Source organism: Novosphingobium sp. (assembly GCF_041905565.1).
GTDB lineage: Bacteria > Pseudomonadota > Alphaproteobacteria > Sphingomonadales > Sphingomonadaceae > Novosphingobium.
Genome location: NZ_JAYRKX010000003.1, coordinates 1 through 112,926, shown reverse-complemented (window position 1 = coordinate 112,926; position 112,926 = coordinate 1). Strand labels below are relative to the sequence as shown.

Below are 112,926 nucleotides of genomic sequence, written 5' to 3'. Positions count from 1 at the left end.
ACAGGTTGTCGCCCTTGCGGTCGCCGCCATAGCGGTCCCAGCTGGGCGCGGCGAACGGCATGTAGACGATCCCGCGCGCGGCATCGAGCGTCAGGAAGCCCCAGACGTTGACACCGGAGCGCTGCGCCTCGCCGCCGCTCCAGGTGCCGTGGTTGGGCTCGCCCGGGCGCGGGACCGAATGGAAGGTCCAGACCAGCTGGCCGGTCCGCGCGTCCCAGGCGCGCACATCGCCCGCCGCGCCCTTGTCCGGGAATTCCTGCACCGCGCTGCCGGTGATCACCAGGTTCTCGAACACGATCGGCGGCGAGGTCATGCCGTAGAACCGCGGTGAGGCGCCGTTCAGCACTTCGGGCGTTTTCAGCTCGACCATGCCCTGCTGGCCGAACCCCGCGGCAAAGGCCCCGGTCTGCGCGTCTAGCGCAACCAGCAGGCCATCGCGCGTGCCCAAGAACAGGCGCGGGCCGTGTTCGCCATCGCCGGGCCAGTATTCCAGCCCGCGGATGCTGGGCTGGCCGGCAGTGGGAATCGGCGTTGCCCACAATTCGCGCCCGCTGGCCGCATCCAGCGCGACCACCCGGCCATAGGGCGTGGTCAGGTACATCCGCCCGTCCACCACCAGCGGGGTGACCTGGCTGGCGGCGAAGCGGGCGCGGCGGCGCGGCGCGGCCAGTCCTTCGGCCTGGGCCTGGCGTTCGGCATTGGCATCGGCGGCAGGCGCGGCCGGATCGCCGGGCGGGCGCATGTGCCAGGTCCAGGCGGGGGCGAGCCGCGCGGCGTTGGCCGGGGTGATCTGGGTCAGCGGGGAATGGCGCTGCCCGCCCTTGTCATGCCCGTAAGTCCGCCATTCGCGCGCGGCATCGCGATCCGTCTGGGCCATCGCGGGGGCCACCAGCATCGCCGTGCCCAGGGCCAGCCAGCCATACTTCATCCCGTGCTCCTTGCTTTATGAACCAGTTCGTACATAAGCCGGTTTGCAAGGCAAGCGGTTTCGATTATGCCCGGGCCAAACTAGCGAGAGGATGCTGATCATGGGGCGCACGATCCTGGTGCTCAACGGGCCGAACCTGAACCTGCTGGGCGAGCGTGAGCCCGAGATCTACGGCCATGACACCCTGGCCGATGTCGAGGCGCTGTGCCGTGCAGCGGCGGAGCCGGCGGGCTATGCCATCGACTTTCGCCAGACCAATGCCGAACATGAAATGGTCGACTGGATCCAGGCCGGGCGCAAGGGGCTGGCCGGGATCGTGATCAATCCGGCGGCGTTCACTTATGCCGCCTATCCGGTGCTTGACGCGATCAAGCTGGCCGATTGCCCGGTGATGGAAGTGCATATTTCCAATATCTGCCGCCGCGAGGCGGAATGGCGCTCGCACTCGATCATGACCCAGGTCTGCACCGGGATCATCTCGGGGCTGGGGATCCACGGCTACGAGCTGGCGGTACGCCACGTCATCTGGCTGCGGAGCCGCGGCCATTGAGCGCGGCGCGGGGCCGCTGGAGCGCGCGCGCGGCGGGGATCGTCGCGCTGTGTTTCGTCACCAACATGGTCGACGGGATGGACGTGAACATCATGTCGTTCATCCGCGCCGCCCTGTCGAAGGACTGGGCCGTGGCCGACGATGCGATGGGCTATGTGCTCAGCGCCGGGACGCTGGGGATGGGCATCGGCGCACTGCTGATCGCGCCCTTCGCGGACCGCTTCGGGCGCAAGCCGGTGATCATGGCGGCGCTGGCGCTGATGTCCGTCGGCATGGTCGCCAGCGGGTTCGTCGGCTCGATCGATGGGCTGATGCTGGCGCGGCTGGTGGTCGGCATGGGTATCGGCACGGTGCTGGCGACGATGGCGGCGCTGTCGGCCGAAGTGGCCCCGCCGGGCTGGCAGGACCTGGCCGTGGGGATCGTCCAGGCGGGCTTTCCGCTGGCCGCGGTCGGCACCGGCTTCGTCGTTGCCTGGGCGCAGCCGCTGGTCGGCTGGCAGGCGCTGCTGCGCTGGGCCGGCTGGGTGACCGTGGCGCTGCTGCCGCTGGCGTGGCTGGTGCTGCCCGCACGCATGGCCAATGCGGCTCATGGCACGATGTCCTCGCGCCAGGCGATCGCGGCGCTGTTCGGCACGCGGCTGCGGGCGCGCACGCTGCTGCTGTGGGTGGCGGTGTTCACCGGGTTGATGGTGCTCTATTCGATGCTCAGCTGGATCACCAAGCTGGCCAGCGGCGCGGGCCTGTCGGACGCGGACAGCATCTATGCCGGGGCGTTCTACAATTTTGGCGCGTTCATCGGCACGTCGAGCATGGGCCTGCTGACGCTGAAGGTCCGGCCCGGCGTGCTGGTGCCGGTGCTGCTGAGCTGTGCAGCGGTGGCCCTGCTGGTGTTCGGCAATGCCCAGCTGTCGGTCGGCGGCGCGCTGGCCATGGCGTTCCTGATCGGGCTGACCCTGCAGGGCGGCTATAACGGGATGTGGCCGCTGGCGGCGGGATCCTATGACGCGGCCAACCGCGCGACCGGGATCGGCTGGGCGATGGGGATCGGCCGGGGCGGGGCGGTGGTCGGCCCGATCATGGCCGGATACCTGCTGGCGGCCAAGGTTTCGCTGCCGATGATCCTGGCGATCTATTGCGTGCCGCTGCTGCTGTGCGCCCTGTGCGCGCTGCTGGTCGGGCGCCAGACCGCACCCGCGCACCACGCGGCCTAGCGCGTGCACCAGGCGGCCAAGCCGCCGTTCAACCCAGGTTGCAAGTGCACGGACCCGGGGCGGATTGCCGCCCCGGCCGGCCGGCCGCGCAAACCCGCTTGACATGTACCAACTGGTACATGTACCAGACGGTTAACTCGGCGCCGTGCGGGCGTCAGTCGTCCCATGGGAGGGGAACCCGATGCGCTCGAAGATCCGTTTTGCCGTCCAGACGTCCTGCGTCGCACTCAGCCTTGGCGTGGCCAGCTCGGCCTGGGCCCAGGCCGCCGCCGAAGATGGCGATGCGTCCGCCGATGCCAAGGAAATCGTCGTCACCGGCTCCAGCCTCAAGGGCGTGGCCCCGGTCGGCTCGAACCTCACCACCGTCAGCCGGGCCGACCTGGAAGACACCGGCGCACAGACCGTGCAGCAGGTGCTGAAGTCGGTGCCCTCGGTGGTCGGCCTGCAATCGGCCGGGCAGGGCGGCTATGGCAGCTTCGACGGCGCGGGCACCAATGCCCCGACGATCCACGGCCTGGGCGCTTCGGCGTCGAATTCCACCCTGATCCTGATCAACGGCCACCGCCTGCCGGTGTCGGGCGTCAACCACGTGCTGGCCGATCCCAACATCATCGCCCCGCTGGCGCTGGAACGGGTCGAAGTGCTGGCCGACGGCGCCTCGTCGGTCTACGGTTCGGATGCGGTCGCGGGCGTGATCAACTTCATCACCCGCCGCAACGTCAACGGCTTCGAAGCCACCGTGCAGAAGGGCTTCGGCGAAAACTACGGCACGCTCAACGCCGGGGCGCTGTGGGGCAAGACCTGGGATACGGGTTCGTTCCTGGTCAGCTACAATTTCTCGGACCGCGACAACCTGGCCGCTGCCGACCGCGACTATGCCCGCGCCAACCAGACCGCGCGCGGCGGCCGCAACTTCACGCCCAACCGCTGCTCGCCGGCCAGCATCACTGCCGGCGGGGTGACCTATTACACCCCCTATGCCAGCACCAGCACCACCGCGAACGGCGATTGCGACCCGTCGCTGTACTGGGACCTGATCCCGTCGGAACGCCGCCACAGCGTGTTCGCCTCGCTCCAGCAGGACGTGGGCGACCGGCTGAAGATCACGGCGGACATGATCTATTCGAACCGCAAGAACGTGCAGAACGTGACCCGCGGCAGCGCATCGGGCACGATCTACAACACCGGCGCCACTCTGCCGACCGGGCGTTCGATCAACCCCTTCGCCGGCGTTCTCGCCGCTTTGCCCGGCGCGCCGACTTCGGCCACGGTCAACTTCAACGCCGACCAGCTGCTGGGCGCGGGCGCGACCGTCACCGGCACGGCTGAAACCTATTATGCCCGCCTCGACGGGGTCTACGAGCTGAGCGATGCCTGGGACGTCAACCTCGGCGGCGTCTATGGGCGTGACCGCGCCCAGCTGATCAACGATGGCCAGCTCAACGCCTCGGTGTTCAACCTTGCGCTCAATGGCTTCACTTCGGCGGCGATCAACGGCGTGACCCAGTCGGTCAGCCAGACGCTGACCGGCGCCAACGCGATCGACGTGTTCGGCGCGGGCACTTCGGCCGCGACCAAGGTGGCGCTGGCCGACAACCACCAGCTCCAGCAGGGCCTGCAGACCCTGCGCAACGCCTACATCAAGCTGTCGGGCGATGTGCTGCCGATCGGCGATGCCTTTGCCAAGGTCGCGGTTGGCGGGGAAATCACCAACTACAAGCTGGTGCAGGACATTGTCCGGCCCAACAACCTGGGTGTGGCCAGCGCCAATTCGGCGTTCCTCAACATCAAGTACAGCCGCACGGTCAAGTCGGCCTATGGCGAACTGTTCCTGCCGCTGCTGCGCGACAGCTTCGTCAAGAGCTTCGACGTGATCCTTTCGGCCCGCCACGACAGCTACAGCGATGTCGGTTCGACCACCAATCCCAAGCTGGCCGCCAACCTCGAAGTGGTTGATGGGGTCAAGTTCCGCGGCAACTGGGGCAAGAGCTTCGTGGCCCCGGCGCTGACCAGCAGCGGTTCGAACGCCCAGGGCCTGACCGGCGAATCCGGTTTCTCGGGCGTGGCGGGCAGCGCCCTGCCGGGCGGCGGTCCGACCATCCTGATTTCTGCCTTCCCGAACGTGGTCAACGTGCCGGGCGCGGTGTGCGGGGCCACTTCGTGCACCATCGGCAACGTCAACGGCGTGCTGATCACCGGCGGCAACGGCAACCTCAAGCCGCAAAAGGGTGAAGCCTACAGCTTCGGCGTGGACCTCGCGCCGCGCTTCCTGCCCGGCTTCAACCTGTCGGTGACCTACTGGAACAACAAGCTGCGCGGCGGCATCACCGCGCCGCAGCCGTCGCTGGCGCTGGGTGCGTCGGATCTGTCCTATCTGCTTTCGCTGTCGGCCACCCCGCTGACCGCGGCGCAGATCGCCACGGCCGGCGCGGGCCTGCCGCAGACCGGGACGATCAATCCGTCGGCCTATTTCATCTACAACTACCAGCAGAACAACGTGCTGAACCTGAACGTGGCCGGGCTGGACGTGGCCGCGGGCTATCGCATCGACACCGGCTTTGGCCGGGTCAACCTGGGTGCCGCCTTCAGCCGCAAGCTGAAGTTCGACCAGTTCTTCGGTGCGGGCGGCCAGGTGTTCAGCGTGCTGGGCACGGCGGGCTTCAACACCACCTTCCCGTCGGTCAAGTTCGAAGGGCGGTTCAACGTCGGGATCGAAGCCGGCGGGCTGGATGCCAACGTGTTCGTCAACCACCTTGGCGGCTACACCAGCTGGTCGGGCACGGTGGCCAACGCGGTGACCCGCACCAACGGCCTGCCGACCGGCGGCGGCGATGTGGTGAAAAGCTTCACCACGGTCGACCTGCACATTGGCTACAAGTTCAAGGATGTCGGTCCGCTGGGCGAACTGGGCCTGTTCGTGGATGCCTCGAACCTGTTCAACACCGCGCCGCCGCAGTACAACGCCTTCGGCACCAACGGCGCTGCCGGCTATGACAACATCAACGCCAGCCCGCTGGGCCGGGTGGTGACTGTCGGCCTGCGGACCAAGTTCTAAGGTTCCTCCCTGAACCGCCCCGGGCGTAATGTCCGGGGCGGATCTTTTTCCCTTCATGATTGACGCAGGATCCACGCCCTTGACCAGCCCGGCAGCATCGATCGGCGTGGGAACGGGGCGGGTCCTGGCCGGCCTGGCCGGACGCGGCATCCTTGAAAGCCGCACCCCCTGGATGCACGAACGCGAAGGCGCGGCGCAGGGCCTGCTGCTGGCCTATGCCCTGTTCGATTTCACCGACCGGCACTGGGCCGATGATGATCTGCCCCGCCTGCTCGATGCCTGCCAGCGGATCGGCTTTGCCGGGATCAACGTCACTTTCCCGTTCAAGCAGGCGATCGTTCCGCTGCTGGACGAGTTGTCTGCCGGGGCGCAGGCGATCGGCGCGGTCAACACCGTGGTGTTTCGCGATGGGCGGCGCATCGGCCACAACACCGACATTACCGGCTTTGCCGAAGGGTTCCGCAGCGGGCTGGCCGGGGTGCAAGCCGGCACGGTGCTGCAACTGGGCTGCGGCGGGGCGGGCAGCGCCACGGCCCATGCCCTGCTGGGGCAACTGGGCGCGCACTGCGTGCTGCTGGCCGATACCGACCGCGTCCGGGCCGAAGCGCTGCGCGCGCAGCTGGCCGCTGCCTATGGCGCGGACCGGGCGATGGTCTGCGATGATCCCGTCGCCGGTGCGGCCCAGGCCGATGGCCTGCTCAACGCCAGCCCGATGGGCATGGCCAAGTTTCCCGGGATGCCGCTGCCGGCCGAGGCGATCGCCGCGCGGCACTGGGTGGCGGACATCGTCTATTTCCCGCTGGTTACCGAATTCCTTGCCGCGGCGCGCAGCCGCGGCTGCCGGGTGCTGGATGGCAGCGGCATGGCGGTGGGGCAGGCGGCCGATGCCTTTGCCCTGTTCACCGGCCGCCAGCCGGACCGCCGCCGCATGGCCGAAAGCTTTGCCGCTTTCGTTGCCGAGCGGAGCCGCGCCGCCGCCTGAATAGTATCCGCCCGCCTGCAAGGAGACTGCCATGCCGCGCTTGATGTTCCCCCTGGTCCTCGCCCTTGCGCCCGCCGCCTTGCTGGCGCAGCCGGTGACCGACGAGGCCCCTCCGGCAGAGATGGCCCAGCAAGTTGCCCAGGCGACTGCGCTGGCCGAAGCGGGCGGGGCGGGGCCGTTCAAGGCCGACATGGTCAGCGATCCTGCGCTCCCCACCCACACCATCTATCGCCCGCGCGATCTGGCTGCGGCCAGCCGCGTCGGCAAGCTGCCGATCATCGCCTGGGGCAATGGCGCCTGCGCCAATTATGGCAATCGCTTCCGCTATTTCCTCACCGAAGTTGCGAGCCGGGGTTATCTGGTGCTGGCGATCGGTCCGCGCGGGCCGCAAGTGGTCGAATGGAAGACCGACATTACCCCCAACGCCGCGCCTGCCCCGGCTGATCGCGCGCCCTATTCCTATTCCGCGCAGTTGGGCGATGCGATCGACTGGGCCGAGGCCGAGAACGCGCGCAAGGGCAGTCCCTATTACGGGCGGCTCGATACCCGCGCGGTCGCGGTGATGGGCCAATCGTGCGGCGGCCTGCAGGCGATCGCGGCGGCAGCCGACAAGCGGGTGCGGACACTGGTGGTGCTGAACAGCGGCACTTTCGGGGTGGGTACCAAGCCGCTGGCGGGGACCGGCGATGCGATCAAGGCCAGTCTCAAGCGGATCCACGTGCCCATCGCCTGGATCAGCGGCGATGACAGCGATATCGCCTATCCCAACGCCAATGCCGATTTCGCGGCCTTTGCGGGCGCCCCGGCGCTGCGCGTGTGGCACGCGGGCACCGGCCACAGCGTGCATTGGCGCGATCCGCGCGGCGGGGTGTTCACCCCGCTGGTGATCGACTGGCTGGACCATTGGCTGAAGCGCAAGCCGCGCGCGGCGGCCAGCTTTGTCGGCAAGGACTGCACCTTGTGCCAGACGCCGGGTTGGACGGTGCAGACCAAGGGCTTCTAGCCGAGGCGGTAGCCCCCGCGTTCGGCCACCAAGCTGACCGGGGGCAGTCCCGCAATTTCGCCGATCCGGGCGATATAGTCCGCCACTTCGGCGCTGCGCGCGCCGGCCGGCACCGGGCGGCCCGGCGGTTCGAACCAGATCGGCAGGAAGCCAGCCTCGATCCGCCCGTCCTCGTGCCACAGCAGCCGCCCGATCATGCCGTTGACCGCTTCGGGATGGAACGGGGCAAGGGGGTAGGCGGGGTCAGGCTCGAACCCGAACAGCTGCTTGCGCCGTTCCACCCAGGCCGCGCGCGCCGGATGGTCCTGTGCCGGGGCCAGCGCGTGGGTGACCACGCAGCCGTTGCCCAGGCCGTGGAACACGGGCCTGCCATCAACCCGTTCGATCCCGCGCGCGATGTGGGCGTGATGCCCGGCGACCACATCGGCCCCGGCGCGGATCGCCGCTGCGGCGAGCGGGCGTTCATAGGCAGCCAGCCGCGCGGGGACGTGGGTGATCCCCTTGTGCAGCGCCACCACCACCAGGTCGGCGTGTCGCCGCGCGGCGCGAATATCGGCTTCCATCGCGGCCTGCGAGGCCGGGTCGATCTCGGTCAGTTCGGCCTGGGGGCGGCTTGGCCCGCCGTCGCTGGCCGCCACGCGGACATAGGCGCAGCCCGGTTCCGCCTCGCCCGCCCAGCACAGTTCCGGCCCGACGCAATTGTAGCTGAGCAGGGCCACCGTGCGCCCCTTGCAGTCGATCAGCGCGGGCGCGCGCGCCGCCGCCAGGGTCAGACCTGCCCCTGCATGGGCAATGCCATTGCGCGCCAGCCCGGCCAGGGTTTCGACCAGTCCCGGCACGCCGCAATCCATCATGTGGTTGCCCGCCATGCTGACCGCGCCGATCCCGGCCCGCGCCAGCGCATCAAGGTGCGCCGGGTTCGCGCCGGGGGCGGGGACATCGCCGGGGCGCTCCTCGGCGCTGGTGGTATAGGGCACTTCGAGGTGGCCGATGGTCAGGTCCGCCGCGCGGGTTAGCGGAGCGATGCCCGCCAGCCAGTGATCCGGCTCTGGCACGTCGAGGATCAGGTCGCCCAGCAGCAGGATCTCGGCGGTGCTCATATCGCCCCGGCCTCGCGCAGCGCGGCAATCGCGGCGGTGTCATAGCCCAGTTCGCCCAGCACCGCCTGGGTATCCGCGCCCAGCACCGGGACCTGTGGCAGGTCCGCGCCGCGCTCCGCCGCAAAGCCGGGGCCAAGCACGCCGAGCGGCGCGTCATGTCCGGGCAGCATGGCCTCTTGCAGCAGCCCGCGCGCCGCGACATGCGGATGGCTCAGCGCCTCGCCAATGTCGCGCAGCATGGCGGCGGGGATCCCTGCGCCGGTCAGCAGCCCTTCCAGCTCGGCAGCGCTGCGGGTCAGCAGATGCGCGGTCAGCCAGGCTTTCAGCGCGGCATAGTGCTCGACCCGCGCGGGGTGGGTGGCAAAGCGCGGATCGTCCAGCAGTTCGGCGTGGCCCAGCGCCTTGAACAGCGCTTCGACCTGGTGCTGGTGGTTCGCCCCCAGCGCGATCCAGCCATCCGCCGTGGCATAGTATTCCGCCGTCGCGACCAGCCGGAAACCCCGGTTTCCGGTGCCCTTGGGGGCAACGCCGGTATAGGACCACATGCTCGCCGCCGTGCCCATGATCTTGAGCGCGGCATCGAGCATGGCCACATCGATCGCCTTGCCGCGCCCGGTCGCATCGCGCTCGCGCAGCGCCGCCAGCACGGCGATCACGCCGAGATAGCCGGTAAAGCAATCGACCACCGGAATGCCGATCTTGAACGGCCCGGCCTCGGTCCCGTTCATCAGCGCCATGCCCGACACCGCCTGCGCGATATGGTCATAAGCGCCCCAATCGCGCCACGGCCCTTCCTGTCCGAAGCCGCTGAGCGAGAGCATGATCAGGCGCGGGTTGGCGCTGGCCAGTTCATCGTAACCCAGCCCCAGCCGCGCGATCACGCCGGGGCGGTAGTTTTCGGCGACCACATCGGCCCTGGCGGCAAGCTCGTGGGCAATCCGCCGTCCAGCCTCGCTCTTGAGGTTGAGCGTGACCGAGCGCTTGCCGAAATTGGCCGCGGCAAACGGCACACTCATCCCCGGCAGCCCGGCGTGTTCGGTATAGTGGCGGAAGTCGTCGCCCTTTTCGGGCGGTTCAACCTTGATCACTTCCGCGCCCAGTTGCTGGAACATCTGGGTCGCGGTCGGCCCGGCAATGGCGTGGGTGAAATCGAGCACCCTGATCCCGGCGAGCGGCTGCATCAGCGCGCCTCCCGCTCAGCCGAAAAGGCGCCCGCTGCGGCCAGTTCCGCCTCGTCAAAGCCGAGTTCGGCGAGGATTGCGGCATTGTCCGCCCCCGGTGCCCCGGCAGCACGGGGCGGGACGGGCTGCATCTCGGCAAAGCCGAAGGGCAGGGAAAGCTGGGTCAGCGGCGCGTCCTGTCCGGCCAGCGGCACTTCGATCACCCGCCCACGCGCGCGGTGGTGGGGGTGGGCCAGCGCCTCGGCCGGGGACCAGACCGGCATGGCCTGCGTATCGGCAGCGGAGAGCAGCGCGAACCATTCGTCGCGGGGGCGGGTCAGCATCACCGCCGCGATTTCGGCCTGCATGGCGGGGTGCGCGGCCAGGTCATGCTGGCGCGCGGCGAGGTCCTCGCGCCCGATCACCACGCAGAACCGCCGCCAATAGGCCGGTTCCATGTCGGTAGTGCAGAGGTATTGCCCGTCCTGGCACAACCAGACCCCGCCCTTGGGATGCCAGGTGCCGAGCGGCGCCAGCTCGTCCAGATTGTCGTGCCGCCCCATCGACACCAGCAGCAAGGGCAGCGAGGCATCGGTCATCGCCGCGTCGATATGATCGCCCCGGCCCGACCGCTCCCGCCCTTGCAAGGCGAGCAGCATGGCGATGGTCGCATGCGCCCCGGTCAAGACGTCGGCCACCTGCAAGCCCGGCAGCGAAGGCACCGGCAGGCCGTTGAGCCGCGACAAGGCGCCCGCCATCGCCAGCGCCAGCGGATCGTGCCCGGCGCGGCCCGCGTCCGGCCCGGTCTGCCCGGCAAAGCTGACCGACAGGTAGATCAGGCGCGGGTTGAGCGCGCGCATCGCCTCCGCGCCATAGCCCATCGCCGCCATCACGCCGGGGCGGTAATCCTCGATCAGCACGTCGGCTTTGGCGATCAGCCGTTCCAGCACCGGGCGCGCCGCCGCGCTGCCGGGATTGATCTTGAGGCTGCGCTTGCCGCGGGTGTAGCTGGGGCGGGCGCGGCGGCGGGCGGCCTGTGCCGGATCATCGCCGCGCCCGAACATCGCTTCGGCCTTGGCCAGTTCGCGCGGGTGTTCGATCCGCACGACATCCGCGCCCATGTCGGCCGCGATCCAGCTGGCATAGGCGCCGGGCAGGAAGCGCGAGAAATCGACGATTTTCAGGCCATCAAGTGCGGGCATGGCGTGCCTCGGCGCGTTCGCTCGCGGGCCCTTCGATGAACGCGGTGATCGCCGCGTCGATTGCCGCGCCGTCCTCGTTCTCGCGGTTGAAGTTGTCGGCGGTCAGTTCCAGCACCGGAATGCCCGCGGCGCGCAAGGCCCGGATCACGAAGGGGTCGGCATCCTGCAAGGCCACCGCACCATCGACCTGGTGGGTCTGCGCCTCGTGCACGTGCCACGGCCCGGCCCAGGTCGGCATGCGCAATTCATCGCCCATGCAGATCACCCGGCTGGCCAGCGCGCGCAGCGGATCGCGCCCGCCCGACAACTCGCGGATATAGCCGTCCGCCGCCAGCGCGAGATACATCGACCAGACGAACACCGCGCCGTGGCTGTCCTCCCACTTCTGGTAGAAGCCCATTTCGCTCCACAGCCCGCGCCCGACCCACATCAGGCGGATCTTCTCGTCCTGCACCGCGCCAAGCCCCGCATCGGCGCGCGCCTTGACCTCTTCGTAGAAGGTCTTGGCCGCATCGCGCGCCCATTCGGTGCCGCGATGCCACTGCGGCACCATGGTCGCGGGCATCTGGTCAACCAGCCCGATCGGGGCGGGAACGGTGCGGGCAATCAGGTCGCGGGTCTTGCGGTAATAGTCCTCCTGCTCGTTGACGAGGTCCATCACCGCGGCAAACCGCGCGGGATCGAAAGTGCGTCCGGTCTTTGCCTCGACCCGCGCGATCACCTCGCGGATTTCCGCGAGCATCAGGTCAACGCGCTCGTCCTCCAGCACGCTGTCCCAATGCGCGGGGAGCTGCGCCCACCAGTCCGAAAACAGGTCGGCGCGCGGATCGATGGTGCGCTCGTAAATGAAGCAGTCCGCCCCGGTTTCGCGCGCCCATTGTTCGAACAGTTTGGCGGTGGGATCGCTGCTGGCGACCGCGTGGACGAAGTCGGGCTTGGGCAGGCCGCCCCACGGCGCATTTTCCGCATCGTCGTCAAACGCGGCGGCGATCCCTTGCGCGCTGTAGGCTTCTACATCGCCGGGATAGTCATGCGCGCGCAGCAGGCCCTGATAGCGCCGCGATTGCTGCTTGGCCGCGACGATCGAGGCCCACCACTGGTTGACCACGAAGGGCACGTCCAGCGCGCGCAGGATTTCCTGCGGGGCATTGGCATTGACCATGGCAAAGGGCGCGCCATCGGCCACCTGTTGCCGCACCGAGGCGAACCATTCGCGCTGGTAGGCGTTGACGTCCCCGGTGGAGGACAGGGCCTTGCGGCTGCGCGCCGGGCTGCGCGGGGGCGTAGCGGCCTTGGGCGCGGCGGGGCGCGGGGGCGGGGGGGCTTCCGCGCGGCCCGCGATCAGCGCGGCCAGCTTGTCCGCCAGCTGCGCATCGGGGAGCGAGCGGCAGCGCAGCAGTTCAAAGCGCAGGCCCTGCGGCAACGCGCGCTTCAAGGCGGCAACATCCCACGGCGCGGCCTCGTCGCCATCGAGGCTGAGGTGCAGGACCAGGTCCGGCTGACTGCGGGCAATGTCGGCGGCGGTCCAGGCGGCCAGCCGCTCGGCACTGTCGATCCGCGCAGGGCAGGTATCGCCGCGCAGCATACGGCGGCCCCAGGCATGGTTCTCGCCGACGATCAGCGCGCCGGCGGCCTCGATGGCGCGGTAGATTTCGCTGCCTTCGTGCGCCGACCCGGCGAGATAGACGCGCGGTCCGGCGGGCAGGGGGGCGCTCTCGACCTCGGCCAGCGCGGCGAGGGCCGCTTGCGGCGGCAGGATCGCGGTCATGGCGATCAGGTCAAGCCGCTGGGTTCCGGTCAGGGCCATGCCTTCCAGAACGTCCGCCTGCCGCGCCAGCAGGGCTTCGGCCTCTGCCAGGGCAACGTCAGTCGGAGCCGTGCCGCCAAGCGCGGCCAACCAGTTATCCAGCTGCGCCAGCCGGGCCGCGTTGTAGCGGGCCGAAGCCGGGCGGCTGAGGTGCAGCAGGTCGAGGAAGTGGACGTGATGGGGGACGGGCTCGCCCAGTCGGCCCAGTTCGCGCAGCGCGGCAAAGATCTGCGGCTGTTCGCTGTCGGCCTGGGTGATCAGCACCGGCACGTCCGGTTGTGCCGGATCGATCAGCGCTTCGAGCAGCGCGCGCCCGCGCGGGCCCATTTCCGCCGCGCCCATCACCGCATCGGCGCGCGGCGTGGCGGACAGGCGCGGGGCGACCAGGCGGACGGGCTGGAACCCCGCCGCGATCAGCCGGGCGCGCGGCGCATCATAGGCCAGCACGCGGATCGGCCGGCGCCCCTCAGCCCGCGCGCGGGCAACTTCTGCCTCGGCATCCAGCATCAGATCGCGCCTGCGGCGGCCAGCTCGGCCAGCCGCTCGTCGCTGTAGCCCAGCAGGTCCTTGAACACGGTGTCGTTGTGCTGGCCGATCTGGACCGGCAGGGCATCATCAAACCCGGTCGTCGCGCCGGAAAACTGGATCGGCACCCCGGCGGTGCGCAGGTCGATGGAGGAGCCGTAGGTCGGGTGTTCGACCGCCATGGTTTCCTTGCGCGCGACCACGCGCGGATCGACCAGCGCGTCCTCGGGGTGGCGCACCGGGGCGACGGGGACGCCCTGCGCCTCCAGCTTGCGGACCACTTCGACCGTGGGCAGCTGGCGCGACCAGGCGTTGATCCGCGCTTCCAGCTCGGTCGCATTGGCGACGCGGGCATCGCGGTTGGCAAAGCGCGGGTCCTCGGCCAGCTCGCTCTGGCCCATTGCCGCGAACAGCCCCTTGGCGAGCGGTTCATGCACCGCGACCACCGCGACATAGCCGTCGGCGCATTCGAACACCCCGAACGGGGACAGGCGCTGGACGGTCAGCCCGGTGCGCGAGGGCATCCCGGCGGCGGCCATCGCCGACCAGTTCTCGATCGCGACGAAGCTGGTCAGCGCGCCGAGCATCGACACGTCGACGTGCTGGCCGGCGCCGGTCTTGTGGCGCTGTTCGATCGCGGCCAGGATGCCGATCACGGTGAACACCGGGGCCAGCATGTCGGCCACCGGAATGCCGATCCGCACCGGCGGGTGGCCCGGTTCGCCGCTGGTGAACATCGCGCCCGACAAGGCCTGGACGATCACGTCCATCGCCTTGCCCCCGTCGCGGTCGGTCGCGCCGAAGCCTGACAGCGAGGCGAAGACCACGCGCGGGTTGACCGCCTTGCAGGCCTGGTAACCCACGCCGAGCCGGTCGGCTGTGCCGGCGGTGAAATTCTCGACCACCACGTCGGCCTGCTTGACCAGGTCGAAATAGACCTCGCGCGCGGCCGGGTTCTTGAGATCGAGCGAGACGCCGTATTTGCCGCGCGCACGGGTCAGGTGCGAGAGCGACAGGTCGTCGTCGTGATTGCGCTCCACCGTGATGCCGTCACGGCCGAGGTAAGGGCTGTTCTCGCGCGCCATGTCGCCGCCGCGCGGTTCCTCGACCTTGATCACCTTTGCGCCCAGGCCCGCCAGCAGCAGCGTGCAATAGGGCCCGGCCAGCGCGCGGGTCAGGTCGATCACCGTCAGGCCTTCGAGCGGCCTGTGCATGAGGTCGCTGCCATTGCTCATTTCAATACTCCGGTTGGTTGGGTCGCGCAGGGCCGGGCCCCGGCCCTGATCAGGCGCTGGGCCTCGGCCAGGACGGGTTCGCCCTGCATGCCATAAGCGGGCAGGCGGCGGGCCTGGGTCAATGCATAGCGGTTGTAAAGCTCGTCGAAGCGCGCCTGCTCGGATGCGGGCAGGGCGATCATCTCGACCTTGTGGTCGCGGGCAAAGTCGATCCCCGCCTGTTCGGCCTTGAGCAGCTGACGGTTGAGCGCCGCTTCCCAGACCGGCTTGCTGGCCAGCAGCAGGGCCTGCAGATCGCTCGGCAGGCGGCGCCAGGCGGCATCGCTCATCGCGCGAGCGGGATAGGCGCCGCGGCTGAAGCGCAGGCTGGTGAAGTGGTGCGCCACTTCGGCAAAGTGCAGGCTCTTGATCGTGTCGGCCGGCGCCACCACGCCGTCGATCACGCCCTTGGCCAGCGCCGAATAGACTTCGCCCATCGGCATGTTGACCGGGTCCGCGCCCAAATCGCGCAGCACGTCGATCGCATCGCTTTGCGCCCGCAGGCGCAGGCCCTTGAGGTCGGCCAGGGTGCGGACCGGCTTGCTGCGGGTCAGCACGCCGGGGAAGTTTCCGCCCTGGACCGCCAGCACGTGCAGCCCCTGCAATTCCTGCCCGAATTCGGGGAACTTCGCGGCCAGGCAGTCATAGACCGCAACCTGGTCGCCGATCGACTGGACCCCGCCGTAAAAGCCCGATTGCGCGCGCAGCATGTGCGCCCCGCCGCGGGCATAGATCGGGGTAATCAGGCCGATGTCGGCCAGGCCGTGGCGGATCTCCACCATGCTCATGTCGCTGCTCAGCAGCGATCCCGACCAGTAGGGGCGAAAGGCGATCCGCCCCTGGCTGGCCTGTTCGACGTGCTTCATCCAGTCGCTGTCGGCCTGGCTGAAGGGGTGGCCCGGCGGATAGGGGCTGGCATAGGTCAGCGTCACTTCGGCCACTGGCGCCGGCGCCTTGGCGCAGGCGGCGAGCAACACGGCGAGGGCGAGGGCGATGTACTTGCGCATGATCCTTACCCCGCCACCAGTCCGGGCAGCCACAAGGTCAGCGCCGGGAACGCGATCAGGCAGCCCAGGTGGATGAAATCGGCCCCCAGGAACGGGATCACCCCGCGAAAGATCGTGCCCAGCGACAGGTCCTTGGCGATCCCCTGGATGACATAGATGTTCAGCCCCAGCGGCGGGTGGACAAAGCCGATTTCCATCGTGCGCACCAGGAAGATCCCGAACCAGATCGGACTGTAGCCCAGCTGCTGGGCGATCGGCAGGAAGATCGGCGTGGTCAGCAGCATCAGCGCCACCCCGTCCAGGAACGAACCGAGCAGCAGCAGCACCAGCGTCATGACGATGATGGCGACCACCGGGCTGGCGTGGAAATCGGTCACCGCGCCGGACAGCGCCTCGGTGATGCCGGTGGTGCTGATGAAAGTGGCAAAGACCAGCGCGCCGATGATCACGACATAGATCATCCCCGCCGTGCGCAAGGTGGCGCGCAGCGCATCGACCACAGTGGCGCGGTTCAGGCCGCCGCGCACCGTCAGCAGCACCAGCGATCCGACCACCCCGACCGAGGCCGCCTCGGTCGGCGTGAACCAGCCGATCATCAGCCCGCCGATCACGAACAGGATCAGCGCGAAGATGTCGATCACCTTGCGCAGCGCGGGCAGGCGCTCGCGCCACGGCACGCGGGCGGTGGCCGGGCCAAGCTCGGGCCGGAAGGCGCAGATCAGCATGATCGTCAGCAGATAGGCCGCCGCCTGGGACAGCCCCGGCACCACGGCGGCGGCAAACAGCTTGCCGATCGATTGTTCGGCAATGATCCCGTAAACGATCAGCGCGCCCGATGGCGGGATCAGCGATCCCAGCGTGCCGCCCGCGGCCAGCGCGCCCGATGCGAAGCCGGGATGATAGCCGGCCTTGCGCATTTCCGGCAGGGCGACCGAACTGATCGTGGCGACCGTCGCCAGGCTCGACCCCGAAATCGCGCCGAACCCCGCGCAGCCCCCGATCGAGGCAAGCGCGAGGCCGCCCCGGCGATGCCCGACGAACTTGGCCGCGACATCGAAGAAATCGCGGCTGGCCCCGGCGGCAAAACAGATGTGCGCCATCAGCAGGAACAGCGGCAGCACCCCCAGCTCGTACTTCGAGAGCACTTCGAACGAGACGACCCCGCCCTTGATCAGCGCGGCTTCGGGGCTGAGCATCACCGCCAGCCCGCCCAGCCCGACCAGCAGCAGGCCAATCCCGATCGGCACGCCCCCCGCCAGCAGCAGCAGCAGCACGGCGATGCCCAGCACGCCGATGGTTTCGGGCGCGATCATGCCGGCCTCCGCAGGGCGATGCGCAGGAAGGTGGCGGCGATCAGCAGCGCAAAGCCGATCCACACCAGTCGCAGCCAGCGGATCGGGATGTACAGCAATTCGGTTTCCTCGAACCCGTGCCACAGGTCGCGCAGCACCAGCGCCGAACCGGCCGCCAGCACCAGGAACACCAGCGCGCTCAGGCCCGCCGCGATCCGCGCCAGGCGCGCGGCCGCCTGGCGGGGCAGCCGTTCGGTGACAATGTGGACCGAGGCGTGCCCGCCGACCAGCGTGGCGATCAGCATGGCCGAGGTGCCCAGCAGCACGACCATCGCCTGGACCAGTTCGATCGAACCCAGCAGGTGCAGCCCGGTATGGCGCCCGGCCACGGCGAGCGCATCGGTGGCGGTCGCGCCCAGCAGGCCGAAGCCGCCCAGCCCATAGGCCAGCGTGGCAAGCGGCCCGCGGGCCTGCGCCGCGCCGTCTTCGGGCAGGTCGGACAGGCTTTCCTCGGGCGGGAGGTGGGCCTCCAGCGGGCTGGCCGGGTGGTTCATCGCAAACGCCTCTCCACATCGTGCAACCGGTCGGACGGTTGACACATCGCGCTTGCAGCCGTCTAATGGGGCTGTCTAGCAGACGGTAGAATATTTCAACTATTTTGTTTGTCAACAAAACGAATGGATCCGGTCCGATGAACGCGAAGAGCCAGCTGCTGGAACGGGATGGCGATGCGGCGCCCGCGCGGATCAACCTGGGCCGGCTGGGGCAGTTCGTCGGCTTTCGCCTGCGCCGTGTCCAGAACCAGCTGTCGCGCAATTTTGCCACGGTTACCGCCAATGAAGGGCTGCGCTCCGGGCTGTTTTCATCGCTCGCCATCGTCGAGGCCAATCCCGGCATCTCGCAAAGCGAGTTGTCCCGCGAAGTGGGGCTGGACAAGTCGGTCACCGTCACCATCGTCGATGAAATGGAAAAGTTCGGCTGGGCCGAACGCCGCCGTTCAACGCAGGATCGGCGCCGTTACGCGCTCTATGTAACGCCCGCCGGGGCGGCCAAGCTCAACCACCTGTTCTCGCTGATGGACGAAACCGAAGCGGCGGTGCTGCACCAGCTTTCGCCCGGGGAAATGCAGCTGCTGTCGGAGCTGCTGGACCGGATGTACGAAGCCATCGTGCGCGAGGACGGTTCCGCCCAGCCGGGGTAACGTCCTGCAAAAGGATAGTTGACTTCTTCCACTAATTGATCGACACCTTGGCTGCCTGGGGGCGAAGTGCGTCCCCTGTCGGCACGTCAACAGGGCGGCCGCCGGGCGGTGGAGAGGGCGAGGCGAATCGCCATTCGGTGCGGGCCAGACGGGCTCGCCGCTTTCCCCTTCCTTCCGGGCACCGGAATGCAGCTTCGCTTGTCGAGCGGGAGGATGAAAATGGCCATTGCAAAGTCGATCACTGTTCGCGCTTCGGGTTTCGCCCTGGCAATTGCGCTGCTGGCGCCCGGCAGCGCCCAGGCGCAGTCCGCCCCGGCCGGCGATGGCGAAGAGGCGATCATCGTTACCGGCAGCCGCGTGCGCGGCGAAGCGCCGGTCGGATCGACCGTGACCACCCTGGGCGCGGCCGACCTGGCCGCATCGGGCCGCGTCACCATCGACCGCGCGATCAAGGAACTGCCGCAGGTGTTCGACCTGGGCGTGTCGGAAAACTCGCGCGGGCAGACCGGCGGCGCGGGCAACATCGTCTATGGCAACTCGGTCAACCTGCGCGGGATCGGTCCCAATGCGACGCTGATCCTGATCGATGGCCACCGCGTCACCAACAACAGCCGTTCGACCGACCCGTCGGTCCTGCCGACGCTGGGCGTCGAGCGGGTCGAGGTGGTCGCGGACGGCGCTTCGGCGATCTATGGTTCGGATGCGGTCGCGGGCGTGGTCAACCTGATCCCGCGCCGCAGCCTGAACGGGATCGAGGCCTTTGCCCGCGGCGGCGTGTCGGGCGACGGGATCTATCACGAATATTCGGCCGGGATCGCGGCGGGCAAGAAGTTCGATCGCGGCCAGGTGATGATCGCCTACGAACACGTTGAAAAGAGCAATCTCAACGGTTCGGACCGGCCGTTCTTCACCAGCAACCAGACCGCGCAGGGCGGCAGCGACTATTCGGTGCTGCGCTGCCAGCCGGGCAATATCCGCGCGACCCAGGCCGGGGTGACCACCACCTATGCCATTCCGGCGGGCGGCGTCACGGCTGCCAGCCAGCTGGTTGGCGGGACCAGCAACAAGTGCGACGACCTGCAGGGTCAGGATCTGATCCCGCGCCAGAAGTACGATTCGGTCAACGGCACTTTCACTTTCGAGCTGACCGACTGGCTGACCGTGCTGGCCGACGGGTTCTATTCGCGCCGCACGTTCGAGCGCAATCCCGCCTTTGCCAACGCTTCGCTGACCGTGCCGTCGACCAATGCCTGGTTCATCCGCCCGGCCGGCTTCACCGGGTCCAGCTATTCGCTCGACTACAATTTCGCGCGCGACGTGGCCCGCAACAGTTCGACCGGGTACGGCGAAAGCTGGCAGATCACTCCGGGCGTCAAGATCAAGCTGCCCCGCGACTGGCAGTTCGAAGCGCTGATCGGCAAGGGCCGGACGAGCGACAATTCCAGCTCGTTCCTGGGCACCAACAACACCGCGCTGAACAACGCGCTCAAGAGCAGCGATCCGCTGACCGCCTTCGATCCCTATGGGCTGGGGCGGACCCAGGCTTCGGTCATCGCGGGGATCTTCAACCAGATCTCGATCAACCCGACGGTCGGGCATTACACCGGCTATGAAGCGCGGATCAACGGGCCGCTGCTCCAACTGCCGGGCGGTACGGTCAAGCTGGCGGCGGGCTATGAAGGGCAGGAATTCACGGTGGACCTGGGTGTCGCGCGCGGCAACCCGGGCACGGCGGTGGCCTGGACCTATCGCAGCCGCCGGGTGGATTCGGCCTATGCCGAACTGCTGATCCCGCTGTTCGGGCCGGACAACGCGACCACCGGCTTCCAGAAGCTCGAACTGGATGCGGCGGTGCGCTATGACAACTATTCGGATGTCGGCAGCACCACCAATCCCAAGATCGGCATCAACTGGACCCCGGTCGATGGGCTGAAGCTGCGCGGCTCCTATGGCACCTCGTTCCGCGCGCCCACCCTGCCGCAGCTCTATGGCAACACCAACCAGCTGTTCGTGCAGAGCTACCAGAATCCGGCGGGCGGCGCGCCGATCGTCGGGGTCGCGCGCTCGGGCGGCAACCTTGGCCTGTCGCCCGAAACCGCGACCACCTGGTCGATCGGGGCCGATCTGGAACCGCTGCCGAACCTGCGGCTGTCGGCGACCTATTTCAACGTCGATTACAAGAACCAGGTGATCGCGCTGCTGTCCGACCTGTCGGTGCTGACCCGGCTGGCGCAGTATAACGGTACCGGCCTGATCGTGCAGGGCACGGCGGCGGCGCAGGCCGTCACCGATGCGCTGGCCGCGGGCGTTGCCCCGCCGACCGGCGTGCTGCCCAACCCGGTCACGCTCTATGTCGACGGGCGCAGCCAGAACCTGGGGCGCTCGATCACCAGGGGGATCGACTTTACCGCCAATTACCGCATCCCCACCGACAAGCTGGGCACTTTCGGGATCAACCTGTCGGGGACTTACCTGACCAGCTTCAAGACCGCGCAGACCCCGTCCGCGCCGATCATCAGCCAGCTCAACCAGATCTTCCAGCCGCTGCGCTTCAAGATGCGTGCGGCGCTGAACTGGGAGAAGGGGCCCTTCGCCGCGGCCCTGCGGGCAACCCACGTGAACGGGTACACCAACACCGCCGCGCCGGTGGCGACCCCGAACCAGCGCGTGTCGAGCTATACTCCGGTTGATCTCAACCTGACGTGGAAGGTGGGCGATGACCAGTCGCTGACCTTCGGGCTGGAAGCGCGCAACCTGTTCAACATCAAGCCGCCCTACGTCAACATCGCGCCCAGCGTGAACGGCAGCGGCGGTTATGATGCGACCACCACCGATCCGATCGGCCGCCTGCTGGCCGCCTCGGTCCGCGTGAAGTACTGATGCGCGCCGCGCTGGCCGCCGCCGCGTTGAGCTTGCTCGCCGCGGGGGCGGCGGCGCAGCCCGCTGCCACTCCCGCGCTGCTGGCCGCCTCCGCGCCCAGCAGCTTCGGGCACTACCAGCCGCCCCGGCAGTTCACCGGGCAGGTGACCCAATCGTTCTACGTGCCGATGCGCGACGGGACCCGGCTGGCCGTGCTGGTCGCGCGCCCGGCGGTGGGCGGCAAGGCGGCTGAGGGCCGCTTTCCGGTGATCTGGCACCATTCGCTGTCCGCCACCCAGCAGCCCGGCGACGGCGTGGGGCCGCGTGCGGGCGGGTTCGTGACCATGCCGGGCCTGACCGACCATGGCTATGTCGTGGTCCAGGTCGCCCGGCGCGGCAACGGGCAGTCCTTCGGCACGATGCGCGGCTATCACGATCGCAACGAGGCGCAGGACGCCTACGAGCTGATCGAATGGCTGGCCAGCCAGCCGTGGTCGAACGGCATGGTGGGGCAGTATGGCTGCTCCAACACCGGCGATGCGGCGATGCACGCGATGACCGTGGGGGCGCCGCACCTCAAGGCGGTGTTCGCGGGCTGCTTTTCGTGGAACAAGTACGATGCGATGCGGCGCGGCGGGATCTTCGCGCAGTGGGGCACCGGCCCGACCCGCACGATCGAGCAGGACATGGCGGCAAAACCCGTCGATGGTGACGAGGGCAAGGTCATGCTGCGGGCCGCCGCCGAGCAGCACCAGCGCGGCGTGCCGCTGTTCGATGTGTGGAAGGCGCTGCCGTATCGCGACAGCTTTTCGCCGCAGCTGCAAAGCACCTTCTGGGCGGAAGGGAGCGCATCAAGCTACCAGCCGCAGATCGTGCGGAGCGGCATTCCCCTCTACGTGGTTGGCGGCTGGCGCGATGAACTGCGCGACCAGGGCCTGATCGCGCGGATGAACATTCCCGGCGCGCGGATCCTGATCGGTGACTGGCTGCACTGCCAGAACGATGGCTTTGCGCTGGTCGAGGAAGCGCACCGCTTCTTCGACCGCTACCTCAAGGGGATCGACACCGGGATCGACCGCGACGAGCCGGTTCACTACTACGTCACCGGGGCGAACCAATGGCGCGCCACCAGCCAGTGGCCGCTGCCGCAGGCCCGGCAGACCGAGTTCACGCTGGGCGCCAGGGGCATCGCCGCCGGCAGCCAGCCTAAGGCCGCGCTGAACCAGAGCTTCGCGGTGGATTACGGCGTGACCTGCAAGGAAGGCGGCGCGGGATCGACCGTGCAGCCGTGTCACCTGCCGGGGCAGGGCCTGTCGCTGCCGGGCAAGGTGCTGTCCGCCCCGGTCGAAGTGACGGGCCATCCGCTTGCCGATGTCTGGATCGCCGCCGATACGCCGGATGCCAACCTGTTCCTCTATCTCGAGGACGTCGCCCCCGACGGCACGGTGCGGGTGGTGACCGAGGGGCGGCTCAAGGCAAGCTTGCGCAAGCTGGGCGAGGCGCCCTGGGCGCTGCCCGGCCTGCCGTGGCACCGCGCCTTTGCCGAGGACGCCCAGCCGCTCCAGCCCGGCGTGCCGGTGCGCTTGCAGTTCGATCTGATGCCGACCTCCTATGTCTTCGCCAAGGGGCACCGCATCCAGATCACCCTGACCGGATCCGACCACCGCGAGCGGGCCCGCGACCAGGCTGCCCAGCCCGCCCGGATCACCCTGATCAGCGATCCGGCGCGCCCGTCGCGCGTCAGCCTGCCGATCGTCCAGCCATGACCTGCCAGCAAGGATGACCCGTCCCATGCGTCTGACCGCCCTTGTCCTGCCGCTGCTGGCGCTGCTGGCCACGCCGGTGTGCGCCGCCGCACCGCGCTGGATCGGCCCGCTGCCCGAAACCGCCAGTTCGCAGGTCTTTTCCCCGGTGGTGCTGGCCGGCACGCGCGAGGACGCGGCAATGCGGGCCGCCGGTTATGTCCAGGAGGAATTCCTGCTGAGCGGCGAGGGCAACATCTATGGCGAAACGGCCGATGGCCTGGCCGAAGTGCGCACCGCCAAGGTCCCGTACACCACCCGGCTGGTGATCCTGCGGCCGCGCGATCCGCGCAAGTTCAACGGCACCGTCCAGATGGGCTTTACCCACCCCAGTCTGGCCAGCGCGCAGTGGGGGCGGATCGATGCGCTGGTCTTGCGCAGCGGCATGGCCTATGCCTTTCTCGCGATCGGCGGCGATGCCGGAACGCGCGAGCGTTCGACCGCGCAGTGGCCGGTGACCACGCCCAAGCTGTTCGGCTGGTACGATCCGCGGCGCTACGGCGCATTCCAGTGGGGCGAGGACGACGGCATCCGCTGGGACGCGATGGGCCAGGCCGCCACCCTGCTGCGCGATCCGGGCCGGGACGGCCCGCTTGCCGGGCTGAACGTGCGGCACGTCTACTTTTCGGGCTGGTCGTTCCTGGGTTCGACCATCCGCAGCTGGATCAATTTCGGCTTCCATGACCGCTATCGCCGCCCCGATGGCTCGCCGGTGGTCGACGGCTACCTGATCGGGATTTCGGCCGGGTCGGTGCCCGCCGGGCACACCCCGCTCAATTCGGCGGATCCGGTCAAGGATCGCAACCGCGAGTTGCTGCGGGTGATCGACCGTCCGGTGATCGAGCTGACCAGCGAGATGGAGGCGATCACCAACATCTATCCCCAGCGCCCGGAAAGCGACGCCGTGGCGGGTGGTCACCGGATCTATGAGCTGGGCGGCGTAAGCCACGGGGATACGGGAATTTCGGCGCAGGTCCGCGCCGCATCGGTGCAACTGGCCGCGCGCCGCCATCCGGCGGTCGAACCACTGGTCGCCTGCACGGTCGAGGATACCGACGTGCCAATGCGCGACGTGGCGCAGGCCGCGCTGGTCAACCTCAACCGCTGGGTCGAAACGGGCCAGGCGCCGCCGCTGGCGAGCCGGATGCAGGTGGCCGCCGATGGCAAGGATTTCATCCGCGACGCATTCGGCAACCCGCTGGGCGGGGTGCGCGCGGCGCAGCTTGACCTGCCGCTGGTGCGCTATGGCGAACCGCCGGCCGAGTTGTGCGGCGGCAAGGTGCCGCGCCGCAACCTGCGCCGCCTGCCGGTCGACCCGGCGCTGATCGCCAAGGCCTATCCCGGCGGCAAGGGCGAATACCTCGCCCGGTTCAAGGCGCGGCTGGGCGAACTGGTGCGCCAGCGCTGGCTGCTCGAGGCCGATGCCATCGCCCAGCTGCGCGCGGCCGAACGCTTTGCCACCCAGGCCTTTCCCCGCGGGCGCGGCGACAAGCCGGCGGCCAGCGCGGGCACGCTGCACGGCGGCGCGAAATGGGCGGCCGAAGTGCCGGCCAACTGGAACGGCACGCTGCTGCTGTGGGGGCGGGGCTATTCGCCCAAGGCCGGTGCGCCCGATGTGGCGCCTGCCGCCTGGCGCGACGCCTTGCTGGCCAAGGGCTATGCGCTGGCGGCATCGAATTACGGCGCGGATGGCTGGGCGCTGGCCGAAGCGGTCCCCGCGCAGGAGGCCGTCCTGGCCGCCTTTGCCAGGATCCATGGCCAGCCGCGCCGGACCCTGGCCTGGGGCCAGTCGATGGGCGGGCTGGTATCGACTGCGCTGGCCGAACGGCGCCGGCCGGTGGTGCAGGGCGCGATCGCGCTGTGCCCGTCGATCGGCGGGGCGGTGGGGATGATGAACATGGCGCTGGACGGGGCCTTTGCCCTGCGCACGCTGGTTGCCCCCGATGCCGGGCTGGAACTGGTCGGGATCAGCGACGACATGGCCAATAGCCGCCGCGCGCAGGCGGCGGTGGCGGCGGCGCTGGCTTCTGCCCAGGGGCGGGCGCGGCTGGCGCTGGCGGGCGTGCTGGGAGGCATCCCCGGCTGGACCGTGCGCGGCAGCGCGCGCCCGGCCGAGGCCGACTTCGAGCGCCAGGTCGACGAGATTGCCGCGGCCTTTGTCATGGGCGTGTTCCTGCCCCGGCAGGACCAGGAACGCCGCGCCGGCGGCGTGTTCAGCTGGAACATCGGGGTGGACTATGCCGCGCAGCTGGATCGTTCGGGCCGCCGCGCGATGGTCGAGGCGCTCTACCGCCAGGCCGGGCTGGACCTGGCTGCCGACCTGGCCCGGCTGAACGCCGCGCCGCGCATTGCCGCGCAGCCGGGCGCAGTGGCCTACATGATGGCTCATTACACCCCCACCGCCCGGCCGGGCGTGCCGGTGCTGAGCGTGCAGACGCTGGGCGACGGGGCGACCTCGCCCTCGCTCCAGCAGGCCTATCTCGATGCCGCCGATCCGCGCATGGTGCAGGGGCTGTGGCTGGATGCCGCCGGGCACTGCGGGCAGAGCAAGGAAACCGCGCTGACCGCGCTGGCACAGCTCGAAGCGCGGCTGGATGGCGGCGAGTGGCCCAACCCGCCGGCCGGAACCATTCGCCACACGCCCGCGCCGATGCTGCGGCCGTGCCGGCGCGGGGGCAGTTGCGACTAGCGCGTGGGGTCAATCGATCCCCTTGCGCTCGATCGACCATTCGCCCGATGCGCACAGCCGGCAATTGGCCCCGGTAAAGGTCCGCCCCGCCACCTTGTCGCCGCGCAATTGCCACTCCAGCCAGTCAACCGCGACGCTGGCCACCGCGCCGCCATTGGGGCGCTGGAACGTGCCGCCGTGGCCGACCGGCAGGTTGAGCTTGACCGCCGGGACATGGTCGATCCTGGCAAAATCGTCGCTGCCGTTGGGATAGGCGACATCGCCCGGACCGCCGAGGAAATAGACGACCGGGGTGTGCAGGCCCTTCAGCAGGCGCTTGTCCACGCTGATCCCCTGGATCGGGTTGCTGCCATCGGCAAAGACCCCGCTGTTGTGGATCAGCACGGCGCGGATGCGCGGATCGGCCGCGACCTGCAGCGCCTGCAGCCCGCCGCACGAATGGCCGGCGACAGCCACCAGTGCGGGATCGATCCGGCCGCGCAGCGCGCTGCCCTTGCGGGTGTTTTCCTGCAGCGCCCAGTCCAGCCCGGCGAGCACGTCGCGGCTGGTGGTGGCGACCGGCGGCAGCTTGCCGCTGGCGTCGGGGCTGCGTTCGGGCCGCGCTCCGACCGCGCCGGGGCCAGAATAGACCTGGCCCGGCGCGATCACCAGGTAGCCGTGCGAGGCGATCTTCAACAGGTGCTGGCGGGCGCTGGCGCCATCCGCGCGGCAGCCGCCGTTGCCCCAGACCAGCACGCCCAGCTTGCGCTGGCCCACCGCCGCCAGGTTGGCCGGGCGATAGACCACATGGTTCGCCAGAGTGGGGTCCACTTCCATCCTGGCCGGATAGGGGCCGTCGCCCGGGCCGTTCGGCAGGGCGTCATAGGCGGCGCGCGCCGCCGCCACGGCTTCGGGCGCGGGGGGCGCGGGCACTTGCGCGGTCAGCGGCGCGGCCAGTGCGGCGATCAAGGCGGCGGTCAGGGCCGGGTTCGGCAGGGGCAGGCGCATGGGGATCTCCTCTCGGGTTCGGCGGGCGATGCTAATCGGCGCGGGACGGGGCGCAAGCCCTTGCAGACAATTTTTCGGCTTGGACGTGGGGCGATGGTCCTTAAATCCGTAAGGGAAAGTGCGTTGCGGGCACGGCAGATCGGCCATTGCAAGCGCTTGCTAAACGCGATACGAACGAATTGTTATGATTCATTACTAAACGCGCCGCAGCGGGCGGGGTAATGGATCGGGGAGAGAAAGGCGTGCCGCATATCCTGCTTGCCACCGGCGATCTGGCCATGGACCGCGCCGACTATGACGAAAGCTTCGTCGCGGCGGGCGATCTGCTGCGCGCGGCGGACCTGACTTTCGGCCAGCTGGAAACCAGCTTTGCCGCGGGCGGCACCCGTCTGCCGCAGGCCCGCCACGCCGTGCTGGCCCGGCCGGAAGGCGCCGCGGCGCTGGGCCGGGCGGGGTTCGACGTGATCTCGATGGCCGGCAACCACTGCATGGACTGGGGCGCCGAAGCTTTCTTCGAAACCCGCGATCACTTGCGCGCGGCGGGGATCGAGGTGGTTGGCGCGGGCGCCAACATTGCCGAGGCGCGCACCCCCGTGATCCGCACGCTGGGCGATGGCACCCGCGTGGCCCTGCTGGCCTATTCCAGCATCCTGCCGCAGGCCTACTGGGCGGATGAACGCCGCCCCGGCTGCGCGCCGATGCGCGCGCACACGGTCTATGAACAGATCGAGCATGACCAGCCGGGCACCCCGGCGCGGATCCACACCTTTCCCCACCGCGAGGACCTGGCCGCGATGGAGGCCGACATTCGCGCCGCCAAGGCCCAGGCCGACGTGGTCGTGGTGTCGCAGCACTGGGGCATCCATTTCGTTCGTGCCGCGATTGCCGATTACCAGCGCGACGTGGCCCGCGCCGCGATTGCCGCCGGGGCCGATGCGATCCTGGGCGGCCACGCGCACATCCTGAAGGGGTGCGAGGTGATTGACGGCAAGCCGGTGTTCCATTCGCTGTGCAACTTCGCCACCGACCTCAAGATGGACGAGGCCCACGCCAAGTCGAAAAGCTGGAACGAGATCCGCGTGCTGGCCGAGGAGTGGGAGCCGGACTTCGAAGGGCTGTACAACTTTCCCACCGCCGCGCGCCTGTCGATGATCGCGCGGCTGGAAATCGGCGGCGGCAAGCTGCTGCGCGCGGGCTTCCTGCCGCTGTACATCGGCCGCGATGCGGTGCCGCGCGTGGTTGATCCGGGCAGCGCCGAATATGCCCAGGTGCTGGAATACATGACCGCCGTGACCGGCGAGGCGGGGCTGAACGCCCGCTACGTCCCGCAGGCCGACATGGTTGAGGTGACGGCATGAGCGGGCGGCTGCGCAACCTGCCGATGGAAGGCTGGGTCGGGCTCTACTTCCTGCTCTACCTGCCCAACGTGATGATCACCCGCTGGGTCAGCACCACGCCCCACGCGGGGCTGGGGCGGCCGCTGACCGGGCTGGAAACGCTGCCGGCGTCGCTGATCTTCAACATGGTGCTGACCTACCTGTTCATCTGGTGGTCGGGCTGGCACCGCGAAGCGAACGCGGTGCGGGTGGCCGGCTGCCGCGTGCCGGTGCCGACGCGGCTGACGCTGCTGTCGGGCTTTGGCACGGCGCTGGTGCTGTTCACGGTGCCCTTGTCGTTTACCATTGCCGATGTCTCGATCCCGTTCATCCAGCTGCTGATGCGCGGCGACATCCTGGTGATCGCGCCGCTGGTCGACGTGTTGTTCGGGCGGCGGGTGCGGTGGTATTCGTGGGTCGCGCTGGCGATGGTGCTGGGCGCGCTGTTCATCACCCTGTTCGACCGCGGCGGGCTCAACCTGCCGCCGCTCGCGATCCTGACCGTGGTGCTTTACACCTTCGGCTATTTCCTGCGCCTGGCGGTGATGAACCGCATCTCGAAAACGGGCGATCCAGCCTCGGTAAAGCGCTATTTTGTCGAGGAAAAGGTGATTGCCCTGCCGCTCTCGGTGGCGGTGCTGGCGGTGATTTCGGCATCGGGCATCGGCGGTCAATCGGGCGAACTGGCCTGGGGCTTCGGCGCGGTCTGGACCGATCCGGTGATCTGGCCGCTGTTTCTGATCGGTGCGACCCTGGCGGTGATCGGGGTGGTGGCCATCGTCATCCTGCTCGACCCCAAGGAGAACGCCTATTGCGTGGCGCTGGAACGCGCCGCCAGCCTGGTCGCCGGGGTCGGCGGATCGGTGCTGCTGGCGCTGCTGTTCGGCGGCAGGATGCCGCGCCCGGCCGAACTGGTCGGCGCCGCCATCCTGGTTGCCGCGATCGTCCTGTTGTCCATCGCCCCGCGCCTGGCGGCCCGGCGCGAGGCGCGCGGCGAGACTGTTTGAACCCATTGCGGGGCACCACGACCCCGAACCTGCACGGAGGATTACCCATGACCAAGACCATTCGCCTGCTGGCGCTGAGCGCGGCAAGTTCGCTGGCGCTGAGCCTGCCGGCATTCGCCCAGGATGCCGCCGCCGGCCCCGAAGCCGCCGATGCCGAAAGCGATGCCGGCACGATCGTGGTCACCGGCAGCCGCATTCGCGGGATTGCCCCGGTGGGGTCGAACGTGATCGGGATCAGCGCCGAAAAGATCGCAGCAGAGCCGGTCATTTCCACCAACGACCTGCTCCGCCGCGTGCCGCAGGTGGTCTCGCTGGGGGCCAACCGCAACGGCGGCAGCGCCCAGAACGGCGCGGCCAACGCCACGCGCGGTGCGGGCATCAACCTGCGCGGGATCAGCACCAATGCAACCTTGCTGCTCTACGATGGCAAGCGCCTGCCGCCGCAGGGCACCCAGGGCCAGTACACCGATCCGTCCGCGATCCCCGCGATCGCGCTGGAACGGGTCGAAGTGGTCGCCGATGGCGCTTCGGCGATCTATGGGTCTGATGCGATTGCCGGGGTGGTCAACTTCATCCTGCGGCGCAATTTCGACGGGATCGAACTGCGCGCCCGCGCCGGGATTGCCGAGGGCGGCTACCAGGAACACCAGATCGCCGGGATCTATGGCCGCAAGTGGGACACCGGCTCGTTCATGATCGCGGGCGAGCTCACCCACAACGATGCGCTGCGCGGCTATGACCTCGATTTCTACCAGGACGACAACCGCGCGCGCGGCGGGCGCGACCTGCGCGTGACCAATTGCGGCGCGGGCACCATTACCGCCAGCGGCAAGACCTATGCCATCCCCGCCAGCGGCGTCACTGCCGCCACGGCCGGCAGCCTGGTGGCGGGCACCAGCAACAAGTGCTTCTACAATTCGCTCGACACCGTCATTCCCGAACAGACCCGGTATAACCTGACCGGTACTTTCAACCAGGAACTGGCCGAAGGGATCAAGCTGTTCGCCGACGGGTTCTATTCCTACCGCAAGGGCAAGCTGGCGCAGCTGACCAACATCAGCGCGACCGTGCGCAACACCAACCCGTTCTTCGTTACCCCGGTGGCGGGGCTGACTTCGGTGTCGGTTGCCTGGTCGCTGGTGCCGACCAACGGCGGGCCGGATTTCAACCCCTATCGCGGCGAAACCTGGAACGTCAGTGCCGGGCTGGAAGCCCAGGTGATGGGCGACTGGAAAGCGACGGTCTATTACGCCCACGGCGAAAGCGAGGACGTGGCCAACCGCACGGTCGGGGTCAACACCGCCGCGCTCAATGCCGCGCTGGCCGATACCAATCCGCTGACCGCGCTCAACGTGTTCGGCGGGGCGAACAACCCGGCGACCATCGCGAAGATCCGCGACAACCTGTTCGTCATCACCGGCCGGACCCGGCTGGACGTGGTCAATGCCCAGCTTGACGGCAGCCTGGTCGATCTGCCCGGCGGTGCGGTCAAGCTGGCGGTGGGCGGCGAGTACCGCCGCGAATACACCTATACCGACCTGCTGACCGGCCAGGCGGCGACGCCGCTGAGCGTGCACGATGCCGGCACCCGCAACGTCAAGGCGCTGTTCGGTGAACTGTTCATTCCGCTGGTCGGCAGCGGCAATGCCATGCCGGGGATCGAGCAGCTCTCGCTCTCGGTCGCGGGGCGCCATGAAAAGTACAGCGATTTCGGCAGCACTTCGAACCCCAAGCTGGGGCTGACCTGGAAGCCGGTCGATGCGCTGGCGCTGCGCGCCAGCTATGGCAAGTCGTTCCGCGCGCCGACCTTTACCGAAGTGTCGACCATCGCGGGCGGGGCCGGGCTGTACTACGATACGCTGCCGGGCGCCGCGGGCAACCAGACCGGGATCGGCATTGCCGGCGGCAATCCGGGGCTGAAGCCCGAAACCGCGCGGACCTGGTCGGTCGGCGGTGAATTGAGCCCGCTGCCGGGGCTGCGCGCCTCGCTGACCTGGTTCGACATCGACTACAAGAACCAGATCCAGGCGCTGCGCGGCACGCCGGGGATCCTGACCAACCCGCTCTACGCCTCGTTCGTCAAGTTCAACCCGAGCGCGGCGGAAGTGTCGGCGCTGGTGGGGTCGGGCCTGCCGCTCAACAACGTGATCAACACCAGCGCGGTCAGCTTCATCGTCGATGGCCGGCGCCAGAACCTGGGCCGCAGCCAGGTGCGCGGGCTGGACTTCGGGCTCTATTACGATTGGCAGCTGGGCGGGGTGAAGTGGGATGCCGGTTTCCAGGGCACCTATTACACGAAGTACCTGTTCCAGGCTGTCCCGGGCGCGGCGGTGGCCGACGTGATCGGCACGATCAACTTCCCGCAGAAGTTCCGTTCGCAGGCGGACCTGGGCGCAAAGCTGGGGATCTTCTCCACCCGCCTGACCTGGAACCACCTGGCCGGCTACCTCAACACCACGGTCACCCCCAGCCAGCAGGTCGCCAAGTACGATACCTTCGACCTGTCGCTGGGCGTCGACGTGCTGAGCCGGGTGCGGCTGAGCTTCGACGTGCGCAACCTGCTGAACGAGGATCCGCCGTTCGTCGATACCACGCGCGGCTACGATGCGCAGTCGGCCAACCCGATCCCGCGGATGTTCTCGCTCAGCGCCGCGGTCAAGTTCTGATGCCGCTGCTGCCGCTCCTCCCTCTTATCGCGGCAGCAGCAACTCCCCAGGGCGGCCAATGTGCCGCCCTGGTGGGGCAGGCCGGGGCCGTGGCGGTCGAACGCGCGAGCGCCATTGTCCCGGCCCCCCAATGGCGACCGGACGGCGCGGGGACCTATTCCGCCACCCCGGTCACTGTCCCGCTGTGCCGGGTCGAGGGGAAGATCGAAGGCAACATCGGCTTCGAGCTGTGGCTGCCGCTGAACTGGAACGGCCGCCTGCTGGGCGCGGGCGTGGGCGGGGACGCGGGCGTCTACAACTACCGCGACATGGCGCTGCGGATCGAGCAGGGCTTTGCCACCGTCACCACCGACAGCGGCCACAAGGCGAGCGAGGCGCGCTGGATGAGCCGTCCGCAGGCCCGCGTCGACTATGAACACCGCGCCAGCCACCTCACCGCCCAGGCCGCCAAGGCGCTGGTCGCGCGGTTCTATGGTCAGGCCCCGAACCGGTCCTATTATCTCGGCTGTTCGGGCGGGGGGCGCCAGGCGCTCAAGGAAATGCAGGCCTATCCGGGCGATTACGACGGCGTGGTTGCCGGCGCGCCCGGGCCGTACATGCCGCTGCAATCGGTGCGGATGCTGTGGTTCGCGCTGGAACAGCAGAAGCAGCCCGCAGGGATGCTGAGCGACGCCCAGTGGTCGCTCTATGAACGCGCCGTGCACCAGGCCTGCGATGGGCAGGACGGGGTGCGCGACGGGATCATCGAGAACTCGGCCACCTGCCGCTTCGATACCCGCCAGCTGCTGTGCAAGCCGGGGCAGGCGGGCGAGTGCCTGACCGCGCCGCAACGCGCGATGCTCGACCGGATCGTCGCGCCGCTGCGCGACGAGCGCGGCCGGGCGATGGACTGGGGGTTGTTCCCCGGCGTGCGCACCCGTCCCGGGCCGCCGTCGCCCTTGCTGCGGGCAATGTGGGCCGATGCGGTTTACAACAATCCCGACTGGGACGCGCTGACCTTTCGCCGCACGGCCGACCTGGCCAAGGTCAACGCGCTGATGCCGCAGCTGCGCGCCGACAGCACGGCGATCCAGCCGTTCATCGCCCAGGGGCACAAGGCGATCATCTACCAGGGCTGGCAGGATCCTTCGACCAATGCCGGGCCGACGCTGCGCTATTATGCCGATCTGGCCGCCGCCAATGGCGGGCTGGACGCGCTGGACGATGCGGTGCGGCTGTTCATGGTGCCGGGCATGTACCATTGCCGGGGCGGGCCGGGGGCGGACAGCTTTGGCGGTTCGGGCCATGTCCCGGCCGGAACCGATCCCGCGCGCGACGTGCTGTGGGCGCTGATCCGCTGGGTCGAACAGGGCGAAGCGCCGCGCCAGTTGATCGCGGCCAAACAGGGGGCGGACGGCCGGGCCCTGACCCGCGTGCTGTGCCCTTTCCCGCAAGTGGCGCGCCATGATGGCCACGGGCCGCAGGACACCGCCAGCGCCTGTGCCTGCGTGACCGACGGCACATTGTCCCGGCTGCTGCGCCGCCCGCTGCCGCAGGCACGTTAGCGCGGCGGCGGGCCGGGTCGCGCCGCCCGGTCAGCGCACCGCGCGGCGGTAGAGGTGCCAGGTGGCGTGGGCCAGCACCGGCAGCGCCACCAGCAGCCCCAGGAAGGCGGGCAGCATCGCCGCGAACAGCACCGCGCCGATCAGCACGGCCCAGGCCAGCATGACCAGGCCGTTCGAGCGCACCGTGGCCAGGCTGACGATGATCGCGGTCAGGAAATCGACATCGCGGTCAACCAGCATCGGCAGGCTGATCACCGTCACGGCATAGAACAGCAGCGCCATCAGTGCGCCGCAGACCGAACCGACCGCCAGCATGGCGATCCCCGCCGGCGTGGCGAACAGCGACAGCGACTGCGCGCCGATCCCGGATTCGGCCATGAAAATCGCGAAGATGCCGTGGGCCAGGATCATCCAGAAGGTGAAGCCGACGAACACGAACCCGCCCATCATCAGCAGCTGTTCGTCACCGCGCCCGCGCAGCGCGCCCAGCACTGGCCCCCAGCGCAGTTCCACCCCGGCCTCGCGGCGGCGGCTGACCTCGTACAGGCCCACCGCGATGAACGGGGCGAGCAAGGGAAAGCCCGCCGCTGCCGGGACCAGCCATTCCACCGCGCCGCGCTGGACCATCAGGTAATAAAGCAAGAGGCCGGCGATCACGTAGATCCCGGCAAAGAACAGCCCGAACAGCGGCCGCGCCGCAAAATCGGCCCAGCCCGCCGCCAATGCCCTGCGCAGATCGGCCATGCCAAGATCGCTGGCCACTTTGGCTGGCGCGACCGGCGTTGCATCGCCCGTGGTCATCACACCTCTCCCATCCTGTCCCGCGCGGATGCTGCCGCAAAGCGGGCAGGTCGGCAAGAGCGGCGGGGCGGCAAGAGCAGCGGGCGGGGAAGGGCCGGGTCAGCCTTCGGCAAAGCCGAACGGAGCGATCCCGCGGCGGTTGTCGTCGCCCGTGATCTCGCGGCCCATCGGCGGGGCGGCGCGCGCGGCGCACAGGGCGCGGTTGCACAGCCGGCAGGTCACCCCGATCGGGCTGGCTTCGGCGCTGCGCGGATCAAGGTTCTGGGCATAGACCAGCTTCGGTGCATGTTCCGCAGCGCAGGCCAGCGCGATCGCCCGGGTCACGCGCGGGCGGGCAAAGCTGCCGCCGCCCGCCGTCACCGTCCGCGCGATCGAGAAGAAGCGCTGGCCATCGGGCAGTTCCAGGAACTGGGTGTGAATCTCGCCCGGCGTGCGGAACACCGTGTGGACGTTCCACAGCGGGCAGCCGCCGCCATGCGCGGCAAAGGGAAAGCCCGCCCCGTCGAGCCGCTTTGACACGTTGCCCGCCGGATCGACCCGGATGAAGAAGAACGGCACCCGCAGCATTCCCGGCTTGTTCAGCGTGGTGAGGCGGTGGGTGACCTGTTCGAAGCTGGTGCCGAACTGGCGGCTCAACGCCTCGATGTCATAGGCGCGTGCTTCGACCGCGCGGGCGAAGCGGTCGTACGGCATCAGGATCGCGGCGGCGCAGTAGGCAGCCAGCTCGCGCTTCACCAGCGCCTGGGCCGTGGGGCTGGCGAGGCCCGCCCCGGCCAGCACCGCGGCGATCTCCTTGCGAAGCGCGGTATAGGCAATGTGCATCGCCACCTGGAACTGGCGGCTGGCGCCGTCCAGCGTATCGTCGATCAGCAGTTGTTCGTTGTGCCGGTCATACCGCCGCAGGGCGTCCATCATCACGTCGGGCGGCAGGTAACGCAGGCGGGTGCCGCGCGTCTTGCCCAGCCAGTCGGCCAGCGATCCGGCGCGGGCGATTTCGGCGGCCAGTTCCTCGGCCCGGGTGTCGAGCGCGTGGAAGTAATTGCGTTCGCGCGCGACAAAGCGCCGCGCCTCGGCCACCGGGTCGGCCCCGCCGGGCACTTCGCGCTGTTCGGCCAGCGCGCGCTGTTCGCGGCTGTAGGCTTCGTGCAGGCGCAGCAGCGCCTCGCTCACCCCCGGGAAGCTGCTGGCAAGGTCCGCCACTTCCAGCGCGGGCAGCTCGATGTCCGCGAATAGCGGATCGCGCAGCACCTTGGCGAGGCGCTGTTCGTAGGCTTCGGCATCGTCCCCGGCAAAGTCGGTCAGGTCGAAGCGGTAGCTCTTGGCGAGGCGCAGCAGCAGGTCCGCGGTCAGCGGGCGCTGGTTGCGTTCGATCAGCGCGATGTAGCTGGGCGAGATGCGCAGGTCCTGCGCCATGGCCTGCTGGGTCAGCCCCAGTTCGCGGCGCAGGCGGCGCAGGCGCGGGCCAAGATAGAGCGGGCGGGAATCGGCCATGCGCGCACTTTGTCATGTCTGCACAACTTTACAAGGAAAAGCTGTAACGTCTTACAAGGCGACTCCGCGTGGCCTTTCCGCAGCGCAGCATCGTCGGCATGTCAGGGCCATGGACACGGCCCGCGCGGCCCAGGCTCAAGAGGAATTGCCCCATGACCTATTCGCAGACCATCGCCGAAGCCGGCAAGCAGATCGCCCCCTATGGGCAGGCCTGGAGCGGGATCGATGCGGCCAGCGTCGCCCGCATGCGCCTGCAGAACCGCTTCCAGACCGGGCTCGACATCGCGCGCTATACCGCGAAGATCATGCGCGAGGACATGGCCGCCTATGACGCCGATCCCGCCAACTACACCCAGTCGCTGGGTTGCTGGCACGGCTTCATCGGGCAGCAGAAGCTCATCTCGATCAAGAAGCACTTCGGCACCACCAAGGGCCGCTACCTGTACCTGTCGGGCTGGATGATCGCCGCGCTGCGCAGCGAATTCGGCCCGCTGCCCGACCAGTCGATGCACGAAAAGACCACCGTGCCCGCGCTGATCGAGGAACTCTACACCTTCCTGCGCCAGGCCGATGCGCGCGAGCTGGGCGGCCTGTTCCGTGAACTCGATGCCGCCAAGGCGGCGGGCGACGCGGTCAACACCCACCGCCTGCTGCACAAGATCGACGAATTCCAGACCCACGTCGTGCCGATCATCGCCGATATCGATGCCGGCTTCGGCAATGCCGAGGCGACCTACCTGCTCGCCAAGAAGATGATCGAGGCGGGGGCCTGCGCGATCCAGATCGAAAACCAGGTCTCGGACGAAAAGCAGTGCGGCCACCAGGACGGCAAGGTCACCGTGCCGCACGAGGACTTCCTCGCGAAGATCCGCGCGGTCCGTTACGCCTTCATGGAACTGGGCGTCGAGGACGGGATCATCGTTGCCCGCACCGACTCGCTGGGCGCCGGCCTGACCAAGCAGATCGCCTATACCCGTGAAGCGGGCGACATTGGCGACCAGTACAACAGCTTCCTCGACTGCGACGAAGTCGATGCCTCGAACATTGGCCACGGCGACGTGCTGATCACCCGCGATGGCAAGCTGCTGAAGCCCAAGCGCCTGCCCAGCAACCTCTACCAGTTCCGCACCGGCACCGGCGAGGATCGCTGCGTGCTGGACTGCATCACCTCGCTCCAGAACGGCGCGGACCTGCTGTGGATCGAAACCGAAAAGCCGCACATCGGCCAGATCGGCGGCATGGTCAGCCGGATCCGCGAAGTGATGCCCAACGCCAAGCTGGTCTACAACAACAGCCCCAGCTTCAACTGGACGCTGAACTTCCGCCAGCAGGTGTTCGACGCCTGGGCTGCCGAGGGCAAGGACGTGTCGGCCTATGACCGCGCCAAGCTGATGAGCGTCGATTACGACAGCTCGGACCTGGCCGCCGAAGCCGACGAACGCATCCGCACCTTCCAGAAGGACGCGGCGCGCGAGGCGGGGATCTTCCACCACCTCATCACCCTGCCGACCTATCACACGGCGGCGCTGAGCACCGACAACCTCGCCAAGGAATACTTCGGCGACGCGGGCATGCTGGGCTACGTCAAGAACGTCCAGCGCCAGGAAATCCGCCAGGGCATCGCCTGCGTGAAGCACCAGAACATGTCGGGCAGCGACATTGGCGATGATCACAAGGAATACTTCGCCGGTGAAGCCGCGCTCAAGGCCGGCGGCGAACACAACACGATGAACCAGTTCGCGGCATAAAGCCGCGGGCAGGAGCCAGTTCGCGGCGTAACGCTCCTTAAGCGCGTCATTGCGAGCGAAGCGAAGCAATCCAGAGCCGTTCAAGCCGCCCTGGATTGCTTCGGGCCTTCGTCCCTCGCAATGACGAATGCAATGGAGCGGTTTGTCCGCACCGACTTTCCTGGGGAGGAAAGCTGGCCCGTCGCACCACCCTGGGTGCGGCGGGCCAATTCGCTTGCGTTCAGCCGCGCGCCAGGCGCAGCACTTGCGGGCTGCGGAAGTTGGAGCTGGGCACCCACGGCAGCACATCGTCCACCCGTGTGAATTCGGGCACGACTTTCAGGAATTCGCTGAAGATCACTTCGGTCGCCACGCGCGCCAGCATTGCGCCCAGGCACGAATGGACCCCGCCGCCAAAGCCCAGGTGGCGCTTGGGCCGCCGGGTGATGTCGTAGAAATCGGGGTTTTCGAACTGGCGCTCGTCGCGGTTGGCGCTGCCATAGGCGAGCATCACGAAATCGCCCGCCTTCATGGTCTGGCCGTGCAGCTCGGTATCGACCTGCAGGCAGCGCTTGAAGCGCTGGGCCGAGGTGTTGAAGCGCAGCGATTCTTCCATCGCATCCGGAATCAGGTTGTGATCCGCCGCGATTTTCCGCCGCGCGTCGTGTTCGTTCGCCAGGTTGTAGGCGAACATCCCGAGGAAGCCCGACAGGCTTTCGATCCCCGCCATGATCAGCGTGGTGACAGTCAGCTGCACTTCCTTGTCGAGCAGCTTCTCGCCGTCGATTTCGGCGGTGATGAAGCCCGACAGCAGGTCGTCGCCGGGGTTCTTCTTGCGCTCGCGCACCAAGTTTTCGGCATAGTCGGCCATCCAGCGGAACGCTTCGAGGTGCTTTTCGGTCTTCTGCCGGGTCTTGGCATCGGTCTGGACCATCAGCACCGCGTTGTCGCGGACCTGCTCGGCGCCTTCGCGGGGCAGGTTGAACAGGTAGAACAGCAGGTCGACCGTCATCTTCGAGCCATAGTCGCCAACGAAGTCGAACACCTCCTTGTCCCGGATTTCGGCCAGGTGCTGGTGGCAGGCCGCCCGCGCCGGTTCGAGGATGTGGTCAAGCGCGCGCTTGGTCATCGCCGACTGGATCAGCGCGCGGAGGCGATCGTGGCGCGGCGGGTCGCTGCTGCCCAGCGTCGATCCGGCGCGGCCCGGAAACTCGTCGATCAGGTTGCCCTTGGCCGACGAATAGACCCGCCAGTTGGTCAGCGCGGCCAGCACGTCATCATAGCGTGACAGCACCCACATGCCCGCTTCTTCGGAATAGAAGCAGGGGTACTCGTCGCGCAGCACCTTGTAGGCTGGGAAGGGATCGGCGTCGAACGCCGGATCGTAGGGATCGAACCGGAAGGCCATGTCGGGGTCCTCTCGTGGCATGCTTATCCTGGCACAATGGCACGGGCGCGCGCGCCCGGCCACGCAGCTTTGCGACAATTGCTTGCACTTTTCGGTCATTCGGCCATGCTGCCCGGCGCAATGGGCGAAGCCACGCAAATCACGCAATTTGGCCTTTACGGCGAAGCCGGGGGCGATCTTGCCCCCGAATTCGTGCATATCGAGCCGATCTCGGCGCGCTCCAGCCTGTATGAATGGACCATTTCGCCGCACGCCCATCCCGGCATCGTCCAGCTGCTGCTGGTGGGCGAGGGGCAGGGCGTGCTGGCCGATGGCGAGGGTGAGGCGGCATTGCCGCCCGGCACGCTGGCCGTGGTCCCCGGCGGCACGGTCCACGCCTTCCGCTTCGTTCCCGGCACGCAGGGCTGGGTGCTGAGCCTGGCTGAAGCCCTGCTCGACGATCCGCGCCTCGCCCCGTTCGCGGCCGGATCGGTGCTGCGCGGCGGGCGGGTGCGCTCGCTCGCTCTCGCCGAAGTGGGGATGGTCGATGCCCTGCTTGCGGGGCTCTGCTCGCGCGGTCCGGCGCCGAATGCGACCACGCTGGCGACGCTTGCCGTGCTGCTCGCCCAGGTCGAGGAAGCGGCGGCCCGTGCCCAGGCGGGCGAGGGGCCGCCCGACCGCCGCCTGGCGTTGGTGCACCGGTTCACCGCGCTGCTTGACCAGCATTACCGTGCGCAGTGGAGCGTGGCGGACTATGCTCGCGCGCTCGGCACCACGCCGCAAACCCTGACCCGCGCCTGCCGCCAGGTCACGGGCAAGCCGCCGGGCGATCTGGCGCTGGAACGCAGCTTGCGCGAGGCAATGCGCGCGCTGACTTTCACCGCCGCGGGCGTGGCGCAGATCGCCAGCGACCTCGGCTTTGCCGATCCGGCCTATTTCAGCCGCTTCTTCAAGGCGCGCACCGGGATGGAGCCCAGCCGCTTCCGGCGTGAACGGGCCTGGCTGAGAGCCTAGCCCTGCCGTTCGCGCCAGTCGCGCTTGACCTTCTTGGCCAGGCTCCACTTGTGGACTTCGGTCGGGCCGTCATAGATGCGGAAGGCGCGCACTTCGCGGAACACCTGTTCGACAATGGTCGCTTCCGACACCCCTGTGCCGCCCATCACCTGGACGCAGCGGTCGGCAATGCGCATCAGCGCTTCGGACACGGCGACCTTGGCCATCGAGCTTTCGGTGGTGCCCAGGCTGCCGGTATCCAGCACCCCGGCGCACCAGTCGATCATCAGTTCGGCCTGCTTCAGGTCGATCAGGTTTTCCGCCAGCATGAAGCCGACGCCTTCGTGTTCGATCAGCGGCTTGCCGAAGGCCATGCGGCGGCAGGCATAGTCGCTGGCGATTTCATGCGCGCGGATGCAGCAGCCCAGCCAGCGCATGCAGTGCGACAGCCGCGCAGGAGACAGGCGGACCTGCGCATATTTGAACCCTTCGCCCGCTTCGCCCAGCATCTGGTCGGCCGGCACGCGCAGGTTGTCGATCGTCACCGTGGCATGGCCGCCGGGCATCGAGCTGTCGATGGTGTTGGGTACGTGGTCGGTGCGGATCGCCGGATCGGGCAGGTCGACCAGGAACATGCAGGCGCCGCCGGAACCGCCCGGCGTTTCGTCCTTGGCCATGACGATGCCGACGCTGGCCCCGGCCGCCCCGGTGATGAAGCACTTGCGCCCATTGATCACCCAGTGGTTGCCATCGCGGCGGCAGGTGGTGAGCATCATGCCGGGGTCGGACCCTGCGCCGTTGTCGGCCGCCGGTTCGGTCATGAAGAAAGCGCTGCGGGCGCGGCCTTCGACCAGGGGTTTGAGGAACCGTTCCTGCTGCTCGGCATTGGCCTTGTGGCCCAGCAGGTACATGTTGCCTTCATCCGGCGCCATGGTGTTGCAGGCCAGCGGGCCGAGCGGGGAAAGGCCCGAAGCGATCAGCACGATTGCCGTCTCGCGCTGGTTGAGGTGGGCGCCGCCCGGCAGGATATGCGGGGTCAGCACGCCCGCCGCGCGGGCCTTTGCGCGCATTTCATAGACCAGCTCGTCGGTCGGCGCGCCGTGGTGGTCGCGGCGCGGGTCCTTTTCATAGGGCACGATCTCGTCACGGACGAAGCGTTCGACCCGTGCGGCCATGTCGCGGGCCTGGGCGGAAATGGTGGACTGTTCGGTCATGGTGGAAATCCTGTTCAGGCAAAGGTCCAGCGGCTGAGTTCTTCGCCGCGCGTGATGGTGCCGGATGCGCCCACGGGCGTGCCTTCGGCGCTGGTGAGGCGTTCGATCGTGGCGGTGTCATTCCCCGGCACCTGCGCCAGCACGCGCTGGCCCGCCGGGGTCAGCGCCGCGACCACACCCGCGCGCGGCTGGCCGTCGCGGCCATAGAACACGGTGAAGGTTTCGAGCCGGGCGGCGCCGGCATAGTCCTTGTCTAGCTCCGGGATGGGGCCGCGCGCCGCATCGGCCTCGGCCTGGAAATCGTAGCTGCGGGGGAAGGTGGCCGCCGGGATCGGCTCGCTCGATACGACAATGGAATGGTTGTGCGTGGCATAGCCGCCATTGGCGAACAGCAGCCCGGTGCCGGGATCGGCGCGCAGCCGATCGACCATGCTGGCGACCGCATGGCTCATGTAATTGCCGATCGGCCCGCCGCCAAAGGTCAGTCCGCCGAACTGGCTGGCCGGCTTGTCCAGCGGCCAGTCGATGATCCGCCGCGCCATTTTGGGAATGCAGGGGAAGCAGGAATAGAGTTCGACGGTGTCCAGCTGATCGGGCCGCACGGCGTTCAAATCCAGCGCTTTCAGGATCGACACTTCCATGCTGGCCGAATGGTCATAGGTGTCGCGCTTCATCCAGCTGTCAGCCTCGTGCGCGGCGGCGCCGTTGCCGACATAGATCCACTTGTCCTCGGGGATGCCACGCCGCCGGGCTTCGCCCGCGCTGGTAACGATGAAGCCCGCGCCCTGGTTGACCGCCGAATTGGCGACCTGCAGCTTGGTATAGGGGAAGGCGATCGGGCGGTTGCTTTCGCTCGGCGTCACCACGTCCGCCGGGCTGACGGGCTTCCTGATCCAGGCGTTCTTGTTGGCGGCGGCCACTTCGGAAAACCGGCTCCAGATCGCGCCGCTTTCAGCCTGCGCTTGGTCAAGCGACTGGCCAAGCTTGGCGCGCAGGCCGTTCTCATACAGCGGATAGACGTCGACCGGCGCGACCAGGCCATAGCTTTGCGCATAGCCCAGCTGGCGGCGGTGGGAAGCTTCGCGCAGCTGGTCGGGCTTGCGCCCGCCTTGCGCGGCGGCGGTGCGGGCGGCGGCGGTGCGCAGCGCCTCGGCCCCGCAGACCAGCGCGATCTTCGCCTCGCCCGCGCCGATGCGGTTGGCGGCCTCGTTCAGCAGCAGGATCGGGCTGTCGCCATTGGGGCCTTCGCTTTGCATCATCTGCGCGGGCGCGATGCCCAGCGCGGCGGCTAGCGGCTCGCACGCATCGGCGATGTCGGGGAAGGCGATCTGCTTGACCACGCCCAGGAAATCAGCGTCGGCGATCAGGCTGGCGCCGGCATCGTCCTCGCTCTTGCGCAGGGCGGCAACCATCAGTTCCACCGGGTCCATGCCCGCCAGCGGATCGGCCGGACGGTCGTTCACCTGTCCCACCCCGACGATTACCGGCAGCCGATCCTGGTCCATCCCGCGTTCCTCTCCACAATAATTGACAACCCGTCAGAAACGGGCAAGGGCCTTGATGCACTTCTAGTCCATTGCCAAATTTAATCGAGCAATTAAACGGGAAATCGAAGGGAGAGATTCGCCCATGTCGATCTTGTACGACGAAGGCCAGCAAGCCATCGCAACCGAATCGCGCCGCGTCCTTGATGCGCGCGCCAGCAAGGACCGCCTGCTCAAGCTGCTTGAGCAGACCGGCCAATATGACGAACCGTTCTGGCAGACCGCGGTCGAGCAGGGCTGGACCGCTCTGGCAATTCCCGAACAGCACGGCGGGCTGGGCCTGGGACTGGTCGAACTGGGGCTGGTGGCCCTGGCGACCGGCGCGGCCACGGCCGGCGCGCCGTTCCTGACCTTTGGTTATGGCGCCTCGCAGGCGCTGATCGGCTCGGGTCATGCCGATTTGCAGGCCGCCTGGCTGCCCAAGCTCGCCAGCGGAGAAGCGCTGGGCACCGTGGCTTTCGCCGAAGGCACCGATCCGCTGCCCGCCGCGCCGACCGCGACCTTCGCTGGCGGCAAGCTGTCGGGCGCCAAGGAAGCGGTTCCGGGCGGTCTCAAGGCTGATTTCGCGATCGTCTGGGCACGCCACGATGGCCAGCCAGCGCTGGTCCTGGTCGAACTGGCCAACGCGGTGCGCACGCCTGTGGACAGCTATGACAATTCGCGTCTCTATGCCGATCTCGCCTTTGCCGGCGCGCCGGCGACGCTGCTGGTCGAAGGCGATGCGGCGCAGACCCTGGCGCTCGACGTGCTGGCGCGGATGGCTGTGGTCACTGCCCACGAACAGGTCGGCGGGGCCGAGGCGCTGCTTCACATCGCGCGCGAATATGCCGTGACCCGCAAGGCGTTCGGCCAGCCGATCGGCGCGTTCCAGTCGATCAAGCACCGCATCGCGGAAATGTATGGCCTGGTCGAAATCGCCCGCGCCAACTGCATCGCCGCCGCCGCGAGCGAGGGGAAGGACAACTTCCTGATCGCCGCTGCCGACGCGCGCATTGCCGCGACCGATGGTTATGACACCGCCTCGCGCGATTGCGTGCAGATCCACGGCGGGATCGGCGTGACGTGGGAAATGGGCCTGCACCTCCACATGCGCCGCGCGCGCAGCCTGGCGGTGGAACTGGGCAACCTCTATTTCTGGGAAGACCTGCTGGTTCAGCAGCTGACGGGAGAAGCGGCATGAGCGATCTTGAAGCCTATCGCCTGAAGGCGCGCGAATGGTTGCAGAGCATGGCGCCGAAGTATGCGCGCGATGCGCGCCGCGGCATGACCGTGGAAGAGGAACTGGCGCTGGGCCGCGAGTTCCAGGCGCTGAAGTATGAAGCCGGTTATGCCGGGATCAACTGGCCCAAGGAAATGGGCGGGCAGGGCCTGACCCACCTCGAAAAGATCGCCTACGATTCCGAGGAAATGAACTTCGGCATGCCGACGGTGTTCTTCGGCATTTCGCTGGGCATGCCGGTGCCGATCCTGATGCGTTACGGCATGGGCGAGAACAAGGAACACGCCGCCTGGGTCAAGGAACGCGTGGTCAAGGCGCTGCGCGGCGAGGAAATCTGGTGCCAGCTGTTCTCCGAACCCTCGGGCGGCTCGGACCTCGCGGGCCTGCGCACCAAGGCCGAGCCGGACGGCAACGGCTGGCGCATGACCGGCCAGAAGATCTGGACCAGCTGGGCGCAATACTGCGATTACGGCGTGATCGTGGTCCGCACCGATCCCACGGTCGAAAAGCACAAGGGCCTGACCTATTTCTGGGTCGACATGAAGGCCAAGGGCGTCGACGTGCGCCCGATCAAGCTGGCCGGCGGCGACAGCCACGTCAACGAAGTGTTCTTCGATGACGTCCGGCTTGAAGACAGCCAGCGGATGAGCCCGGTGGGCGGCGGCTTCGGCGTGGCGCTCGCCACGCTGATGATCGAACGCTACATCGCGACCGACAGCGGCGGCTTCGGCCCGCACCTCGATGTCTTCGTCGACCTGGTCAAGGGGCTGGAAATCAACGGCAAGCCGGCGCTCAAGGATGCCCGCGTTCGCCAGCAGATCGCCCGCAACCACGCGATGCGCGCCGGGCTCGATTCGATCACCAGCCGCGCCTTCCAGATGATGATGGCGGGGATGGAGCCGGGACCGGAAGGCAGCCTGCAGAAGCTCGTCTCGGTGCGCAGCCGTCAGAAGCTGTCGGAACTGGCGATGGACCTGCAGGGCAACCTTGGCCTGCATTTCGATCCGCACGCCTACGTCAAGGAAGACTGGGGCGCGAGCTGGCTCAACGCGCCGACCGGCCGCATCGCCGGCGGTTCGGACGAAGTCCTGCTCAACACCATTGCCGAGCGTATCCTGGGCCTGCCGCAGGATCACCGCCCGGACAAGGGCGTCGCCTTCAACCAGATTCCGGCCTGAGGAGGGCAAGACCATGGCACTCAAGACGCGGATCACCGAACTCCTCGGGATCGAGCATCCGATCGTCCAGGGCGGGATGCAGTGGGTCGGCACGGCGGAAATGGCCAGCGCCGTTTCCAATGCCGGCGGCCTCGGCATCATCACCGGCCTGACCCAGCCCAGCGCCCAGGCGCTGCGCGACGAGATCGAACGCTGCAAGGGCATGACCAGCAAGCCCTTCGGCGTGAACATGACCGTGTTCCCCGCGATCAATCCCCCCGATTACAAGGCCTATACCCAGGCGATCATCGACAGCGGCGTGAAGGTGGTGGAAACCGCCGGCACCCCGGCGGTGCGCGAGCTGTGGGAAATGATGAAGCCGCACGGCATCAAGATCCTGCACAAGTGCACGGCCGTCCGCCACGCCGTTTCGGCGGAAAAGGCGGGCGTTGACGTGATCTCGATCGACGGGTTCGAATGCGCCGGCCACCCCGGTGAAGACGACATCCCGGGCCTGATCCTGATCCCGGCGGCAGCCGACAAGGTCAAGATTCCGCTGCTCGCCTCGGGCGGGTTCGGTGACGGGCGCGGCCTCGCCGCCGCGCTCGCGCTGGGGGCCGAAGGGATCAACATGGGCACGCGGTTCTGCGCGACGGTCGAAGCGCCGATCCACCAGAACTTCAAGCAGGCGATGGTCGATAATGACGAACGCTCGACCGCGCTGATCTTCCGCAGCTTCCGCAACACCGCCCGCGTCGCAAGGAACGGCATCGCCCAGGCGGTCGTCGCGGCCGAAGCCGAAGGCAAGCCGTTCGAAGCCGTGGCCGACCTGGTCAAGGGCGTGCGCGGCCGCGAAGGGTTGCAGACGGGCGATACCGAACATGGTATCTGGACCGCCGGCATGATCCAGGGCCTGATCCACGACATCCCGACCTGCGAAGTGCTGGTCAGCCGGATTGTCGCCGACGCCGAAGCAATCATCCGCAATCGCCTGGCGAGCAAGCTCGCCTGATTTTGCCATTCAAGGAGTAACCACCATGGCAGACGCCTATATCATCGACGCAGTCCGCACCCCGCGCGGCATCGGCAAGCCCGGCAAGGGCGCTCTTTCGCACCTCCACCCGCAGCACCTCGCCGCGACCGTGCTCAAGGCGCTCAAGGAACGCAACAACCTCGACACCAGCACCGTCGATGACGTGATCTGGTCGACCTCGACCCAGAAGGGCAAGCAGGGCGGCGACCTCGGCCGCATGGCCGCGCTGGCCGCCGGTTACGACATCGGCGCCTCGGGCATGACGCTTGACCGCTTCTGCGGCGGCGGCATCACCTCGGTCAACCTCGCCACGGCGGCAGTCATGTCGGGCATGGAAGACTGCGTCATTGCCGGCGGCACCGAAATGATGAGCTACACCGCCCAGGTCGGCGCGGAAGAAGCCAACGCCGGGATCAAGCCGCTGGGCATGGGTTCGGGCAACCTCGCGCTCGACGCGCTGCACCCGCAGAGCCACCAGGGCGTGTGCGGCGACGCGATCGCGGCGATGGAAGGCATCCCGCGCGAAGCGCTCGACGCGCTGGCGCTGGTCAGCCAGGAACGCGCCGACCGCGCGATCCGTGAAGGCCGCTTCGACAAGTCGCTGGTCACCGTCTACAACGAAGACGGCTCGGTCGCGCTGGACCACGAGGAATTCCCGCGTCCGGAAACCACCGCTGAAGGTCTGGCCAGCCTCAAGGCCAGCTTCGATGCCATCGCCGATTTCGATCTGGGCGGCACCACCTTCCGCAAGCAGATCCAGCGTCGCTATCCCGACCTGAACTGGAAGGGCGTGCACCACGCCGGCAACAGCTCGGGCGTGGTCGATGGCGCCGGCGCGGTGCTGATCGCCAGCAAGGAATACGCCGACAAGCACGGCCTCAAGCCGCGCGGCAAGATCGTCGCCTATGTCAACTGCGGCGATGACCCGACGCTGATGCTCAACGCCCCGGTTCCGGCGGCGAAGAAGGTGCTGGCCAAGGCCGGGCTGACCAAGGACGATATCGACGTCTTCGAAATCAACGAAGCCTTCGCCGTGGTCGCCGAAAAGTTCATCCGCGATCTCGATCTGGATCGCACCAAGGTCAACCCCAACGGCGGCGCGATGGCGCTGGGCCACCCGATCGGCGCGACCGGCTCGATGCTGATCGGCACCGCGCTGGACGAACTGGAACGCACCGGCGGGCGCTATGGCCTGATCACGATGTGTGCGGCGGGCGGCATGGCCCCGGCGATCATCATCGAACGCATCTGATCGACGCTCAGGCAAATCAAGGCCCCTTCCCCCTGCCGGGGGAGGGGGTTTTGATTCGTGTCATGGATTGCGCGCGCCGGGCGCGGAACACCCTTGTCGGCGGCCCGCGCGGGGCCTAGTCGGCAGCCAGTCATTCGGGAGTTGGACATATGCACTACGACGTTCTGATCGTTGGCGCGGGGCAGGGCGGCGGCGCGGCCGCGATCCAGCTGCGCCAGCAGGGCTTCACCGGCTCGCTCGGGATGATCGGGCGCGAAGTGGAACCGCCGTATGAGCGCCCGCCGCTGTCCAAGGAATACATGCTGGGCGAAAAGACCTTCGACCGGCTGCTGGTGCGTCCGCGCGACTTCTGGGCCAGCAAGGACATCGACCTGGTGCTGGGCGTGGAAGTGACCGCGCTCGACGGCGCGGCGCAGAGCGTCACCCTGTCGGATGGCCGGACCTGCACTTATGGCGACCTGATCTGGGCGACCGGCGGCGATCCGCGCCGGCTGTCGTGCCCGGGCGCGGACCTGGCCGGCGTCCACGGCGTGCGCACCCGCGAGGATGCCGACGCGATCCTGGCCGAACTGGCCGGGGTGAACCGCGTGGTCGTGATCGGCGGCGGCTATATCGGGCTGGAAGCGGCCGCCGTGCTGCGCAAGCTGGGCAAGGACGTGACCCTGCTGGAAATGCTGCCGCGCGTGCTGGCCCGCGTTGCCGGGCCGCAGCTGTCGGACTTCTACCAGGCCGAACACCGCGCCCACGGCGTCGACCTGCGGCTGGAAACCGGGGTCGAGGCGATTCTGGGCGAGAGCCGCGTGACCGGCGTCAAGCTGTCGGACGGCAGCGAGGTTGCCTGCGAACTGGTGATCGTCGGTATCGGCATCGTCCCGGCGGTCGGCCCGCTGCTCAGCGCCGGGGCGGCCGGCGGCAACGGGGTGGACGTGGACGAATTCTGCCGCACCAGCGTGCCGCACGTCTATGCCATCGGTGACTGCGCCGCCCATGCCAACGGCTTTGCCGAAGGCGCGGTGCTGCGGCTGGAAAGCGTCCAGAACGCCAACGACCAGGCCAAGACCGCCGTGGCCGCGATCTTGGGCGATCCGCAGCCGTACAAGGCGACGCCGTGGTTCTGGTCGAACCAGTATGACCTCAAGCTGCAAACGGTCGGCCTGTCGGGCGGGCACGATCAGACCGTGCTGCGCGGCGATCCGGCCGAACGCTCGTTCTCGGTGCTCTACCTCAAGGGCGGCAAGCTGATCGCGGTCGATGCGGTCAACGCGATGAAGGACTATGTCCAGGCCCGCAAGCTGGTGGAAGAAGGCGCGGTTATCGCAGCCGAAGACCTGGCGGACACCAGCCGTCCGCTGAAGGAACTGCCGCGACTTTGATGCGAAATTGCGGGCTGTCGTGAAGATGTCGTGGTCAGTCGCCCATCCCGGCGGCAAGTCGGCGGCGATGAAACAGGAGACAGCCATGCAGATCGAACCCAGCCGTCTTGTCGAAGCGCGTCTGGCCCGGGCGATGTCACAGGAAGAGGCCGCCATCGCCGCCGACCTCAGCGCCCGGACTATCCAGCGGATCGAAGCCGGGCACCGGGCCTCGCTCGAAAGCACCAAGGCGCTGCTGACCGTTTTCGGGGCGGATATCATCCATGATCCCGAGGCAGAGGCGGACGCGGCTCCGCAATCGCCCTGGCGGCAGGTTGGGGCTCAGTTGGCCAGCGCGACGCGGCGTTCGGCAAGCCTTGGTTTCGACGGATTTCGGCTGCTGCTCGCAGTGCAATTCGTCCTCGTCGCGCTGGCGAAACTGGTACTTCCCGAGCAGACCGGGCTGTTCGTCGATTCTGATGGGTTCGCGATCGGCGTCTTCCGCGACGCGCCACGCGAGGCTGTTGAACAGCTTGGCCTGTGGATCACCCCGCTAATGCTGCTGGCGGCAGGCGCGCTCGCACTGACCATCGGCCCGGTGCGCCGGCGTGTTCAGCCCTTCCTGTAAGCGGGCAAGGCAAGCCCAAGCCGGATCGCCGCGCCGCGCAGGGCAAAGCCTGCCAGCGCGGCGAGCGGCCAGACCAGCGCGTGCGGCAGGTCCAGCACCGCGCCCGCCGCGACCAATGCAGAGCTGAGCGCGGCGGCGGTGACATACAGTTCCGGCCGCATCAGGATCGATGGCCGCCCGGCGAGCACGTCGCGGATGATCCCGCCGACGCAGCCGGTGATAACGCCCATCACCATTGCCGGCACCGGGGCCACGGCATAGGCCAGCGCCTTGGCCGTGCCGAGCACGGCATAAGTGCCTAGCCCCGCCGCATCGGCCCATTCCAGCAACTGGCCTTCCCACCACTTGCGCGGGGTGAACCAGGCGAGCAGCGCCACGCCCAGGCACACCGGGGCGACCCACGGGTCGCGCACCCAGAACACCGGCGCGCCGATCAGCAGGTCGCGCACCGAACCACCGCCAACCCCGGTGACCAGCGCGAAAAAGCTCATCGTGACGAATGTCTGGCGCAGCCGCGCGGCCAGCAGCGCGCCGGTCAGCGCGAAGACCGCGGTGCCGATCAGGTCGAGCACCGGGGGCAGGCTGGGCAGGGCGGCGGCGGTCATGCCGCCGCTCCCGCCGCGCGGCGCAGCGCAGGCAGCAGCGCCTGCAAGTGGCCCATCAGGGCCGCGTCGTTGCTGCAATGGGCCATCACCAGTCCGCTGTCCCGTTCCACCGCCCCTTCGGCGTACCACGCCGTGTTCGAGCCGTTATGCCACAGATTGCCCTGCGGCGAAACGAACCAGCCCAGCGCATAGTCGCTGCCGAAGCGCGGGCGGTGCAGTTCCCGCCATGTGGCGCGGTCCAGCAGCGCCGGCCGGTCGCGGTGCGCGGCGAGGTAGGTCAGCAGGTCGGGCAGGTTCAGGTGCAGCCGCCCGGCCGGGCCCATCGCTGCCGGATTGTCCTGCAGGATCGGCGCGCCGTGATCATGCCCGCGCGGCTGATCGCCCAGCGGCGGTCCGAACCCGGCGCTGGCCAGGCCCAGCGGTTCCAGCACCTGCCGGTGCAGCAGGTCCTCCCAGCGTTTGCCGGTGGCCGCTTCCAGCATGTGCCCGGCCACCACATAGCCGCAGTTGGAATAAGCAAAGCGGCGGCGCGGCGCGGCCAGCGGCGGCATGGCCAGCGCCAGTTCGACATAGCGGCGGCGGCCGGCGCGGGCATCGGCCTCGATCCGGGGCAGGGCGAGCAACTCGGGCAGGGGGATGTCGGCTGGCAGCCCGGCGTGGTGGCTGAGCAGTTCGATCGCGGTCACCCCACGATAGATGTCTGGCACGCCGGGCAGGACCTGCTCCAGCGGTGTATCCCAGCCGATCACGCCCGCTTCCACGGCGCGGGCGAACAGCATGGCGGTAAAGCTCTTGGTGATCGAACCGATGTGCCACTGATCCAGCGGGGTGACCGGAGCGCTGCCCCCGGCGGCGCGCAGGCCATCGGCCAGCACCTTGGCAGCCTGCCCGCGCAGCTGCCAGCCCGCCGCCATGCCCGGCGTGCCCAGCGCGGTGCGCAGGGCGCGCAGCAGGGCGGGGCTCATCGTTCCGTCAGGCAGCGCGGCTTGCGCAAAGGCGCTGCGCGGCAGGGCGGCCAGGCCAAGCCCGGCCAGCACGATCCGCCGCGCGAGCCGCATCACTCCTCGATCAGCTCTTCCAGCCGGGTCTTGAGCTTGAGGATGCGCTGGGCGGCTTCGGTAAAGGTTTCCACGTCCTCGCGGCGGTTGTTGCCGCGCGCTTCCTTGGCGGCTTCGACATAGCCGTCCATGTCGGCTTCCAGCGCATCGACCAGGATGCCGATTTCGTCCTCGGTCAGCTTCACGGAATGGGTGTCGGCCATGTCTTGGTTCCTGTACTGCAATGAACACATGGGCCGCCCGGGTGGTCCCGAGCGGCCCAGATAATAGTCTGTCCTGATCGCTTGTCGATCAGATGTGGATCGGCTTGCCGGTCACTGCCATCGCCGCTTCCTTCACCGCTTCGCTGTGGGTCGGGTGGGCATGGCAGGTATAGGCGATGTCCTCGCTCGTCGCGCCGAATTCCATCGCCTGGGCGGCCTGGGCAATCATCGTGCCCGCCACGCTGGCAATGCACCATACGCCCAGCACGCGGTCGGTCTTGGCGTCCGCAATCACCTTCACGAAGCCGTCCGGCTCGTGATTGGTCTTGGCGCGGCTGTTGGCCATCATCGGGAACTTGCCGACCTTGATTTCGCCGCGTTCCTTGGCGGCTTCCTCGGTCAGGCCCACGCCGGCAAATTCGGGCATGGTATAGACCACGCCGGGGATCACGTCGTGATTGACGATCCCGGTCAGGCCCGCGATGTTTTCCGCAACGGCGATGCCTTCGTCCTCGGCCTTGTGGGCCAGCATCGGCCCCGGGATGCAATCGCCGATCGCCCAGACGCCGCTGACCTTGGTGGCAAAGTCATGATCGGTTTCGATCTGGCCGCGCGCGTTCAGCTCCAGCCCGATGCCCTCGATGTTGAGGCCCGCGACGTTGGGCCGGCGGCCGATGGCGACCAGCACGCAGTCCGCCTCGATCGTTTCAGTCGCACCGCCCTTGGCCGGCTCCAGCGTCAGCGTCGCTTGCTTGCCCTTGACCTCGGCGCCGGTCACCTTGGTGCCGAGCTTCAATTCCATGCCCTGCTTCTTGAACACCTTGGCGGCTTCCTTGCGGATGTCGCCGTCCATGCCGGGCAGCAGCTGATCGAGGAATTCGACCACGGTGACCTTGGCCCCAAGGCGCCGCCAGACCGAGCCGAGTTCCAGCCCGATCACGCCGCCGCCGATCACCACCAGGTGCTGCGGCACGCGGTCCAGCGCCAGCGCGCCGGTCGAATCGACGATCACGCCCTGATCGTTGTCCACTGCGACGCCGGGCAGTGGGGTCACGCTCGATCCGGTGGCGATGACGATGTCCTGGGCGGTATAGTCCTTGCCCGCGACAGTCACGGTATGGGCGTCCTTGAGCGCGCCGTAACCCTTCAGCCAATCGACCTTGTTCTTCTTGAACAGGTATTCGATGCCCCCGGTCAGCCCCTTGACCGCATCGGCCTTGTCGGCCTGCAAGGCGGCGAGGTCGAGTTCGACCTTGCCCAGCTTGACGCCGTAACGGGCGAGGGTGCCGTTGGCGGCTTCCTCGAACTTTTCCGAGCCGTGCAGCAGCGCCTTCGACGGGATGCAGCCGACGTTGAGGCAGGTCCCGCCCAGCGTCTCGCGGCCTTCCACGCAGGCCGTCTTCAGCCCGAGCTGCGCGGCGCGGATCGCGCCGACATAGCCCCCCGGACCGGCGCCGATGAAGATCACGTCATAATCGTATTCAGCCATGTCCAGCGTCCCTTAAAGGTCGATCAGCAGACGAGTGGGTTCCTCGATCGCTTCCTTGATCACCTTGAGTGCGGTCACCGCCTCGCGGCCGTCGATGATGCGGTGGTCATAGGACAGCGCCAAGTACATCATCGGGCGGATCACGATCTGCCCGTCGCGGACCACCGGGCGGTCCTCGATGCGGTGCAGACCCAGCACGGCCGACTGCGGGGGATTGATGATCGGGGTGCTCATCAGCCCGCCGAACACGCCGCCGTTGGAAATGGTGAAAGTGCCGCCGGCCATGTCGGCCATGGTCAGGGTGCCTTCCTTGGCCTTCTTGCCATAGGCGGCAATCGCCTTTTCAATGTCGGCAAAGCCCATCGCCTGGACATCGCGCACCACCGGCACGACCAGGCCATTGGGGGCGCTGACCGCCACCGACAGGTCGACATAGGGGTGATAGACGATTTCGTCGCCTTCGATCCGGGCGTTGACGGCGGGGAATTCCTTCAGCGCCAGGCACGCGGCCTTGGCGAAGAAGCTCATGAAGCCGAGCCGCACGCCGTGCTTCTTTTCGAAGCTGTCGCGGAAGGTGTCGCGCGCCTTCATCACCGCGCTCATGTCCACGTCGTTGAAAGTGGTGAGCAGCGCAGCGGTGTTCTGCGCTTCCTTGAGCCGCTTGGCGACCGTCTGGCGCAGACGGGTCATCTTGACCCGTTCCTCGCCGCGATTGCCCGCAGCGGCGGGGGCGGCAGCCGGAGCGGCGGCGGCCGGGGCCGGGGCGGCGTTCTTGGCGGCGGCGGCGGCCAGCACGTCTTCCTTGGTGATGCGGCCGTCCTTGCCGGTGCCCTTGATGGTCGACGGGTCGATGCCGTGTTCCAGCACCGCGCGGCGCACCGCCGGGCTCAGCACCGCGGCGTCGTCAGCGGCCGGTTCGGCGGCGACGGGGGCGGCGGCAGGCGCCGGAGCCGGAGCGGCGGCGGGCGCCGCAGCCGGGGCCGGGGCGGCAGCGCCCGAGCCGGCTTCGATCGTTGCGATCACCGCGCCGACCGACACGTTGTCGCCGGCCTGGGCGAGGTACTGGCCCATCACGCCCGCGACCGGCGCGGTCACTTCGACCGCGACCTTGTCGGTTTCCAGGCTGGCGATCGGTTCATCCAGCGCCACGGCTTCGCCGGGCTGCTTCAGCCATTCGCCGATGGTGGCTTCGGCAACGCTTTCGCCCAGGGTGGGCACTTTGACTTCGGTGGACATCGTCTTGTTTCCTCAGGCCTTTTTACGGCGACGGAGTTCATTGCGGACCGACAGGCCCAGGGCATGGCTGATCAGCGCGCCCTGTTCGGCCTCGTGCCGCTTGGCCAGGCCCGTGGCGGGCGAGGCGCTGGCGACGCGGCCGGCATAGCGCGGGCGGGTGACCTTGCGTTCGGCGGCGATCAGCGCTTCCTCGATCAGGCTTTCGACGAAGAACCACGAACCGTTGTTGCGGGGTTCTTCCTGGCACCAGACCACTTCTTCCAGATTGGGCATCTTCGAGAAGCGCAGCGCCAGCGGCTCGCCCGGGAAGGGATAGAGCTGCTCGAGGCGGATGATCTGGGTATCCTCGATCCCCGCCGCGTCGCGCGCTTCCATCACATCGTAGGCGACCTTGCCCGAACACAGGATGACGCGCTTGGTCTTCTCGTCGCTCGCGCCGTTGCGGTCCGACAGGATGCGCTTGAAGTGCGCCTGACCGACGAATTCGCTCGCCTCGCTTTTCGCCATCGGATGGCGCAGCAGCGACTTGGGGCTCATGATGATGAGCGGCTTGCGGAACGGACGGTGCATCTGCCGGCGCAGGACGTGGAAGTAATTGGCCGGGCTGGTGATGTTGCAGACCTGGATGTTGTCCTGCGCGCACAGCTGCAGGTAGCGCTCCAGACGGGCCGAGGAGTGTTCCGGCCCCTGGCCTTCGTAACCGTGCGGCAGCAGCATGACGAGGCCGTTGGCGCGCAGCCACTTGGCTTCGGAAGCGGCGATGTACTGGTCGATCACGATCTGCGCGCCGTTGGCGAAATCGCCGAACTGCGCTTCCCAGATCACCAGGCTCTTGGGATCGGCGCTGGCATAGCCGTATTCGAAGCCCAGCACGCCGTATTCCGACAGCGGGCTGTCATGCACTTCGAACTTGCCGTGCGGGACGGTGCTGAGCGGCACGTACTTGTGCTCGTCGGTCTGGTCGACCCACACCGCGTGGCGGTGGCTGAACGTACCGCGGCCCGAATCCTGGCCCGACAGGCGCACCCCGAAGCCTTCCGAGAGCAGCGAACCGAACGCCAGCGCTTCCGCCGTCGCCCAGTCGAATCCCTGGCCGGACTTGAACATCTCGCGCTTGGCATCGAGCACGCGGGTCAGCGTCTTGTGGATCTGGATCGAATCCGGAACCGTGGTCAGCGTCCGGCCCAGGCTGTCGAACAGCTTCTGTTCGATGCCCGTATGGACGTTGCGGCGCGCGGTTTCGGGATCGGCCGGGGCGTGCAGCCCCTGCCAGCGCCCGCCGAACCAGTCGGCATGGTTGCTCTTGTAGCTTTTCGCCGCGTCGAATTCGGTTTCCAGCGTGGCGACGAAGTGGGCTTCGACTTCGCCGGCATAGTTGCCGTCGATCACGCCTTCCTTGACCAGGCGGTCGGCATAAAGCTTGCTGACCGCCGGATGGGCGCGGATCTTCTGGTACATCAGCGGCTGGGTGAAGCCGGGCTCATCGCCTTCGTTGTGGCCGAAGCGGCGATAGCACCACATGTCGACCACGATGTCGCGGCCGAAGGTCTGGCGATAGTCGATCGCCAGCTTGCAGGCGAAGGTCACCGCTTCGGGATCGTCGCCGTTGACGTGGATGATCGGCGCCATGACGCCCTTGGCAACGTCGGACGGATAGGGCGACCCACGGCTGAACTGCGGGCTGGTGGTGAAGCCGATCTGGTTGTTGATCACGAAGTGGATGCAACCGCCGATGTTGTAGCCCTTGACCCCGGAAAAGCCGAAGCATTCCCAGACGATCCCCTGGCCGGCAAAGGCCGCGTCGCCGTGGATCAGGATCGGCATGACCTGCTTGTGCTTGCCCTGGCCGATGTCGTCGCGGAACACCTGGTTGGCGCGGGTCTTGCCCAGCACGATCGGGTCGACCGTTTCAAGGTGCGACGGGTTGGGCACCAGGCTCATGTGCACCTTGATCCCGTCGAATTCACGGTCGGTGCTGGTGCCGAGGTGATACTTCACGTCGCCCGAACCGCCGACGTCTTCGGGGTTGGCGGTGCCGCCCGAGAATTCGTGGAAGATCACGCGGTACGGCTTGGCCATCACGTTGGCCAGCACGTTGAGGCGGCCGCGGTGCGCCATGCCATAGACGATTTCGCGCACGCCGCGCTGGCCGCCGTACTTGATGACCGCTTCCAGCGCCGGGATCATCGATTCCCCGCCATCCAGGCCGAAGCGCTTGGTGCCGACATATTTGCGGCCGAGGAACTTTTCGTACTGTTCGCCGCGGATCACGGCCTGGAGGATCGCCTTCTTGCCGTTGGGGGTGAAGTCGATCGACTTGTCGCCGCCCTCGATCCGGTCCTGGATGAAGCGGCGCTCCTCCACGTCGGCGATGTGCATGTATTCGAAGCCGACCTTGCCGCAGTAATTCCGCCGCAGCACGGCCACCAGTTCGCGCACCGTGGTCCATTGCAGGCCCAGCGCCCCGCCGACATAGACCTTGCGGTCGAGTGCGGCGCCGACGAAGCCGTGGTATTCGGGCGAAAGGTCGGCCGGCAGGTTCTGGTGCGACAGCCCCAGCGGATCGAGGTCCGCCGCCAGGTGCCCGCGCACCCGGTAGGTGCGGATCAGCATCATGGCCCGGATCGAATCCGCCGCCGCTTCTTCCACCGCGCGCGCGTCCATCGCCGCGCCGGTGCCCTTGGCCGCAGCCTTGATCGCCGCCTGCATGGCGGTGGGATCGAGCGCCTGGGTCAGGTCATCGGCGGCGGTGCGCCAGTCGGCCCGCGCCCAGCTCGGTCCGGGCTGGGGTTCGTCGGGAAGAAAATCGTGGCTTTCGCTACCCATCGGTAAAACGCCTTTTGCGTGGGGCGGCCCACCGGACCGCCCGTGCCTTGCTTCGGTACTTCAGGGGCAGGCGTTCCCTGAGGAGGTCCGCTGTGCCCGATACGTGGTTAACGCAGGTTCAAGGAGCGGCTCAGGCCAGTTCCTTGAGCACCTCCGCCAGGGTTTCGCCCAGCAGCGACGGCGAGGAGGAGACGCGGATGCCCGCTTCTTCCATCGCCGCGATCTTGTCTTCGGCGCCGCCCTGGCCGCCCGAAACGATGGCGCCGGCATGGCCCATGCGGCGGCCCGGAGGCGCGGTACGGCCCGCGATGAAGCCGGCCATCGGCTTCTTGCGGCCACGGCGCGCTTCGTCCTTGAGGAACTGGGCGGCTTCTTCTTCGGCGCTGCCGCCGATTTCACCGATCATGATGATCGACTTGGTTTCATCGTCGGCCAGGAACAGTTCCAGCACGTCGATGAAGTTGGTGCCGTTGACCGGGTCGCCGCCGATGCCGACCGCGGTGGTCTGGCCGAGGCCAATCTGGCTGGTCTGGAACACGGCTTCATAGGTCAGCGTGCCCGAGCGGCTGACGACGCCGACGCTGCCCTTCTTGAAGATCGAACCGGGCATGATCCCGATCTTGCATTCGTTCGGGGTCAGCACGCCGGGGCAGTTGGGGCCGATCAGGCGGCTCTTGCTGCCCGACAGCGCGCGCTTGACGCGGACCATGTCGAGCACGGGGATGCCTTCGGTGATGCAGACGATCAGTTCCATCTCGGCGTCGATCGCTTCGAGGATGGCGTCGGCCGCACCCGGAGGCGGCACGTAGATGCAGCTGGCGGTCGCGCCGGTCACGGCCTTGGCTTCGGCCACGGTGTCGAACTGCGGCAGGCCGATGTGTTCGGTCCCGCCCTTGCCGGGGGTCACGCCCGCGACCATCTGGGTGCCGTAATCAAGCGCCGCCTGGGTGTGGAACGAGCCCGTCGCGCCGGTCATCCCCTGGGTGATGACCTTGGTGTTCTTGTTGATCAAAATGGACATTTCAGAATCCTCCGATGGCCTGGGCCATAAGTACCTGGCCTTTCAGGCCAAATTTCTGTGAAACCGGATCGGTCCCGGTAATGTAGCTGACTTCGACCGAGTGGCCGGACTTCCAGCCCGGTTCCCACAGGTATTTCACCTGGTCGTCGGGCAGGGGCAGGGTGCCGGTCCAGGGCTTGCCCATCAGCACCGCCAGCGCTTCGCCCGGCAGCGCGGCCGGGGCGTCGAAGTGGTAGATGCGGCAACCGTTCGACCAGTAACCTTCGCTGTCGCGGTAGCGCGATTGCACCATCCACAGCTCACGCCCGGCCACGGTCTTGTGGAACTGCGCCCCGGTGAAAGTGGCGCTGGGTTCTTCCTTGAGCCCGGCCTTGCGGCCCTGCTCGACCAGCAGCTTCAGGTTGGGGTGGGCATCGGGTTCAACCGCGTGCCATTTGCCGCGCCGGGCGGCCCGGGCCATGGCATCCATGCTGCGCACCTTGATGCAAACGCCCTTGAACGCGGCGAACAGCGCGCGGTCCTCCGTGAGGGGGACCGGCGCCGTCGCCGCGGCGGCGGCAGCCATGATGGAGAGGAAAGCCATGGCCGCGCGCCGGATCAGGCCAGCGAGGGCTCGATGCCCTTGCAGGCCACCAGCAGTTCCTTGACCGCGTCAACCGAGACCTGGAAGTTCTGCTTCGCTTCGGCGTCGAGCGCGATTTCGATCACTTCTTCCGCGCCGTTCGCACCGATCACCACCGGCACGCCGACGTACAGGCCGTCGAGGCCGTACTGGCCGTCAACGTAAACCGCGCAGGGCAGGATGCGCTTCTGGTCGCCCAGATAGGCTTCGGCCATGGCGATCGCGCTGGTGGCCGGGGCGTAATAGGCCGAACCGGTCTTGAGCAGGCCGACGATTTCGCCGCCGCCGCTGCGGGTGCGGGCAACGATTTCGTCCAGGCGTTCCTTGGTCGACTTGCCCATCTTGACCAGGTCGGTGACGGGGATGCCGCTGACGGTCGAATATTCGAGCACCGGGACCATGGTGTCGCCGTGGCCGCCCAGCACGAAGGCGTTCACGTCCTTGACCGAAACGCCGAATTCCCAGGCGAGGAAAGTGGCGAAGCGCGCCGAATCGAGCACGCCGGCCATGCCGACGACCTTGTTGGCGGGCAGACCCGAGAATTCGCGCAGGGCCCAGACCATCGCGTCGAGCGGGTTGGTGATGCAGATCACGAAAGCGTTCGGGGCGTGGTTCTTGATCCCTTCGCCGACCGACTTCATCACGCCCAGGTTGATGCCCAGCAGGTCGTCGCGGCTCATCCCCGGCTTGCGCGGCACGCCGGCGGTGACGATCACCACGTCGGCGCCGGCAATGTCGGCATAGTCGTTGGTGCCGGTGATCTTCGCGTCGAACCCTTCGACCGGGCCGCACTGCGACAGGTCAAGCGCCTTGCCCTGGGGGATGCCTTCGGCGATGTCGAACAGGACGATGTCGCCCAGTTCCTTCTTCGCGGCGAGGTGAGCCAGCGTGCCACCGATCATGCCGGCGCCGATGAGCGCGATCTTCTTGCGAGCCATAATTCGACGATGTCCTTCCCTGGTCTGCGGGATCACATCTGGCAAAAAAGGGGGCAGCCCATCCCATCCCGCTGGTGCAGGCTGTCCGATAACGGGCTGGCCCTAGGCCCCTGGGCAGGGGATTGCAAGGCAGTAAAGGCGCCTTGGGGCAACTATTTTCTGATAATGGTTCGCAATTGCAAATAGCCTGCGGAACTGCGCGATGAATCGCCCCCTGCCTGCGCCGGGCAGTGGCATGACGTAAGGGAAATTGCCTGTTTTGGCTAGGCGGCGTGGATAGATGCGATGTCTGCTGCCTGCCGCTTGCTGTCCGGCCCCTGTCGCTGCCCCAACTCCACCGTCACCCCGGGCTTGACCCGGGGTCCCGCTTCCTTTGCTGCCCCGCAAGGAATAGCTGGACCCCGGGTCAAGCCCGGGGTGACGGGAACGAGAGAGAGGGCGATGGGCACAACTGCCAGTCCGCCGGCCACACTTTGCGGCTCTTTGCTGCGCGCTCGTGGTTCGGCGCTAGCGGACGTTTCGTCAGGTCGGAATTTGTCTACGCCGCCTAGCGGGCCGGATTGATCCGTGCCGCGGTGGCCGTGGCCATGCGCCGGTCGAGCGCGCGGCAGATCTCCAGCCAGTGCGCGCTTTCCGCCGCATCGCCCAGGCGGTGGGCCTCAAGCGCGTTGTCGCGGGCGACTTGCGCCGCGCGCAGGCCGTGCTGGGCGAAATGCTTGAGCGCATCGCGCAGCAGGACGTCGCGGGTGCTGGCCGCATTGTCGTTCGCCGCGCGGCCTACCGGGCGCACCTGGCCGCCCGGTCCGGTCAGGACCGACATGGCGCGGCGGGCAGCGGCGAAGCGGATCGACATGGGCGGGCAGGGCCTCTTCTGGCGGTTGGCGACTGCCAAGGGCCCTAGCGCGGGGGGCGCTAAGGGAAGGTGTTGCGCTATGGTTTCCGGGGATTAACCAAATTGCCCAATGACGGAAAACCGCCACCTTGCGGGGTGCGGATCAGTTGCCGCTGCTGCTGCCCGGCTGGTTGATCCAGCGCCCGGCGTGTTCGTATTCAGGGCGCACGGTGCTGGCCGCCGGGTCGGGCAGCTTGTCGGCGCGGTACAGCGCTTCGCCGCCGCGCCGGGCCACGTCGCTGGCATAGGCGGGGGCGGGTGCGGCGCGCGCCGGGGCCATGCCGCCGCCGGCAGTGGGCACCATGGCTCCGCCCTGCGCCGTCTTGAGCCCGGCATCGTAGGCTTTCTGGATCGCCAGCGGATCAAGCACCGGATCGGCTGCCTTGTCCGCCGCCGCACTGCGGGCATGCGGGCCGGGCAGTGGTTCGGCCCCGCGATAGGCAAAGCGGAACGCGCCGGGCTGCCCCGCCGCGCCGTTGAAGCGGTAGAACCGGTGCGCGCCGATGGTGACGATGTGATAGAGGCTGGGCGCCCAGTACGGGTGGACCGCGATGGTGTGGTAATGCGTTGCCAGGCCGACGCTGCGTTCGACATAGCCCGACAAGGCGGCCTGCGCGGTCAGCATCGCCCGCGCCCAGAAGCGGCGGTCGGGCACTCGCGCCAGCGAGCCGTCGCAGGTGAAGCTGAACTGGCAGCCGGTGCTGCGTTCCGACCCCTGGTAGACCACGCCGCAGACGGTGTTGGGATAGCTGGGGTGGGCGACGCGGTTTAGCACCACCTGGGCCACGGCGCGCTGGCCCTGGTCGGATTCGCTGGCGGCTTCGTAATAGATCGCGGCGGTCAGGCAATCGAGCGCGCGGCCCCGATCGGCCCCGGAATTGTCGATCCGCATCGCCCGCGCGATCGGCCCGGCCATCGGATCGACCATGGTCGGCGCGCCTTCCGCGTCGGAATGGATCCCTTCGACCAGCGGCGGCAGCCCTTCGTCCTGCGCCAGGTAATAGAACGCGCTGCCGGGAAAGCTTTCACCCACCCGCTCGAACGGCATGGGTTCGACCCGCACCTGGGCTTCGCCCGCGTTGCCGATGCCCAGCCCCTGCCAGGCTTGCGGCCCGGCAATGGCGGGGACCGCCACGGCCACCAGCAGCACCAGCGCGCGCCGCCCCAAGTGCCGGCGCTGCCCGCGCATCCCCACGGTGCGGTGCCGCGCCCGTGCGAACCGCGCCGCGAAATCGCGGGGCCGGGGTTCATAGGGCAGGGGCAGCAATCGGGTCATGCACGCTTTCGCTTGGGCTACGCGCCTTCGCGCGTAAGCCGGATGCGTCCCGCCGCGCCACTGCGCAGTTCGCGCCGTGCCGGGGTGGGACAGTTCGCCTGATCCTAGCCGCCAAGCGGTTAAGGAACGCCTGCGGTTGCCCTGCGCCGTCAAAAGGCGTAGGGGCGCGGCCACGTCATCGGTTGTTCCGGGTAGCCGGAACCGAAGAGGGAAGGAGGTGCGATGCCTCCGCTGCCCCCGCAACTGTGACCGGGGAGCACCTTGCCCCACATGCCACTGGGAAACCGGGAAGGCGGGCAGGGCGCATTGATCCGGGAGCCAGGAGACCTGCCAGTGACGGTCGTTCCGCAGCCGGGCGGGGTGTACCGGAATGCAGCGAGGACCCGCGAATTCGCGCGGGCCTTCCGCCATGAACGGCGTTCGTTCATGACGGGAGTATTGCGTTTGAAATATCTGTTCTTGCTGGGTTGTTCCTTGGGTGTTGCCGCACCGGCAGCGGCGCAGGACTGTGCCGATGATGCTGCCAACTGCGTGGTGGTGGCCGATCGGCTGCGCGACACCGCGATTACCGTGGTCGCTTCGGGGCGCGAGGAGCGGGTCAACGAAACCGGCCAGTCGATCAGCGTGATCGGCGCGGCGGAACTGGCGGCGGTGCAGGGGCCTGACCTCGCTCGCGTGCTCGAACGCCTGCCCGGCGTCACCACGGCACGCAGCGGCCCGCTGGGCAGCCAGACCAGCGTGTTCGTGCGCGGGGCCAATTCGCAGCAATTGCTGGTAACGCTGGACGGGGTGCGGCTGGACGATGTCGCCGCGCCGTCTGGCGGGTTCGACCTTGGCACCATGCTGCCGGGCGGGATCGCCAAGGTGGAACTGCTGCGCGGTTCGAACTCGGTCGCCTGGGGCTCGAACGCGATCGGCGGGGTGCTGGCGCTGACCAGCGAGCGGCTCGACGGTGCGCGCGCCGGGGTGGAATACGGCGCCAACGATACGGTCAGCGCCGATGCCGCGCTGGGTGCCAGCGGCGCTGCCTATAGTGTGACCGCATCGGGCGGCTATGTCTCGTCGGACGGAATCTCCGCCTATGCCAAGGGTGCGGAGAGTGACGGGTTCCGCCAGTGGCGCGCGAACCTGCGCGGCGAAGTGCGGTTGGCGGGCGACCTGTGGCTCGATGCCGCCGGGCGCTATGCCGACAGCAGGATCGATTTCGACGGCTATCCCGCGCCATTCTACAGCTTTGCCGATACCCCGGAATACCAGACCACCCGGCAGGGTTCCGGGCGGCTGGGGCTGCGTTACGCTGCGGGATCGCTCAATCTGCGCGGCGGCGCTGCCTATAGCGACACCCGCCGCGAATACTTTGACCCGACCTTCGGCACCGCGCCCAATTTCACCACCCAGGGCCGCAGCTGGCGTGCGGACCTGACCGGCCGGGCCGAGCTGACCCAGGGCGTCACGCTCGATTTCGGAGCGGACAGCGAATGGACGCGCTTTGCCACCCTGTTCGATCCGCCGCAGGACGCGCGGCTGAGCAGCGGGCACGTGCTGCTGGGCTATCATTCGGGCGGCCTGCACCTGTCGGGCGGCGTGCGGCTGGATGACCATGACCGCTTCGGCAGCCACTGGACCTTCGGGGCCAATGGCGCGGTCGAACTGGCGGCGGACCTGCGCCTGCGCGCCTCCTATGGCGAAGGGTTCAAGGCGCCGACGCTCTACCAGCTTTACGGCTATGGCGGGAACGCCGCGCTGCGGCCCGAACGCAGCAAGGCCTATGACGCGGGGATCGAACTGGGGGATCGCAGTGGCTCGCGCCATGTCGCGCTCACCCTGTTCCGCCGCGATGCCAGCCAACTGATCGATTACCTGTGGCCCAGCGGCTACTTCAACATCGGCGCGACCCGCGCCGAAGGGGTGGAACTGGAAGGCGGCTGGGCGATTGTCGACAATCTGCGCGCTCGCGCGGCCTACAGCTACGTCAAGGCGGTCAACCGCGCGAATGGCAAGGACCTCGCCCGCCGCCCGCGCAATGCGGTGACCGCGGGGCTGGACTGGACCACGCCGCTGGCCGGGTTGACGCTGGGCGCGGACCTGCGGCTGGTGTCGGACAGCTATGACGATGCGGGCAATTTCACCCGGCTCGATGGCTATGGTCTGGTCACCCTGCGCGCCAGCATGCCGCTGCCGGGCGGGCTGGAGCTGTATGGCCGGGTCGAGAACCTCGGCAACGTGCACTACCAGTCCGTCGCGGGCTATGGCTCCTATGGCCGCTCGGCCTTCGTGGGGCTGCGCGGGCGGTGGTAAGGCGGCTGGCCCCGCTCTTCGCGCTGGTGCTGGCGGCCTGTTCCGCCGCTCCGGCGCGCGAGGCGGGGCCGCCGCTGCCGCGGATCGCCAGCCTGAATCCCTGTACCGACGCGATCCTGGCCAAAGTGGCCGATCCGGCGCAGATCGCCGGGCTGTCGGCCTTTTCGAGCGATCCGGCGGCGTCCTCGATGGACGTTACCACGGCGCGGCGTTTCCCGGCCCTGTCCGGCACGGTCGAGGAAGTGGCCGCGCTGCGTCCCGATCTGGTGCTGGGCAGCAGCTTTACCCCGCCGGCGACCGCCGCTGCGCTGGCGCGGCTGGGCTACCGGCTGGAACGCTTCGGCATGGCGGCGGACGTGCCTGCCAGCCTGGAGCAGGTCCGCCGCATCGCCGCCCTGGCCGGCCATCCCGACCGGGGCGAGGCGCTGGCCGCCCGGATTGAAGCGGCGCTGGCCCAGGCCGCGCCGCCCGCCGGCGCGCCCACCGTGCCCGCGCTGGTCTGGCAATCGGGCGGCATGGTGCCGGGGCAGGACACGCTGATCGCCGCGCTGCTGGCGCGTACCGGCTTTGCCAGCGTGGCGGCGCAGCGCGGGCTGAAGCAGGCCGATCTGCTGCCGCTGGAACAGGTCCTGGCCAATCCCCCGCGCGTGATCCTGACCGCCGGGGACCTGCACGGCAACGAGGACCGGATGCTGCGCCACCCGGCGCTGGCGGCACTGAAAGGCACCAGTCGCGCGCGGCTTGATCCCGCGCTGCTGTGGTGCGGCGGGCCGACCATCGTGCGCGCCGCCCAGCGGCTGGCTGAAGTGCGGAGCGGCCTCAAATGACCCGGCTGAATACCTTGCTGATCGCCCTGCTGGCGCTGGCCGTGCCGCTCAGCCTGCTGGCCGGGCGGGTGTGGATCGATCCGTTCGATCCGCAATTGCCCAATGCGGCGGTGATATTCGTGGAACTGCGCCTGCCGCGCGCCGTGCTGGCGCTGGTGCTGGGCGCGGGGCTGGGCGCGGCGGGGGCGGCGATGCAGGGCTACCTGCGCAACCCGCTGGCCGATCCGGGATTGTTCGGGATTGCCCCCGGCGCGGCTCTGGGCGCGGTGCTGAGCTTCTGGACCGGCTGGGCGGCCAGCGGCTGGGCGCTGCCGCTGTTCGCGCTGATCGGCGCGGGCGGGGCGATGGCGCTGCTGGGTCTGATCGCCGGGCGCAGCGGCGGGGTGCTGCTGTTCACGCTGGCCGGAATGATGATTGCCAGCCTGGCCGGGGCCTTGATGAGCCTGGCGATCAGCCTGTCGCCCACGCCTTTTGCGATGAGCGAGATCGTCACCTGGCTGATGGGCGCGCTGGCCGATCGCGGCTGGGCCGAAGTGTGGATCGCCGCGCCGCTGACCGCGCTGGGCGTGGCGGTGCTGCTGCTGGCCGGGCGCAACCTTGATGCGCTGAGCCTCGGTGACCTCGCCGCCCGCTCGCTCGGCGTCGATCCGCGCCGTTTGCAGGCGCTGATGATTGCCGGGATCGGGCTGACCGTGGGCGCCAGCGTAGCCGTGGCCGGGATCATCGGCTTTGTCGGGCTGATGGTGCCGCATTTCGTGCGCCCCCACACCGATGGCCGCCCGAGCCGGCTGATCGTGCCGTCCGCGCTGGCCGGGGCGCTGCTGTTGCTGGTGGCGGACTGCCTGTGCCGGGTGCTGCCGCTACAGGGCGAACTGCGCCTTGGCATCGCCTTGTCGCTGCTTGGCGCGCCGTTCTTCCTCGCGCTGCTGCTGCGCCTGAAGCGGGAGCTGGCGTGATGCTGGAAGCACAGGGCCTGACTTTGGGCCGCCGGATCGTGGCCATCGACACCGCTCTGGCTCCAGGACAGGTTACCGCGATCTGCGGCCCCAACGGCGCGGGCAAGAGCACGCTGCTGGCCTCGCTCGCTGCATTGCTGCCGGTCGATGCAGGCCGGGCGCTGCTCGATGGTCAGGACCTGGCTCAGCTGCCGCCGCGCCAGCGCGCGCAGGCGATCGGCTATCTGCCGCAGGCGGCAGAGCTGGCCTGGGACGTCAGCGTTGCGACGCTGGCGGGGCTTGGCCGCTTGCCCTGGTCAACCGGCGCGGCGGACAATGCGGCGGCAGTGGACGCCGCGCTGGCCGCGCTGCACCTCGATGCGCTCCGTGACCGCCCCGTCTCACAGCTGTCCGGCGGCGAACGCGCCCGCTCCTTGCTTGCCCGGGTGCTGGCGGGCCAGCCGCGCTGGCTGCTGGCGGACGAGCCGCTCGCCAACCTTGACCTGGCGCACCAGTTGGCGCTGCTCGCCCATTTCCGGCGGCTGGCCGGGCAGGGGCTGGGCGTGGTGCTGGTGATGCATGACCTGGCCCAGGCGATGAACCACGCCGACCGGGTGCTGGTGCTGCGCGAGGGGCGACTGGTGGAGGATGGCCCGCCCGAAACCGCGCTGCGCGCCGAAGCGATCTCGGCCCATTGGGGCGTTGCGGCGCGCTGGCTGGGCGATGCGGGCAGCCGCGCGCTGGCGGTGGGCTGACGCGAAAAGGGCAGCCCGTGGGCTGCCCTTCGCTTGTCCGGCGCTTACCAGATCTTGGCGCGCTGCTCCGGCGGGATGTACATGCTGTCGCCCGGCTTGACGCCGAACGCCTGGTACCACGGTTCGACGTTGCGCAGCGGGCCGAGCACGCGGAAGCGGCCGGGGCTGTGCGGGTCGGTGGTCACCTGGTTGCGCAGCGCATCTTCGCGCATCTTGCTGCGCCAGACCTGCGCATAGGCCAGGAAGAAGCGCTGGTCGCCGGTCAGCCCGTCGATCACCGGGGCTTCCTTGCCGCCAAGCGACTTGTGGTAGGCGTCCAGCGCCACCGAGACCCCGGCAAAGTCGGCAATATTTTCGCCCATGGTCAGCTTGGGGTTCACGAAAGCACCCGGCGCGGCTTCGAACTTGGCGTACTGGTCGCCGAACACGGTGCTTTCCGCTTCGAAGCGCTTGGCGTCCTCGGCGGTCCACCAGTCGCGGACCTTGCCGGTTTCGTCGATCTTGCGGCCCTGATCGTCGAAGCCGTGGCTGATTTCGTGGCCGATCACCGCGCCGATCGCGCCATAGTTGACCGCATCGTCCGCCGCCGGATCGAAGAACGGTGCCTGCAGGATGCCCGCCGGGAACACGATCTTGTTTTCCAGCCCGCCGTTATAGGCGTTCACGGTCTGCGGGTTCATCCCCCAAAGCTTGCGGTCCACCGGCTTGCCCATGAAGCTCAGCTGGTAGTCGGCCTCGAACCGGCCGGCGCGCAGCGCGTTGCCATAGAGATCGCCGGATTCGATCTTCAGGGGCGAATAGTCGCGCCACTTGTCGGGATAGCCGACCATCACGTCCATCTTGGCCAGCTTGGTCTTGGCTGCGGCCTTGGTCGCCGGGCTCATCCAGCCGTTGCTGTCGATCCGGTCGGCCATCGCGACCTTCAGGTTGACGACCAGCTGTTCCATCTTGGTCTTCGACGAGGCCGGGAAATAGCGCGCGACATAGGCTTCGCCGACCAGTTCGCCGAGCGAGCCGTTGACCATGTCGATCGCCCGCTTCCAGCGCGGCCGGATCGTTTCCACGCCCGACAGCGTCTTGGTATAGGCAAAGCGGCTGTCGACCATCGCCTTGTTCAGATAGGGCGAGGCCTGGTCGGCGGTATGGAATTCCTGCCAAAGCTTCAGCGTCGCCAGCGGGGTCTTCGCAAAGAGCGCGGCGATCTGCTTGATCGCGCTGTTTTCGGCCACGATCATGCGCTGCTGCGCCGGAATGCGCGCACCCGCGAAGAAGGCGTTCCAATCAAGCCCGGGGGCATAGCTGGCGAATTGCGCGGTGGAATAGGGGTTGTTGATCTTGTCGATGTCGCGGCTTTCTTCCGAAGCCCAGCTGACCTTGGCGATGGCTTCCTCGAAGGCATAGACTGTTGCCGCCGCCGCCTTGGGCTTGGGCGTGCCGATCGCCTGCAGGGTGCGCTCGATATAGGCCTTGTAGGCGTCGCGCTGCTTGGCGAACTGCGGGTTGAAGTAATAGTCGCGCTCGGGCAGGCCAAGCCCGGCCTGGCCGATGTACAGCACGTTGATGTCGGGATTGGCGGTGTCCGCCCCGACGAAGGTGCCGACCAGCGCACTGCCGAACACGCCGCTGGTGCCGCCCATGTGGCGGGCAAAGGCGGTCTTGTCCTTGATCGCGCGGATCTTGGCAATGTCGGCCAGCAGCGGCTTGAGACCCAGGGTCTCGAGCCGCGCCTCGTCCATGAAGCTGGCATAGAGCGCGCCGTGCTTCGATCCGGCCGGGGCGTCCTTGATCAGGCTCTGCACCTGGTCCTGCACCGTTTCGCGCAGGTCATAGAACGTGCCGGTGCTGGGGCGGTCATCGGGGATGGTGGTCTTGTCCAGCCACTTGCCCGAAGCATGGCGCTGGAAGTCGTCGCCCGGCTTGACGCTTTCGTCGCGGGCGGAAAGGTCGACCCCCCAGGTGCCGAAGGTCGGCTTGGCGGGGACGGCTGCCGGCAGGGCGGGGTCGGCCGCCTGGGCCAGGGCCGGGACAGTGCTGGCCGCCAGGACAGCCAGGGCGGCGGTGCTCAGAAACAGACGGAATTTCACAGCGTTGGATCTCCAGAAACGGTTCCGGCCCAGGCTCTTCAAGCGCCAGGCGCGATAGGCTGCGTTGCGCCGGGCGGGCACGCCAAGTCAATGCCGTTTGCCGAAGCGAATGGGGCGTTGGTGGAACGGCGGGCGCTGCGCCGGGCGACGCATCTGCGCCATGCCGAGCCCGTAGCCGAATGGCCTAGGGTTTGCTGGAAAATCGCCGGATGGCCGGACCGGACTTTCGGTCCGTGACCCCGTCCGCGCGTCAGGTCAGCGCTGGCAATAGCGATAGTCGCCCGCGCGGCAGGCGGCCACCGCGCGGCGCCATGCGGCCATGTCGCGCTGGTAGCGCTGCTGCTGCTCGCGGTAACGCTCCATGGCATGGGCGTGATCGGCGCGGCGGTCCTGCTGCGCGTCCCAGGCACGCCATTGCCTCGCATGGCGCGCGTCGCGTTCGCGCACGTGGCGCAGTTCGCGCAGGTTGAGCTGGCGGATGATCTCATGGTCGCGCGCGCGGGCGGCCTTGCTGCGCATCGCCGGATCGTTGGGATCGTCCGCCAAGGCCGCCCCCGACCAGATCAACATGCCCAGCGCAGCCATGCCCGCCAAAGTCCGTCCGACCATCGCGCACCCTTCTTCTCATGATGGGGTCTGCCATGCCTGCGCCCGGTCGGTGCGGGCAATCGCTTTGCGACGAGCCGGGCGCGGTCCGTCGCAGATGCGGCGCGACCCGCCGACAAGGTGCGGTTTTCCGGGGTTTTGCGCGACATTCCCCATTGGGCAGGGGGCGGTCCCTTGCCTGAATCGAACAGATGTGGAACACACCCGCGCCATGTCGCTAAGCAAGATCGTCGTGCGCGGGGCGCGCGAGCATAATCTCAAGGGTTTCGACGTCGAGCTGCCGCGCGACAGCCTGATCGTGATCACCGGCCTGTCGGGCTCTGGCAAGAGCAGCCTGGCCTTCGACACGATCTATGCCGAAGGGCAGCGCCGCTATGTCGAGAGCCTGTCGGCCTATGCCCGCCAGTTCCTGGAAATGATGCAAAAGCCGGACGTCGAACATATCGACGGCCTGTCCCCCGCGATCAGCATCGAGCAGAAGACCACCAGTCGCAACCCGCGTTCCACCGTTGCTACGGTGACCGAGATCTACGACTACATGCGCCTGCTCTGGGCGCGGGTCGGGGTGCCCTACAGCCCGGCCACGGGTGAGCCGATCAGTGCGCAGACCGTCAGCCAGATGGTCGACCGGGTCATGGCCCTGCCCGAAGGGACCCGCGCCTACCTGCTTGCCCCGGTGGTGCGCGGCCGCAAGGGCGAATACCGCAAGGAACTGGCTGAGTGGCAGAAGGCCGGCTACACCCGCGTGCGGATCGACGGCGAGCTCTACGCGATCGAGGACGCCCCCGCGCTCGACAAGAAGTACAAGCACGACATCGAAGTGGTGGTTGACCGCATCGCCGTGCGCGAAGGGATCGAGACGCGGCTGGCCGACAGCTTCGAACAGGCGCTGAAACTGGCCGAGGGGCTGGCCTATGTCGACCTGGCCGACGGCGTGGTCCCGGGGCGCGAGGGCGAGGAAACGGGCGGGGCGATGAAGGGCGCGGGCCTGCCCGCCAACCGGATCGTCTTTTCCGAAAAATTCGCCTGCCCGGTTTCGGGCTTCACTATCGAAAGCCTCGAACCCCGCCTGTTCTCGTTCAACGCGCCGATGGGGGCCTGCCCGGCCTGCGACGGTCTGGGCGAAAAGCTGCTGTTCGATCCCCAGCTGGTGGTGCCGAACGAGCATCTCAGCCTCAAGCAGGGGGCAATCGTCCCCTGGGCCAAGAGCAACCCGCCGTCGCCCTATTACATGCAGGTGCTGGCCAGCCTGGCGGCGGAATTCGGGTTCAGCCTGGAAACCCCGTGGGACGAGCTGCCCGGCGAAGTGAAAGTGGTGATCCTCCACGGCACTGCCGGCCGTCCGGTCAACCTGACCTTCATCGACGGGAAAAAGAGCTACACGGTCAAGAAGGCCTTCGAAGGCGTGATCGGCAATCTCAACCGCCGCCTGTTGCAGACCGAAAGCGCCTGGATGCGCGAGGAACTGGGCAAGTTCCAGACCGCGCAGCCGTGCGAGGTGTGCGATGGCAAGCGCCTCAAGCCCGAGGCGCTGGCGGTCAAGGTGGCCGGGACCGACATTTCCAGCGTCACCCGCCTGTCGGTCTCGGCGGCGGTGGCATGGTTCGGCGCGCTGTCGGACCAGCTGACCAGCCAGCAGCAGCAGATCGCCCGCGCGATCCTGAAGGAAATCAACGAGCGGCTGGGCTTCCTCAACAACGTTGGGCTCGATTACCTCAACCTTGATCGGACCAGCGGCACCCTGTCGGGCGGGGAAAGCCAGCGCATCCGCCTTGCCAGCCAGATCGGCAGCGGGCTGTCGGGCGTGCTCTACGTGCTCGACGAGCCCTCCATCGGCCTGCACCAGCGCGATAACGACATGCTGCTCGCCACGCTCAGGCGGCTGCGCGACCTGGGTAACACGGTGATCGTGGTCGAGCATGACGAGGACGCGATTCGCACGGCCGATCATATCGTCGATCTGGGCCCCGGCGCGGGCGTCCACGGCGGCGAGATCGTTGCGCAGGGCAGCCTCAAGGACATCCTGAAAAGCAAGACCAGCCTGACCGGGCAGTACCTGTCGGGCGCGCGCCGGATCGAAGTGCCGGAGGTGCGCCGCAAGGGCAACGGCCACCACATCACCGTGCACAACGCGCGGGCCAACAACCTGACCGGGGTCACCGCCAGCTTCCCGCTCGGCACCTTCTGCTGCGTTACCGGGGTATCGGGCAGCGGCAAAAGCAGCCTTACGCTCGACACGCTCCACGCCGGGGCGGCGCGCGCGCTCAATGGCGCGCGGGTGATCGCCGGGCCGCATGACAAGATCACGGGGCTTGAGCTGTGCGACAAGGTGATCGAGATCGACCAGTCGCCGATCGGCCGCACTCCGCGGAGCAACCCGGCGACCTATACCGGCGCTTTCACCCAGATCCGCGACTGGTTCGCCGGCCTGCCGGAATCGGAAGCGCGCGGTTACAAGGCCGGGCGGTTCAGCTTCAACGTCAAGGGCGGGCGCTGCGAGGCATGCCAGGGCGACGGGCTGATCAAGATCGAAATGCACTTCCTGCCCGACGTCTACGTCACCTGCGAGGAATGCCAGGGCAAGCGCTACAACCGCGAAACGCTGGAAGTGAAGTTCAAGGGCCACTCGATTGCCGACGTGCTCGACATGACGATCGAGGACGCCGAGGAATTCTTCAAGGCCGTCCCCCCGATCCGCGACAAGATGCACATGCTGAACGAGGTGGGCCTGGGCTACGTCAAGGTCGGCCAGCAGGCGACCACCCTGTCCGGGGGCGAGGCGCAGCGGGTCAAACTGGCCAAGGAACTGTCGCGCCGATCGACCGGGCAGACGCTCTACATCCTCGACGAGCCGACCACCGGCCTCCATTTCGAGGACGTGCGCAAGCTGCTGGAAGTGCTGCACCGGCTGGTCGACCAGGGCAATTCGGTGGTGGTGATCGAACACAACCTCGACGTCATCAAGACCGCCGACTGGGTCATCGACCTGGGCCCCGAAGGCGGCATTCGCGGCGGCGAGATCGTCGCCGAAGGCACCCCCGAACAAGTGGTCAAGGTGGCGCGCAGCTATACCGGCAAGTACCTCGCACCGCTGCTGAACAGGTAGCTGGAATGGAACCGATCCCGCCACGCAGTCGCCATGGCGGATTGACCTGCCGTGCGGCTGGCGCATGATTGCGCCATAAATACAAACGGAAGGGATGCCATGCTCGATACACTTGCTCCGATTGTCGGCCTGTTCGGCCTCATCGGCTTTGCCGGCCTCGCCGGGATCAAGAATCCCGCGGACAAGACGCGGCCCGGGGCCGGGGTGCGGCTGCTGGGCATCTTCGGGCTGGCGGGCCTCGCGGGGATATGGATTCCGGGTGCGGGCGCGATGGGCGCGGCCGGGGCGCTGGGGCTGTGGAACCACCAGAGCGCAAAGCTGGCGAGCTGGGGCAAGGCCGGCCTGCTGTCGCTGGCGGGCGTGCCCTATCTGCTGCGCTGGGCGCTGGGCTGACCCGGCGCCGGCCCCGCGCGCCGATTTGACGCGGCGCAATTGCCATTGGCGCCAATCGGCGTAGCCTGCTGTGCACCGGCCTGGGGGTCGAGTCCCCCTGCCTGCCGGGAACAGGAGGGACGCCATGCACACCTTTCTCAAGCCGCGCCTGCTGCTGGCCGGGGCCGCCGCTGCCTTGCTCGCCGTGCCGAGTGCTGCCGTGGCCGCACCGGTCAAGCTGGCCGCGACGCTGAGCGGCGGGAGCAGCGCCGATCCCGACGGCTCGGGCACGTTCACTGCCGAAGTCGACGCGGATCTGGGCGATTTCTGCTACACGCTGAACCTTGCCAAGCTGGGCAAGGTGACCGGCGCGGCGGTCCATGCGGCGGGTAGCCCCGATCCGCTGGTCAAGCTGGAAATCAGCGGGACCAGCGCGGACGAATGCATCGCCGCCGAACCCAGCGTGCTGAAACCGATCGTCGAGAACCCAGCCAACTATGCAGTGACCGTGCGGACCTCCGATTTCCCGGCTGGCGCAGTGCAGGGCGCGCTGGCCAGGAAATAGCGGGCACAGCGCGCGCCGCGCGGTTTGCCAGTGTCCCGGCTTCGTGTAGTCCCGGCAGGATGAACGACGAACCGGAAGAAATCCGCTGGCAGGGCCGCTTCATCGTGGCCAAGACGCGGGGCAAGTGGGAATATGTCAGCCGCGCGCGCGGCATCCGCGCCGCGGTGATTCTGGCGGTGGACGATGCGGCCCACGTGCTGCTGGTCGAGCAGTACCGCGTGCCCTTGGGGCGCAGCACGATCGAGCTGCCCGCCGGGCTGATCGGCGATGGCGAGGATACCGTGGGTGAGGATCCCACCGCCGCCGCCGTGCGCGAACTGGAGGAGGAAACCGGCTATACCGCCGCGCGGATGGAAGTGGTCGGCGAATTCTATTCCAGCCCCGGCATGGTCAGCGAAAGCTTCACCCTGCTGCGCGCGCATGGCCTGCGCCAGATCGGCCCGGGCGGAGGGGTGGACGGCGAGGATATCACGGTCCATCGTGTGCCGGTTGCGGACCTGGCGGGCTTCGTCGCCCAGGCGCGCGAACGCGGGCTGGGGATCGACGTGCGGCTGCTGACGCTGATGGGGCCGACAATTCTGGGAGGATAAGAACAATGGCGGGACGGGCTCAAGGCAAGAAGGCACTGGTTACCGGCGCGGCGCAGGGGCTGGGCGCCGCGCAGGCGGCGATGCTGGCGCGCGAAGGCGCGCAGGTGGTGCTGGCCGACATCAACATTGCCGGGGCAGAGGCGCAGGCGCAGGCGATCAACCAGGCGCGCGGCGCGGGCACGGCCTATGCCGTGAAGCTCGACGTGACCCAGGAAGCCGAATGGATCGCCGCGATCGACGCGGTGCGCGATGCGCTGGGCGGATTGTCGGTGCTGGTCAACAATGCCGGGGTCGGCGTGCGCGGCAATATCGAGACCTGCACGCTGGAGGAATGGCACCGCGGCTTTGCGATCAACGTCGATTCGGTGTTCCTCGGCTGCCAGAAGGCGCTGCCGCTGATGAAGGACACGCAGCCCGGCTCGATCGTCAACATCTCGTCCATCGCCGGGCTGATCGCCAGCGATACCATGCCCGGCTACAACGCCAGCAAGGCGGCGGTGTGGATGCTGTCGAAATCGGTTGCGCTGTACTGCGCCAAGATGGGCTGGGACATCCGCTGCAATTCGGTTCACCCGACCTTTGTCGATACTCCGATCCTCGATGGCATCGCCAATTCCTCGGGCCATCCCAAGGAGGTGGTGATGGGCAAGCTGGCGCGGCAGATTCCGCTGAAGCGCGTGGGCCATCCCGATGACATCGCCGCCGGGGTGCTCTATCTCGCCAGCGACGAAAGCCGTTTCATGACCGGCGCCGAGCTCAAACTCGACGGCGGCATTTCGGCAATGTAAGCGGGGCGCATGGGCGATCAGGAAACCCGGTCAAAGGCACGCAGTTACCGCGTGACCTCGTTCGACGTGGCGGCCGAAGCGGGCGTCAGCCAGTCAACGGTGTCGCGCGCGCTGGCCGGGGACCCGGTGGTGAGCGAGGCGACCCGGCTGCGCGTGGCCGAAGCGGCGCGGCGGCTGAACTACTTCGTCGATGAAAACGCCGCGCGGCTGCGCACCGGCAAGACGGGGACGCTGGCCGTGGTGGTGGTCTGCCGCCCGGGCGAGGACCGCAAGGACCTCAATCCGTTCCATTCGGCACTGCTCGCTTCGGTCTGCGGCGCGGCTTCGCTGCGCGGGTATGAAACGCTGGTCAGTTTCCAGGACGGGCCGGAAAACTTCAACGGCCGCTACCAGGAACAGCGCAAGGCCGATGGCCTGGCGGTGATCGGCACGACCGAGAACTATTCGGCCTGGGACTATTTCCGCCAGCTGGGGCAGGGCGGGATGCACTGGGTGTGCTGGGGCGCGCCGTTCGACGATGTCGAATGGGTCCGGTCCGACAACTACAGCGGCGGCCGCCTCGCCACGGCCCACCTGATCGAGCAGGGTTATCAGCGGATCGTCTGCATCGGGTCGGAAACCTCGCCGCAGCGCCAGTTCCTTGAACGCTACGAAGGCTATGCCCAGCAGATGCGCGAAGCCGGGCTGGAACCCGTGCTGATGCCGATCGAAAAGGGCCTCAGCCGCGAAGATCAGGGCCGCCGGGCGGTGGCCATGCTGATCGAACAGGGCGTATCGTTCGACGCGCTGTTCGCGGTGTGCGATCCGATCGCGCTGGGCGCGCTCGATGAATTGCACGCGCGCGGCCTGGCCGTGCCGGGGCAGGTCGGGCTGGTCGGCTTCGACGGGATCCGCGCCGGGGCCTATTCCGCGCCGCCGTTGACCTCGGTCGAACCGGATTTCCGCGCCGCCGGGGACATGATGGTCGACAAGTTGCTGGCCGAAATTGCCGGCGAAACCCGCGAGGCACGGCGCGTGCCGGTGCGACTGGTGGTGCGCGAAAGCTCGCGCCGGGGTTAGGGCGCTCTAGCCTGTTCCTTCACTGACACCATTCCACGCGCAGGCTGAAATCTCCGCTCGGCGTGGCTGAGTTCGTTTGCTTGAAACATTCATATATGCGAACAAGTCCCTTGAAGCTTTGCAGAGGGATTCCCGGACGATGCCCCATATCAAGACCACCCATGTCGGCAGCCTGCCGCGCGGCGAGGAACTGACGCCGCTGTTGCTCGCGCGCGATGCGGGCAAGCCTTACGACGCGGCGGAGTTTGACCGCGTGGTTGGCGCGGCGGTGGATGAAGCGGTCCGGCAGCAGGTGGCCGCCGGGGTGTCGATCGTGTCGGACGGCGAACTCGGCAAGGTCGGCTATTCGACCTACATGATCGAGCGGCTGTCCGGCTTTGGCGGGCATACCGACCGCAAGCCCGCGGCGGACCTGGCCGAAGTGCCGCAGCTGGCCAAGAAGCTGTCGGCGATCATGGGCAGCCAGGAATTCGTCCGCGCCAGCTGCATCGGCGACGTAAAGCTGATCACGCTCCAGCCGCTGCACGACGATATCCGCCGCTTCCGCGCCGCGCTGGACAAGCATGCTGCGCCCGATACCGAAGCCTTCATGAACGCGGCCTCGCCGGGGCTGATCACCGCGTTCCAGGTCAACCGCCACTATCCCAGCCACGAAGCTTACCTTGCCGCGCTGGTCGATGCGATGCGCGAGGAGTACGAGACGATCGTCAACGCGGGCTTCTACCTCCAGCTCGATTGCCCGGACCTCGCGATGAGCCGGCACACCGGCTACCAGGACGCGAGCGAGGAGGAGTTCCTGCGGATCGCGGCGGCCAATGTCGAGGCGCTCAACGCCGCCACGGCCAACATCCCGCCCGAACGGATGCGGATGCACATCTGCTGGGGCAACTACGAAGGGCCGCACGATCACGACATTCCGCTGGAAAAGGTGGTCGACATCGTGATCAAGGCGCGGCCCGCGACCGTGCTGTTCGAGGCAGCCAACCCCCGGCACGAACATGAATGGACCGTGTGGCGCGATGCCAAGCTGCCGTCGCACAAGGTGCTGGCCCCCGGCATGATCGACACCTGTTCCAACTATGTCGAGCATCCCGAGCTGATCGCCCAGCGGATCGAACGTTTCGCCGGGATCGTCGGGCCGGACCGCGTGGTCGCCAGCACCGACTGCGGGTTCGGCACCTTTGCCGGCTATGGCAAGATCGATCCGATCGTCACCTGGCGCAAGCTCGCCAACCTGCGGGCCGGGGCCGACATTGCCGGAGCGCGCTTGTGAGCCCTGACGAGCGCCGCGCGATCGAGGCGGACTGCGCCCGGCTGATCGCGCTTTATGCCAACCGCAACGACGCGGCGGATTGGCCGGGCGTGGCGGCGCTCTATGCCGCGGATGGGGTGATGACCCGCCCGACCGCGCCCGATGCGCCGGTGGTCGGCCAAGCGGCGATCCTCGCCGCGTTCCAGGCGCGCCCGCCGCGCAAGACGCGGCATGTCTGCTCGAACGTGGTGATCGACGTGGTGTCCCCCACCGAGGCCCGGGGCGAAAGCGCGATGGTCCTGTTCCAACCCGAAGGCGCGCCGCTGGCCGGATCGTTCCACGACCGCTTCGTGCTGACGGCTGATGGCTGGCGCTTTGCCGAGCGGCGCGGCAGCCTCGCCTGGTGAGCCGGACCATGCCCCAGCCCGCCAGCAGCACCAGCGTCAAGTCGGCGATGCGCACGCTCGACATCATCGAATTCGTGGTGGCCCACCCGCAAGGCCCGATCGCGCAGGACATCGCCGCCGCGCTCGACATTCCGGTGTCGAGCACGTCCTACTTGCTCGGCACCCTGGCCGAGCGCGGTTACCTGGTGCGCGACGGGCGTCGCTATCGCCCCGGCCCGGGCCTGGCCCGGCTGGTGGTCCCCCCCGCGGCGCTGACCCTGGCTGACCGGGTCGAACCGCTGGTCAAGCTGCTGCGCAGCGAGCTGGACGAAACGGCCAGCTTCATGGTCCGCAGTGGCTGGGAGATCGAGGCGCTGGTTACCGAAGCCAGCGGTCAGGCGCTGCGCTATGCGATCGAGCCGGGCCACCGCAAGCCGCTGCACAGCCTGGCGGCGGGCAAGGCGATCCTGGCTCAGTTGCCCGAAGACGAGCTGGCGCGCTATTTTGCCGAGTGCCCGCGCGAGCGCCACACCCGCCACACCCAGATCGAGGAAGCTGCCCTGCGCGAGGCGCTGGCCGAAGTGCGGCGGACCGGGCTGGCCGAGGCGCACGAGGAAAACACGCTGGGGATCTGCGGCCTGGCCGCGCCGGCCTGGCTGAACGGGGCGGCCGTGGGCGCCTTTGCCGTGGCCGTGCCCGAAGTGCGCTTCACCCCGGAATTGGCGGCCAAGGCCCGCACCGCGCTGACCCGCGCGGCACAGGCCCTGGCCGGCTGATCACTTCTTGGTGCGCCAGCCTTCGGCGTAGCTGTCGCGCGCCACTTCCGAATAGGGCACGGCTGCGACCACGGCCTTGATTTCGGTCTGGACGTGCGGTTCGACCGTCGGCTTGGTGGTGCCGCCGTTCGGTTCGCCCCACAGCAGCGAAACTTCGGTGCCGGGGGTGGCGAAACCGGGATCCATCATCGCCAGGGTCAGGAACTTGCCCTCGTTCGCGGTATAGCCGATCCAGGTCGACAGGCCGCACATCTTGCCATCCTGCAGCACCATGTCGAACGGGTGCATTGCATAGACGGCGCTGGGATATTCCATGAACTTGGCGCGCTCACCCTTCGACAGGGCCGAGCTTTGCACCCGCATCACGTCCTCGTTGTCGAGCGCCAGGGTCACCTTGGTGCGGTGATTGCCCGCTGCCGCCATCTTTTCCAGCGCGGCGCGGCCAATGAAATCGTGGTCGAACTTGACGAAGGGGCCATAGCCCAGGTCCCAAGGCGTGGTGTAATAGCCTTCGATGCTGTCCGGCACCCACGAGCCGCCGACCGAGCACTTGGCTTCATAGGAATTGGCGCTCAGCCATTCGCGGTAGGGCTTCAGTTCATCGCCGGTGTAGATCGCCGGGAAGGGCGAGGGGATCCAGCCGGATTCCAGCGTGTTCGAGGAATAGGCCCGGCCGCCGACCAGCGCCATGCCGAATTCCTTACCCGCTTCGACCAGCGCGGCGTGGACCGCGCCGTAATCTTCCCAGGGGCCCATCAGCTCGAATCCCGGCTGCCCGGCCATGCCGTGGCGCAGCGCGCGCACTTCCTTGCCGGCAATGGTCATGCGGCACATGTGGAAGAACTTGAGGTCGGGCGGCGTTGCGCCAAGCGCCTTTTCCATGATCGCCATGGCCTTGGGGCCCTGGATCTGGAAGCGATAGTTGTTGCGGCGTCCGTCGCTGCGCATCGCCCAGCGTTCGTCGCGTTCAACCGTCACGTTCCAGTTGCCGCTGGCGGCGTGATATTCGACCCATTCGATCGTCGGCGCGCGGCCGACCAGGTTGAAGTGGTTCTCGTCCAGATAGAACAGGATCACGTCGCCGATGACATGGCCATAGGGCGTGACCGGCACGAACTGCTTGGCGCGGTCCGGCTGGAAGTTCTTGAAGGTGTTGACGCCCAGGTATTCCAGCATCTTGAACGCGTCCGGCCCGCGCACCGCCAGATCGACCATGTGGTAGCTCTGGTTATAGAGCACCGCGGTGTGCGCCCAGGCCCACTGTTCCAGCCGCCAGTTGGAATATTCCGCCGGAACGCCCGGATAGACGTTCGGCCCAACCTGCTGGTTGCGGACCATTTCGACCAGGTTGCCCGCACCGGCGAGCACGGATTCGAGGCTTTGAGCGCCCATCAGGGATCCTTTCACACAACATCGCGGCACACCTTGCGGCGCCGTTGGATTCGCTCTGCCACATTTTCGCGTGCTTGAAAAGTTCGAGCATGTGAATTTGTTTGCCGGGTGCGTGCTGCCCAAACGAAGCCTTGCGGGTCGGGGCACGGCGGCGCTGCGCGCTGCGTTCTGACCGCGTCGCGGAGCGGTGCGGCGCATGCGACGGCGACCTTCACCGACGGTTAAGGTCCGGTGCGGTTTCGCCCGGCCTTAACCATCTGCGCGGATTTGCCTGCGTTTTGTCCCGCATGGGGCTCGGTTCGGCTCAGGTCGGATTCTTTGTTGCAAAAGAGACCAGTTTGGAAACAAGGGGTTGTACGGGAAATAATGCGTTAATTATTCCGCTCGCCTTGCATCTTAATAATATAAAAGCTATCCAGATCAGGTGGGGAATGAAATTCTGGTTTAATCAAAATGACTAATTTGCGACAAATCGGAACAAGAGGGCGCACAAAATGCGTGCTAAATCGACTTTTGTCATGATGAAAGATGCCGAAAAATTCGACATTTCGAAGGATGATGAATTTAATTTCACAAATTATTTGAGGTTTTTCGCAAGTAAAATTGCAAAAGTTCGATATATATTTGTAAGAGATACTTCAGCCGCCAGGCGGGCTGAGTGGGTCGCGGAGACTTATGGCGACGTCAAATCTTACGAATTTTCTGATAATGCGACGCATTTCTTGACTGACGCGGATGGCCCCTTCGATGTCCTGCTGATCGGTTGCCAGGACGTGTCCCGGTTCAAGCCGTTCCTGCGCGTCAATGCCCCCTTGCTGGAAAACAAGGTCAAGCTGTGCCTGTTGAGTTCCGGCAATGTCCAGCGCCGGGGCAAGGCGCTCACTGCCGGTTTCGATGATGTCTTCGATGTCACCAGGGTGCAGCCGCTTGAAGCGCAAGCCAGGACCTTTGCGATCTGGCGGCGTTACCGGATGACCATGGCCGTGCAGGACAAGCAGCGCATGGAAAACGTGGCGCTCAGCGCGATTTGCGACCTGCGCCATATCTCCCCCCGCCAGATGCGGGCGCTGGAATATCTCGCCGAACACAAGAACCGGGTGGTGCAGTACCGGACCCTTTGCCAGGCGATCGGTGGCCGGGAAGCCTATATCTCGGATGCCAACCTGAAGGTGATCATCTGTCACCTGCGCAAGCTGTTGCGCCCTGGCTATCGCATCACTGCACGCCAGAACCTTGGGTACATCCTGCATGCTGAAGAAGGAATCTGACCGTGTTCGGTAACTGGCATAGGAAAGAGGGCAAGTGGTTTGCCTGGCGGCCAGTGAAACTGCGTGAGGGGCACTGGATCTGGCTGAGCTGGGTGCACCGCGTGCCACGGGTCACCGAATATGCCGACACCCGGTATGGGGATCTTGAAAACAAATTGCGTCGGCAATCCCGCGCCGTGAAGGAACAGAATCATGATCTCTGATACCAAGGTACAGCCAATCGGCGAGCAACTGTGGGACATTGCCGAAGCGGTGGAACAGCGGTCTGATTTCGATCTGAATACAATCCTGAACCATGTCCTCGACATCTGCATTGCCGCCGACCGCCCTCCGATCTTCGACCTGTCGGCCCATGACCGGGTAAAGCAGTTGATCGCCGCCGGGGCCGATGAAAGCGCCTTGCTCAAGCTGATTCCCGAGAGCGTCATGTTGACGGGGGGGCTGTTTTCGGGTCGCGGGAAATTCGTTGCCCAGGCCATAATCGATGGCGGGTGGGGCGCCCACAGCCTGAAAGCGCGGTCGCTCGCGGCTGGCTGGATGGCGGCCTACCTGCGGGCCGTGGCAACGAAACTGGGTTACAATCCGCTCAAGCTGTGAAGCGGTGCGCCATCACACCTCGATCAGGCGGTCGGGCAGCTCGTTGACGTCATCGTCCGCGCGGGGGAAGTGCTGCGCCAACACGGCGCCGACCTTGTCCACCGCGCCGACTAGCCCGCCTGCGGCCCGGCCGCTGCGCAGGCCGGCCAGCAGCGCGGCCATGGCTTCGCCCCACACCTCGCCGCTGACCTGCGCCGCAATCGCCGCATCGGCGACGATTTCGGCGCGGTGTTCGGCCAGGCTGACATAGATCAGCACGCCCGTTCGCCCGCTGGTGCGGCGTTCCGCGCCGACCTTGAAACAGGTGATCGCCCGCGCGCGGACCCGCGCCGCCTTGATGTGGCGCGGCACCAGCAGCCACTTCAGCGGCTGCCACAGTTGCAGCGCCAGCATGGCCAGGAACTTGGCCATGGCGACCATCGCCGCCAGCACCAGCACTTCGCGCGCGGTCCATTCGTGGCCCCAGCGGCCCAGCAGCTGATCAACCAGCGGCAGGTAGACGTGGGGCAGCAGTGACAGCACGGTCAGCGCGGTGAACGCCGCCAGCGCGGCCCAGGCCAGCGCGACATCGCTATAGCCATCGGACCGGCGGGTGACGATCGTCACGATTTCGCCCGCGCTGCGCAGTTCGGCGGCGTGGACCGCCTTTGAAATGCGGTCATGGTCGGCTTCGGTCAGCAGGATCGGTGGGTTGCCCATTACCAGTCTCCCGAAGCGCCGCCGCCACCGAAGTCGCCGCCGCCAAATCCACCCCAGTCAGAGCCGCCGCCACTATCGCCGCCACCCCAGCCGCCAGACCGGCCCGAGTGGTGCAGCGCCTCGCTGATCCCCCACAGCACGATGCCGGGATCGATCCCGCTGCGCCGGCCATAACGGCGGCCGCGCCGGCCAAAGGCGAACATGAAGAACAGGATCAGCACGATCCAGAACACCACGCTGCCCGCGCCGGCATCGCCATTGCTGGCGCCGCGTTGCGCCTCGGCCGCCTTGGCGGCTTCGGCCACGGCCTTGGCATCGGCCGGATCGCGATTGAGCTGGGTGATGATCGCGTCGATCCCGGCCTCGATCCCGCCGGGATAGTCATTGGCCTTGAATCGGGGGGTGATGCTTTCGCGGATGATCCGCCCGGCCAGCACGTCGGGCAGGAATTCCTCCAGCCCATAGCCGGTCTCGATCGACAGCTTGCGCTCGCTGGGCGCGACCAGCAGGATCAGGCCCTGGTCGGTGTCCTTGCCGCCCACGCCCCAGGCATGGCCGAGGTTGACGCCATAGCTGCGCACGTCCTCGCCATCCAGGCTGGAGACGGTGACCACCATCAGCGCCCGGCCGGTCGCCTTGTTATAAGCAGCCAGCTTCTGTTCGAGCGCGGCCTGGCGGTCGTCGGGGATGATCGCGGCCGCGTCCAGCACCGGCCCGTCGGGGCGGGCGGGCAGGGCGGCATGGGCCGGCGCCCCGGCAAATGCCAGGAGCGCCAGCCAGCAGAGCATCAGCAGCCGCATGGGCGTGCCCTTTCGTCGCTCCCGGGCTTACTGCGCCGCCGCGGCGGGCTTGGCCGCGGGGGCATCGGCGGCATTGTCATTGGCCGGAGCCGCCGGAGCGCCGCCGAAGTTGACCTTGGGCGCGGTCGCGGCCGACGGGTCGGCCTTGAACGGCACCATCGGCTTGGCGCCGTAGATCACTTTGGCGCCAATCGCGTCGGGGAAGGTGCGGATCGTGGTGTTATAGGCCTGGACCGCCTCGTTATAGCGGGTGCGGGCCACGTTGATCCGGTTTTCGGTGCCTTCCAGCTGGGTCATCAGGTCGGCGAAGCGAGCCTGGCTTTGCAGCTGGGGATAGTTTTCGACCACGGTGCGCAGCTGGCCCAGCGCCTGGGTCAGCTGGTTCTGTGCGCCCTGGAACTTTTCGAAGGCTTCCGGGTTCGACAGGTCTTCGGTGGTGACGTTGATCGACGTCGCCGCGGCGCGGGCCTGGGTGACGTTGGTCAGGATCTGGGTTTCCGAAGCGGCGGCGGCCTTGGCGGTTTCGACCAGGTTGGGCACCAGGTCCGCGCGGCGCTGGTAGGCGCTTTCGACGTCGCCCCACTTGGCCTTGGCGTTTTCCTCGGCGGTCGGCACGCTGTTGATCCCGCAGCCGGCCAGGCTCAGCGAGGCGCCCAGGGCAAGCGCGGCGGTGGCGATACGGCGGACAAGCGATGCGGGGGTAGTGGCAGACATGGCCTTTGCGTTCCTCTCATCAGGCGGCGCGGAGCCGCGACTGCGCATTGATATGGCACGCCTGGCCGCGCCTTCAAGACGGGGGATCACAAATTCCGTCGATTCAATGGATTGTTGTCGGCCCGTGGCATTTGTGGCAGCAGTCGGGGCGAACCAGATCGCAGATGGGGAGTTTACGAAAATGTCGATGGTTACTGAATTCAAGGCGTTCATCGCCAAGGGCAACGTGCTGGACCTGGCGGTCGGTGTGATCATCGGCGCCGCCTTCGGCAAGATCGTGACCTCGCTTACCGAAGACATCATCATGCCGGTGATCGGCCGGGTGTTCGGCGGGCTGGACTTTTCGGCCAAGTATTTCGTGCTGTCGGGCGATGTCGCGCCCGGCACGCCGCTCGATGCCGCGCGCAAGGCCGGGGCCAACGTGCTGGCCTATGGCAGCTTCGTGACCGCGGTGATCAACTTCCTGATCATGGCCTGGGTGATCTTCCTGATCGTCAAGGCCGCGAACAAGGCCATGCCGCCGGCCCCCGCCGCCCCCGCCGGGCCGAGCGAGGTGGACCTGCTGACCGAGATCCGCGACGCGCTGAAGAAGTAGGCCGCGCGCGCCAATTCCAGATCAGGGGCGGGGCTGCGGCTCCGCCCCTTTTCATTTGGCGCAGGCCACCTATATAGGGTTCTGCCGGGTTCGCCCGGCTATGGCGATAAACTGCGGCGTGCAATAGGCACAGCGGACCCGGGGGCGGTACCCGGCGGCTCCACCACCTCCTGCCCCGAAACGGGCAGGCAGATGACGGGGCCGAACTAGGATCGACGTGTGTTGAAAAGCGTTGTTTTCGCCCGGGCTGAGTAACCCGTATAAGGCTCAAAACTCATAAGTGCCAACGACAACGAAGCACTTGCTCTCGCCGCGTAATGTGACTGGCCTCACGGCCTGAATTTACAAAGCGAAAGCACGGTTCGGACCGAACCGGGTAACAGAATCGGAAACCGGGGGCCCGGGGGGAGCCTAGCAACAGAATCCCCCCACCGATTGCCGTCAGATTTGCTTCATACCGGGCTGCGAACGGCAGTCTGCTGCGCTTCCGGTGCTCACGACCCTGATGGTCGCTGCGCGCCGGTTCTCGCAGCCCACCATTCTCGCCTCGGTCTGAAACAAATCTGACGGCAATCGGCCGCGCGGGCGCAATCCCCTAGAACACGGTTTCGGGATTCTCGGCCAGGCGCTTTTCGTGCTTCAGGCAGTCCAGCACCTTGCCGCCCGCCATGAACACCGCGCCGGTGCAGGCGAGGAACAGCAGCTTGCCGCCAAAGCCCGGAAAGCGCTGCAGGTAGACGCTGCCGCGCTCAACCGCGCCCAGCGCCAGGGCATAGATGATCAGGTACGCCTCGACCGGGGTCTTGATCATGAACAGGCGCCCGATCACTTGCAGCATGGTCCCTCGCAAATTCCTAACACGGGAATGAGCAATGATCATGCCAGCCCTGGATTTGTGCGCAAGTGGCTGGTTAACGCAGGTGGCGATTGTAAAGCCTGCCGACAGGGGTCAGGCCAGCTGGGCCAGGTCCAGCTCCTCGAGCAGCGCGGCGCGCGCGGCGATGACCGTCGCTGCCAGGCTCTCGCGCCCCAGGTCGGCGGGATCGATCTGTTCGGGCCAGCGCGCGGCGATCACCGCGCCGATCCGCTCGGCCTTCGCCTCGTCCAGCAGGAAGCGCGGATCGACGTGCGCCGGATCGGCCACCACGCGCAGGCGCAGGCAGGCCGGGCCGCCGCCATTGGCCATCGACTGGCGCACATCGACCGGCAGGACTTGCCGGATCGGACCGTTGCCGGCCAGCATCCCGTCCAGCCAGGCACGCACGCGCGGGTGATCCCAGGCTTCGAGCGGGATCACCAGCGCCATTTCGCCGCCGGGCAGGGTCAGCAGCTGGGCGTTGAACAGATAGCTCCTGATCGCGTCGGCCAGGCTGACCGCGCTGGCCGGAACCACCACGATCTCCGCTTCGGGCAGGCGCTGGCGGATCGCGGCATAGGTGCCTTCAGGATCGGCAAAGGCCTGTTCGTGGGTGAACAGCACCCGCTCGTTCGCCACGGCGACCACGTCGTTGTGGAACGCCCCGGCGGCGATCGCTTCGGGGTTCTGCTCGACGAACAGCGTGCGCGCCGGGTCCAGCCCGTGCAGCCGCGCCACCGCCCGGCTGGCCTGTTCGTGCTGGCGCGCCGGAAAGGCGCCGCCGCTGGTGCCATAGACGAAGATTTCCAGCCCCGGTTCGCCGTGCGCCCGCGCCATCCGCATGTGATTGGCCGCGCCTTCATCGCCAAAGCAGGGCGGCACCGCATCGTGCACGGCAAAGTGCGCGGCGTCGGCAAAGGCCAGTCGCAGCTGACGAACCGTGTCGGGCCATTCCTGCGAACGGTGCGGCATGGTCACGAGGTTCGCGGCGGTCAGGTGGCAGCGCCCGTCCGCGCAATCGGCCGCCGGGCTGACCGTGGCGGCATTGGCGGTCCACATCGAACTGGCCGACCAGGCCGCCGCCCGCAGGCGCCGGTCCTCGCTGGCATCGGCGCCGATTGCGGCCAGGAAGCGCGCGTTCGGGCGGGGCAGGGGCAACAGGAAGCCCTGCGCCAAGCCCAGCGCCAGGTTGTGGCGCATCTTCGCCAGCCCCTGCAGCGCCGCCGCGCGCGGGAACGAGGCATCGCCGGCGTGACTGGCCGAGGCGAGGTTGCCGAGGCTGAGGCCCGCGTAGTTGTGGCTGGGGCCGATGATCCCGTCGAAGTTGATTTCGCGGCAGGCCATGCTCACCACCGCGCCACGTGGGTGACCGTGTCGCCCGGGGCGACGCCCAGCACCTCGGCGCATTGGGGATCGAGCGCGATGCCATCGCCGCTGGGGGCGATCCAGCCATAGGCGCAGCGGAAATCGGCCAGCTTGCCGCAGGCGACCAGCCGCTTTTCCCCGGCCATGTGTTCGCCCAGCCCCGCGTCAAGCGCGACGATCGCGTCATCCGCTGCCTCGCGGATCGAGCGGATCTGGTCGGTCCGCGCGGTCATGGTCGGGCCGCCATCGAAGATGTCGATGTAGTTTTCCCAGGCAAAGCCTTCCTCCTCCAGCATGCGCATCGCGGCGCGACCGGTGGGGTGGGGCACTCCGATCACCGAGCGGGCATGTTCGCCCAGCATGGCGATATAGACCGGGTGCTTGGGCATCAGGTCGGCGATGAACTGGTTGCCGAATTTCGCGTTGAACTCGTCGGCGTCCTGGAAATTCATCCCGAAGAAGCGGCCCGCGACCCCGTCCCAGAACGGCGATCCGCCCGCCTCGTCGATCACCCCGCGCAGTTCGGCCAGGCACCGGTCGGCAAAGCGGGCGCGGTGGGCGCGGATGAACAGGTAGCGGCTGCGCGCGATCAGCATGCCCAGCCCCCCGGCGCGTTCGCCCGGGTGCAGGAACAGCCCGCCCACTTCCGACGATCCTTCAAGATCGGTCGACAAGTTAAGGATATCGGCCCGAAAAGTGCGGCCCAGTTCCACGCTGTGCTGGGTCAGTGCGCCGATCCGGTAGGAATAGAACGGCCACTTCTGCCCCACGGCGGAAAACACCTGGCAGGTCCCGCGCACTTCGTGAGTGGCGGTGTTTTCCAGCACGAACACGAACAGGTCGTCGCCCACATCCTCGCCCGTGCGGGCAAAGCCGGCCGCGCTGCGTTCCAGCTTGGCCATCAGTGCCTTGCGATCGGGCGGCAGGTTGGTGAAGCCCCCGCCGGTGCGCTTGGCCATCTCGTAGATATGCTGCAGGTCGGTTTCGCGCGCGGCGCGGATCACGAAGGTCAAAGCGGGGCTCCGGTGGTCAGAGTGGTGGGTTTCATCTCTATCGTCACCCCGGACTTGATCCGGGGGCCAGCTGCCTTGGGCGCAAGGTGGAAAAAGAACAGCTGGATCCCGGGTCAAGCCCGGGATGACGGGGTTGGGTGGTCCGGATCAGCCTCATGTGGCCAACCGGTGCAGCACCAGCGCCGACAGGCGGGCGCGTTCGGCGAGGCTGGGCACGATCAGGAATTCGTCCGGCGAATGGATCGCCCCGCCGCGTACCCCCATGGTATCGACCACGGGGACGCCGCAGGCGGCGATGTTGTTGCCATCGCAGACTCCGCCCGATGCCAGCCGCGTGATCGGCGCGCCGAGCAGGGCAGAGCATTCCTCGACGATCCCGAACAGCTTTTCAGCCCGCGCGTCGAGCGGCTTGGGCGGGCGGCTGATCCCGCCGTGCAGGTGGATCGACACTTCGTGTTCCTGCTCAACCTGCGCAATCAATACTTTGAGTTCGTGTGAAAACAGTTCGGCCAGTGCCAGCTCGCGCGGGCGGATGTTGAAGCGCAGCACCGCCATGTCGGGCACGACGTTGTTGGCGCTGCCGCCGTCGATCCGGGCGGGGTTCACGCTCAGCCCGTCACGCTCCAGCGACTTGAGGCCGAGCGCGAGGGCGGCGGCAGCAACCACCGCGTTGCGCCCGTCCTGCGGGTTGCGCCCGGCATGGGCGGAACGACCGGTGACGATCAGACTGTAATTGCCGCTGCCCGCCCGCGCCCCCGCCAGGGTGCCATCGGGCAGCGCGCTCGGTTCATAGGTCAGCGCCGCCGCTTTACCCGCCGCGAGCGCTCGGATCAGCGGGGCGGAGGACAGGCTGCCGGTTTCCTCGTCCGCATTGATCAGTACGTCATAGCCGACGCTGGCCGCCGCCGGGCTACGCTCGAACGCGGTCAGCGCGGCCAGGATCACGGCGATCCCGCCCTTCATGTCGGCCACGCCCGGGCCGTTCAGCGTATCCGCGTCGAGCCATTGCTGCTGCTGGAACGGGTGGCTGGCGGGAAATACCGTGTCCATGTGCCCGGTCAGCAGAAAGCGCCGCTGCGCCCCGGGCCGCACGCGCAGCACCAGGTGGTCGCCATGCTCGACCGCGACTTCGCGGCCATCAGCGGCAACGGCGCTGACCGGGGCAGGGCGCTCTAGCGCGATGTCCCCCGGCAGCGCGGCAAAGGCATCGGCCAGCGCGGCGGCTTGTGCGGCGAGGCCCGGCAGGTTGCCGGTGCCGGTGTTGATCGCGCTCCACGCCTGGACCTGGCCCAGCATCGGGGCCGCATCCACCGCGTCAATCAGCGCGCGCTCGATTGGGGAAAGCTGTTGCATCTGAAACCTTCTCTAGCCGAGCGGGCGGCCCTGTCCAACCCCCGCGCCGGGCAATCCCATTGCCTTCTCTTCGCAACTGCGGCATAACGATGGCGTTCCTCCCCGGAATCGATGATGTTCCCAGCCACGGCGCAAAGTGCGGCGTGGTGCAATGCTGTGCGAGGACCAATGACGGATCGGGTTGAGAAGTGCGGGCTGCGGGTTGATGCGGCGCTGGCCAGCTTTATCGAAGGCGAAGTGCTCGCCCCGCTGGGGCAGGACGCGGCCGCGTTCTGGGCCGGGTTTGCCGCTCTGGTGGATCGCTTCACCCCGGTAAACCGCGCCCTGCTGGCCAAGCGCGACGACTTGCAGGCGCGGATCGACGCCTGGCACGGCGAACGCGCCGGCAAGCCGATCGACATGGCCGAATACCAGGCCTTCCTGCGCGAAATCGGCTACCTCGTGCCCGAACCGGCGCCGTTCCAGGTCGGCACGCAGAACGTCGACGAGGAAATCGCCACCATGGCCGGGCCGCAGCTGGTGGTGCCGGTGCTGAACGCGCGGTTCCTGCTCAACGCCGCCAATGCGCGTTGGGGGAGCCTCTACGACGCGCTCTATGGCACCGATGCGCTGGATGCGCCGCCGGCGCGGCCGGGCGGCTATGATACGCAGCGCGGCGCGGCGGTGATCGCCTATGCGCGGGAATTCCTCAACCGCACGCTGCCGGGCTGGGAAGCGGCGCTGACCGGCGGTGACTGCCCGCACAGCTTCGCGACGCGGCCGGGCGGAGTGCTGTTCAAGCACAACGGGCTGCACATCGAACTGGTGATCGATCCGACCCATCCCGTGGGCAAGGACGATCCGCTGCACATCGCCGACGTGGTCTGCGAAGCGGCGCTGACCGCGATCTGCGACATGGAGGATTCGGTCGCGGCGGTGGACGGCGCGGACAAGCTGGCGGCCTATCGCAACTGGCTGGGGGTGATCCGCGGCGACCTGTCGGAAAGCTTCGAGAAGGGCGGGCGAACCCTGACCCGCACGCTCAATGGCGATCAGGCATGGCAGGCGCCTTCGGGCAGCAGCTTTACCCTGCCGGGGCGCAGCCTGCTGTTCGTGCGCAATGTCGGCCACCTGATGACCAATCCGGCAATTCTGCTGGCCGATGGCAGCGAGATCCCCGAAGGGATCATGGACGCGGTGGTGACCAGCGCCATCGGCGCGCATGACGTGCGCGGGCTGGGCAAGTACCGCAACAGCCGCAAGGGCAGCATCTACATCGTCAAGCCGAAGATGCACGGGCCGGAAGAAGTCGGCTTTGCCAACGAGTTGTTCGATGCGGTCGAAGACCTGCTGGCCTTGCCGCGTCACACTATCAAGATGGGCGTGATGGACGAGGAACGCCGCACCAGCGCGAACCTCGCCGCCTGTATCCACGCGGTGAAGGACCGCGTGGTGTTCATCAACACCGGCTTCCTTGACCGCACTGGGGACGAGATTCACACCTCGATGCGGGCCGGGCCGATGATCCGCAAGGGGGCGATGAAGCAGAGCGCGTGGATCGCCGCCTATGAAGCGCGCAACGTCCAGATCGGCCTCGCCTGCGGGCTGTCCGGCAAGGCGCAGATCGGCAAGGGCATGTGGGCCGCGCCCGACATGATGGGCGACATGATGGTCCAGAAGATCGGCCACCCCCGGAGCGGCGCGAACACCGCCTGGGTGCCGAGCCCGACGGCGGCGACGCTCCATTCGCTGCACTATCACCAGGTCGATGTGTTCGCCGTGCAACAGGAACTGGCGGGCCAGCCCACGCCCGGCCTCGATGCGCTGCTGACCGTGCCGCTGGGGCTGGGGATCAACTATTCCGAAGCCGAAGTGCGCGAGGAACTGGACAACAACGCGCAAGGGTTGCTCGGCTATGTCGTGCGCTGGATCGACCAGGGCGTCGGCTGTTCCAAGGTGCCCGATTTCCACGATGTCGGCCTGATGGAAGACCGCGCGACGCTGCGCATTTCCAGCCAGCACGTGGCGAACTGGCTGCTGCACGGCATCTGCACGCAGCAGCAGGTGATGGACAGCCTGCGCCGCATGGCGGCCAAGGTCGATGCCCAGAACGCCGGCGATCCGCTGTATCAGCCGCTGGTCGGCAACGAGGATGCGCCCGCGTTCCGCGCCGCGCTGGACCTGGTGTTCAAGGGCGTCGAACAGCCGAGCGGCTATACCGAGCCGCTGCTGCACCACTGGCGGCAGGTGAAGAAAGCGGGGTAAGCCGCAAGGGCGGGCTGGGGGTAGACCGGACCTATGCGGTTCCTGCCCCAACCCCGCTCGGGCTGAGCCTGTCGAAGCCCACCCGCTGCCGGCCGGTTCAGCTCAGCGCGCGGGCGATCTCTACGAACTCTGCAACGCTCAGCGTCTCGGCGCGGCGTTGCGGGTCGATCCCCAGCGCGTCGAGCGCGGCGAGGGCGCCGGGCAGGCCTTTCAGGCTCTGGCGCAGCATCTTGCGGCGCTGGCCGAAGGCGGCTTCGGTGACGCGTTCGAGCATCCGGGCGGAAACGTCCTGCGGCATGTCCGCCGGGGTGACGTGGACAATCGCGCTCATCACCTTGGGCGGCGGGGTGAAAGCGCTGCGGTGGACTTTCATCGCCAGTTTGGGCACGGCTCGCCACTGCGCCAGCACGGCGAGGCGGCCATAGGCATCGCTGCCCGCTTCGGCGATGATCCGCTGGGCGACTTCAAGCTGGAACATCAGCGTCAGGCTGGCCCATTGCGGCGGCCAGGCCTCGCCCCCCAGCCAGCCGACGAACAGCGCCGTGCCGACGTTGTAGGGCAGGTTGGCAACGACGTGGAACGGCCCCTCGATCCCGTGGGCTACCTTGGTCGCATCGCCTTCGATCACGCGCAGCTGGCCGGGAAAAGCCTCGGCCAGTTCGGCGAGGGCGGGCAGGCAGCGGCGGTCCATCTCGATCGCGGTGACCTGGGCGCCTGCGCGCAGCAGCGCGCGGGTCAGCCCGCCGGGGCCGGGGCCGACTTCGAGCACTTGCTGCCCCTTCAGGCTGCCGGGGATCGCGGCGATCCGGTCGAGCAGCTGTTCGTCGAACAGGAAGTTCTGGCCCAGCGCCTTGCTGGCCGACAGGCCGTGCCGGGCGATGACTTCGCGCAAGGGGGGGAGGAGCGTCATTCGTTTTCCATCCGCCGCGCCGCGCATTCGCCCGCCATGCGGATCGCGGCGATCATCGCGCCGGGATCGGCCTGGTTCTGCCCGGCGATGGCAAAGGCGGTGCCGTGGTCCGGGCTGGTGCGGATCATCGGCAGGCCCAGGGTGACGTTGACCCCCTGGTCGAAATCCAGCGCCTTGAGCGGGATCAGCGCCTGATCGTGATACATGCACAGCGCCGCGTCGTAAGTGGCGCGGGCGCGCGGGGCGAACAGGGCGTCGGCGGGGTGGGGGCCGGTGGCCGCAATCCCGGCGGCCTGGAGGGCGGCGATCGCTGGCGCGATGATCCGCGCTTCCTCGTCGCCCATGCGGCCTTCCTCGCCCGCGTGGGGGTTGAGCGCGGCAATGGCGAGGCGCGGGCGGATGATGCCGAAGTCCCGTTCCAGCGCGGCGGCAACGATCCGGGCGCGGCGCTCGATCAGAGCTGCGGTCAGCTGCGTCGGCACTTCAGACAGGGCGATATGCACGGTCAGCGGCACGGTGCGCAGCTGCGGCCCGGCCAGCATCATCACCGCATCTTCTGCCGCAACGCCGCAGGCGGCGGCGACGAATTCGGTCTGCCCGGGATGGGTGAAGCCGACTTCGGCCAGCCGCGCCTTGGCGATCGGGCCGGTGACCAGTCCGGCCGCGTCGCCATCCACGGTCAGGCGGCAGGCTTCTTCCAGGCTGGCGAGCGCCAGCTCTGCGCCCACGCGGCTCGGCGCGCCGGGGGTATAGTCCCCGTCCGCGCCGGCCAGCACCGGCAGACTGTAATCGAAACAGTCGAGCGCTTCGGCGGGGTGGAAAATCTGGGTGACGGGCAGGGTGATGCCGCGCCGCGCGGCAGCCTCAGCCAGCAGATCCGGCCCGCCCGCGACGAAGAACGGGGGCAGGCCCTCTGCCTCGCGCCGCGCCCAGGCGGCGGCGATCAATTCAGGCCCGACGCCCGCCGGATCGCCCAGCGAAACCGCGAGCAGCGCCCCGCCGATCATGTCAGTCGTAGTCGATCACCGCGTCGCGGCGCAGGTCGCGCAGATAGGTCTGGGCGCGCTTGTTGACGCGTTCGTCCTCCATCTGCTGCTGCACGGCTTCGAAGTCCGGCGCGCCATCGACCTTGGGATCGTCGCGGCCGCACAGCATCAGCACGCGCACGCCGTCCTGGATCGAGCCGAACGGCGGGGTGGTTTCGCCCATGTTCAGCGCCAGCACCATGTTCTGCAGCTGGGCAGGCAGGTCGCGCGCCTTGATCTGGTCGTTGGTGACCACTTCGGCGCCGAGCCCGGCAGCCACGCTGTCCACCGTGCCGCAACCGCGCGCGCTCTGCATCGCGGTGGCGAAAGCCTTGGCCTTGTCGGTCGCCTGGGCCTCGGTCACGCCGGCGGGGAAGCTGATCGAGATCTGCTTGAGGCTGAGCAGCGCGTCGCGCGGATCGGCGGTCAGCACCTGGCGCTTGTCGATCAGCAGCAGGATCGAGAACCCGCCGCGGATTTCCACCGGGCCGACCAGCTGGCCGGTCTGCAGCCCGGTCAGCGACGCGGACAGTTCGTTCGGCAACTGGGCCAGGCGGATCCAGCCCAGGTCCCCGCCCACGGCCGCGGTCGAGGCTTCGGAGAACTGGCGGGCATAGCCGACGAAGCTGCCGCCGCCCTTGAGCTGTTCGACGATCTTCTGCGCGTTCTGGTAAACCGCGCTCTTGGTTTCGTCGGTGGCCGACAGGAAGATTTCGCCGACGCGGTATTCCTCGGTACCCTTGGCGTCCTGGAGGCGCTTGAGCACTTCGCGCACTTCCTCATCCGAGACGTTGACGAAGGGCTGGACGTTGCGGCGCAGCAGGCGGTTCCACGACAGTTCGCCCCGGATCTGCCGCTTGAGCGAAGCGGCGGACGAGCCGATCTTGGTCAGGTAGGCGTCCATCGCCTTGGCGTCCTGGTTGAAGTTCTGCGCCGCGATGCGGGCAAAGGTCTGGTCGACCTCGCTATCTTCGACATCGACCTTCTGCGCCCGGGCTTCCTGGATCTGGAGCGTTTCGTCCATCAGGTTGCGCAGCACCTGCATCTTCAGGCGGTTCTTTTCCTCGTCGCTGACCTTGCCGCCGCTGGCGTTGACGATCAGCGCGACGCGGTGGTCCACGTCGGTGCCGGTGATCACTTCACCGTTGATCACCACGGTTGCCTTGCGGTGATTGGGATCGTTCTTGGCAAAGAATTCGACGTTGGTCGGCAGGTTGAGCCCGCCGCCCGAACCGCCGGCATCCTGGGCCACGGCCCCGGCGGCCATCGCGGCGGCGCCAGCGGCCAGCGCGGTCATGGCAACGCGGGTCGAAAAACGGGAGAGCGTGGTGCGTTTCACGGTATTTCCAAATCCCAAAAACGGCGGGAGATTCCCTGCCGGACTTGCCGGTCCAATGGCGCGGCGCGGCTTAACCCAAGCTGAGCACGGGCGGATAGCGCAGATGGCCCGCAGTGCCAATCTTGGATAACGCGCTATCACCGGAAGCCAAGGTTCCGCAGCGCGAAATGAATCTGATAGGTGTTGCCCTTGCGCGCATCGCCCGTGGCGACGAAATCGCGCCGCCAGGTAAAGGCCAGTTCCAGGCAATCGTCCTGATAGGCCACGCCCAGGCGCGTGCGCAGCGGTTCCCAGCCATCGGTGGTGGCCAGCGGGTCTTCCTTCCGGCCGGTCAGGTTGACCACCGCCGAGCCGAACATCGACCAGTAGCGCGCCAACGCGACCCGGCCTGCCAGGCGCAGTTCCTCACGGTCCTTGAGGTCCTCGATCGTCGCGGCCACATCGCGGTTGAGCCGCAGGTAGCCAAGTTCGAGGTAGGTGCGTTCATTGCCCACCGCCGCGTCGAATTCGTTGCGGCGCACGGCCAGGTTGTCCTTGTCGAGCCGGAAGCGGTGGGTCAGCTTGACCAGGTCCTTGAAACGGATTTCGGTCCGCCCGACCACGTCCGACACCCGGCTGGACAGCCCGGTGCCATCGGGTAGCAGGCTGGGGCGGCTGGTCAGCCGGTAGGATTGGCCGATAGTGGTCGAAACGCGCCAGCCCGGCCGTTCGAACTGCCAGTCCAGCCCATAGGTAAAGCGCACCCCGTCCTCGACCCGGTCATAGCCGGGGAAGCGGTTGAGCGCGAACAGGTTCGAATCCTCAAGGTCGATCGCGCGCGCGTCCTCGTTGGGCACGGCCAGGTTGCGCAGCGTCGGGCTGGCGACCACCTGGAAGCGCGGGGTCAGCACCTGGCTGCCCCCGGCGAACTTGCCCAGCAGCGGCCACTTCACGTCCACCGCCGCCGTGGCCAGGCCGCGCGCTTCCCAGCCGGGATTGCCGCGATAGAGCGCGGTCGCGGTCAGCGCGTTCTCGTCCGAATGATAGACATCGCCGCGCGCCAGGGTGGTGAAGGTCACTTCCTGGCCCCACGGGGTCAGGCGGCGCAGGTCCCACCGCGCGCTGGCAAAAGCGCGCTGGGTGTCCTGGCCGTTGGTGCGGCTGATCGCCAGGCTGTTGACCTGCAATTCGACCTTGCCGCCCAGCACCGGATCATTGAGGCGGCGGCGATAGTCAAGCTCGGGCAGGGCCACCGGCACCAGCCCCTGCTTGTCGCCCACGCGCAGCGTCTGGGTGGCCCAGCCGGCGATCGAGAGATAGCTGTTCGCATCGATCCGTTCCAGATCGACCATCGAACGCAGCCGGTCATCGCGGCTGATGTCATAGCGGCGCAGGAAAGTGCGGTCCGACGCGACCCGGCCGGAAAAGGTCAGGCTCCAGTTCGGATCGAACTGGTACTTGCCATTGGTGAACAGGTAGCCGCGGAATTCCTTGCTGCTGGTCGCGGTTCCGGCAATCGAGATGCGCCGGCTCTGCGTGACATAGCCGGTCACCTGGTAGGCGCCCTTGTCGTTCAGCGCGCGGTACTGCGCCGAGAGCATCGGCAGCGCCTTGGTATAGACATAGCCGGTCACCGCGATGTCGCGGTTGGGCGACAGGCGGTGGTAATAGCTTTCGGAAAATTCGACCCCGTTCGATGCCGACAGGCGGATGTCGGGGATCAGCAGGCCGGAAATCGGGCGACCGTCGGTCGCCACCACCAGCCCGGGCATCGGCAGCAGCCGCGCCCCGAACAGTTCCAGCCGCGCGCCCTTGAACCGCACCCGGCGGCGGTCGGGATCGTAGATCACCCGCTCGGCGGTGATCCGCCAGCTGGGACTGCGCGGGCAGCCCTGGTCATCTTCCACGGCGCAGGCGGAATAGACCGCCTTGCTCAGTACCACGGTGCCATCGGCGGCGCGTTCGCCGCTGGCGGCGGCCAGCCGCCCGCCTTCGCGCAGCGCCAGCAGCATGTTCTGCATCGCGCCGGCCTTGAATTCGTCGGTCAGCTCGATCTTGTCGGTGAACAGCTGGTTGCCGTCGGCATCGACCATGCGGATGTTGCCAGTGGCTTCGATCTTGCCGGTCTGGCGGTTCCAGGTCAGCTGGTCGGCCACCACCGACTGATCGCCGCGCCGCATGACGACGTTGCCAAAGGCGGTCACCGTTTCGCTGTTGTCGTCATAGCTGACGCCGTCAGCCTCGAAGCCGATCGGCTGGTCCTCGCCCCGATCGGCTGCCGCCGGGGGGGCATCCTGCGCCGCCGCGCCCAGGGGCACCCCGGCCAGCAGCAAGGCCAGCGCCGCCGCGCCGCGGCGCCAGGCGGAAATAGTCACAAGGGATCGCTGCGGAATGGCCCGCGGAACAGGGTGCATGGCTTGCCTATCGCACCGCCCGCGCCTAACTGCAATGCACGCCAGCCATCGGCGGCAACGCTTTGCCGCTATGGCACAGATCGCGCCTTGGAGAGCACATGCAAATCGAATTCATCGCCGGACCTTCGGCCCCCGCCTCTACTGCTGTCGCCCGGATCGTCAACCAGGATGCGCTGCCCGCCGATCTCGACGCGGTGCTGCTCGAAGGCGCGAAAGCCAGCCGCTTTACCGGCAAGGCCGGGCAACTGCACGAAGGCTTCGTCAATGCCGGCGGCGCGGTGACCCGCGTGGCGCTGGTCGGCGCGGGCGAGGCCAAATCGCGCGACCGCGCCAGCGCGCTGGAACGCGCCGGTGCGGCGCTCAGCGCCAAGTATCTCGCCGCGGGCCTGCCGGTCATGGCGCTTGACCTGTCGGGCGCGGGGCTGTCGGCCGCCGATGCGGTGGCGGTGCTGCTGGGTGCGCGGCTGCGCGGCTGGCGCCTCGATACCTATCGCACCCGCCTGCCGGACGATCAGAAGCCCAGCCTCAAGACCCTGCAGGTGATCGGCGCGCCCGAAGGGGCCGAAGCGGCCTGGGCGGTCGAGGCCGCGCTGGCGGACGGGGTGGAATTCGCCCGCGAACTGGTCACCGAACCGGCCAACGTGATCTATCCCGAAAGCTTCGTCGCCCGCGCGCAGGAACGCCTGGCCGGGACCGGCATCGGCATCCGCGTGCTGGACGAAGCGGAAATGACCGCGCTGGGCATGGGCTCGCTGCTCGGCGTGGCGCAAGGCTCGATCCGCAAGCCGCGCATCCTGGCGATGGTGTGGAACGGCGGCGCGGCCGATGACAAACCGGTGGCCTTCGTCGGCAAGGGCGTGACGTTCGACACCGGCGGGATCAGCCTCAAGCCGGCAGCCGGCATGGAAGACATGAAGTGGGACATGGGCGGCGCGGCGGCGGTTGCGGGCACCATGCTCGCGCTGGCCAAGCGCAAGGCCAAGGCCAACGTGGTCGGCGTCTGCGGCCTCGTTGAAAACATGCCCGATGGCGGCGCGCAGCGGCCGGGTGATGTCGTCACCTCGATGTCGGGGCAGACGATCGAAGTGATCAACACCGACGCCGAAGGGCGGCTGGTGCTGTGCGACGCGATCACCTGGACGCAGAAGACCTATGCCCCCAGCGCGGTGATCGACCTGGCCACGCTGACCGGGGCGATGATCATCAGCCTGGGCCACGAACACGCCGGGATCTTCGCCAACGACGATGGCCTGGCTGAAAAGCTGATCGGCGCGGGCAATGCCAGCGGCGACAAGCTGTGGCGCTTCCCGCTGGGGCCGGCCTACGACAAGCTGATCGACAGCCCGATCGCCGACATGAAGAACGTCGGCCCGCGCGAAGGCGGCTCGATCACGGCGGCGCAGTTCATCCAGCGCTTTGTCGACAAGGGCACCCCCTGGGCGCACCTCGACATCGCGGGCATGGTCTGGGCGGGCAAGCCCGGCCAGACCTGGGACAAGGGCGCGACCGGATACGGCGTGCGCCTGCTCGACCGGTTCGTGCGGGATCACCTTGAAGGTTGATTTCTATCAGTTGAGCCGCGACCCGGCGGAACAGGTGGTGCCGCTCCTGGCGCGCAACACCCTGGCGCTGGGGCAGCGGCTGCTGGTGGTCAGCCAGGATGCGGCCCAGCTGGGCCGGATCGGCGATTCGCTGTGGGCGCGGGAAGGGACCTTCCTCGCCAACGGGCAGGCCGGGGGCGAGCATGACGCGCGCCAGCCGGTGCTGCTGTCCGGGGCGACCGAGGCGGCCAACGGCGCGCGCTATGTCGTGCTCGCCGATGGCCGCTGGCGGCCCGAGGTGGAAGCGTTCGAGCGCGTGTTCCTGCTGTTCGATGGTTCGACGATCGACGATGCGCGCGGGACCTGGCGCAGCCTGGACGGGCGCGAGGGGCTGGAGCGTGCGTTCTGGCGGCAGGAAGGGGCCAAGTGGATCAAGGCGGCCTGACGGCGAACCTTGCAGCGCAGCATTTTCCCCGCTAGGGGCGCGGCCACTTTCCAATTCCAATACATCGCAAGGAATTTCCCATGGCGGTTACCCGCACCTTCTCGATCATCAAGCCCGACGCCACCCGCCGCAACCTGACCGGCGCGGTCACCAAGATGCTGGAAGAAGCCGGCCTGCGCGTCGTCGCTTCCAAGCGCATCCACATGACCCGCGAACAGGCCGAAGGCTTCTATGCGGTGCACAAGGAACGCCCCTTCTTCGGCGAACTGTGCGATTTCATGATGAGCGAACCGGTCGTCGTCCAGGTTCTGGAAGGCGAAGATGCCGTCGCCCGCAACCGCGAAGTGATGGGCGCGACCAACCCGGCGGATGCCGCCGAAGGCACCATCCGCAAGACCCACGCCCTGTCGATCGGTGAAAACACCGTCCACGGTTCGGACTCGGAAGAAAACGCCGCGATCGAAATCGCGTTCTTCTTCAAGCCGGAAGAAATCGTCGGCTAAGCCTTTCGCTGCAAAGGCTTTTCAAGGGGGCTGCCGGAGCGATCCGGCGGCCCCTTTCGCATTAATTTGCGGCGATTTGACCGATCTCAAGGCATTGCGGGCAGGCCCTGACGATATTGCTTCGCATCAACCCGAACCTATGGAGTCAGGATGTCGCATACCCCCCACGAACTCGCTGCCGAATTCCCCAACGATCACGAAGTGCTGCACCAGCTGAAGCTGAACAACGCCCACTTCGTCACCCTGGCCGACCGCTATCATGAAGTGAACGGCGAGATTCACCGGATCGAATCCGAAATCGAAACCCCGTCGGACAGCTATACCGAAACGCTCAAGAAGCAGCGCCTCGCGCTGGTCGACGAGATCGCGGGCATCGTCGCCCAGGCCAAGGCCGGCTGACCAGCGGGCCGCGGGGCCGCCGGAATGTTCCGTGCGGCCCTATGCCCGTTCACAGCAGCGGGCTCCACATCGCCAGCAGGTTCTGCCACAGCCGGCGCGGCACCGAATAGGCCGCGACCGTGGCGGGCGTGATCAGGCTGGACAGCGCCAGCCATTGATCCTGCCGCGCGCGGACCTGCGCGGCGAAGGCGGCATCGGCGAACAGCAGGTTGTTCTCGAAATTCAGCTCGAAGCTGCGCCGGTCCAGGTTGGCCGAACCGATCAGCCCGGCCAGGCCATCGGCCACCATGGTCTTGGCATGGAGCAGCCCGGGGCTGAATTCGTGCAATTGCACCCCGGCGTCGAGCAGCGCGGGATAGTGGCTGCGGCTGGCCCCGGCGACGATCCGGCTGTCATTGCGGCGCGGCACCACCAGCACCACTTTCACCCCGCGCCGCGCGGCGCTGGTCAGCGCGAACAGCAATTGTTCGTCCGGCACGAAATAGGGCGTGGTGATCACCAGTTCGTGCCGGGCGGCGTGGATCAATTCGGCGAAGCAGGCGGTCATCGCCGGGAAGGGCTGGATCGGCCCGGTGCCGATAACCTGCGCCACGATCCCTTCTGCCGCCCCTGACGGCGGCGCGCGGTGGGCCGTGGGGGCGAGCAGCGCGGTCACATCATCGCCGCCTTCGGCCATCCAGTCGCTGGCGAACAGGAACTGCTGGTGGCGTGCCACCGGGCCTTCCCAGCGGGACATGATGTCCACCCAGGGGGCATAGCGGCGCTTGATGCGGAATTCCGGATCGGCGGCGTTCTGGCTGCCGCACCAGGCCACGCGGTTGTCGCAGATCAGCAGCTTGCGGTGGTTGCGCAGGTCCACCCGGCCGCGAATCAGCGTCCACACCAGCCCGCCCACCGGCAGCGCCAGCCGCGCGTCCACCCCGCCGTCCAGCAGGTCCTGCCAGTGGCGCGAACGCACAAACAGGCGCGAGCCCAGCGCATCGGCCAGCACCCGCACCCGGGTCCCGCGCCGCGCCGCGCGGATCAGCGCGTCCTTCAGCAGCAGTCCGTTGCCATCGGCCAGCCAGATGTAGAAGCACAGGTGGACGCTGGTTTCAGCCGCGTCGATATCGGCCACCATGCCCGCGATCGCAGCGTTGCTGTCGGCGGCCAGGCTGGCGCGGTTGAACAGCGTCGGCGGCAGGCCGTTGACCGCGCGGGCCAGCGCAAAGGGGGCGTGGAAATGGCCGTGAGCCAGCACTTGCGCGGCCTCGGGATCGCCATCGGGGCGGGGCAGGCGCGCCTCGATCGCAGCATAGCGCGCGCTGCGGCGGCGGCTGATCCGCGCTTCGCCGACCAGCAGATAGGCCACGATCCCGAGCACCGGCAGCACCAGGATCGCGATCATCCAGGCGATCCGGCTGGCCGGTTCGCGCTGCGGGCGCAGCAATGCGCGGCCCAGCACCACCAGCATCGCGCCCAGCAGGACCAGTTCGCCAAACAGGATCAGGTCAAATGCCACGCGCCGGATCGAACCTCTTTCCTTCCCCGCGTCCAGCCTTATGGTGGAGCGAAAGGAGACACAACATGAAGGGCATGGGCGAGGGCGGCGAAGATTGCCCCTTCGAATTCAATTTCGATGCGGCCACGTTCAAGGTGGGCGATACGGTCAGCTACCGGGTGACCGGCAGCTTTGAAGGGTTCCCCTTCGTTGGCACCCTGCTGGAAGTGCATGACGATCACGTAATCATCAGCCCCGGCCCGATGGAGCCGGACGCGCGTTATCGCGGCACCCGCGAAAGCCGCCCCGTGGTGGACGAGAAGGAAATCGCCTGAGGCTTGCGCGCTGCCGTCATCCCGGGCTTGACCCGGGATCCAGCTGCCTTCTCGCAGCGTTGGCGTAGAAAGCTGGACCCCGGATCAAGTCCGGGGTGACGGGGTTTTATTGACAGCAGTCCGGCTCAGAACGCGTCGGCGGCGTCCAGCAGCGTGGTCAGCTTCTTCGGCGCAATCGCGCGCCAGCTGCGGCCCAGCCAGTCGGCAATCGCGTCCCAATCGGTATCGCCCAGGTCCAGCCGGATCGCGATCCAGTCATCGCCGAAATAGGCCGGGCGGTAATAGCGCTCCGGGTCCTGCTCGATCAGGTGGGCCTGCTCGTCCGCCCCGCTGATCTTGACCAGCAGCGCAACCTTGCCATCGCCGTGGTGATCGCTGGAAACATAGGCGAACTTCTTGCCCTTCACGATCCCGAAGCAGGCCATGCCGTGGCTGACCACTTCGTCCGCCTCGGGCAGGGCGAGGGCACGCGTCCGCACCTGCGCCGTTAGCCATTCGGGCGAAGTGGCCCGGCTGACCAGCGCGGCCAGGCAGCGCGAATAGAGCTGGTGTTCCGCGATCAGCACCCGCGCGGCCAGGCTGTCCGCCGTGTCGCCGGGGACGATCGCCACCGGGGTCTGGCCCAGCACCGGCCCGTCATCCAGTTCCGCCGTGACGAGGTGGACGGTGCAGCCGCCGTGGCTGTCGCCCGCCTCCAGCGCGCGTTCGTGGGTGTGCAGGCCCTTGTAGTTCGGCAGCAGCGAGGGATGGATGTTGAGCATCCGGCCTTCCCACCGCCCGACGAATTCCGGGGTGAGGATGCGCATGTAGCCCGCCAGCGCGACATATTGCGCGCCGCTGGCCCGGATCGCCGCGTCCATCGCCAGATCATGGTCCAGCCGGGCCATGCCCTTGTGCGGCAGGGCAAAGGTGGGGACGCCTTCCGCCGCGGCCAGTTTCAGCCCGCCGGCATCGGGATTGTTGCTGCCGACCAGCACGACCTCGTAGGGGCAGTCCGCCGCGCGGCTGGCATAGAGCAGGGCGGCCATATTGGTGCCGCTGCCCGAAACCAGCACGGCAACCCTGGCCCGGTCAGGCAAGATGCACCGCTTCCCAGGCTTCGCGCGCGGACCAGTCCTCGGCGCTGCCCTGCACGGTGCAGCCGCGCTGGCCCGGCTCGATGGCGCCGATCACGTGGACCGTTTCGCCCGCCGCCGCCAGATCGGCCGATACGCTGGCGACATCGTCTGCCGCCACGGCCAGGACCATGCCGATCCCGCAGTTGAAAGTGCGGGCCATTTCCGCCGGTTCGATATTGCCCTGTGCTTGCAGGAACGCCATCAGCCGGCTTTGCTGCCAGGCCCCGGCGTCGATCCGGGCATGCAGCCCCTTGGGCAGCACGCGGGGGACATTTTCCAGCAGCCCGCCGCCGGTGATGTGCGCCAGCGCGTGGATGCGGCCGCTGCGGATCACCGGCAGCAGGCTTTTCACATAGATCCGGGTCGGTTCGATCAGGTGGTCGATCAGCAGCCGGTCGGCATCGAACAGCGCCGGGCGGTCAAGCTTCCAGCCCTTGTCCGCCGCCAGCCGCCGGACCAGCGAATAGCCGTTGGAATGAACGCCCGAGCTTTCGAGGCCGAGCAGCACATCGCCGGCGGCCACGCGGTCCCCGGTCAGCTGCTCACCGCGTTCGACCGCGCCGACGCAGAAGCCCGCCAGGTCATAATCGCCCGCTGCATACATCCCCGGCATTTCCGCCGTTTCGCCGCCGATCAGCGCGCAGCCGGCCAGCTTGCAGCCATCGGCGATCCCGGCGACGACGCGTTCGGCCACGCCGTTATCCAGCTTGCCGGTGGCGAAATAGTCAAGGAACAGCAACGGTTCGGCGCCCTGCACGATCAGGTCGTTGACGCACATCGCCACCAGGTCCTGGCCGATGGTGTCGTGCCGGTCATGGTCGATCGCCAGCTTGACCTTGGTCCCGACCCCGTCGTTCGCGGCGACCAGCAGCGGATCGGCATAGCCCGCCGCCTTCAGATCGAAGAAGCCGCCGAACCCGCCCAGTTCGGCATCGGCGCCGGGGCGTGCGGTGGCCTTGGCCAGCGGCGCGATGGCCTTGACCAAGGCGTTCCCGGCCGCGATCGAGACGCCGGCCTGCTCATAGCTGTAAGACTTTTCAGACATCGTCCGCGCGCCTAGCCTTTTCCTGCTTGGATTTCCACGGATGATTGGGCAAAAGGCCCACGGTTTTCCCCGATGGCTGTCGCACCCCTCTCTTTCACGCCGCGCAATTGGCGCCCCGGACCTGCCGCCACGCTGCTGGGCGGCCTGGGTCTGGCCTTGGCCGTGGCGCTGGCGCTGGTCGGGCCGGACCGCCTGATCGCCCAGGTCGAAGGGCAGCGCGGGATCATCCCCGTCGCCACGTCCAGCGATATCGAAGTATCTGGAATCGAAGTGAACACCACCGGCAAGGATGGGCAGGAAGCCCGCCTGAACGGGTGGAAGGAAGCGCAGAAGAAGGCCTGGGCCAAGGCCGGCGGCCCGGCGATGGGCGAAGCGCAGATCGAAGCGATGGTCACCGCCGTGGTGATCGAACGCGAACAGATCGGCCCGCGCCGCTATATCGCCACGCTCAGCGTGGTGTTCGATCGCCAGCGCGCCGGGCAGTATATCGGCGATGGCACCAGCGCGAAGGCCCATTCCGCCCCGCTGCTGACCATTCCCGTGCTCTATTCGGGCGGGGTGGGGCAGGTTTACGAAGTGCAGGGCGCCTGGCAGCAGGCCTGGGCGCAGTTTCGCGGCGGCACCAGCCCGATCGACTATGTCCGCCCGGTTGGCGCGGGCGGCGAATCGCTGCTGGTCACGGCGGGGCAGCCCGGTCGGCGCAGCCGCGCCTGGTGGCACACCGTGCTGGACCAGTTCAACGCGGCCGACGTGATTTCGCCGGTGGCGCGGCTCGAACGGCAGTGGCCGGGCGGGCCGGTGCGCGGCACTTTCACCGCGCGTTACGGCCCGGACAACCAGCTGCTGGAAAGCTTCACGTTGACCGCGAACGATTCGGCCGGCTTGCCGCGCATGCTGGCCGAAGCCGTGGTGCGGCTGGACCAGGTCTATACCCGCGCGCTGGCCGAAGGTAAGCTCAAGCCCGATCCCACGCTGCGCGGCGGGCTGGGCATGGATGCGGGCCTGGCCGCGCTGATCGCCCGCGCGCAAGAGGCCGAACGCGCCGCCGCCGCGCCGACGCCCGATGCCAGCGCCAGCCCCTCGGCCGAGCCGAGCCAGGCGGCGGCGACCACGATCACCGTGCAGTTTTCCTCGCCCGATGCCGCGGCGGTCGATGCCGCGCTGGCCGCCGTGCGCGGCGCGCCGGGGGTGCAGGGGGCAGCCACTACCAGCCTGGCGATGGGCGGGACCTCGGTCATGCGGGTGACGATCACCTCCGACCTTTCCGCGCTTGCCGCGGCGCTGCGCGCGCGCGGCTGGCAGGTTGCCGTGGGCGCGAACGCGCTCAGCATCCGCCGCTGATCATGGGCCAGATCGCGCTTCCCCTCGCGCCCGGCGGGGTCGGCGCCGTGTCGCGGATCGTGGTAGGCAATGCCAACCGCACCGCGCTCGAAGCGATGACCGCCGCCCATGCCTGGCCGTTCCGCACCGCCGTCCTGCTTGGCCCGCCGCGCTCGGGCAAAAGCCTGATCGCCCGCTGGTTCACTGAAAACGGCGCGGGCGAGGCGATCGACGATGCCGACCGGATGGACGAGACCGCGCTGTTCCACCGCTGGAACCGCGCGCAGGAAAGCGGCACCCCGCTGCTGCTGACCGCCAGCCTGGAGCAGGGCGAATGGCGCATCGCGCTGCCCGACCTTGCCTCGCGGCTGGGGGCGGCGCTGCACCTGCGGATCGGTGCGCCCGACGATGCCATGCTGGCCGAGCTGATCGCGCTCCATGCCGAGCTGCGCGGCCTGCCGCTCAGCCCCGATGCCGCCGCCTATCTTGTCCCCCGGATGGAGCGCACCCATATCGGGGCCGAGCGGCTGGTCGCCGCGATCGACCGCCTCAGCCTCGAACGCAAGGCCGCCCCCGGCCCGGCGATCTGGCGCGAGGCGCTGGAAGAGCTGATGGGGCCAAGCGAACCGCGCTTGCTTTAGCGCCCCGTGCATGGGACAATAAATATACGATGCCCGGACGCCTGTTCAGCTATATCGACTCGATCGTCGCGCGCGATCCCAGCCCGCGCTCGCGGTGGGAGGTGCTGCTGTACCCCGGGGTCTGGGCGGTCGGCTTTCACAAGATCGCGCACCGCCTGTTCAGCGCCCGGCTGTACTTCCTTGCCCGCTGGGTGAACCACTTCAGCCGGTTTATGACCGCGATCGACATTCATCCCGGCGCGAAGATCGGCAAGAATTTCTTCATCGACCACGGCTTCGTGGTGATCGGCGAAACCGCTGAAATCGGGGACAATGTCACCATGTACCAGGGCTCGACCCTGGGCGGGACCAATCCCACCAACGGCATGGGCGGAAAACGCCACCCGACCATCGGCGACGACGTGATCGTCAGCCTGGGCGCGGCGATCCTTGGCCCGATCATGGTCGGCAAGGGGGCGCGGATCGGCGCCAATGCCGTGGTCACCAAGGAAGTGCCAGAAGGCGCGACCATGGTCGGCATCCCGGCCAAGCCCGTGCCGGTCGAAGTCAGGCCTGAAACGGTCAGCTTCGTGCCCTATGGCACGCCGTGCAGCGAACGCTTCGATCCCGCGACGCAGAAACTGGAACTGCTGCAATGCGAAGTGCAGGTGCTGCAAAAGCGCCTCGCCGAACTGCTGGAAGAGCGTGAGGCCGCCAAGGCCGCCGCCGCGGCCAAGGGCAAGAAGTCCGCTTGAGCGGTACCGTCACGCCCTTTCCCCTTGCCGCGGCGCGGCCCGCGCAGGTTCCCTTCGAACGCGAGGAACTGCAACGCATCCTCGATCTTTACGGCCGCATGGTCGCCGCCGGTGAATGGCGCGACTATGCCTTGCAGTTCGGCAAGGATGCCGCCGTGTTCTGCGCCTACCGCCGCGCGGCGGACTATCCCTCGGCCCGGCTCGAAAAACGCCCGGCCTTGCGCAACAAGCAGGGCATGTGGGTGCTCTATGGCGAAGCCGGGCAGATCCTCAAGCGCGGGCACGAGTTGCCCGGCGTGCTGGCCGTGCTGGAACGCCGTCTGCTCAAACTGGTCGAAAGCTGATCGCCAAATGAAAGGCCGCGCGGAAGGCATACCCTCCGCGCGGCCATTTCCGCCTGCAAGGCTGGCTGGATCAGCCCAGCCCGCCGATCTTGGCCAGCGCGGCCATCACGACCTGGCTCTGTTCGCCGCCCGACTGGGGGACGATTTCGCCGGTGCGGTCGATGATTTCGGCCCAGTGCGCCGCGATCCCTTCGGGGGTGCGTTCATCGGCCGGCAGGGCGATGCCCGGGGTCAGGGTGACATAGGCCGCGTGGTATGCGCCCGCGCCCGCGCCGCAGATCATGTTGGTCGGCGCGTCCTCGCTGACGAGGTAGAGCGCCATCGGCGCGACGTTTTCGGGCTTCAGCGCGTTGAACAGTGCGTCGGGCATGCCCAGGTCCTCGGTCATGCGGGTGCCGGCGACCGGGGCCAGGGTGTTGACGCGGATGTTGTACTTCGCCCCTTCAAGGTGGAGGGTCTTGGTCAGGCCGGCCAGGCCCAGCTTGGCCGCGCCATAGTTGGCCTGGCCGAAGTTGCCGAACAGGCCGGTGCTGCTGGCAGTCATCAGGATGCGGCCATAGGCCTGTTCGCGCATCAGGTCCCACACCGCCTTGGTGCAGTTGGCGCTGCCGTTCATGTGGACGTCGAGCACCAGCTTCCAGTCTTCCATGGTCATCTTGGCGAAGCTCTTGTCGCGCAGGATGCCGGCGTTGTTGATCAGGATGTGGACGCCGCCCCAGGCTTCCTTGGCCTTGGCGACCATTTCTTCCATCTGCGCCAGGTCGGTGACCGAGCCGCCGTTCGACATGGCTTCGCCGCCCAGCGCCTTGATTTCTTCCACCACCTTCAGCGCGGCGTCGGAATGGCCGGTGCCGTCGCGGCTGCCGCCCAGGTCATTGACGACGACTTTTGCGCCGCGCTTGGCAAGTTCGATGGCATAGGCACGGCCCAGGCCGCCGCCCGCACCAGTGACGATGGCGACACGATCCTTGAACGAAATGGTCATGGTCTGACTCCTGCAAATTCGGGCGCCCCGGCGGGCGCTACGGCGCCGCGATGGCATTTTGCGGGCCGCGATTCAACTGCGGAAAAGTGCATTGGCCTTGCCGTAGCGGCAGTTGACACTGCCCTGTCAAATAAGTGTCACGCAACCGACCTAAAGGCGACTTCGAATCGTAACAGACCGGCCGAAGGGGGCCTGACAAGATGAACCGCACGCTGCGTACTTCCACCATCGCCCTGGCCCTTGCCGCCGGTTGGGTGCTGCCCGCCCACGCCGCCGCGGCCAGGCAGGACGAGGTTGCCCGCCAGCTGGCGGAAATGCGTGCGCAGCTTGACCAGCTGAACCAGCGGGTCGGCTCGCTGGAAGGGGATCTGTCCGCCGCGCGCGCCCGCGCCGATGCCGCCGAAACCCGCGCCGCCGCCGCGCTGGCCGAGGCTGCTGCCGCCAAGGCCGCGGTCGCCAAGGTTCCCGCCCCCAGCGTCACCGCCAAGTCGGACGTCGAAATTTCGTGGGACGGCGCGCCCAGGCTGGCGACCAAGGACGGCTGGAGCTTCAAACCGCGCGGGCGGCTGCAGGTCGACGCGGCGGGGGTGAACGCCCCAGCCGGGATCGCCGCTGGCAAGGAGCTGGGTTTCGCCAGCGAATTCCGCCGCGCCTACCTCGGCGCCGAAGGCACCATGCCGGGCGGATTCGGTTATCGCGCGGAGTTCGATTTCGCGAACAGCGGGGTCGAAGTCACCGACCTGTACCTGACCTGGAAGGCCAGCCCCAAGGTTACCCTGACTGTGGGTCAGTTCAAGCCGTTCTGGGGCATGGAGGAAATGACCAGCGACCTGTTCATCAGTTTCCTCGAACGCGGGGCGTTCAATTCGGCCTTCGGCTTCGAGCGGCGCCTGGGTGTTGGTGCGACCTATGCCGGCAAGTCATTGCTTGTGCAGGGCGGTGTGTTCACCGACAGCGTGGCCGACCTGAACAGCGATACCAACAACAGCTATTCACTGGATGGCCGCGTGGTGTTCATGCCGAAGCTGGGCGATGGCCAGGTGCACCTGGGCGTGTCGGCGCACTACCGCGATTTCAACGATGTCAGCGCCACAGCGCGGTATCGGGCGCGGCCGTTTGTCCATACCACCGACCTGCGGCTGATCGACACGCGCGCCTTCAGCGCCAGCGGTGAACGCAGTTTCGGGACCGAGCTTGCCTATGTCAACGGGCGGTTCCACGCCCAAGGCGAAAGCCACTGGATCACCGCGCTGCGGCCTGGCTTGGCCGATCCCACCTTCAACGGCGGCTTTGTCGAACTGGGCTATCTGCTGACAGACGACGTTACCGCTTACAAGAACGGCGCCTATGACCGGATCCGTCCCAAGAACCCGATCACCAGGGGCGGGATCGGTGCGATCCAGGCGAACCTGCGCTATGACTGGCTTGACCTGAACTCTGGCGCGGTCGTGGGAGGACGCCAGCAGGTCGCGGGTGCATCGCTGCTGTGGATTCCGACCGACTATGTCCGGTTCATTCTGAACTACGGGCACATCTGGATCAACGATGCCGCTGTCGCAGCCGGAGCCCGGCGCGATTACAGTGCCGATGCCCTGGGCCTGCGCGCGCAGTTCGACTTCTAAAGCCGGGCCAGGGCGGGCACCAGCTCGTCGAAATGATCGATTACCGCCGCCGCGCCCAGTTGGGCCGGCGGCGCATCGTTGAACCCGAAGCTGACCGCGATGCATGGTATCCCCGCCGCTGCTGCTGCGCGGGTGTCATAGGTGGTGTCGCCGACATAGGCCGCCGCGCCGCCGCCGAGCCGCTCGGCCATGGCCAGTAGCACATCGGGCGCGGGCTTGAGCGGATAGCCGCCCCCGCCGCCGATCACCCAGCCGAACCGCTGGGTCAGCCCCAGCGCGTCGAGCAATTTCATCGCCAGATGGTGCGGCTTGTTGGTAACCAGCGCCAGCCGCGTCCCTGCTGCTTCCAGCGCGTCAAGCATGGCGGCGCCGCCAGGATAGAGCGCGGTGTGGACCGCGATGTTCGCCTCGTAATAGCCGAGCAGCACGGGATAGAGCGCGTCCTGGTCGATCCCTGCGGCGCCGCCGGTCAGTTCCAGCGCGCGGCCCAGCATCAGCCGCGATCCGCCGCCGATCAGGCCCGATACGGCGGTGTCCGGCACCGGCGCGCGGCCGATGTGTGCCAGCGCATGGTTGAGTGCCGCGCCGAGATCGCGCGAGGTGTCGAGCAGCGTTCCATCAAGGTCGAAGCCGACCGTGGCAAAGGGAATTTTCGTCATGACGCCGCGCCTTGCCGCGTGGGTGTGGAAACGGCAACAATTTGATGGCATGGCGCTGCACCATGAGCGCTGAAACTCCGATTGCCGCAATTGTCCTGGCCGCTGGCAAGGGCACCCGCATGAAAAGCGACCTGCACAAGGTGCTGCACCCGATCGCCGGGCGGCCGATGCTGGAACACCTCCTGGCCAGCGTGGCCGAACTGGAACCCGCGCGGCAGGTGGTGGTGGTCGGCAGCGGGCGCGATCAGCTCGAGCGGGCCCTGGGTGAGCGTGCGGCGATTGCGGTGCAGGAACCGCAGCTGGGCACGGCCCACGCGGTGCAGCAAGCCGAGAGCGCGCTGGCCGGATTTTCGGGCGACGTGCTGGTGATGTATGGCGACGTGCCGTTCGTTTCGGCCGCGACCATGCGCGAAATGCTGGAGCGATTGCACGGCGACGATGAACCCGCCGTGGTCGTGCTGGGCTTCGTGCCGGACGATGCGCTGCAATACGGCCGGGTGATCGCGGTGGGCGACCGGATCGTGAAGATGGTCGAATACAAGGACGCCGACCCGGACGAGCGGGCTTGCCACCTGTGCAATTCGGGCCTGATGGCGGCGCGGGCGGCGGACCTGTTCGCGCTGCTGGCGCGGGTCGGCAACGACAATGCCCAGGGCGAATACTACCTGCCCGACGTGGTCAACATTGCCCTCGCCGATGGCCGGACCTGCGCTGTGGTCACTACTCGGGATCCCGACGAGGTCGCCGGGATCAACAGCCGCGCCGAACTGGCTGAAGCGGAACAGCGCTGGCAGCAGCGCCGCCGCCGCCGCGCGATGGACGAAGGCGCTTCGCTGGTCGCGCCCGAAACGGTGTGGTTCGCCTGGGACACGCAAGTGGGCCGCGACGTGCTGATCGAACCCAACGTGGTGTTCGGCCCTGGCGTGCGCGTGGCCGACGGAGCGACGATCCGCGCGTTCTGCCACCTGGAGGGCGCGAGCCTGGCGAGCGGAGTCGAGGTTGGCCCCTATGCCCGCCTGCGCTCCGGCGCGGTGCTGGAGGAAAAGGCCAAGATCGGCAACTTCGTCGAGGTCAAGAAGGCCACGCTGGGCAAGGGCGCCAAGGCCAACCACCTGTCCTACATCGGCGATGCCGAAGTGGGGGCGGGGGCCAACATCGGCGCGGGGACCATCACCTGCAACTATGATGGCTACTTCAAGTACAAGACCGTGATCGGCGAGCGTGCCTTCATCGGCTCGAATTCGTCGCTGGTCGCGCCGATCAGGATCGGCGCGGACGCGATCGTTGGTGCTGGCAGCGCGGTGACCCGCGACGTGGCCGACGGCGAACTGCGGATCGTGCGTGCGGAACAACTGGTCAAGCCGGGCTGGGCGGATCGGTTCCACGATGCGATGAAGAAGAAGAAGGCGGAGAAGCAGGGGTAGTGCCTTACGGCTACAACGACATATTGGAGCGGATTTCGGAACGACCGACGTGGTGGTGGCGGGGCGTTCCGCGATACGGCGCATTCCACCCTGCATTGGTAACGCTCGCTGGTGGAGAGGTTCTACTCGTCAATGCGAAATGCAATTTGTGTGATTACGAATTTCGAATTTGCACAACTGGCCCGGGCGGACACTGGACATTCCGCGATCGAATTGATGTCCATGCATCAATTGGTCTTGGAAATGCGCCGTCAGGGTGTTGCGGTCACGGCGTAAACTTCCTCTTGTGCGAACGCAAGGTTGAGGAGTTTTGGGAATGGCGGGAAGATAGCTGGGTTCGGCAAACCAGTTGGGAACTGCCATTACTCGATTTTGAGATGAGCCATATCCAGTGCGTTGAAGAAAAGTTGAAAACAGCAGGTGTCTATTCTGAATGGGAGAATGCGTTCCAGGCTGATGATGCCGAAGAGTTCATAAAACTTTTGCCCCATTTTGGGCTGTCAGGTGACAAAGTCGAGCTAGTTGCTCAAAACTGGCGTGCAGTCGTTCGCGATATCGATGACATGTTCCAGCCACGGCACGCAAAAATCAAGAAGGGGCAATTCTTTGATCGGGGTTGGCCGTGCGAGCCATGGTATCACGCTTGACATGATATCATGATATGATATCAATATATCAATGACCCGTATCCTTGCCGATCTGCCCGATGAAGACATCAAGTGGCTTGACCAGCTCGCCTACGAGCAGGGCAAGTCACGCGCGGCGATCTTGCGGGAGGCGGTCGCGGCTTATCGCCCGCAGGGTACGCTCGATTGGCTCGATGCAGGGTTCGGTGCCTGGAAAGATCGCGACGACATTGGCGATGCGGTTGAGTGGCAGCGCAGAGAGCGTGCTGCCAATACGCGTCCCTGGGACGTTGACTATCCGGAAGTGCGCGCCGAGTTCCCCGATCTGTTCGATGAACAAGACGATCGTGAGCATGCTTTGCACATCGCCTGGCTCGCGGAAAACGGGATGCAGCCGGGTGACGGCAACATCAGGCCCGGCTCACATGAAGCAAAGCGCACCAAAAAGTGAGCGGGTTTGCTTTGGACAGCAACATCGTCATCGATACGCTGCGGGGCATTCCGCAAGCGCGGGCCGAGATCGAGCGCGCCATCCAGCGCGGAGGGCGGGTCTGGATCAGTCGTGCTGTCTGGATCGAAGTCATGTCAAAGGGTGAAGGCGATGGCTTGCGTCGCGCCGAAATTCTCCTTTCCGGCTTCGGCATCGATGAAATTGACGAGGAAATTGCCTCGCGGGCTGCTGCGCTGCGCCGCGAGAGGCCACGGTTAAAGGCGATGGACGCGATCATTCTCGCTGCCGCGCTTACGCGCGGCCGCGTGCTTATTACACGAAATACCAAGGATTTTCCGGCAGCTATGCCGGGTATCCGGGTGCCCTATACCCTCTAATCGAAAGCAAGCAGCGAAATGTGCGGAATCATCGGCATTGTAGGCAAAGAAGAGGTCGCAGAGCGGCTGGTCGATGGCCTCAGGCGGATGGAATACCGCGGCTATGACAGCGCCGGAGTCTGCACCGTGCATGACGCGCAGCTGGTCCGCCGCCGCGCGCCGGGCAAGCTGATCAATCTGGTCCGCGAACTGGCGCGCGATCCCGCGCCCGGCACCACCGGCATTGCCCATACCCGCTGGGCCACCCACGGCGCGCCAACCGCTGCCAATGCCCACCCCCACGCGACCGGGGAACTGGCGCTGGTCCACAACGGGATCATCGAGAACTTCCGCCAGCTGCGCGAGGCGCTGATGGCGCGCGGCCGCAGCTTCGAAAGCGAAACCGACACCGAAGTGGTCGCCCACCTGGTGTCGGAACTGGTCGAGGCCGGCCAATCGCCCGAGGATGCGGTCAAGGCGGTGCTGCCGCAGTTGCGCGGGGCCTTTGCCCTGGCCATTGCCTTTCGCCAGCACGGCGACATGCTGATCGGTGCGCGGCTCGGCTCGCCGCTGGTAGTCGGCTATGGCGACGGCGAGACCTACCTGGGTTCGGACGCACTGGCGCTGGCCCCGCTGACCCAGAAGATCGCCTATCTGGATGAGGGCGACTGGGTGGTGATCACCCGCGACGGCGCGCGTATCTTCGACAAGGACAACCAGCCGGTCGAGCGCGAGATCACCACGT

Annotated in this window: 98 protein-coding genes, 1 other RNA gene, 1 pseudogene and 1 riboswitch (1 of these 101 only partly in view); of the genes and pseudogenes, 55 read left to right on the top strand and 45 right to left on the bottom strand. The window is 67.6% G+C overall.

The genetic code is table 11. The annotated features are described in order from the left end of the window. Positions 1-928, bottom strand: the start of a protein-coding gene (locus tag ACE3N9_RS03910; RefSeq protein ID WP_374281050.1) for a pyrroloquinoline quinone-dependent dehydrogenase. 1,022 nt of this gene lie to the left of the window's left edge; 928 of the gene's 1,950 nt are visible here — the first part of the coding sequence; its start codon is at positions 926-928; the stop codon falls past the left edge of the window. 100 nt (positions 929-1,028) lie between these two features. Here ACE3N9_RS03910 and ACE3N9_RS03905 point away from each other — a divergent pair, with 100 nt between their 5' ends. The 5 genes from ACE3N9_RS03905 to ACE3N9_RS03885 all read left to right on the top strand — a co-directional run bounded on the left by ACE3N9_RS03905 (position 1,029) and on the right by ACE3N9_RS03885 (position 7,729). Continuing rightward, on the top strand, positions 1,029-1,478 hold the full coding sequence (locus ACE3N9_RS03905) for a type II 3-dehydroquinate dehydratase (protein WP_374281048.1): 450 nt from the start codon (positions 1,029-1,031) through the stop codon (positions 1,476-1,478). Then, on the top strand, positions 1,475-2,689 hold the full coding sequence (locus tag ACE3N9_RS03900) for an MFS transporter (protein ID WP_374281047.1): 1,215 nt from the start codon (positions 1,475-1,477) through the stop codon (positions 2,687-2,689). Before ACE3N9_RS03905 ends, ACE3N9_RS03900 begins: the two co-directional genes overlap by 4 nt. Positions 2,690-2,870: 181 nt before the next feature. Further along, positions 2,871-5,744, top strand: coding sequence for a TonB-dependent receptor domain-containing protein (locus ACE3N9_RS03895; RefSeq protein ID WP_374281045.1), 2,874 nt, complete (start codon positions 2,871-2,873; stop codon positions 5,742-5,744). 79 nt (positions 5,745-5,823) lie between these two features. Then, a complete protein-coding gene (locus ACE3N9_RS03890; protein WP_374281043.1) occupies positions 5,824-6,726 on the top strand; it encodes a shikimate dehydrogenase in 903 nt (300 codons plus the stop codon). 31 nt (positions 6,727-6,757) lie between these two features. Beyond that, positions 6,758-7,729: a hypothetical protein gene (locus tag ACE3N9_RS03885; RefSeq protein ID WP_374281041.1), complete on the top strand. Its 972-nt coding sequence runs from the start codon at positions 6,758-6,760 to the stop codon at positions 7,727-7,729. Here ACE3N9_RS03885 and ACE3N9_RS03880 read toward each other — a convergent pair. From ACE3N9_RS03880 to ACE3N9_RS03845, 8 genes are read right to left on the bottom strand one after another with little or no spacing between them, the layout of a single operon-like run. After that, positions 7,726-8,829: a CapA family protein gene (locus tag ACE3N9_RS03880; protein WP_374281039.1), complete on the bottom strand. Its 1,104-nt coding sequence runs from the start codon at positions 8,827-8,829 to the stop codon at positions 7,726-7,728. The two genes, ACE3N9_RS03885 and ACE3N9_RS03880, sit on opposite strands and share 4 nt — an antisense overlap. After that, on the bottom strand, positions 8,826-10,010 hold the full coding sequence (locus tag ACE3N9_RS03875) for a CaiB/BaiF CoA transferase family protein (RefSeq protein WP_374281037.1): 1,185 nt from the start codon (positions 10,008-10,010) through the stop codon (positions 8,826-8,828). The genes ACE3N9_RS03880 and ACE3N9_RS03875 overlap by 4 nt, the downstream gene beginning before the upstream one ends. Then, positions 10,010-11,191 (bottom strand): CaiB/BaiF CoA transferase family protein, encoded by a 1,182-nt coding sequence (locus tag ACE3N9_RS03870; RefSeq protein ID WP_374281035.1) that lies wholly within the window; start codon positions 11,189-11,191, stop codon positions 10,010-10,012. Before ACE3N9_RS03870 ends, ACE3N9_RS03875 begins: the two co-directional genes overlap by 1 nt. Beyond that, positions 11,178-13,505 (bottom strand): 2-hydroxyacyl-CoA dehydratase, encoded by a 2,328-nt coding sequence (locus tag ACE3N9_RS03865; RefSeq protein WP_374281033.1) that lies wholly within the window; start codon positions 13,503-13,505, stop codon positions 11,178-11,180. The genes ACE3N9_RS03870 and ACE3N9_RS03865 overlap by 14 nt, the downstream gene beginning before the upstream one ends. Continuing rightward, positions 13,505-14,758 carry a CaiB/BaiF CoA transferase family protein gene (locus ACE3N9_RS03860; RefSeq protein WP_374281031.1) on the bottom strand — a complete coding sequence of 418 codons (1,254 nt, stop codon included), beginning with the start codon at positions 14,756-14,758 and terminating at the stop codon, positions 13,505-13,507. The genes ACE3N9_RS03865 and ACE3N9_RS03860 overlap by 1 nt, the downstream gene beginning before the upstream one ends. After that, positions 14,755-15,804 carry a TRAP transporter substrate-binding protein DctP gene (gene dctP / locus ACE3N9_RS03855; protein ID WP_374281029.1) on the bottom strand — a complete coding sequence of 350 codons (1,050 nt, stop codon included), beginning with the start codon at positions 15,802-15,804 and terminating at the stop codon, positions 14,755-14,757. The genes ACE3N9_RS03860 and dctP overlap by 4 nt, the downstream gene beginning before the upstream one ends. Before the next feature lie 5 nt (positions 15,805-15,809). Beyond that, entirely contained in the window at positions 15,810-17,117 is a 1,308-nt protein-coding gene (locus ACE3N9_RS03850) for a TRAP transporter large permease (protein WP_374281027.1), read from the bottom strand. Next, positions 17,114-17,650, bottom strand: coding sequence for a TRAP transporter small permease subunit (locus tag ACE3N9_RS03845; protein WP_374281025.1), 537 nt, complete (start codon positions 17,648-17,650; stop codon positions 17,114-17,116). Before ACE3N9_RS03845 ends, ACE3N9_RS03850 begins: the two co-directional genes overlap by 4 nt. Before the next feature lie 137 nt (positions 17,651-17,787). Here ACE3N9_RS03845 and ACE3N9_RS03840 point away from each other — a divergent pair, with 137 nt between their 5' ends. From ACE3N9_RS03840 to ACE3N9_RS03825, 4 genes are all read left to right on the top strand, one after another. Continuing rightward, complete coding sequence (locus tag ACE3N9_RS03840; RefSeq protein WP_374281023.1) at positions 17,788-18,297, top strand: MarR family winged helix-turn-helix transcriptional regulator; 510 nt, start codon at positions 17,788-17,790, stop codon at positions 18,295-18,297. 219 nt (positions 18,298-18,516) lie between these two features. Then, complete coding sequence (locus tag ACE3N9_RS03835) at positions 18,517-21,177, top strand: TonB-dependent receptor plug domain-containing protein (protein WP_374281021.1); 2,661 nt, start codon at positions 18,517-18,519, stop codon at positions 21,175-21,177. Then, positions 21,177-22,922 (top strand): CocE/NonD family hydrolase, encoded by a 1,746-nt coding sequence (locus tag ACE3N9_RS03830; RefSeq protein ID WP_374281019.1) that lies wholly within the window; start codon positions 21,177-21,179, stop codon positions 22,920-22,922. The genes ACE3N9_RS03835 and ACE3N9_RS03830 overlap by 1 nt, the downstream gene beginning before the upstream one ends. A gap of 25 nt (positions 22,923-22,947) precedes the next feature. Beyond that, on the top strand, positions 22,948-25,647 hold the full coding sequence (locus ACE3N9_RS03825) for an alpha/beta hydrolase domain-containing protein (RefSeq protein WP_374281017.1): 2,700 nt from the start codon (positions 22,948-22,950) through the stop codon (positions 25,645-25,647). Between the two features lie 9 nt (positions 25,648-25,656). Here the strand turns inward: ACE3N9_RS03825 and ACE3N9_RS03820 are convergent, their stop codons facing one another. Beyond that, positions 25,657-26,634, bottom strand: coding sequence for a hypothetical protein (locus tag ACE3N9_RS03820; RefSeq protein ID WP_374281015.1), 978 nt, complete (start codon positions 26,632-26,634; stop codon positions 25,657-25,659). 221 nt (positions 26,635-26,855) lie between these two features. On the opposite strand from ACE3N9_RS03820, the gene ACE3N9_RS03815 reads away from it, so the two are divergent. From ACE3N9_RS03815 to ACE3N9_RS03800, 4 genes are all read left to right on the top strand, one after another. Then, a complete protein-coding gene (locus ACE3N9_RS03815; RefSeq protein WP_374281013.1) occupies positions 26,856-27,992 on the top strand; it encodes a CapA family protein in 1,137 nt (378 codons plus the stop codon). Continuing rightward, on the top strand, positions 27,989-29,017 hold the full coding sequence (locus tag ACE3N9_RS03810; protein WP_374281011.1) for a hypothetical protein: 1,029 nt from the start codon (positions 27,989-27,991) through the stop codon (positions 29,015-29,017). The genes ACE3N9_RS03815 and ACE3N9_RS03810 overlap by 4 nt, the downstream gene beginning before the upstream one ends. A gap of 47 nt (positions 29,018-29,064) precedes the next feature. Then, positions 29,065-31,683, top strand: coding sequence for a TonB-dependent receptor (locus ACE3N9_RS03805; RefSeq protein ID WP_374281009.1), 2,619 nt, complete (start codon positions 29,065-29,067; stop codon positions 31,681-31,683). An 89-nt stretch (positions 31,684-31,772) separates the two neighbouring features. Beyond that, complete coding sequence (locus tag ACE3N9_RS03800; RefSeq protein WP_374281007.1) at positions 31,773-33,227, top strand: tannase/feruloyl esterase family alpha/beta hydrolase; 1,455 nt, start codon at positions 31,773-31,775, stop codon at positions 33,225-33,227. A 30-nt stretch (positions 33,228-33,257) separates the two neighbouring features. On the opposite strand, the gene ACE3N9_RS03795 is transcribed toward ACE3N9_RS03800, so the two are convergent. After that, on the bottom strand, positions 33,258-34,028 hold the full coding sequence (locus tag ACE3N9_RS03795) for a DUF2189 domain-containing protein (protein ID WP_374281005.1): 771 nt from the start codon (positions 34,026-34,028) through the stop codon (positions 33,258-33,260). A gap of 99 nt (positions 34,029-34,127) precedes the next feature. Continuing rightward, positions 34,128-35,519, bottom strand: a complete 1,392-nt coding sequence (locus ACE3N9_RS03790) for a short-chain fatty acyl-CoA regulator family protein (protein WP_374281003.1) — start codon at positions 35,517-35,519, stop codon at positions 34,128-34,130. A 152-nt stretch (positions 35,520-35,671) separates the two neighbouring features. On the opposite strand from ACE3N9_RS03790, the gene ACE3N9_RS03785 reads away from it, so the two are divergent. Continuing rightward, positions 35,672-37,267, top strand: coding sequence for an isocitrate lyase (locus tag ACE3N9_RS03785; protein WP_374281001.1), 1,596 nt, complete (start codon positions 35,672-35,674; stop codon positions 37,265-37,267). A gap of 220 nt (positions 37,268-37,487) precedes the next feature. Here the strand turns inward: ACE3N9_RS03785 and ACE3N9_RS03780 are convergent, their stop codons facing one another. Continuing rightward, a complete protein-coding gene (locus tag ACE3N9_RS03780; protein ID WP_374280999.1) occupies positions 37,488-38,675 on the bottom strand; it encodes a cytochrome P450 in 1,188 nt (395 codons plus the stop codon). A gap of 99 nt (positions 38,676-38,774) precedes the next feature. On the opposite strand from ACE3N9_RS03780, the gene ACE3N9_RS03775 reads away from it, so the two are divergent. Continuing rightward, positions 38,775-39,647: a helix-turn-helix domain-containing protein gene (locus tag ACE3N9_RS03775; protein WP_374280997.1), complete on the top strand. Its 873-nt coding sequence runs from the start codon at positions 38,775-38,777 to the stop codon at positions 39,645-39,647. On the opposite strand, the gene ACE3N9_RS03770 is transcribed toward ACE3N9_RS03775, so the two are convergent. Both ACE3N9_RS03770 and ACE3N9_RS03765 read right to left on the bottom strand, forming a co-directional pair. Continuing rightward, positions 39,644-40,840 carry an acyl-CoA dehydrogenase family protein gene (locus ACE3N9_RS03770; RefSeq protein WP_374280995.1) on the bottom strand — a complete coding sequence of 399 codons (1,197 nt, stop codon included), beginning with the start codon at positions 40,838-40,840 and terminating at the stop codon, positions 39,644-39,646. The two genes, ACE3N9_RS03775 and ACE3N9_RS03770, sit on opposite strands and share 4 nt — an antisense overlap. A gap of 14 nt (positions 40,841-40,854) precedes the next feature. Beyond that, on the bottom strand, positions 40,855-42,345 hold the full coding sequence (locus tag ACE3N9_RS03765) for an acetyl-CoA acetyltransferase (protein WP_374280993.1): 1,491 nt from the start codon (positions 42,343-42,345) through the stop codon (positions 40,855-40,857). 124 nt (positions 42,346-42,469) lie between these two features. Between ACE3N9_RS03765 and ACE3N9_RS03760 the strand changes: the two genes are divergently transcribed. From ACE3N9_RS03760 to ACE3N9_RS03735, 6 genes are all read left to right on the top strand, one after another. Then, complete coding sequence (locus tag ACE3N9_RS03760) at positions 42,470-43,564, top strand: acyl-CoA dehydrogenase family protein (protein ID WP_374280991.1); 1,095 nt, start codon at positions 42,470-42,472, stop codon at positions 43,562-43,564. Beyond that, on the top strand, positions 43,561-44,781 hold the full coding sequence (locus ACE3N9_RS03755) for an acyl-CoA dehydrogenase family protein (protein WP_374280989.1): 1,221 nt from the start codon (positions 43,561-43,563) through the stop codon (positions 44,779-44,781). Before ACE3N9_RS03760 ends, ACE3N9_RS03755 begins: the two co-directional genes overlap by 4 nt. Positions 44,782-44,794: 13 nt before the next feature. After that, positions 44,795-45,772 (top strand): NAD(P)H-dependent flavin oxidoreductase, encoded by a 978-nt coding sequence (locus ACE3N9_RS03750; RefSeq protein ID WP_374280987.1) that lies wholly within the window; start codon positions 44,795-44,797, stop codon positions 45,770-45,772. A gap of 25 nt (positions 45,773-45,797) precedes the next feature. Beyond that, complete coding sequence (locus ACE3N9_RS03745) at positions 45,798-47,045, top strand: acetyl-CoA C-acetyltransferase (RefSeq protein WP_374280985.1); 1,248 nt, start codon at positions 45,798-45,800, stop codon at positions 47,043-47,045. A gap of 149 nt (positions 47,046-47,194) precedes the next feature. Further along, a complete protein-coding gene (locus tag ACE3N9_RS03740) occupies positions 47,195-48,418 on the top strand; it encodes an NAD(P)/FAD-dependent oxidoreductase (protein ID WP_374280983.1) in 1,224 nt (407 codons plus the stop codon). 85 nt (positions 48,419-48,503) lie between these two features. Continuing rightward, positions 48,504-49,025 (top strand): helix-turn-helix domain-containing protein, encoded by a 522-nt coding sequence (locus ACE3N9_RS03735; RefSeq protein ID WP_374280981.1) that lies wholly within the window; start codon positions 48,504-48,506, stop codon positions 49,023-49,025. On the opposite strand, the gene ACE3N9_RS03730 is transcribed toward ACE3N9_RS03735, so the two are convergent. The 11 genes from ACE3N9_RS03730 to ACE3N9_RS03680 all read right to left on the bottom strand — a co-directional run bounded on the left by ACE3N9_RS03730 (position 49,010) and on the right by ACE3N9_RS03680 (position 61,191). Beyond that, positions 49,010-49,630, bottom strand: a complete 621-nt coding sequence (locus ACE3N9_RS03730; protein WP_374280979.1) for a trimeric intracellular cation channel family protein — start codon at positions 49,628-49,630, stop codon at positions 49,010-49,012. The genes ACE3N9_RS03735 and ACE3N9_RS03730 overlap by 16 nt on opposite strands. After that, entirely contained in the window at positions 49,627-50,688 is a 1,062-nt protein-coding gene (locus ACE3N9_RS03725) for a serine hydrolase domain-containing protein (RefSeq protein WP_374280977.1), read from the bottom strand. The genes ACE3N9_RS03730 and ACE3N9_RS03725 overlap by 4 nt, the downstream gene beginning before the upstream one ends. Continuing rightward, positions 50,688-50,891: a hypothetical protein gene (locus tag ACE3N9_RS03720; protein WP_374280975.1), complete on the bottom strand. Its 204-nt coding sequence runs from the start codon at positions 50,889-50,891 to the stop codon at positions 50,688-50,690. Before ACE3N9_RS03720 ends, ACE3N9_RS03725 begins: the two co-directional genes overlap by 1 nt. Before the next feature lie 88 nt (positions 50,892-50,979). Then, positions 50,980-52,380, bottom strand: coding sequence for a dihydrolipoyl dehydrogenase (lpdA, locus tag ACE3N9_RS03715; protein WP_374280973.1), 1,401 nt, complete (start codon positions 52,378-52,380; stop codon positions 50,980-50,982). Between the two features lie 12 nt (positions 52,381-52,392). Then, positions 52,393-53,616, bottom strand: a complete 1,224-nt coding sequence (odhB, locus tag ACE3N9_RS03710) for a 2-oxoglutarate dehydrogenase complex dihydrolipoyllysine-residue succinyltransferase (protein WP_374280971.1) — start codon at positions 53,614-53,616, stop codon at positions 52,393-52,395. A gap of 12 nt (positions 53,617-53,628) precedes the next feature. Continuing rightward, positions 53,629-56,442, bottom strand: a complete 2,814-nt coding sequence (locus ACE3N9_RS03705; RefSeq protein ID WP_374280969.1) for a 2-oxoglutarate dehydrogenase E1 component — start codon at positions 56,440-56,442, stop codon at positions 53,629-53,631. 130 nt (positions 56,443-56,572) lie between these two features. Further along, positions 56,573-57,463 carry a succinate--CoA ligase subunit alpha gene (gene sucD / locus ACE3N9_RS03700; protein ID WP_374280967.1) on the bottom strand — a complete coding sequence of 297 codons (891 nt, stop codon included), beginning with the start codon at positions 57,461-57,463 and terminating at the stop codon, positions 56,573-56,575. 1 nt (position 57,464) lies between these two features. Beyond that, entirely contained in the window at positions 57,465-58,046 is a 582-nt protein-coding gene (locus ACE3N9_RS03695; RefSeq protein WP_374280965.1) for a hypothetical protein, read from the bottom strand. A 14-nt stretch (positions 58,047-58,060) separates the two neighbouring features. After that, positions 58,061-59,023, bottom strand: a complete 963-nt coding sequence (gene mdh, locus ACE3N9_RS03690) for a malate dehydrogenase (protein ID WP_374280963.1) — start codon at positions 59,021-59,023, stop codon at positions 58,061-58,063. Positions 59,024-59,570: 547 nt separating this feature from the next. After that, entirely contained in the window at positions 59,571-59,876 is a 306-nt protein-coding gene (locus tag ACE3N9_RS03685) for a hypothetical protein (protein WP_374280961.1), read from the bottom strand. 142 nt (positions 59,877-60,018) lie between these two features. Next, positions 60,019-61,191: a cell wall hydrolase gene (locus ACE3N9_RS03680; RefSeq protein ID WP_374280959.1), complete on the bottom strand. Its 1,173-nt coding sequence runs from the start codon at positions 61,189-61,191 to the stop codon at positions 60,019-60,021. Positions 61,192-61,353: 162 nt separating this feature from the next. Next, positions 61,354-61,541, top strand: a riboswitch (cobalamin riboswitch). A gap of 124 nt (positions 61,542-61,665) precedes the next feature. Here ACE3N9_RS03680 and ACE3N9_RS03675 point away from each other — a divergent pair. From ACE3N9_RS03675 to ACE3N9_RS03660, 4 genes are read left to right on the top strand one after another with little or no spacing between them, the layout of a single operon-like run. Beyond that, on the top strand, positions 61,666-63,489 hold the full coding sequence (locus tag ACE3N9_RS03675; protein WP_374280957.1) for a TonB-dependent receptor plug domain-containing protein: 1,824 nt from the start codon (positions 61,666-61,668) through the stop codon (positions 63,487-63,489). Then, entirely contained in the window at positions 63,483-64,316 is an 834-nt protein-coding gene (locus ACE3N9_RS03670; protein ID WP_374280955.1) for an ABC transporter substrate-binding protein, read from the top strand. Before ACE3N9_RS03675 ends, ACE3N9_RS03670 begins: the two co-directional genes overlap by 7 nt. Then, positions 64,313-65,272: a FecCD family ABC transporter permease gene (locus ACE3N9_RS03665; RefSeq protein WP_374280953.1), complete on the top strand. Its 960-nt coding sequence runs from the start codon at positions 64,313-64,315 to the stop codon at positions 65,270-65,272. Before ACE3N9_RS03670 ends, ACE3N9_RS03665 begins: the two co-directional genes overlap by 4 nt. Next, positions 65,272-66,006 carry an ABC transporter ATP-binding protein gene (locus tag ACE3N9_RS03660; protein WP_374280951.1) on the top strand — a complete coding sequence of 245 codons (735 nt, stop codon included), beginning with the start codon at positions 65,272-65,274 and terminating at the stop codon, positions 66,004-66,006. The genes ACE3N9_RS03665 and ACE3N9_RS03660 overlap by 1 nt, the downstream gene beginning before the upstream one ends. Positions 66,007-66,050: 44 nt before the next feature. On the opposite strand, the gene ACE3N9_RS03655 is transcribed toward ACE3N9_RS03660, so the two are convergent. Further along, positions 66,051-68,090 (bottom strand): M13 family metallopeptidase, encoded by a 2,040-nt coding sequence (locus tag ACE3N9_RS03655; RefSeq protein WP_374280949.1) that lies wholly within the window; start codon positions 68,088-68,090, stop codon positions 66,051-66,053. 255 nt (positions 68,091-68,345) lie between these two features. Continuing rightward, positions 68,346-68,699, bottom strand: coding sequence for a hypothetical protein (locus ACE3N9_RS03650; RefSeq protein WP_374280947.1), 354 nt, complete (start codon positions 68,697-68,699; stop codon positions 68,346-68,348). A 208-nt stretch (positions 68,700-68,907) separates the two neighbouring features. On the opposite strand from ACE3N9_RS03650, the gene uvrA reads away from it, so the two are divergent. The 9 genes from uvrA (at position 68,908) to ACE3N9_RS03605 (ending at position 77,590) form a co-directional block, all read left to right on the top strand. Continuing rightward, entirely contained in the window at positions 68,908-71,802 is a 2,895-nt protein-coding gene (gene uvrA, locus ACE3N9_RS03645) for an excinuclease ABC subunit UvrA (protein WP_374280945.1), read from the top strand. 99 nt (positions 71,803-71,901) lie between these two features. Continuing rightward, positions 71,902-72,195, top strand: a complete 294-nt coding sequence (locus tag ACE3N9_RS03640; protein ID WP_374280943.1) for a hypothetical protein — start codon at positions 71,902-71,904, stop codon at positions 72,193-72,195. A gap of 124 nt (positions 72,196-72,319) precedes the next feature. Next, the gene (locus tag ACE3N9_RS03635) at positions 72,320-72,739 is read left to right on the top strand and encodes a CHRD domain-containing protein (RefSeq protein ID WP_374280941.1); all 420 of its coding nucleotides are present in this window, start codon (positions 72,320-72,322) and stop codon (positions 72,737-72,739) included. A gap of 59 nt (positions 72,740-72,798) precedes the next feature. After that, entirely contained in the window at positions 72,799-73,329 is a 531-nt protein-coding gene (locus ACE3N9_RS03630) for an NUDIX hydrolase (protein WP_374280939.1), read from the top strand. Between the two features lie 5 nt (positions 73,330-73,334). Further along, positions 73,335-74,117 (top strand): SDR family oxidoreductase, encoded by a 783-nt coding sequence (locus tag ACE3N9_RS03625; protein WP_374280937.1) that lies wholly within the window; start codon positions 73,335-73,337, stop codon positions 74,115-74,117. 9 nt (positions 74,118-74,126) lie between these two features. After that, positions 74,127-75,176 carry a LacI family DNA-binding transcriptional regulator gene (locus ACE3N9_RS03620; protein WP_374280935.1) on the top strand — a complete coding sequence of 350 codons (1,050 nt, stop codon included), beginning with the start codon at positions 74,127-74,129 and terminating at the stop codon, positions 75,174-75,176. A gap of 139 nt (positions 75,177-75,315) precedes the next feature. Continuing rightward, positions 75,316-76,449 (top strand): cobalamin-independent methionine synthase II family protein, encoded by a 1,134-nt coding sequence (locus tag ACE3N9_RS03615; protein ID WP_374280933.1) that lies wholly within the window; start codon positions 75,316-75,318, stop codon positions 76,447-76,449. Further along, the gene (locus ACE3N9_RS03610; RefSeq protein ID WP_374280932.1) at positions 76,446-76,835 is read left to right on the top strand and encodes a nuclear transport factor 2 family protein; all 390 of its coding nucleotides are present in this window, start codon (positions 76,446-76,448) and stop codon (positions 76,833-76,835) included. Before ACE3N9_RS03615 ends, ACE3N9_RS03610 begins: the two co-directional genes overlap by 4 nt. Continuing rightward, the gene (locus ACE3N9_RS03605) at positions 76,832-77,590 is read left to right on the top strand and encodes an IclR family transcriptional regulator (protein ID WP_374280930.1); all 759 of its coding nucleotides are present in this window, start codon (positions 76,832-76,834) and stop codon (positions 77,588-77,590) included. The genes ACE3N9_RS03610 and ACE3N9_RS03605 overlap by 4 nt, the downstream gene beginning before the upstream one ends. On the opposite strand, the gene ACE3N9_RS03600 is transcribed toward ACE3N9_RS03605, so the two are convergent. Then, positions 77,591-78,982, bottom strand: coding sequence for an aminomethyl transferase family protein (locus ACE3N9_RS03600; RefSeq protein WP_374280928.1), 1,392 nt, complete (start codon positions 78,980-78,982; stop codon positions 77,591-77,593). It abuts the gene before it with no gap. Positions 78,983-79,500: 518 nt separating this feature from the next. Here ACE3N9_RS03600 and ACE3N9_RS03595 point away from each other — a divergent pair. The 3 genes from ACE3N9_RS03595 to ACE3N9_RS03585 are packed head-to-tail and all read left to right on the top strand — an operon-like array spanning position 79,501 to position 80,847. Then, a complete protein-coding gene (locus ACE3N9_RS03595) occupies positions 79,501-80,250 on the top strand; it encodes a helix-turn-helix domain-containing protein (RefSeq protein ID WP_374280926.1) in 750 nt (249 codons plus the stop codon). A 2-nt stretch (positions 80,251-80,252) separates the two neighbouring features. Further along, positions 80,253-80,453, top strand: a complete 201-nt coding sequence (locus ACE3N9_RS03590) for a hypothetical protein (protein WP_374280924.1) — start codon at positions 80,253-80,255, stop codon at positions 80,451-80,453. After that, complete coding sequence (locus tag ACE3N9_RS03585; protein ID WP_374280922.1) at positions 80,443-80,847, top strand: hypothetical protein; 405 nt, start codon at positions 80,443-80,445, stop codon at positions 80,845-80,847. Before ACE3N9_RS03590 ends, ACE3N9_RS03585 begins: the two co-directional genes overlap by 11 nt. Before the next feature lie 12 nt (positions 80,848-80,859). On the opposite strand, the gene ACE3N9_RS03580 is transcribed toward ACE3N9_RS03585, so the two are convergent. The 3 genes from ACE3N9_RS03580 to ACE3N9_RS03570 are packed head-to-tail and all read right to left on the bottom strand — an operon-like array spanning position 80,860 to position 83,060. Continuing rightward, positions 80,860-81,546 carry a TPM domain-containing protein gene (locus ACE3N9_RS03580; protein WP_374280920.1) on the bottom strand — a complete coding sequence of 229 codons (687 nt, stop codon included), beginning with the start codon at positions 81,544-81,546 and terminating at the stop codon, positions 80,860-80,862. Beyond that, a complete protein-coding gene (locus ACE3N9_RS03575; protein ID WP_374280918.1) occupies positions 81,546-82,346 on the bottom strand; it encodes a YgcG family protein in 801 nt (266 codons plus the stop codon). The genes ACE3N9_RS03580 and ACE3N9_RS03575 overlap by 1 nt, the downstream gene beginning before the upstream one ends. Positions 82,347-82,373: 27 nt before the next feature. Next, positions 82,374-83,060 carry a LemA family protein gene (locus ACE3N9_RS03570; RefSeq protein WP_374280916.1) on the bottom strand — a complete coding sequence of 229 codons (687 nt, stop codon included), beginning with the start codon at positions 83,058-83,060 and terminating at the stop codon, positions 82,374-82,376. 187 nt (positions 83,061-83,247) lie between these two features. Here ACE3N9_RS03570 and mscL point away from each other — a divergent pair, with 187 nt between their 5' ends. After that, positions 83,248-83,655, top strand: coding sequence for a large conductance mechanosensitive channel protein MscL (gene mscL / locus ACE3N9_RS03565; protein ID WP_374281250.1), 408 nt, complete (start codon positions 83,248-83,250; stop codon positions 83,653-83,655). Positions 83,656-83,699: 44 nt separating this feature from the next. Beyond that, positions 83,700-84,049: a transfer-messenger RNA gene (ssrA, locus tag ACE3N9_RS03560) on the top strand. Between the two features lie 201 nt (positions 84,050-84,250). Here the strand turns inward: ssrA and ACE3N9_RS03555 are convergent. The 4 genes from ACE3N9_RS03555 to ACE3N9_RS03540 all read right to left on the bottom strand — a co-directional run bounded on the left by ACE3N9_RS03555 (position 84,251) and on the right by ACE3N9_RS03540 (position 88,242). Continuing rightward, on the bottom strand, positions 84,251-84,493 hold the full coding sequence (locus ACE3N9_RS03555; protein WP_374280914.1) for a hypothetical protein: 243 nt from the start codon (positions 84,491-84,493) through the stop codon (positions 84,251-84,253). Positions 84,494-84,604: 111 nt separating this feature from the next. Then, positions 84,605-85,855, bottom strand: coding sequence for an N-succinylarginine dihydrolase (locus ACE3N9_RS03550; protein ID WP_374281248.1), 1,251 nt, complete (start codon positions 85,853-85,855; stop codon positions 84,605-84,607). A gap of 2 nt (positions 85,856-85,857) precedes the next feature. Continuing rightward, positions 85,858-86,889, bottom strand: a complete 1,032-nt coding sequence (locus ACE3N9_RS03545; protein ID WP_374280912.1) for an arginine N-succinyltransferase — start codon at positions 86,887-86,889, stop codon at positions 85,858-85,860. Positions 86,890-87,042: 153 nt separating this feature from the next. Next, positions 87,043-88,242 carry a hydrolase gene (locus tag ACE3N9_RS03540; RefSeq protein ID WP_374280910.1) on the bottom strand — a complete coding sequence of 400 codons (1,200 nt, stop codon included), beginning with the start codon at positions 88,240-88,242 and terminating at the stop codon, positions 87,043-87,045. A 168-nt stretch (positions 88,243-88,410) separates the two neighbouring features. Between ACE3N9_RS03540 and ACE3N9_RS03535 the strand changes: the two genes are divergently transcribed. Continuing rightward, positions 88,411-90,486 carry a malate synthase G gene (locus tag ACE3N9_RS03535; protein WP_374280908.1) on the top strand — a complete coding sequence of 692 codons (2,076 nt, stop codon included), beginning with the start codon at positions 88,411-88,413 and terminating at the stop codon, positions 90,484-90,486. A gap of 97 nt (positions 90,487-90,583) precedes the next feature. Here ACE3N9_RS03535 and rsmA read toward each other — a convergent pair whose 3' ends face one another. From rsmA to ACE3N9_RS03515, 4 genes are all read right to left on the bottom strand, one after another. Next, complete coding sequence (gene rsmA / locus ACE3N9_RS03530; RefSeq protein ID WP_374280906.1) at positions 90,584-91,396, bottom strand: 16S rRNA (adenine(1518)-N(6)/adenine(1519)-N(6))-dimethyltransferase RsmA; 813 nt, start codon at positions 91,394-91,396, stop codon at positions 90,584-90,586. Further along, positions 91,393-92,403, bottom strand: a complete 1,011-nt coding sequence (pdxA, locus tag ACE3N9_RS03525; protein ID WP_374280904.1) for a 4-hydroxythreonine-4-phosphate dehydrogenase PdxA — start codon at positions 92,401-92,403, stop codon at positions 91,393-91,395. Before pdxA ends, rsmA begins: the two co-directional genes overlap by 4 nt. Before the next feature lies 1 nt (position 92,404). Next, a complete protein-coding gene (locus ACE3N9_RS03520; RefSeq protein ID WP_374281246.1) occupies positions 92,405-93,718 on the bottom strand; it encodes a peptidylprolyl isomerase in 1,314 nt (437 codons plus the stop codon). Positions 93,719-93,897: 179 nt separating this feature from the next. Next, positions 93,898-96,153: an LPS-assembly protein LptD gene (locus ACE3N9_RS03515; protein ID WP_374280902.1), complete on the bottom strand. Its 2,256-nt coding sequence runs from the start codon at positions 96,151-96,153 to the stop codon at positions 93,898-93,900. A 98-nt stretch (positions 96,154-96,251) separates the two neighbouring features. Here ACE3N9_RS03515 and ACE3N9_RS03510 point away from each other — a divergent pair, with 98 nt between their 5' ends. From ACE3N9_RS03510 to ACE3N9_RS03495, 4 genes are all read left to right on the top strand, one after another. Then, entirely contained in the window at positions 96,252-97,715 is a 1,464-nt protein-coding gene (locus ACE3N9_RS03510; RefSeq protein ID WP_374280900.1) for a leucyl aminopeptidase, read from the top strand. Next, on the top strand, positions 97,705-98,139 hold the full coding sequence (locus tag ACE3N9_RS03505; protein ID WP_374280898.1) for a DNA polymerase III subunit chi: 435 nt from the start codon (positions 97,705-97,707) through the stop codon (positions 98,137-98,139). The genes ACE3N9_RS03510 and ACE3N9_RS03505 overlap by 11 nt, the downstream gene beginning before the upstream one ends. An 80-nt stretch (positions 98,140-98,219) precedes the next feature. Beyond that, the gene (ndk, locus tag ACE3N9_RS03500; protein ID WP_315609333.1) at positions 98,220-98,642 is read left to right on the top strand and encodes a nucleoside-diphosphate kinase; all 423 of its coding nucleotides are present in this window, start codon (positions 98,220-98,222) and stop codon (positions 98,640-98,642) included. 150 nt (positions 98,643-98,792) lie between these two features. Further along, the gene (locus ACE3N9_RS03495) at positions 98,793-99,041 is read left to right on the top strand and encodes a YdcH family protein (RefSeq protein WP_374280895.1); all 249 of its coding nucleotides are present in this window, start codon (positions 98,793-98,795) and stop codon (positions 99,039-99,041) included. 49 nt (positions 99,042-99,090) lie between these two features. On the opposite strand, the gene cls is transcribed toward ACE3N9_RS03495, so the two are convergent. Continuing rightward, positions 99,091-100,542: a cardiolipin synthase gene (cls, locus tag ACE3N9_RS03490; RefSeq protein WP_374280893.1), complete on the bottom strand. Its 1,452-nt coding sequence runs from the start codon at positions 100,540-100,542 to the stop codon at positions 99,091-99,093. A gap of 65 nt (positions 100,543-100,607) precedes the next feature. Between cls and ACE3N9_RS03485 the strand changes: the two genes are divergently transcribed. Continuing rightward, positions 100,608-100,856, top strand: a complete 249-nt coding sequence (locus tag ACE3N9_RS03485) for a hypothetical protein (RefSeq protein ID WP_374280891.1) — start codon at positions 100,608-100,610, stop codon at positions 100,854-100,856. Positions 100,857-100,981: 125 nt separating this feature from the next. Here ACE3N9_RS03485 and purN read toward each other — a convergent pair whose 3' ends face one another. Both purN and purM read right to left on the bottom strand, forming a co-directional pair. After that, positions 100,982-101,935: a phosphoribosylglycinamide formyltransferase gene (purN, locus tag ACE3N9_RS03480; protein ID WP_374280889.1), complete on the bottom strand. Its 954-nt coding sequence runs from the start codon at positions 101,933-101,935 to the stop codon at positions 100,982-100,984. Next, the gene (gene purM, locus ACE3N9_RS03475; RefSeq protein ID WP_374280887.1) at positions 101,928-103,019 is read right to left on the bottom strand and encodes a phosphoribosylformylglycinamidine cyclo-ligase; all 1,092 of its coding nucleotides are present in this window, start codon (positions 103,017-103,019) and stop codon (positions 101,928-101,930) included. Before purM ends, purN begins: the two co-directional genes overlap by 8 nt. A 72-nt stretch (positions 103,020-103,091) precedes the next feature. On the opposite strand from purM, the gene ACE3N9_RS03470 reads away from it, so the two are divergent. The 4 genes from ACE3N9_RS03470 to ACE3N9_RS03455 are packed head-to-tail and all read left to right on the top strand — an operon-like array spanning position 103,092 to position 106,058. Beyond that, complete coding sequence (locus tag ACE3N9_RS03470) at positions 103,092-104,360, top strand: heavy-metal-associated domain-containing protein (protein WP_374280885.1); 1,269 nt, start codon at positions 103,092-103,094, stop codon at positions 104,358-104,360. Between the two features lie 2 nt (positions 104,361-104,362). Then, positions 104,363-104,980 carry an ATPase gene (locus ACE3N9_RS03465; RefSeq protein ID WP_374280883.1) on the top strand — a complete coding sequence of 206 codons (618 nt, stop codon included), beginning with the start codon at positions 104,363-104,365 and terminating at the stop codon, positions 104,978-104,980. A 29-nt stretch (positions 104,981-105,009) separates the two neighbouring features. Continuing rightward, positions 105,010-105,714 carry a serine O-acetyltransferase EpsC gene (epsC, locus tag ACE3N9_RS03460; protein ID WP_374280881.1) on the top strand — a complete coding sequence of 235 codons (705 nt, stop codon included), beginning with the start codon at positions 105,010-105,012 and terminating at the stop codon, positions 105,712-105,714. Further along, positions 105,711-106,058, top strand: a complete 348-nt coding sequence (locus ACE3N9_RS03455) for a DUF2794 domain-containing protein (RefSeq protein ID WP_374280879.1) — start codon at positions 105,711-105,713, stop codon at positions 106,056-106,058. Before epsC ends, ACE3N9_RS03455 begins: the two co-directional genes overlap by 4 nt. Positions 106,059-106,128: 70 nt before the next feature. Here the strand turns inward: ACE3N9_RS03455 and ACE3N9_RS03450 are convergent, their stop codons facing one another. Then, positions 106,129-107,043 carry an SDR family oxidoreductase gene (locus ACE3N9_RS03450; protein WP_374280877.1) on the bottom strand — a complete coding sequence of 305 codons (915 nt, stop codon included), beginning with the start codon at positions 107,041-107,043 and terminating at the stop codon, positions 106,129-106,131. A gap of 200 nt (positions 107,044-107,243) precedes the next feature. Here ACE3N9_RS03450 and ACE3N9_RS03445 point away from each other — a divergent pair, with 200 nt between their 5' ends. Then, a complete protein-coding gene (locus tag ACE3N9_RS03445; RefSeq protein ID WP_374280875.1) occupies positions 107,244-108,665 on the top strand; it encodes an OprO/OprP family phosphate-selective porin in 1,422 nt (473 codons plus the stop codon). Here the strand turns inward: ACE3N9_RS03445 and ACE3N9_RS03440 are convergent. Next, entirely contained in the window at positions 108,662-109,324 is a 663-nt protein-coding gene (locus ACE3N9_RS03440) for an HAD-IA family hydrolase (RefSeq protein ID WP_374280873.1), read from the bottom strand. The genes ACE3N9_RS03445 and ACE3N9_RS03440 overlap by 4 nt on opposite strands. Positions 109,325-109,386: 62 nt before the next feature. On the opposite strand from ACE3N9_RS03440, the gene glmU reads away from it, so the two are divergent. The 5 genes and pseudogenes from glmU to ACE3N9_RS03415 all read left to right on the top strand — a co-directional run. Then, positions 109,387-110,748 carry a bifunctional UDP-N-acetylglucosamine diphosphorylase/glucosamine-1-phosphate N-acetyltransferase GlmU gene (gene glmU / locus ACE3N9_RS03435; protein ID WP_374280871.1) on the top strand — a complete coding sequence of 454 codons (1,362 nt, stop codon included), beginning with the start codon at positions 109,387-109,389 and terminating at the stop codon, positions 110,746-110,748. Further along, positions 110,748-111,395, top strand: a complete 648-nt coding sequence (locus tag ACE3N9_RS03430; RefSeq protein WP_374280869.1) for a hypothetical protein — start codon at positions 110,748-110,750, stop codon at positions 111,393-111,395. Before glmU ends, ACE3N9_RS03430 begins: the two co-directional genes overlap by 1 nt. 31 nt (positions 111,396-111,426) lie before the next feature. Continuing rightward, entirely contained in the window at positions 111,427-111,825 is a 399-nt protein-coding gene (locus tag ACE3N9_RS03425; protein ID WP_374280867.1) for a ribbon-helix-helix protein, CopG family, read from the top strand. Beyond that, complete coding sequence (locus ACE3N9_RS03420; RefSeq protein ID WP_374280865.1) at positions 111,822-112,202, top strand: PIN domain-containing protein; 381 nt, start codon at positions 111,822-111,824, stop codon at positions 112,200-112,202. Before ACE3N9_RS03425 ends, ACE3N9_RS03420 begins: the two co-directional genes overlap by 4 nt. A gap of 18 nt (positions 112,203-112,220) precedes the next feature. Then, positions 112,221-112,926: pseudogene (locus tag ACE3N9_RS03415) on the top strand (glutamine--fructose-6-phosphate aminotransferase); the annotation flags it as partial.

Bases quoted from the DNA above. Each gene is read 5' to 3' on its own strand.
- ACE3N9_RS03905 (WP_374281048.1), top strand. From the start codon at position 1,029: ATGGGGCGCACGATCCTGGTGCTCAACGGGCCGAACCTGAACCTGCTG.
- ACE3N9_RS03895 (WP_374281045.1), top strand. From the start codon at position 2,871: ATGCGCTCGAAGATCCGTTTTGCCGTCCAGACGTCCTGCGTCGCACTC.
- ACE3N9_RS03885 (WP_374281041.1), top strand. From the start codon at position 6,758: ATGCCGCGCTTGATGTTCCCCCTGGTCCTCGCCCTTGCGCCCGCCGCC.
- ACE3N9_RS03880 (WP_374281039.1), bottom strand. From the start codon at position 8,829: ATGAGCACCGCCGAGATCCTGCTGCTGGGCGACCTGATCCTCGACGTG.
- ACE3N9_RS03875 (WP_374281037.1), bottom strand. From the start codon at position 10,010: ATGCAGCCGCTCGCCGGGATCAGGGTGCTCGATTTCACCCACGCCATT.
- ACE3N9_RS03870 (WP_374281035.1), bottom strand. From the start codon at position 11,191: ATGCCCGCACTTGATGGCCTGAAAATCGTCGATTTCTCGCGCTTCCTG.
- ACE3N9_RS03865 (WP_374281033.1), bottom strand. From the start codon at position 13,505: ATGCTGGATGCCGAGGCAGAAGTTGCCCGCGCGCGGGCTGAGGGGCGC.
- ACE3N9_RS03860 (WP_374281031.1), bottom strand. From the start codon at position 14,758: ATGAGCAATGGCAGCGACCTCATGCACAGGCCGCTCGAAGGCCTGACG.
- dctP (WP_374281029.1), bottom strand. From the start codon at position 15,804: ATGCGCAAGTACATCGCCCTCGCCCTCGCCGTGTTGCTCGCCGCCTGC.
- ACE3N9_RS03850 (WP_374281027.1), bottom strand. From the start codon at position 17,117: ATGATCGCGCCCGAAACCATCGGCGTGCTGGGCATCGCCGTGCTGCTG.
- ACE3N9_RS03845 (WP_374281025.1), bottom strand. From the start codon at position 17,650: ATGAACCACCCGGCCAGCCCGCTGGAGGCCCACCTCCCGCCCGAGGAA.
- ACE3N9_RS03840 (WP_374281023.1), top strand. From the start codon at position 17,788: ATGAACGCGAAGAGCCAGCTGCTGGAACGGGATGGCGATGCGGCGCCC.
- ACE3N9_RS03835 (WP_374281021.1), top strand. From the start codon at position 18,517: ATGGCCATTGCAAAGTCGATCACTGTTCGCGCTTCGGGTTTCGCCCTG.
- ACE3N9_RS03830 (WP_374281019.1), top strand. From the start codon at position 21,177: ATGCGCGCCGCGCTGGCCGCCGCCGCGTTGAGCTTGCTCGCCGCGGGG.
- ACE3N9_RS03825 (WP_374281017.1), top strand. From the start codon at position 22,948: ATGCGTCTGACCGCCCTTGTCCTGCCGCTGCTGGCGCTGCTGGCCACG.
- ACE3N9_RS03820 (WP_374281015.1), bottom strand. From the start codon at position 26,634: ATGCGCCTGCCCCTGCCGAACCCGGCCCTGACCGCCGCCTTGATCGCC.
- ACE3N9_RS03815 (WP_374281013.1), top strand. From the start codon at position 26,856: ATGGATCGGGGAGAGAAAGGCGTGCCGCATATCCTGCTTGCCACCGGC.
- ACE3N9_RS03810 (WP_374281011.1), top strand. From the start codon at position 27,989: ATGAGCGGGCGGCTGCGCAACCTGCCGATGGAAGGCTGGGTCGGGCTC.
- ACE3N9_RS03805 (WP_374281009.1), top strand. From the start codon at position 29,065: ATGACCAAGACCATTCGCCTGCTGGCGCTGAGCGCGGCAAGTTCGCTG.
- ACE3N9_RS03795 (WP_374281005.1), bottom strand. From the start codon at position 34,028: ATGACCACGGGCGATGCAACGCCGGTCGCGCCAGCCAAAGTGGCCAGC.
- ACE3N9_RS03790 (WP_374281003.1), bottom strand. From the start codon at position 35,519: ATGGCCGATTCCCGCCCGCTCTATCTTGGCCCGCGCCTGCGCCGCCTG.
- ACE3N9_RS03785 (WP_374281001.1), top strand. From the start codon at position 35,672: ATGACCTATTCGCAGACCATCGCCGAAGCCGGCAAGCAGATCGCCCCC.
- ACE3N9_RS03780 (WP_374280999.1), bottom strand. From the start codon at position 38,675: ATGCCACGAGAGGACCCCGACATGGCCTTCCGGTTCGATCCCTACGAT.
- ACE3N9_RS03775 (WP_374280997.1), top strand. From the start codon at position 38,775: ATGGGCGAAGCCACGCAAATCACGCAATTTGGCCTTTACGGCGAAGCC.
- ACE3N9_RS03770 (WP_374280995.1), bottom strand. From the start codon at position 40,840: ATGACCGAACAGTCCACCATTTCCGCCCAGGCCCGCGACATGGCCGCA.
- ACE3N9_RS03765 (WP_374280993.1), bottom strand. From the start codon at position 42,345: ATGGACCAGGATCGGCTGCCGGTAATCGTCGGGGTGGGACAGGTGAAC.
- ACE3N9_RS03760 (WP_374280991.1), top strand. From the start codon at position 42,470: ATGTCGATCTTGTACGACGAAGGCCAGCAAGCCATCGCAACCGAATCG.
- ACE3N9_RS03755 (WP_374280989.1), top strand. From the start codon at position 43,561: ATGAGCGATCTTGAAGCCTATCGCCTGAAGGCGCGCGAATGGTTGCAG.
- ACE3N9_RS03750 (WP_374280987.1), top strand. From the start codon at position 44,795: ATGGCACTCAAGACGCGGATCACCGAACTCCTCGGGATCGAGCATCCG.
- ACE3N9_RS03745 (WP_374280985.1), top strand. From the start codon at position 45,798: ATGGCAGACGCCTATATCATCGACGCAGTCCGCACCCCGCGCGGCATC.
- ACE3N9_RS03740 (WP_374280983.1), top strand. From the start codon at position 47,195: ATGCACTACGACGTTCTGATCGTTGGCGCGGGGCAGGGCGGCGGCGCG.
- ACE3N9_RS03735 (WP_374280981.1), top strand. From the start codon at position 48,504: ATGCAGATCGAACCCAGCCGTCTTGTCGAAGCGCGTCTGGCCCGGGCG.
- ACE3N9_RS03730 (WP_374280979.1), bottom strand. From the start codon at position 49,630: ATGACCGCCGCCGCCCTGCCCAGCCTGCCCCCGGTGCTCGACCTGATC.
- ACE3N9_RS03725 (WP_374280977.1), bottom strand. From the start codon at position 50,688: ATGCGGCTCGCGCGGCGGATCGTGCTGGCCGGGCTTGGCCTGGCCGCC.
- ACE3N9_RS03720 (WP_374280975.1), bottom strand. From the start codon at position 50,891: ATGGCCGACACCCATTCCGTGAAGCTGACCGAGGACGAAATCGGCATC.
- lpdA (WP_374280973.1), bottom strand. From the start codon at position 52,380: ATGGCTGAATACGATTATGACGTGATCTTCATCGGCGCCGGTCCGGGG.
- odhB (WP_374280971.1), bottom strand. From the start codon at position 53,616: ATGTCCACCGAAGTCAAAGTGCCCACCCTGGGCGAAAGCGTTGCCGAA.
- ACE3N9_RS03705 (WP_374280969.1), bottom strand. From the start codon at position 56,442: ATGGGTAGCGAAAGCCACGATTTTCTTCCCGACGAACCCCAGCCCGGA.
- sucD (WP_374280967.1), bottom strand. From the start codon at position 57,463: ATGTCCATTTTGATCAACAAGAACACCAAGGTCATCACCCAGGGGATG.
- ACE3N9_RS03695 (WP_374280965.1), bottom strand. From the start codon at position 58,046: ATGGCTTTCCTCTCCATCATGGCTGCCGCCGCCGCGGCGACGGCGCCG.
- mdh (WP_374280963.1), bottom strand. From the start codon at position 59,023: ATGGCTCGCAAGAAGATCGCGCTCATCGGCGCCGGCATGATCGGTGGC.
- ACE3N9_RS03685 (WP_374280961.1), bottom strand. From the start codon at position 59,876: ATGTCGATCCGCTTCGCCGCTGCCCGCCGCGCCATGTCGGTCCTGACC.
- ACE3N9_RS03680 (WP_374280959.1), bottom strand. From the start codon at position 61,191: ATGACCCGATTGCTGCCCCTGCCCTATGAACCCCGGCCCCGCGATTTC.
- ACE3N9_RS03665 (WP_374280953.1), top strand. From the start codon at position 64,313: ATGACCCGGCTGAATACCTTGCTGATCGCCCTGCTGGCGCTGGCCGTG.
- ACE3N9_RS03660 (WP_374280951.1), top strand. From the start codon at position 65,272: ATGCTGGAAGCACAGGGCCTGACTTTGGGCCGCCGGATCGTGGCCATC.
- ACE3N9_RS03650 (WP_374280947.1), bottom strand. From the start codon at position 68,699: ATGGTCGGACGGACTTTGGCGGGCATGGCTGCGCTGGGCATGTTGATC.
- uvrA (WP_374280945.1), top strand. From the start codon at position 68,908: ATGTCGCTAAGCAAGATCGTCGTGCGCGGGGCGCGCGAGCATAATCTC.
- ACE3N9_RS03640 (WP_374280943.1), top strand. From the start codon at position 71,902: ATGCTCGATACACTTGCTCCGATTGTCGGCCTGTTCGGCCTCATCGGC.
- ACE3N9_RS03635 (WP_374280941.1), top strand. From the start codon at position 72,320: ATGCACACCTTTCTCAAGCCGCGCCTGCTGCTGGCCGGGGCCGCCGCT.
- ACE3N9_RS03630 (WP_374280939.1), top strand. From the start codon at position 72,799: ATGAACGACGAACCGGAAGAAATCCGCTGGCAGGGCCGCTTCATCGTG.
- ACE3N9_RS03625 (WP_374280937.1), top strand. From the start codon at position 73,335: ATGGCGGGACGGGCTCAAGGCAAGAAGGCACTGGTTACCGGCGCGGCG.
- ACE3N9_RS03620 (WP_374280935.1), top strand. From the start codon at position 74,127: ATGGGCGATCAGGAAACCCGGTCAAAGGCACGCAGTTACCGCGTGACC.
- ACE3N9_RS03615 (WP_374280933.1), top strand. From the start codon at position 75,316: ATGCCCCATATCAAGACCACCCATGTCGGCAGCCTGCCGCGCGGCGAG.
- ACE3N9_RS03600 (WP_374280928.1), bottom strand. From the start codon at position 78,982: ATGGGCGCTCAAAGCCTCGAATCCGTGCTCGCCGGTGCGGGCAACCTG.
- ACE3N9_RS03595 (WP_374280926.1), top strand. From the start codon at position 79,501: ATGATGAAAGATGCCGAAAAATTCGACATTTCGAAGGATGATGAATTT.
- ACE3N9_RS03585 (WP_374280922.1), top strand. From the start codon at position 80,443: ATGATCTCTGATACCAAGGTACAGCCAATCGGCGAGCAACTGTGGGAC.
- ACE3N9_RS03580 (WP_374280920.1), bottom strand. From the start codon at position 81,546: ATGGGCAACCCACCGATCCTGCTGACCGAAGCCGACCATGACCGCATT.
- ACE3N9_RS03575 (WP_374280918.1), bottom strand. From the start codon at position 82,346: ATGCGGCTGCTGATGCTCTGCTGGCTGGCGCTCCTGGCATTTGCCGGG.
- ACE3N9_RS03570 (WP_374280916.1), bottom strand. From the start codon at position 83,060: ATGTCTGCCACTACCCCCGCATCGCTTGTCCGCCGTATCGCCACCGCC.
- mscL (WP_374281250.1), top strand. From the start codon at position 83,248: ATGGTTACTGAATTCAAGGCGTTCATCGCCAAGGGCAACGTGCTGGAC.
- ACE3N9_RS03555 (WP_374280914.1), bottom strand. From the start codon at position 84,493: ATGCTGCAAGTGATCGGGCGCCTGTTCATGATCAAGACCCCGGTCGAG.
- ACE3N9_RS03550 (WP_374281248.1), bottom strand. From the start codon at position 85,855: ATGGCCTGCCGCGAAATCAACTTCGACGGGATCATCGGCCCCAGCCAC.
- ACE3N9_RS03540 (WP_374280910.1), bottom strand. From the start codon at position 88,242: ATGCAACAGCTTTCCCCAATCGAGCGCGCGCTGATTGACGCGGTGGAT.
- ACE3N9_RS03535 (WP_374280908.1), top strand. From the start codon at position 88,411: ATGACGGATCGGGTTGAGAAGTGCGGGCTGCGGGTTGATGCGGCGCTG.
- rsmA (WP_374280906.1), bottom strand. From the start codon at position 91,396: ATGACGCTCCTCCCCCCCTTGCGCGAAGTCATCGCCCGGCACGGCCTG.
- pdxA (WP_374280904.1), bottom strand. From the start codon at position 92,403: ATGATCGGCGGGGCGCTGCTCGCGGTTTCGCTGGGCGATCCGGCGGGC.
- ACE3N9_RS03520 (WP_374281246.1), bottom strand. From the start codon at position 93,718: ATGACCGCGCTGGCCGCTGGCGCCGCCGCGATGGCCGCCGGGGCCGTG.
- ACE3N9_RS03515 (WP_374280902.1), bottom strand. From the start codon at position 96,153: ATGCACCCTGTTCCGCGGGCCATTCCGCAGCGATCCCTTGTGACTATT.
- ACE3N9_RS03510 (WP_374280900.1), top strand. From the start codon at position 96,252: ATGCAAATCGAATTCATCGCCGGACCTTCGGCCCCCGCCTCTACTGCT.
- ndk (WP_315609333.1), top strand. From the start codon at position 98,220: ATGGCGGTTACCCGCACCTTCTCGATCATCAAGCCCGACGCCACCCGC.
- ACE3N9_RS03495 (WP_374280895.1), top strand. From the start codon at position 98,793: ATGTCGCATACCCCCCACGAACTCGCTGCCGAATTCCCCAACGATCAC.
- ACE3N9_RS03485 (WP_374280891.1), top strand. From the start codon at position 100,608: ATGAAGGGCATGGGCGAGGGCGGCGAAGATTGCCCCTTCGAATTCAAT.
- purM (WP_374280887.1), bottom strand. From the start codon at position 103,019: ATGTCTGAAAAGTCTTACAGCTATGAGCAGGCCGGCGTCTCGATCGCG.
- ACE3N9_RS03470 (WP_374280885.1), top strand. From the start codon at position 103,092: ATGGCTGTCGCACCCCTCTCTTTCACGCCGCGCAATTGGCGCCCCGGA.
- ACE3N9_RS03465 (WP_374280883.1), top strand. From the start codon at position 104,363: ATGGGCCAGATCGCGCTTCCCCTCGCGCCCGGCGGGGTCGGCGCCGTG.
- epsC (WP_374280881.1), top strand. From the start codon at position 105,010: ATGCCCGGACGCCTGTTCAGCTATATCGACTCGATCGTCGCGCGCGAT.
- ACE3N9_RS03450 (WP_374280877.1), bottom strand. From the start codon at position 107,043: ATGACCATTTCGTTCAAGGATCGTGTCGCCATCGTCACTGGTGCGGGC.
- ACE3N9_RS03445 (WP_374280875.1), top strand. From the start codon at position 107,244: ATGAACCGCACGCTGCGTACTTCCACCATCGCCCTGGCCCTTGCCGCC.
- ACE3N9_RS03440 (WP_374280873.1), bottom strand. From the start codon at position 109,324: ATGACGAAAATTCCCTTTGCCACGGTCGGCTTCGACCTTGATGGAACG.
- glmU (WP_374280871.1), top strand. From the start codon at position 109,387: ATGAGCGCTGAAACTCCGATTGCCGCAATTGTCCTGGCCGCTGGCAAG.
- ACE3N9_RS03425 (WP_374280867.1), top strand. From the start codon at position 111,427: ATGACCCGTATCCTTGCCGATCTGCCCGATGAAGACATCAAGTGGCTT.